Source organism: Streptococcus porci DSM 23759, assembly GCF_000423765.1.
GTDB lineage: Bacteria > Bacillota > Bacilli > Lactobacillales > Streptococcaceae > Streptococcus > Streptococcus porci.
Window position 1 is genome coordinate 1 of record NZ_AUIP01000010.1, and the last position, 104,267, is coordinate 104,267.

General features: G+C 39.5%; 99 protein-coding genes, 3 tRNA genes, 1 rRNA gene and 4 pseudogenes. 46 read left to right on the top strand and 61 right to left on the bottom strand.

Annotation, left to right across the window (positions count from 1 at the left end; genetic code table 11):
• Window positions 1-455 precede the first annotated feature (455 nt).
• The 10 genes from G576_RS0104245 to G576_RS0104290 all read right to left on the bottom strand — a co-directional run bounded on the left by G576_RS0104245 (window position 456) and on the right by G576_RS0104290 (window position 12,468).
• A complete protein-coding gene (locus G576_RS0104245) occupies window positions 456-1,334 on the bottom strand; it encodes a YitT family protein (RefSeq protein WP_027973550.1) in 879 nt (292 codons plus the stop codon).
• Window positions 1,335-1,353: 19 nt separating this feature from the next.
• Complete coding sequence (locus tag G576_RS0104250; RefSeq protein WP_027973551.1) at window positions 1,354-2,232, bottom strand: YitT family protein; 879 nt, start codon at window positions 2,230-2,232, stop codon at window positions 1,354-1,356.
• Window positions 2,233-2,577: 345 nt separating this feature from the next.
• Window positions 2,578-3,516, bottom strand: coding sequence for a YitT family protein (locus G576_RS0104255; protein ID WP_027973552.1), 939 nt, complete (start codon window positions 3,514-3,516; stop codon window positions 2,578-2,580).
• The gene (gene aspS / locus G576_RS0104260; RefSeq protein WP_037618489.1) at window positions 3,512-5,263 is read right to left on the bottom strand and encodes an aspartate--tRNA ligase; all 1,752 of its coding nucleotides are present in this window, start codon (window positions 5,261-5,263) and stop codon (window positions 3,512-3,514) included. The genes G576_RS0104255 and aspS overlap by 5 nt, the downstream gene beginning before the upstream one ends.
• Window positions 5,264-5,472: 209 nt before the next feature.
• Window positions 5,473-7,272 (bottom strand): acyltransferase family protein, encoded by a 1,800-nt coding sequence (locus G576_RS0104265; RefSeq protein ID WP_027973554.1) that lies wholly within the window; start codon window positions 7,270-7,272, stop codon window positions 5,473-5,475.
• Window positions 7,269-7,670 (bottom strand): MORN repeat-containing protein, encoded by a 402-nt coding sequence (locus tag G576_RS0104270; RefSeq protein WP_037618460.1) that lies wholly within the window; start codon window positions 7,668-7,670, stop codon window positions 7,269-7,271. Before G576_RS0104270 ends, G576_RS0104265 begins: the two co-directional genes overlap by 4 nt.
• Before the next feature lie 4 nt (window positions 7,671-7,674).
• Window positions 7,675-8,103 carry a low molecular weight protein-tyrosine-phosphatase gene (locus tag G576_RS0104275; protein ID WP_027973556.1) on the bottom strand — a complete coding sequence of 143 codons (429 nt, stop codon included), beginning with the start codon at window positions 8,101-8,103 and terminating at the stop codon, window positions 7,675-7,677.
• Between the two features lie 182 nt (window positions 8,104-8,285).
• The gene (hisS, locus tag G576_RS0104280) at window positions 8,286-9,560 is read right to left on the bottom strand and encodes a histidine--tRNA ligase (RefSeq protein ID WP_027973557.1); all 1,275 of its coding nucleotides are present in this window, start codon (window positions 9,558-9,560) and stop codon (window positions 8,286-8,288) included.
• A gap of 72 nt (window positions 9,561-9,632) precedes the next feature.
• Window positions 9,633-11,057, bottom strand: a complete 1,425-nt coding sequence (locus G576_RS0104285) for a 6-phospho-beta-glucosidase (RefSeq protein WP_027973558.1) — start codon at window positions 11,055-11,057, stop codon at window positions 9,633-9,635.
• 46 nt (window positions 11,058-11,103) lie between these two features.
• Window positions 11,104-12,468, bottom strand: coding sequence for a PTS transporter subunit EIIC (locus G576_RS0104290; protein ID WP_027973559.1), 1,365 nt, complete (start codon window positions 12,466-12,468; stop codon window positions 11,104-11,106).
• A 182-nt stretch (window positions 12,469-12,650) separates the two neighbouring features.
• Between G576_RS0104290 and G576_RS0104295 the strand changes: the two genes are divergently transcribed.
• Window positions 12,651-13,550, top strand: coding sequence for a MurR/RpiR family transcriptional regulator (locus G576_RS0104295; protein ID WP_027973560.1), 900 nt, complete (start codon window positions 12,651-12,653; stop codon window positions 13,548-13,550).
• A 57-nt stretch (window positions 13,551-13,607) separates the two neighbouring features.
• On the opposite strand, the gene G576_RS0104300 is transcribed toward G576_RS0104295, so the two are convergent.
• From G576_RS0104300 to G576_RS0104310, 3 genes are all read right to left on the bottom strand, one after another.
• On the bottom strand, window positions 13,608-14,723 hold the full coding sequence (locus G576_RS0104300) for a vitamin B12 independent methionine synthase (RefSeq protein WP_027973561.1): 1,116 nt from the start codon (window positions 14,721-14,723) through the stop codon (window positions 13,608-13,610).
• 163 nt (window positions 14,724-14,886) lie between these two features.
• Entirely contained in the window at window positions 14,887-15,654 is a 768-nt protein-coding gene (locus tag G576_RS0104305; RefSeq protein ID WP_027973562.1) for an ABC transporter permease, read from the bottom strand.
• A complete protein-coding gene (locus G576_RS0104310) occupies window positions 15,647-16,288 on the bottom strand; it encodes an ABC transporter ATP-binding protein (protein ID WP_027973563.1) in 642 nt (213 codons plus the stop codon). Before G576_RS0104310 ends, G576_RS0104305 begins: the two co-directional genes overlap by 8 nt.
• Before the next feature lie 193 nt (window positions 16,289-16,481).
• Between G576_RS0104310 and rpmF the strand changes: the two genes are divergently transcribed.
• Window positions 16,482-16,664, top strand: a complete 183-nt coding sequence (rpmF, locus tag G576_RS0104315) for a 50S ribosomal protein L32 (RefSeq protein WP_002952208.1) — start codon at window positions 16,482-16,484, stop codon at window positions 16,662-16,664.
• A gap of 15 nt (window positions 16,665-16,679) precedes the next feature.
• A complete protein-coding gene (rpmG, locus tag G576_RS0104320; protein ID WP_002262412.1) occupies window positions 16,680-16,829 on the top strand; it encodes a 50S ribosomal protein L33 in 150 nt (49 codons plus the stop codon).
• A gap of 40 nt (window positions 16,830-16,869) precedes the next feature.
• On the opposite strand, the gene G576_RS13880 is transcribed toward rpmG, so the two are convergent.
• The gene (locus tag G576_RS13880; protein ID WP_083959940.1) at window positions 16,870-17,094 is read right to left on the bottom strand and encodes a FanG protein; all 225 of its coding nucleotides are present in this window, start codon (window positions 17,092-17,094) and stop codon (window positions 16,870-16,872) included.
• 28 nt (window positions 17,095-17,122) lie between these two features.
• Between G576_RS13880 and G576_RS0104325 the strand changes: the two genes are divergently transcribed.
• The 3 genes and pseudogenes from G576_RS0104325 to G576_RS14090 form a co-directional block, all read left to right on the top strand.
• Entirely contained in the window at window positions 17,123-17,737 is a 615-nt protein-coding gene (locus tag G576_RS0104325; protein ID WP_027973564.1) for a CadD family cadmium resistance transporter, read from the top strand.
• Window positions 17,738-17,748: 11 nt separating this feature from the next.
• Entirely contained in the window at window positions 17,749-18,087 is a 339-nt protein-coding gene (gene cadX, locus G576_RS0104330) for a Cd(II)/Zn(II)-sensing metalloregulatory transcriptional regulator CadX (RefSeq protein WP_000711091.1), read from the top strand.
• Window positions 18,075-18,176, top strand: a pseudogene (locus G576_RS14090) (site-specific integrase); the annotation flags it as partial. The gene cadX and the pseudogene G576_RS14090, both read left to right, overlap by 13 nt.
• A 316-nt stretch (window positions 18,177-18,492) precedes the next feature.
• Here G576_RS14090 and G576_RS0104340 read toward each other — a convergent pair.
• From G576_RS0104340 to G576_RS0104395, 12 genes and pseudogenes are all read right to left on the bottom strand, one after another.
• On the bottom strand, window positions 18,493-19,332 hold the full coding sequence (locus G576_RS0104340) for a metallophosphoesterase (protein ID WP_027973565.1): 840 nt from the start codon (window positions 19,330-19,332) through the stop codon (window positions 18,493-18,495).
• 51 nt (window positions 19,333-19,383) lie between these two features.
• Window positions 19,384-20,277, bottom strand: a complete 894-nt coding sequence (locus G576_RS0104345; RefSeq protein WP_027973566.1) for an aldose 1-epimerase family protein — start codon at window positions 20,275-20,277, stop codon at window positions 19,384-19,386.
• A gap of 64 nt (window positions 20,278-20,341) precedes the next feature.
• The gene (gene lacG / locus G576_RS0104350) at window positions 20,342-21,748 is read right to left on the bottom strand and encodes a 6-phospho-beta-galactosidase (RefSeq protein WP_027973567.1); all 1,407 of its coding nucleotides are present in this window, start codon (window positions 21,746-21,748) and stop codon (window positions 20,342-20,344) included.
• Between the two features lie 234 nt (window positions 21,749-21,982).
• Window positions 21,983-23,662 carry a lactose-specific PTS transporter subunit EIIC gene (locus G576_RS0104355; protein WP_027973568.1) on the bottom strand — a complete coding sequence of 560 codons (1,680 nt, stop codon included), beginning with the start codon at window positions 23,660-23,662 and terminating at the stop codon, window positions 21,983-21,985.
• Window positions 23,662-23,979 carry a PTS lactose/cellobiose transporter subunit IIA gene (locus G576_RS0104360; RefSeq protein WP_003048451.1) on the bottom strand — a complete coding sequence of 106 codons (318 nt, stop codon included), beginning with the start codon at window positions 23,977-23,979 and terminating at the stop codon, window positions 23,662-23,664. The genes G576_RS0104355 and G576_RS0104360 overlap by 1 nt, the downstream gene beginning before the upstream one ends.
• Before the next feature lie 130 nt (window positions 23,980-24,109).
• Complete coding sequence (locus tag G576_RS0104365) at window positions 24,110-24,943, bottom strand: PRD domain-containing protein (RefSeq protein ID WP_027973569.1); 834 nt, start codon at window positions 24,941-24,943, stop codon at window positions 24,110-24,112.
• A 187-nt stretch (window positions 24,944-25,130) separates the two neighbouring features.
• Complete coding sequence (gene lacD / locus G576_RS0104370) at window positions 25,131-26,108, bottom strand: tagatose-bisphosphate aldolase (protein WP_027973570.1); 978 nt, start codon at window positions 26,106-26,108, stop codon at window positions 25,131-25,133.
• 1 nt (window position 26,109) lies between these two features.
• Window positions 26,110-27,042, bottom strand: coding sequence for a tagatose-6-phosphate kinase (locus tag G576_RS0104375; protein WP_027973571.1), 933 nt, complete (start codon window positions 27,040-27,042; stop codon window positions 26,110-26,112).
• 9 nt (window positions 27,043-27,051) lie between these two features.
• Window positions 27,052-27,567: a galactose-6-phosphate isomerase subunit LacB gene (gene lacB, locus G576_RS0104380; protein WP_002941130.1), complete on the bottom strand. Its 516-nt coding sequence runs from the start codon at window positions 27,565-27,567 to the stop codon at window positions 27,052-27,054.
• Window positions 27,568-27,593: 26 nt separating this feature from the next.
• A complete protein-coding gene (lacA, locus tag G576_RS0104385) occupies window positions 27,594-28,016 on the bottom strand; it encodes a galactose-6-phosphate isomerase subunit LacA (protein WP_002941127.1) in 423 nt (140 codons plus the stop codon).
• Window positions 28,017-28,221: 205 nt separating this feature from the next.
• The gene (locus G576_RS0104390) at window positions 28,222-28,989 is read right to left on the bottom strand and encodes a DeoR/GlpR family DNA-binding transcription regulator (protein WP_027973572.1); all 768 of its coding nucleotides are present in this window, start codon (window positions 28,987-28,989) and stop codon (window positions 28,222-28,224) included.
• A 187-nt stretch (window positions 28,990-29,176) separates the two neighbouring features.
• Window positions 29,177-29,500: pseudogene (locus tag G576_RS0104395) on the bottom strand (AAA family ATPase); the annotation flags it as partial.
• On the opposite strand from G576_RS0104395, the gene G576_RS0104400 reads away from it, so the two are divergent.
• The 5 genes from G576_RS0104400 to G576_RS0104430 all read left to right on the top strand — a co-directional run bounded on the left by G576_RS0104400 (window position 29,489) and on the right by G576_RS0104430 (window position 33,324).
• Complete coding sequence (locus G576_RS0104400) at window positions 29,489-29,686, top strand: hypothetical protein (RefSeq protein WP_027973574.1); 198 nt, start codon at window positions 29,489-29,491, stop codon at window positions 29,684-29,686. The pseudogene G576_RS0104395 and the gene G576_RS0104400 overlap by 12 nt on opposite strands.
• A 575-nt stretch (window positions 29,687-30,261) precedes the next feature.
• Window positions 30,262-30,879: a hypothetical protein gene (locus G576_RS12960; protein WP_051177988.1), complete on the top strand. Its 618-nt coding sequence runs from the start codon at window positions 30,262-30,264 to the stop codon at window positions 30,877-30,879.
• 581 nt (window positions 30,880-31,460) lie between these two features.
• Entirely contained in the window at window positions 31,461-31,871 is a 411-nt protein-coding gene (locus tag G576_RS12275; protein WP_027973576.1) for a plasmid recombination protein, read from the top strand.
• Between the two features lie 37 nt (window positions 31,872-31,908).
• A complete protein-coding gene (locus tag G576_RS12965) occupies window positions 31,909-32,382 on the top strand; it encodes a hypothetical protein (RefSeq protein ID WP_027973577.1) in 474 nt (157 codons plus the stop codon).
• Between the two features lie 495 nt (window positions 32,383-32,877).
• A complete protein-coding gene (locus G576_RS0104430; RefSeq protein WP_027973578.1) occupies window positions 32,878-33,324 on the top strand; it encodes a hypothetical protein in 447 nt (148 codons plus the stop codon).
• Between the two features lie 1,099 nt (window positions 33,325-34,423).
• On the opposite strand, the gene G576_RS0104440 is transcribed toward G576_RS0104430, so the two are convergent.
• Together G576_RS0104440 and G576_RS0104445 are read right to left on the bottom strand one after the other, a co-directional pair.
• Window positions 34,424-35,617 carry a LysM peptidoglycan-binding domain-containing protein gene (locus G576_RS0104440; RefSeq protein ID WP_027973579.1) on the bottom strand — a complete coding sequence of 398 codons (1,194 nt, stop codon included), beginning with the start codon at window positions 35,615-35,617 and terminating at the stop codon, window positions 34,424-34,426.
• A 147-nt stretch (window positions 35,618-35,764) separates the two neighbouring features.
• A complete protein-coding gene (locus tag G576_RS0104445) occupies window positions 35,765-36,373 on the bottom strand; it encodes an NUDIX hydrolase (protein ID WP_027973580.1) in 609 nt (202 codons plus the stop codon).
• Between the two features lie 149 nt (window positions 36,374-36,522).
• On the opposite strand from G576_RS0104445, the gene G576_RS0104450 reads away from it, so the two are divergent.
• The 3 genes from G576_RS0104450 to G576_RS0104460 are packed head-to-tail and all read left to right on the top strand — an operon-like array spanning window position 36,523 to window position 38,600.
• The gene (locus tag G576_RS0104450) at window positions 36,523-36,849 is read left to right on the top strand and encodes a PadR family transcriptional regulator (protein ID WP_027973581.1); all 327 of its coding nucleotides are present in this window, start codon (window positions 36,523-36,525) and stop codon (window positions 36,847-36,849) included.
• Window positions 36,836-37,504 carry a DUF1700 domain-containing protein gene (locus tag G576_RS12280; protein ID WP_051177990.1) on the top strand — a complete coding sequence of 223 codons (669 nt, stop codon included), beginning with the start codon at window positions 36,836-36,838 and terminating at the stop codon, window positions 37,502-37,504. Before G576_RS0104450 ends, G576_RS12280 begins: the two co-directional genes overlap by 14 nt.
• The gene (locus tag G576_RS0104460) at window positions 37,494-38,600 is read left to right on the top strand and encodes a DUF4097 family beta strand repeat-containing protein (protein ID WP_027973582.1); all 1,107 of its coding nucleotides are present in this window, start codon (window positions 37,494-37,496) and stop codon (window positions 38,598-38,600) included. Before G576_RS12280 ends, G576_RS0104460 begins: the two co-directional genes overlap by 11 nt.
• Window positions 38,601-38,641: 41 nt before the next feature.
• Here the strand turns inward: G576_RS0104460 and argF are convergent, their stop codons facing one another.
• The 6 genes from argF to G576_RS0104490 all read right to left on the bottom strand — a co-directional run bounded on the left by argF (window position 38,642) and on the right by G576_RS0104490 (window position 47,909).
• A complete protein-coding gene (gene argF / locus G576_RS0104465; protein ID WP_027973583.1) occupies window positions 38,642-39,616 on the bottom strand; it encodes an ornithine carbamoyltransferase in 975 nt (324 codons plus the stop codon).
• 21 nt (window positions 39,617-39,637) lie between these two features.
• Complete coding sequence (locus G576_RS0104470) at window positions 39,638-40,456, bottom strand: transporter substrate-binding domain-containing protein (RefSeq protein WP_037618471.1); 819 nt, start codon at window positions 40,454-40,456, stop codon at window positions 39,638-39,640.
• 127 nt (window positions 40,457-40,583) lie between these two features.
• Window positions 40,584-41,597: a glycosyltransferase family 2 protein gene (locus G576_RS0104475; protein ID WP_027973585.1), complete on the bottom strand. Its 1,014-nt coding sequence runs from the start codon at window positions 41,595-41,597 to the stop codon at window positions 40,584-40,586.
• A 71-nt stretch (window positions 41,598-41,668) separates the two neighbouring features.
• On the bottom strand, window positions 41,669-44,080 hold the full coding sequence (locus G576_RS0104480) for a glycoside hydrolase family 3 C-terminal domain-containing protein (protein ID WP_211218871.1): 2,412 nt from the start codon (window positions 44,078-44,080) through the stop codon (window positions 41,669-41,671).
• Between the two features lie 389 nt (window positions 44,081-44,469).
• A complete protein-coding gene (locus tag G576_RS0104485; RefSeq protein WP_027973587.1) occupies window positions 44,470-44,949 on the bottom strand; it encodes a GtrA family protein in 480 nt (159 codons plus the stop codon).
• Window positions 44,950-44,999: 50 nt separating this feature from the next.
• Window positions 45,000-47,909, bottom strand: a complete 2,910-nt coding sequence (locus tag G576_RS0104490; protein WP_027973588.1) for a glycoside hydrolase family 3 C-terminal domain-containing protein — start codon at window positions 47,907-47,909, stop codon at window positions 45,000-45,002.
• A gap of 199 nt (window positions 47,910-48,108) precedes the next feature.
• Here G576_RS0104490 and G576_RS0104495 point away from each other — a divergent pair, with 199 nt between their 5' ends.
• Both G576_RS0104495 and G576_RS0104500 read left to right on the top strand, forming a co-directional pair.
• Complete coding sequence (locus G576_RS0104495) at window positions 48,109-48,819, top strand: LytR/AlgR family response regulator transcription factor (protein ID WP_037618474.1); 711 nt, start codon at window positions 48,109-48,111, stop codon at window positions 48,817-48,819.
• Window positions 48,816-50,123: a sensor histidine kinase gene (locus G576_RS0104500; protein WP_027973590.1), complete on the top strand. Its 1,308-nt coding sequence runs from the start codon at window positions 48,816-48,818 to the stop codon at window positions 50,121-50,123. Before G576_RS0104495 ends, G576_RS0104500 begins: the two co-directional genes overlap by 4 nt.
• A gap of 135 nt (window positions 50,124-50,258) precedes the next feature.
• Here the strand turns inward: G576_RS0104500 and rpsD are convergent, their stop codons facing one another.
• The 8 genes from rpsD to G576_RS0104545 all read right to left on the bottom strand — a co-directional run bounded on the left by rpsD (window position 50,259) and on the right by G576_RS0104545 (window position 58,546).
• Complete coding sequence (rpsD, locus tag G576_RS0104505; RefSeq protein WP_027973591.1) at window positions 50,259-50,870, bottom strand: 30S ribosomal protein S4; 612 nt, start codon at window positions 50,868-50,870, stop codon at window positions 50,259-50,261.
• 645 nt (window positions 50,871-51,515) lie between these two features.
• Complete coding sequence (locus G576_RS0104515; protein WP_027973593.1) at window positions 51,516-51,788, bottom strand: Veg family protein; 273 nt, start codon at window positions 51,786-51,788, stop codon at window positions 51,516-51,518.
• Between the two features lie 41 nt (window positions 51,789-51,829).
• On the bottom strand, window positions 51,830-53,188 hold the full coding sequence (dnaB, locus tag G576_RS0104520; RefSeq protein WP_027973594.1) for a replicative DNA helicase: 1,359 nt from the start codon (window positions 53,186-53,188) through the stop codon (window positions 51,830-51,832).
• Between the two features lie 38 nt (window positions 53,189-53,226).
• Complete coding sequence (gene rplI / locus G576_RS0104525) at window positions 53,227-53,679, bottom strand: 50S ribosomal protein L9 (RefSeq protein ID WP_027973595.1); 453 nt, start codon at window positions 53,677-53,679, stop codon at window positions 53,227-53,229.
• 1 nt (window position 53,680) lies between these two features.
• Window positions 53,681-55,639 (bottom strand): DHH family phosphoesterase, encoded by a 1,959-nt coding sequence (locus G576_RS0104530; protein ID WP_027973596.1) that lies wholly within the window; start codon window positions 55,637-55,639, stop codon window positions 53,681-53,683.
• 63 nt (window positions 55,640-55,702) lie between these two features.
• Window positions 55,703-57,604 (bottom strand): tRNA uridine-5-carboxymethylaminomethyl(34) synthesis enzyme MnmG, encoded by a 1,902-nt coding sequence (mnmG, locus tag G576_RS0104535; protein ID WP_027973597.1) that lies wholly within the window; start codon window positions 57,602-57,604, stop codon window positions 55,703-55,705.
• Entirely contained in the window at window positions 57,605-58,063 is a 459-nt protein-coding gene (locus tag G576_RS0104540) for an NUDIX hydrolase (protein WP_027973598.1), read from the bottom strand. It abuts the gene before it with no gap.
• A gap of 156 nt (window positions 58,064-58,219) precedes the next feature.
• Window positions 58,220-58,546: a winged helix-turn-helix transcriptional regulator gene (locus G576_RS0104545; RefSeq protein WP_027973599.1), complete on the bottom strand. Its 327-nt coding sequence runs from the start codon at window positions 58,544-58,546 to the stop codon at window positions 58,220-58,222.
• 125 nt (window positions 58,547-58,671) lie between these two features.
• Between G576_RS0104545 and G576_RS0104550 the strand changes: the two genes are divergently transcribed.
• Window positions 58,672-59,061, top strand: coding sequence for a nuclear transport factor 2 family protein (locus tag G576_RS0104550; protein ID WP_002941856.1), 390 nt, complete (start codon window positions 58,672-58,674; stop codon window positions 59,059-59,061).
• A gap of 42 nt (window positions 59,062-59,103) precedes the next feature.
• Here G576_RS0104550 and mnmA read toward each other — a convergent pair whose 3' ends face one another.
• Window positions 59,104-60,225, bottom strand: coding sequence for a tRNA 2-thiouridine(34) synthase MnmA (gene mnmA / locus G576_RS0104555; protein ID WP_027973600.1), 1,122 nt, complete (start codon window positions 60,223-60,225; stop codon window positions 59,104-59,106).
• 222 nt (window positions 60,226-60,447) lie between these two features.
• Here mnmA and sdaAB point away from each other — a divergent pair, with 222 nt between their 5' ends.
• The 4 genes from sdaAB to G576_RS0104575 are packed head-to-tail and all read left to right on the top strand — an operon-like array spanning window position 60,448 to window position 63,211.
• On the top strand, window positions 60,448-61,119 hold the full coding sequence (sdaAB, locus tag G576_RS0104560) for an L-serine ammonia-lyase, iron-sulfur-dependent subunit beta (protein WP_027973601.1): 672 nt from the start codon (window positions 60,448-60,450) through the stop codon (window positions 61,117-61,119).
• A gap of 19 nt (window positions 61,120-61,138) precedes the next feature.
• Window positions 61,139-62,011: an L-serine ammonia-lyase, iron-sulfur-dependent, subunit alpha gene (gene sdaAA / locus G576_RS0104565; protein WP_027973602.1), complete on the top strand. Its 873-nt coding sequence runs from the start codon at window positions 61,139-61,141 to the stop codon at window positions 62,009-62,011.
• A complete protein-coding gene (locus G576_RS0104570; RefSeq protein ID WP_027973603.1) occupies window positions 62,008-62,604 on the top strand; it encodes a histidine phosphatase family protein in 597 nt (198 codons plus the stop codon). Before sdaAA ends, G576_RS0104570 begins: the two co-directional genes overlap by 4 nt.
• On the top strand, window positions 62,585-63,211 hold the full coding sequence (locus tag G576_RS0104575; protein WP_027973604.1) for an HAD-IA family hydrolase: 627 nt from the start codon (window positions 62,585-62,587) through the stop codon (window positions 63,209-63,211). Before G576_RS0104570 ends, G576_RS0104575 begins: the two co-directional genes overlap by 20 nt.
• An 18-nt stretch (window positions 63,212-63,229) precedes the next feature.
• Here G576_RS0104575 and G576_RS13210 read toward each other — a convergent pair whose 3' ends face one another.
• The 8 genes from G576_RS13210 to yfmF form a co-directional block, all read right to left on the bottom strand.
• Window positions 63,230-63,898 (bottom strand): transglycosylase SLT domain-containing protein, encoded by a 669-nt coding sequence (locus G576_RS13210; RefSeq protein WP_037618479.1) that lies wholly within the window; start codon window positions 63,896-63,898, stop codon window positions 63,230-63,232.
• Between the two features lie 263 nt (window positions 63,899-64,161).
• On the bottom strand, window positions 64,162-64,959 hold the full coding sequence (locus G576_RS0104585) for an energy-coupling factor transporter transmembrane component T family protein (RefSeq protein ID WP_027973605.1): 798 nt from the start codon (window positions 64,957-64,959) through the stop codon (window positions 64,162-64,164).
• Window positions 64,952-65,794, bottom strand: a complete 843-nt coding sequence (locus tag G576_RS0104590; RefSeq protein ID WP_027973606.1) for an energy-coupling factor transporter ATPase — start codon at window positions 65,792-65,794, stop codon at window positions 64,952-64,954. The genes G576_RS0104585 and G576_RS0104590 overlap by 8 nt, the downstream gene beginning before the upstream one ends.
• On the bottom strand, window positions 65,770-66,597 hold the full coding sequence (locus G576_RS0104595) for an energy-coupling factor ABC transporter ATP-binding protein (protein WP_027973607.1): 828 nt from the start codon (window positions 66,595-66,597) through the stop codon (window positions 65,770-65,772). Before G576_RS0104595 ends, G576_RS0104590 begins: the two co-directional genes overlap by 25 nt.
• Window positions 66,594-67,142 carry a CDP-diacylglycerol--glycerol-3-phosphate 3-phosphatidyltransferase gene (gene pgsA, locus G576_RS0104600; protein ID WP_037618481.1) on the bottom strand — a complete coding sequence of 183 codons (549 nt, stop codon included), beginning with the start codon at window positions 67,140-67,142 and terminating at the stop codon, window positions 66,594-66,596. The genes G576_RS0104595 and pgsA overlap by 4 nt, the downstream gene beginning before the upstream one ends.
• 8 nt (window positions 67,143-67,150) lie before the next feature.
• A complete protein-coding gene (locus tag G576_RS0104605; RefSeq protein WP_027973609.1) occupies window positions 67,151-68,020 on the bottom strand; it encodes a helix-turn-helix domain-containing protein in 870 nt (289 codons plus the stop codon).
• A 59-nt stretch (window positions 68,021-68,079) separates the two neighbouring features.
• Window positions 68,080-69,357, bottom strand: coding sequence for an EF-P 5-aminopentanol modification-associated protein YfmH (gene yfmH / locus G576_RS0104610; RefSeq protein ID WP_027973610.1), 1,278 nt, complete (start codon window positions 69,355-69,357; stop codon window positions 68,080-68,082).
• Between the two features lies 1 nt (window position 69,358).
• Window positions 69,359-70,606, bottom strand: a complete 1,248-nt coding sequence (yfmF, locus tag G576_RS0104615; protein WP_027973611.1) for an EF-P 5-aminopentanol modification-associated protein YfmF — start codon at window positions 70,604-70,606, stop codon at window positions 69,359-69,361.
• Between the two features lie 80 nt (window positions 70,607-70,686).
• On the opposite strand from yfmF, the gene yaaA reads away from it, so the two are divergent.
• Together yaaA and recF are read left to right on the top strand one after the other, a co-directional pair.
• On the top strand, window positions 70,687-71,088 hold the full coding sequence (yaaA, locus tag G576_RS0104620; protein ID WP_027973612.1) for a S4 domain-containing protein YaaA: 402 nt from the start codon (window positions 70,687-70,689) through the stop codon (window positions 71,086-71,088).
• Between the two features lie 2 nt (window positions 71,089-71,090).
• Window positions 71,091-72,182 carry a DNA replication/repair protein RecF gene (recF, locus tag G576_RS0104625; protein ID WP_027973613.1) on the top strand — a complete coding sequence of 364 codons (1,092 nt, stop codon included), beginning with the start codon at window positions 71,091-71,093 and terminating at the stop codon, window positions 72,180-72,182.
• 58 nt (window positions 72,183-72,240) lie between these two features.
• On the opposite strand, the gene guaB is transcribed toward recF, so the two are convergent.
• The 4 genes from guaB to G576_RS13885 form a co-directional block, all read right to left on the bottom strand.
• Window positions 72,241-73,722, bottom strand: a complete 1,482-nt coding sequence (gene guaB / locus G576_RS0104630; RefSeq protein WP_027973614.1) for an IMP dehydrogenase — start codon at window positions 73,720-73,722, stop codon at window positions 72,241-72,243.
• Between the two features lie 144 nt (window positions 73,723-73,866).
• The gene (locus tag G576_RS0104635; protein ID WP_027973615.1) at window positions 73,867-75,123 is read right to left on the bottom strand and encodes a metallophosphoesterase; all 1,257 of its coding nucleotides are present in this window, start codon (window positions 75,121-75,123) and stop codon (window positions 73,867-73,869) included.
• A 75-nt stretch (window positions 75,124-75,198) separates the two neighbouring features.
• Complete coding sequence (gene trpS / locus G576_RS0104640) at window positions 75,199-76,221, bottom strand: tryptophan--tRNA ligase (RefSeq protein ID WP_027973616.1); 1,023 nt, start codon at window positions 76,219-76,221, stop codon at window positions 75,199-75,201.
• A 386-nt stretch (window positions 76,222-76,607) separates the two neighbouring features.
• Window positions 76,608-76,817, bottom strand: coding sequence for a hypothetical protein (locus G576_RS13885; RefSeq protein ID WP_051177993.1), 210 nt, complete (start codon window positions 76,815-76,817; stop codon window positions 76,608-76,610).
• A gap of 379 nt (window positions 76,818-77,196) precedes the next feature.
• Between G576_RS13885 and G576_RS0104650 the strand changes: the two genes are divergently transcribed.
• The 3 genes and pseudogenes from G576_RS0104650 (at window position 77,197) to G576_RS13220 (ending at window position 80,826) form a co-directional block, all read left to right on the top strand.
• Window positions 77,197-78,069: a YitT family protein gene (locus tag G576_RS0104650; protein WP_027973617.1), complete on the top strand. Its 873-nt coding sequence runs from the start codon at window positions 77,197-77,199 to the stop codon at window positions 78,067-78,069.
• Between the two features lie 70 nt (window positions 78,070-78,139).
• Window positions 78,140-79,759: an ATP-binding cassette domain-containing protein gene (locus G576_RS0104655; protein ID WP_027973618.1), complete on the top strand. Its 1,620-nt coding sequence runs from the start codon at window positions 78,140-78,142 to the stop codon at window positions 79,757-79,759.
• Between the two features lie 185 nt (window positions 79,760-79,944).
• Window positions 79,945-80,826 (top strand): annotated as a pseudogene (locus G576_RS13220) (transposase).
• Between the two features lie 101 nt (window positions 80,827-80,927).
• On the opposite strand, the gene G576_RS0104670 reads toward G576_RS13220, so the two are convergent.
• Together G576_RS0104670 and G576_RS0104675 are read right to left on the bottom strand one after the other, a co-directional pair.
• Window positions 80,928-80,999, bottom strand: a tRNA-Glu gene (locus tag G576_RS0104670).
• Window positions 81,000-81,007: 8 nt separating this feature from the next.
• Window positions 81,008-81,079: transfer RNA gene (locus G576_RS0104675), tRNA-Glu, on the bottom strand.
• 120 nt (window positions 81,080-81,199) lie between these two features.
• On the opposite strand from G576_RS0104675, the gene G576_RS0104680 reads away from it, so the two are divergent.
• Window positions 81,200-81,273, top strand: a tRNA-Arg gene (locus G576_RS0104680).
• A 22-nt stretch (window positions 81,274-81,295) separates the two neighbouring features.
• Here G576_RS0104680 and G576_RS0104685 read toward each other — a convergent pair.
• The gene (locus tag G576_RS0104685; protein WP_027973620.1) at window positions 81,296-81,991 is read right to left on the bottom strand and encodes a YoaK family protein; all 696 of its coding nucleotides are present in this window, start codon (window positions 81,989-81,991) and stop codon (window positions 81,296-81,298) included.
• Between the two features lie 20 nt (window positions 81,992-82,011).
• Window positions 82,012-82,491, bottom strand: a complete 480-nt coding sequence (gene rlmH, locus G576_RS0104690; RefSeq protein ID WP_027973621.1) for a 23S rRNA (pseudouridine(1915)-N(3))-methyltransferase RlmH — start codon at window positions 82,489-82,491, stop codon at window positions 82,012-82,014.
• A gap of 196 nt (window positions 82,492-82,687) precedes the next feature.
• On the opposite strand from rlmH, the gene G576_RS0104695 reads away from it, so the two are divergent.
• The 10 genes from G576_RS0104695 to G576_RS0104740 all read left to right on the top strand — a co-directional run bounded on the left by G576_RS0104695 (window position 82,688) and on the right by G576_RS0104740 (window position 94,592).
• Window positions 82,688-83,887: a S1C family serine protease gene (locus G576_RS0104695; protein WP_027973622.1), complete on the top strand. Its 1,200-nt coding sequence runs from the start codon at window positions 82,688-82,690 to the stop codon at window positions 83,885-83,887.
• 62 nt (window positions 83,888-83,949) lie between these two features.
• Window positions 83,950-84,726: a ParB/RepB/Spo0J family partition protein gene (locus G576_RS0104700; protein WP_027973623.1), complete on the top strand. Its 777-nt coding sequence runs from the start codon at window positions 83,950-83,952 to the stop codon at window positions 84,724-84,726.
• Window positions 84,727-84,927: 201 nt separating this feature from the next.
• The gene (gene dnaA, locus G576_RS0104705) at window positions 84,928-86,283 is read left to right on the top strand and encodes a chromosomal replication initiator protein DnaA (protein ID WP_027973624.1); all 1,356 of its coding nucleotides are present in this window, start codon (window positions 84,928-84,930) and stop codon (window positions 86,281-86,283) included.
• 154 nt (window positions 86,284-86,437) lie between these two features.
• Window positions 86,438-87,574, top strand: a complete 1,137-nt coding sequence (gene dnaN / locus G576_RS0104710) for a DNA polymerase III subunit beta (protein WP_027973625.1) — start codon at window positions 86,438-86,440, stop codon at window positions 87,572-87,574.
• 134 nt (window positions 87,575-87,708) lie between these two features.
• Window positions 87,709-87,906, top strand: a complete 198-nt coding sequence (locus G576_RS0104715) for a DUF951 domain-containing protein (RefSeq protein WP_027973626.1) — start codon at window positions 87,709-87,711, stop codon at window positions 87,904-87,906.
• A 122-nt stretch (window positions 87,907-88,028) separates the two neighbouring features.
• Window positions 88,029-88,427: a helix-turn-helix domain-containing protein gene (locus G576_RS0104720; RefSeq protein WP_027973627.1), complete on the top strand. Its 399-nt coding sequence runs from the start codon at window positions 88,029-88,031 to the stop codon at window positions 88,425-88,427.
• 85 nt (window positions 88,428-88,512) lie between these two features.
• Window positions 88,513-89,628: a redox-regulated ATPase YchF gene (ychF, locus tag G576_RS0104725; RefSeq protein ID WP_027973628.1), complete on the top strand. Its 1,116-nt coding sequence runs from the start codon at window positions 88,513-88,515 to the stop codon at window positions 89,626-89,628.
• Between the two features lie 202 nt (window positions 89,629-89,830).
• Window positions 89,831-90,400, top strand: coding sequence for an aminoacyl-tRNA hydrolase (gene pth, locus G576_RS0104730; RefSeq protein WP_027973629.1), 570 nt, complete (start codon window positions 89,831-89,833; stop codon window positions 90,398-90,400).
• Window positions 90,393-93,896, top strand: coding sequence for a transcription-repair coupling factor (gene mfd, locus G576_RS0104735; RefSeq protein ID WP_027973630.1), 3,504 nt, complete (start codon window positions 90,393-90,395; stop codon window positions 93,894-93,896). Before pth ends, mfd begins: the two co-directional genes overlap by 8 nt.
• Window positions 93,897-94,034: 138 nt before the next feature.
• Window positions 94,035-94,592, top strand: coding sequence for a helix-turn-helix domain-containing protein (locus G576_RS0104740; protein ID WP_027973631.1), 558 nt, complete (start codon window positions 94,035-94,037; stop codon window positions 94,590-94,592).
• Window positions 94,593-94,638: 46 nt separating this feature from the next.
• Here the strand turns inward: G576_RS0104740 and G576_RS0104745 are convergent, their stop codons facing one another.
• Together G576_RS0104745 and G576_RS12300 are read right to left on the bottom strand one after the other, a co-directional pair.
• Complete coding sequence (locus G576_RS0104745) at window positions 94,639-94,977, bottom strand: P-II family nitrogen regulator (RefSeq protein ID WP_027973632.1); 339 nt, start codon at window positions 94,975-94,977, stop codon at window positions 94,639-94,641.
• Between the two features lie 10 nt (window positions 94,978-94,987).
• A pseudogene (locus G576_RS12300) lies at window positions 94,988-96,222 on the bottom strand (ammonium transporter).
• Window positions 96,223-96,459: 237 nt separating this feature from the next.
• Between G576_RS12300 and G576_RS0104755 the strand changes: the two are divergent.
• The 9 genes from G576_RS0104755 to G576_RS0104795 all read left to right on the top strand — a co-directional run.
• Entirely contained in the window at window positions 96,460-96,735 is a 276-nt protein-coding gene (locus tag G576_RS0104755; protein ID WP_027973633.1) for an RNA-binding S4 domain-containing protein, read from the top strand.
• Window positions 96,719-97,093 carry an FtsB family cell division protein gene (locus G576_RS0104760; protein ID WP_027973634.1) on the top strand — a complete coding sequence of 125 codons (375 nt, stop codon included), beginning with the start codon at window positions 96,719-96,721 and terminating at the stop codon, window positions 97,091-97,093. Before G576_RS0104755 ends, G576_RS0104760 begins: the two co-directional genes overlap by 17 nt.
• The gene (locus tag G576_RS13705) at window positions 97,093-97,236 is read left to right on the top strand and encodes an SP_0009 family protein (protein WP_037618487.1); all 144 of its coding nucleotides are present in this window, start codon (window positions 97,093-97,095) and stop codon (window positions 97,234-97,236) included. Before G576_RS0104760 ends, G576_RS13705 begins: the two co-directional genes overlap by 1 nt.
• A gap of 15 nt (window positions 97,237-97,251) precedes the next feature.
• A complete protein-coding gene (locus G576_RS0104770) occupies window positions 97,252-98,535 on the top strand; it encodes a serine hydrolase (RefSeq protein WP_027973635.1) in 1,284 nt (427 codons plus the stop codon).
• Window positions 98,532-99,788, top strand: a complete 1,257-nt coding sequence (gene tilS, locus G576_RS0104775; protein WP_211218872.1) for a tRNA lysidine(34) synthetase TilS — start codon at window positions 98,532-98,534, stop codon at window positions 99,786-99,788. The genes G576_RS0104770 and tilS overlap by 4 nt, the downstream gene beginning before the upstream one ends.
• 10 nt (window positions 99,789-99,798) lie before the next feature.
• Window positions 99,799-100,341, top strand: coding sequence for a hypoxanthine phosphoribosyltransferase (hpt, locus tag G576_RS0104780; RefSeq protein WP_027973637.1), 543 nt, complete (start codon window positions 99,799-99,801; stop codon window positions 100,339-100,341).
• Window positions 100,342-100,351: 10 nt separating this feature from the next.
• Window positions 100,352-102,310: an ATP-dependent zinc metalloprotease FtsH gene (gene ftsH, locus G576_RS0104785; RefSeq protein WP_027973638.1), complete on the top strand. Its 1,959-nt coding sequence runs from the start codon at window positions 100,352-100,354 to the stop codon at window positions 102,308-102,310.
• A 146-nt stretch (window positions 102,311-102,456) separates the two neighbouring features.
• On the top strand, window positions 102,457-103,845 hold the full coding sequence (locus G576_RS0104790) for an APC family permease (protein WP_027973639.1): 1,389 nt from the start codon (window positions 102,457-102,459) through the stop codon (window positions 103,843-103,845).
• 324 nt (window positions 103,846-104,169) lie between these two features.
• Window positions 104,170-104,267, top strand: a 16S ribosomal RNA gene (locus G576_RS0104795); the annotation flags it as partial.

The following is a 104,267-nucleotide window of genomic DNA, read 5'->3' on the forward strand; positions in this document are numbered from 1 at the left end:
CTTCTACGAAGCCACACACGATTGCCTCCATACATCGTCTCATTCGGACAATGTATTACCTCATAACGCATAACAAACTTTACGATTATCGTTCTACCCAAAATCAGTAAGATTGTTTATGCTATATTATTGTAACACCTTATCAAAAAATTTCAACATAAGGTGTTGCTTTTGTATACACTTTTTACACGAAACTTTAGTCCAAAATAAAACAATTTACTTATTTTGACTATTGAACTCAAAATATTTTTCATCAAATACCTTGATAGGCTTGACAAATGGTAGAAAATTGAGTACGCAAAAAGCCATGACAACAACCTCCCCAGAGCACAGTCCAGCCTTGTGTGACCTAAGTCCAAAAAGTCTAGAGCTGACCATGAGTTTAGTTGTTAATCATGACTTTCTCAACCTCGCTAGTCTATTTTCTTTTAAAATAACACTTTTAGAGTAATAAATCAAGCCTTGTCATAATTTTTGCGCCTGATTTTAAAATCTGAACTGACGACTTCATCAACGTTAATGATAGAGACAAAGGCGTCTTTATCAATATCTGCGACGATGCGTTTCACATCCATGACCTCACTAGGATTTAGGACGACGTAGAGGACATTGTGTTGCTGACCTGAATAAGCTCCTTCTCCCTTGAGATAGGTCACCCCTCGATTGATTTCGCTGAGAATGGTTTTTGACACTTGCTCAGAAGCCTTTGTCACAATAATCATGCCACGGACGGTGTAACCACCGTTTTGCACCATAGTTAGAACTTGGCTGTAAACAAAGCTAGCAATCAGGGTATACATCATATGGCGAATATCAATATATGTTAGAGATGCCAGTAAGACAATGGCATCAATAATCAGTAAACTCTGACCTAGTTGACGCCCTGTTTTGACCTCAACGATGCGACCGACAATGTCTGTTCCGCCAGTCGTCGCCCCATAGCGAAAGACCAAGCCTCCGCCTAGTCCCGCAAAAATCCCAGCTAAGAGGGCGGCAATCAGGAAATCACCTCCCAAGTCCAATGTAATTGGGATTCTCATCCAAATTCCAATAAAAACGGACATTAGGACGGTCCCATATATGGTTAAAAGCAGAGCTTTTCTCCCAAAAACCTTAGCACCTAAAATGAACAGAGGGATGTTTAGTAAGAGAGTCGTATAGTCTGGCGTCAACCCCGTCAATGCATTGATAATCAGGGTAATCCCTGCTAAACCGCCTTCTGCCAGATTGTTTGCCATGTTGAAATTGACAAAGCCAAAAGTGTATATAGCAACTCCTAAAGCTATTAAAAATAAGCCTTTAGCTGTAATTTTGATATCGTGATGGTGTGCCATACTTCCTCCACTCTAGTGATTAGCGGCCGCGATTGCGGTACTTGCTCTTGCTGATAACGAACTCTGGACTGACAATTTCATCAACACTGGAAATGGCCACAAAAGCCTGTGGGTCGACCTCTGCCAGATAAGTCTTGAGTTCCCGTGTCTCTGTAGGATTGATGGCCACATAAAGGACTTCCTTATCAGCCTTAGTATAGGCACCACCTGCCTTAAAATAGGTAACCCCTCGTCCTAGTTCCTTCATGATGTAATCTGCAATGGTTTCATGCTTTTCGCTGATAATAAAAAGACCTCGAAGTGCGTATCCTCCATTTTCCACCAACTTAACCACTTGACTGTAGATAAAACTAGCAATCAAGGCATACATCATCTGATTGAGATTGATATAGGTCAGGGAAATGGTCATGACAAAAATGTCAATTCCTAGAAGAACCTGATTGAGGTGAATACCCGTTTTATGTTCAAGGACACGAGCGATGATATCTGAGCCACCAATAGTTCCCCCATTACGAAAGACCAAACCTCCACCCAGTCCTGCTATTATACCGGCAAAGAGAGAGACAACCAATGCGTCTTGCTGAAGATCAACCACCATGGGCAAGCGCTGAAAGAGCCAGACAAACCCATACATGGAAAAAATCCCCCAGAGGGTGTAAAGCATGCTCCTGCGTCCAAAAAGGTAAGCACCAAGAAGGATCAGAGGTAGGTTAATCAGATAACCTGTATAGGTAGGGTCAATGTCAAAGAGAGCATGAAAAACCATGGTCAGCCCTGCCAGACCACCTGCTGCAATCTTATTTGGCAGATTAAAATACACAAAGCCAAAGGCATAGGTAGCTGCTCCAAGCGTGATAAAAAAGATATTTTTTAACTGTAATTGGTGTTGATTTACCATGAAAGGTCCTCATTGTCTGTCTGATTTTATTGGTCAAGTCATCTTGTAAAAGCTCATCCGAAAGAGACAGCTTTCAGACTAAAGACAACATTCCTATCACCCATTCGCTAAGGAGTCTGCTAAATATTACAAACAAAAATTTTACCACAGCGAGCAAAGCGAGTCTTACTGCTACTTTCACTGCGTTAATAATCACATAAATCTGCCCCTATGTGATTCGGAAGTGTTGAGACTTCTAGCCAGGCATTCTATCCAGAAGTCTCTGGCATCCGACAACTCCTGAGACAGTGACAAAAATAGAGTTTGTCTATAACCTCAGCAGACTTTTATGTCATTTTACATCAGTTAATCTAAATCCGCAAAACGTCCGATAATCTGGACATTTTCAGAGATAGAGACGAAAGCCATAGGATCAGTCTTTTGCATGTGGTGTTTAAATTCGTAGAATTCTGCCTGAGTAATCACGGTCAGAAGCACCGCTTTTTTCTCGTGATTATAAGTCCCTTCTGCATCGTTGATGCAGGTCACGCCACGATGCAGTCGCTTATGCACCATGCGAATGACACGATCGGGCTTGCTAGTGATAATCATGGCTTGCATTTTCTTTTGCTTGGTGTAGATTGCGTTGGTGACACGACTGGAGACAAAGATAGTCACCATAGAATAGAGGGCGTACTGCCAACCAAAAAGAAAGCCTGCAAAAACCATTATAATCCCATTGACTACTAGGGAGATATTCCCCACGTCTCGTCCTGTTTTCTTACGAATAGTCAGACTGACAATGTCTGTCCCTCCACTGGAAATCTTGGACCTTAGGCCATAGCCAATCCCAATTCCCATGACTAATCCACCAAAAATGGCATTGATTAAAGGGTCTGGAGTCAAGGTGATTTCTGGTACCAGATGGATAAAGATAGAACTTACAGTAACGGTGATAAAGGTAAAAACTGTGAAGCGGTGTCCGATTTTACGCCAGGCAAGAATGAGCAAGGGTAGGTTTATCGCATAAAAGGCGATGGCAACCGGTATTTTGAATCCAAGGCTACGCAGACTGATTGCTGAGATAACCTGCGCCAGACCAGTTGCTCCACTGGAATAGACATGACCTGGCTGGAAGAACCAGTTGACAGCAATAGCTGATAAGAGTCCATATAGAAGCGAAGCTGAAATTTTTTCATCGTATTTCTCTCTGGAGATACTTCTCAGGGTCTGCCAGATACCTAATTTCATCGCCCAGCGACGGACGAAAAACTTTAATTTTTTCCAAAGGGTCGTTTTCTTAATCATTTTTCTTTACAAGAAGAGCCAGTTCCTCTAGCTGTTTTTCAGCTACAGTACTTGGTGCCTGTGTCATTGGGTCAGTCGCCTTATTGTTTTTAGGGAAAGCAATGACTTCACGAATGTTATCTTTACCAGCTAAAATCATAACAAAGCGATCAAGTCCAATAGCCAATCCACCGTGCGGTGGGAAACCATAGTCCATCGCCTCAAGTAAGAAACCAAATTGCTCCTCAGCTTCCTCAGCTGAGAATCCAAGAGCTTTGAACATGCGCTCCTGCATCTCTTTTTGGTTGATACGGAGACTTCCGCCACCAAGTTCGTAGCCATTGAGAACAATGTCATAGGCCACGGCACGAACGTTTTTCAGCTCACCCTCAAGTTCATGAGCTGACTCTACTGTTGGTAAAGTGAATGGATGATGGGCAGACATGTAACGCCCTTCTTCTTCAGACCATTCAAACATTGGCCAGTCAACCACCCATAGGAAGTTAAACTTGGAGTAATCAATCAAGCCAAGCTCTTTAGCAATACGATTGCGAAGTGCACCAAGAGTATTGTTGGCAACTTCAAGACTATCTGCCACAAAAAGCACCAAGTCATTTTCAGCAAGGTTTAGAGTGCTTGTTAAATCTTCTTCAATATTGGTTAAGAATTTGGCAACGGGACCTGCAAGAGTTCCATCAGCCACCTTAATCCAAGCTAACCCTTTGGCTCCAAACTGCTTCGCAAACTCTGTCAACTTGTCAATGTCTTTGCGTGAATACTTATCTGCATTTCCTTTGACAACGATAGCTTTGACTGCCTCAGCTTCTGAGAAGACTTTAAAGTCAACCCCCTTGACAGTCTCTGTCAAGTCTTGCAAAAGCATGTCAAAACGTGTATCTGGTTTGTCGATACCATAAAGGTTCATGGCATCATCGTAGGACATACGTGGAAATGGCAGAGTTACTTCAATTCCTTTAGTGTCTTTCATGACCCTAGCAATCATGCCTTCAACGATATCTTGAATTTCTTTCTCATCGAGGAATGAGGTTTCCAAGTCAACTTGTGTAAACTCAGGTTGACGGTCTCCACGCAAGTCTTCATCACGGAAACATTTGACGATTTGGTAATAGCGGTCAAACCCAGCGTTCATAAGAAGCTGTTTTGTGATTTGTGGACTCTGTGGCAGGGCGTAAAAGTGCCCTTGATTGACACGAGATGGCACGAGGTAATCACGCGCACCTTCAGGTGTTGATTTAGTCAACATTGGTGTCTCAACATCAATAAATTCAAGACTGTCAAGATAGTTGCGAATAGAATGAGTTACTTTGGCACGTAGTTTAAAGTTTTCAAGCATCTCTGGACGGCGAAGGTCAAGATAACGGTAACGCAGACGGTTGTCATCTGACACCTCTACACCGTCCTTGATTTCAAAAGGAGTCGTCTTCGCTTCGTTGAGAACGGTAAGTGCTTCGACCTTGAGTTCGACAGCACCTGTTGGCAGCTTGTCGTTTACTTGTTCGCGAGCCTCAACAGTACCTGTCACTTCAATCACGTACTCGCTACGTAAACTTTCCGCTGTCGCAAGCACATCTGCGCTAGCTTTGGCAGGATTGATCACCAACTGCATAATCCCCTCACGGTCACGGAGATCAATAAAAATCAAGCCTCCAAGGTCACGGCAACGGGCAACCCAACCCTTTAAAGTGATTTCAGTCCCGATGTGCTCTGCACGAACACGGCCAGCATACATTGAACGTTTTGTCATGATAATAAATACCGAGAGCAAACACCCAGTTCCATCGTCATAAATGGAAACCAATCAAGTGATTTGCCCTTCCTTTCTCTTCCTAAATTGCTATTTATTCATTCCTTTCCATTATAGCAAAAAGCAGGCAAAAACCCCACCCCTAAAGGTAGAGTTTTTATTGGTTTTTGGAAAATGGCGGAGCCTTCTATTTATCAGCTACTGTAACCTCATTTAGTTGATTTTTTAGAGGCTTCTTCAACAGCTTTTTTGATCGTCTGAGCATAGAGTTTAGCACCTTCCAACATGGTTTCTGAGTCTCCTCCAAAGTGAATCTTATCACTTCCTACCCAGATTTGCGGGTTATCAACTGACGTTTGATACCAATCCGCAATGGTGATATAAGAGTACTTTTTAGCTAACTCCAGCTCGTATATCCGATGTTTCTGGGCGATAGGATTATCATAGCCTGATGAGTTCCCGTCAAAAGGCGTCACCAGAATGAGACTATGCCCTTTTGGTAATTGTTTCACCAAGCGGTCAAGTTCTTCTTGATAATTATAGACGATATTAACCCCTGTTGCAACGACCAAATATTTCGGAAGAGACTTGTTTTTAATGTTATTAGCAACAATTTCATTGGCCTGACTCGTATTACGACTTCCAGCAGCATCGACATAGGCTTCTGGTAAGGCCTCTTTGATTGCTTCTGAAGCCCGCAAAGTCACACTATCACCAATAATCATCAAACTACTCATAGCATCCGCATCACCAGCCGCTAAGGTATGGGTCCGGTTTAGATTGCTATTTGCTTGCTCAAGAGCGCTAGCGCGCAATTCAGTTTCAAATTGACCGACTTTTGGAGCAAAGATAGAAATTCCTGTCGCTAAAAGCGCAAGCCCAGCTGCCACTCCTAAGAGATATTTCTGATAAGGTCTCCAGTTCAATCCCAAGCCTAGCAAGCTCGGCTCTTTCCCCAGCAAAATCGGCTCTAAAACGTAGTAAGAAAGACTGGCAAAAATTAGTGACAAAAGCGTGGTGAAGAAAACGGAAAAACCAAGAGGCATAAACTGGTTAAAGATAACCAAGAAAGGCCAGTGGAAAAGGTAAACACCGTAGCTAGTATCCGATAAGAAAGTCAGAATTTTCGGCTCGTTCAGCTTTGGAAGTTTTTCGTGAAGAACGCGAGTGCTGTAAATCATAACCCCACCCAGAAGACTGGCCAGAAGAAAACCAAGCAAGTAGGTAAAAATATGGTTAAAGTCTAGAAAAAGTCCCATCACAACCAAACCTACAAAACCACCTAGAGTTACCAACAAGACAGTCCTTGTTTGCCACTCGGCAACCTGCCTTCGAAATTTTTTGGTCGTATCAGAAATACCCGTCAATGTAGCCAGAAAACTACCTACAAAAAACGGAAAGGCGTGTGCAATGCTTGAAAAATACAGATTTGAAAAATTATCTGTCAAGAAAGCACCAATGAACATGGTCAAAAAACTAATCAAGAAAAAGAGACCTGATGTTAAGAAAAGCAGTCCTCGTAGCTGAGATGCACGGTTGACTCGTTTAGAAAGTAACCAAACCACCAAGCCCCAAATCAGATAGAAGTGTACCTCTATGGCCAAACTCCACGTATGGAGAAAAAGATGGGGAATAAACTGATTTTCATAATTAGCTCCAATAAAAAGCTCATAGAAATTAGTTGTAAAACCAAGCGTGGTCGCAATCTGACGACCAATGTCAGCCACAAAATCCCTCTTCACTAAAAACGTAAAAGGCATTACCACCAAAATCATAAGTACCAGTGGTGGCACAATCCGATAAAAGCGACGACGCAGAAAAGCAACATAGTCAACCTTCTGAGTTCTTGCAAATTCATCCAAGAGCAGAGCTGTAATCAAATAACCAGAAAAGGTGAAAAAGATGTCCACTCCGATAAAACCACCAGGAAATGTCGTCTTAAAATAATGGTAAAGAAGAACTAAGAGTAGCCCTGTTACCCTGACCGCTGAAAACCACTTTATTCTCATTTTTGATAAATCCCCTGTTTAAATGTTCCCTTGTACGTTTTTTTAGCTTTGGTGGTTAAGGTTCCCTTGCCATCAGCCAAACCATTTTTAAAGGCTCCCTCATAAGTCCAACCCTTATTGGAAACAAACTTACCCTGTCCTTCAAAAACACCATTTTTAAAACCACCTTCATAAACGTCGCCATTATCATAGACCAATTTACCCTCACCATTCATGCGGTAATTGACAATCGTCCCTGTGTAAGTGATTTTCCCCTCGTTATAAGTCAAGGTTCCCTTGCTCTTAACGGGTACGGTAAATACCGTCAAACCTAGCAAAACTATCAAAACCAGCGCTAGCTTTTCAATCAAACTGCGACTAATCTTTATCTTTTTCAAACTTTCTATGATTTTTTTCATCTTATCATCCCTTTATTTGGCTTAGCCATTTTTCACAGCCCTCTTTGATCAAGGCATAGGTTTCATCAAAATCTCCCGTGTACCAAGGATCAGGCACCCCACCCTCACAAAAAAGGGCAATCTTGTCATCATACCGACCCGAGGACAAAGCCTTCAAATCCTGGACATTTTGCTGATCCATACCGATAACCAAGTCATAGCGCTCAAAATCTGCTAGTTTAAATGGTTGCGATTTTTTCTTTGGGTCAAAAGGCAGAGCATGCTTTTTAAGCATCTTCTGTGTGCCTGCATGGACAGGATTCCCATGTTCCCAACTGGAAGTGGCTCTGCTTTCAATGACAAAACTTGTCTCTTTTGCCAGATCCTTCATGACAAACTCAGCCATGGGACTGCGGCAGATATTTCCCAAACAGACAAAACAGATTCTTTTCATCTCTTGCTCCTTGATACTACTATTATCATTATAACAGATTTTTCTCCTCTGTGAAGAAAGAGGCTAAGACAAAAGTCCTAGCCCTTTTAACAGGATTGCAGATAGGCGCCTGGATGCAGTGGTGGAAAGACAAAATCGAAATCGAAAAATATCGATTTACAGATTTCTGTCCCACTCTCTTTCTAAATCCTCTCAAAGACACCTGCAAAATCAGTCATCAAGTCATCTATACTTGTAGAGACTTCCTCACGAGTAGAGTTATTTTTCAGAGTCACTTGACCGCTCTCCACTTCACTTTCTCCCAAGGTGATTAGAGTTCTAGCATTGAAAACATCAGCTGATTTAAACTGAGCTTTAATCTTGCGGTTAAGATAATCACGTTCTGCCGAGAATCCTTGTTGGCGGATAGCTTGGACTAATTGCAGAGCTTTGCTATTTGCTCCTTCTCCAAGTACGGCAATATAAACGTCAAGACCAGTCTCAACTGGCAAGGCGATGCCCTGCTTTTCCAAAATCAAAAGAAGACGCTCCAAACCGAGGCCAAAGCCAAAACCTGGTGTCTCTGGGCCATCGAAATACTCAACTAAACCATCATAACGACCGCCAGCACAGATAGTCAGTTCGGACTTATCCACCTTGGTGATAAACTCGAAAATGGTGTGGTTGTAATAGTCCAGACCGCGAACCATGTTTGTGTCGATGAGGTAAGGAATTTCAAGAGCTTCCAACATCTCACGTACCGCGTCAAAGTAGGCTTGACTCTCCTCATCCAGATAATCTAGGATTGATGGGGCATTTTCAACCGCAACTTTATCTTCTTTTTCTTTGGAATCAAGCACGCGCAAAGGGTTTTCATCCAAACGACGCTGACTGTCTTTTGACAGGGTTTCACGCATTGGTGTCAGATAGTCAATCAAGGCCTGACGATAATTTTTACGGCTTTCTGGACTACCTAGTGTATTGAGGTGAAGGGTGACATCCTTGATGCCAAGCTCATTGAAGAGTTGGTAGGCCATAGCAATGGTTTCAACATCAGTAGCTGGATTTTTTGAACCGAAAGCCTCCACTCCGATTTGGTGGAACTCACGCAAACGACCAGCTTGTGGTCGTTCATAGCGGAACATAGAACCGATATAATACATTTTCACTGGCTTTTGCACTTCTGGTGCAAAGAGCTTGTTTTCCACGAAAGAGCGAACAACCGGCGCCGTTCCTTCAGGCCGCAGGGTGATATGGCGATCTCCCTTATCATAGAAATCGTACATTTCCTTAGTTACAATATCAGTCGTGTCTCCTACCGAACGCGAAATAACCTCGTAATGCTCAAACATTGGTGTTCTAATCTCGCCGTAGTTGTATTTTTTAAATGTTTCACGTGCAACGTTCTCCACATACTGCCATCGTGCAGCTTCTTGCGGTAGAATATCCTGAGTACCTTTAGGTTTTTGTAAACGCATTGTCCCATCCCATTTCTTACAGTTTCTCCCTATTTTATCATAAAAGCCCCTAGTTTTCACTAGAGGGTAGACTTATTTTAAATTTTCTCCATTATTAGCGATGACTGCTTTGTACCAATCAAAAGATTTTTTCTTGTAACGCTTGAGACTTCCTTGACCGTCATTATCCTTGTCCACATAGACAAAACCATAGCGTTTTTTCATTTCACCTGTGGAGGCAGATACAAGGTCAATCCATCCCCATGGAGTATAGCCAATCAAATCAACGCCATCAAGTTCAACAGCCTTTATCATTTCTTTGATGTGGGCTTCCAGATATGCGATGCGGTAGTCGTCTTGCACCGTTTCATGTTCTAACATATCATTTGCCCCCAACCCATTTTCTACAATAAAGAGAGGTTTTTGATAGCGATCATAGAGAGCATTCATGGTAATACGTAAACCAACTGGATCAATTTGCCAGCCCCACTCACTAGTTTCAAGATACTTGTTGCGAAGTGTAGCAAAGACATTTCCTTCTGTGCGTTCAGCGTCTTGGTTAAGGGTTCCGGTCATACGTGATGAGTAATAGCTAAAGCCGATAAAATCAACCGTTCCCTCACGTAAGACAGCCTGATCCTCTGAATCTTTTTCCAGTTTAATCCCCTCACGTTCCATAAACTTAAGAGCGTAGGATGGATAGTAACCACGCGCTTGCACATCACCGAAGAAGAAATTTTCTCGATTTTTTTCGTGAGCCGCTAATACATCATTGGGGTGGGAAGTTTCAGCGTAAAACTGGCCAGCAGCTAACATACAGCCTACTTGATTTTCAGGATCAATGCTCTTTGCTAACTTTACAGCTTTAGCTGACGCTACTAGTTCGTTGTGAGCTGCTTGATAAAGCACCTGAGTCTGATTTTCCCCTTCATCAAAAGAAATAGCTGCTCCCATAAACGGTAGGTGCATGAGCATATTGATTTCATTAAACGTCATCCAATAGCGGACCTTTCCCTTGTAACGCGTAAAGAGCGTTTCCGCATACTTAACGTAGAAATCAATCATTTTACGATTCTTCCAAGACCCATATTTGTCAACCAAGTGCAAGGGAACATCGAAGTGGCAAATGGTGATCACCGGTTCAATACCATAAGTCAACAAGTCTTCTATCAAACAATCATAAAAGTCAAGCCCTGCTTGATTAGGCTCTGTTTCCTCCCCTGTTGGGAAGATACGTGACCACGAAACTGAGAAGCGGTAGGCTTTGAAACCCATTTCTGCCATCAAAGCTATATCCTCTTTAACACGACCATAATGATTAATGGCTTCTCGAGAAGGATAATATTGACCTTTTGGCACAGCCTTGTAGGATAATTTCCCCGACATGACTGGAAAACGAAATTCTCCTTGTGGAATGACATCAACAGAACCTAGTCCACGTCCTCCCTTATCAAAACCACCTTCAAGCTGGTTAGCTGCGGTCGCACCACCCCACAAAAAATTCTTTGGTAAACTCATAACAATCCCTTTCCAATAAGCAAGGGCTGATAATCAGCCCTAGTGTTTATGCTTCGTCCTTATACAAAACAAAGGTAACGATAAATGAAATCACAACAGAAAGAACAAGTCCTGCAATCGCTGTGTAGAAGTACTTAAGAGTATCCTCGCCGATGTAAGAAGCGACGGTCAAAAGACCAGGTGAGCCACCCGCAAAGTTACGAGCCCCCATAATACCAAGGAAGAAACCGCCAATACCACCAGCTGTCATGGTTCCGATAAGTGCAGCACGATTTTGAAGGGTCACCCCATAAAGAGCAGGCTCTGTAATCCCAAAGATAGCTGTAATACCTGCTGATGAAGCAAGGGCTTTTTTATCCGTATCTTTTGACTTGATGGCAATCGCTAGCGCTGCACCACCTTGCGCCACGTTAGAAGCAAGCATACCAGGCTGCGCAATCGTATCATAACCAATAGTCATACGGTTGTTGATACCAATAGACACCAATCCGTAGTGCGTCCCTGTCATAACAAGGAAAGGAGAGAAAATACCGACAATCGTTGGCACTACCCAAGGACCAAAGTTTTCAAGCCACTTGAAGAAATTACCAAGCCAGGTCCCCACAATCGAACCCGCAGGACCTAGAATAACAAGAGCTACAACAGCCGTTGTCAATGCCGCAATCAGTGGGACAGAAAAGAACTTAATCGCCTTTGGTGAAATCTTATCCGCAAAGCGTTCTACATAGGACATGAACCAGACAGATAAAATGACTGGGATAACCGTTGAGGAATACGAGGCAAGTGTGATTGGTAAACCAAAAAGGGATAAACTGCCACCTGCTTCTTTAGCCGTGGTTACCATGGTCGAAAAAGTTGGGTGTAACAGAATTGCACCAATTAACATCCCAAGGTAAGGATTTGCCTTAAATTGACGAGCAGCCGTTCCCCCAAGAAAGACTGGAAGGAAATAGAAACCAGCATCACCTATGAAATTCAAAATCTGATAATTGGTATCATCCGCTGACACCACCTTAAAAACAACGAGCAAGGACAGAACCGCCTTAATCATACCAGCAGCCGTGATGACCGGCAAGATTGGCGTGAAAATACCAGAAATAGCCGCTAGGACTTTTTGCCCAATAGATTTATGTTCTTCCGTGTTTGCGGAAGTATGGTCTTTAGGTGTACCAATCAAATCTGCCAAGGGATTGTAGACGCTTTGCACATCACTACCAATAACAATCTGGAATTGACCGCCACTTTTAACAACCGTTACGACACCCTCTGTTGCTTTGAGTTCTTCTTCGTTAGCTTTATTTTCATCTGCTAACACAAAGCGCAAGCGTGTTGCACAGTGCGTCAGACTATTAACATTTTCTTTTCCGCCGACCTTTGACAAAATCTCTGTCGCCAATACTCTATAATCCATATTGTATCCTTTCTCAAACGTTTGATAAACGCCATCTTCTTTTGATATAATTAAGTTTAGCACCTTGATCAAATTGCTGAAAGCCTTTTCAACAATTTATGAACATTGTTTACAAATCTCTAAGATATTAGTGTAAAATCTATGAACAAGGTTTACAAAATGTCTCATAGGAGCCTACTGCCATGCTATTACATGAAAAATTTGAAGTAAATTCCTTTTCTCCCAGCGAACAAGTGGTGATTGACTATCTCTTGAAGGAGGCTGAGGAGATTGAAACAATGACAACTCAGAGTATCGCAAACGCCACCTTTACATCTAAATCTTTGATTGTTAAAATCGCCAAGAAACTGGGATATACTGGCTGGAGTCATCTCAAAGAAGCCTTGATTTTAGAACGTGATTATCTAGCAAAGCACGTTACAGATATTGATGCTAATTACCCCTTCAAGCCAACAGACCACATTGTCACCATCGCCAAAAATATTGCTCAACTCAAGAAATACGCCATTGATGATACACTATCGCTCAATAGCGCTAAATCTCTGAAATTAGCTATTGCCATGATTGATAAAGCCGAGCACTGCCATGTCTTTGCCATCGCCAACAATATCTTACTAGCCAAAGAGTTTGAGTACAATATGCACCGTATCCATAAAGCAACTACTGTTTATGATTATCACGGCGATATTTTCTTTGGCGCAACCCTTGCTTCAGAAAAAGACTGCGCCCTTATCATTAGCTACTCAGGCGAGACTGAGCCTCTCCTTCGTGTTATGGGGCTCCTTCGACGGAATAAGGTTCCTGTTATTCTTATGACTAGCATTGGAGAAAATAGCCTGTCTAAGCAAGCTGATTTAGTCCTACGCCTGTCAACTCGTGAACGCCTTTACTCAAAAATCGCGACTTTCGCTAATGACATGTCCATTACCTATCTATTAGATCTTTTATACTCAGGAATCTTTGCCCAGAATTATCTTGCCAACAGTATGCTGAGGGAAACCGCATCACGCCATGTGGAGATTACCCGCCCATCCGATTCACACATTTTAATGGAGACTAACAATCATAAATCTCCACAATAAGAAAATCAACCCAAATCGTTTACTTTATGAGCTACTTGGGTTGATTTTCATTTTTATTTAAGATTCCCAGACCTTAGTTGTGATTGTTTTGATTAAGCGAAGTTTTTTCCATTCATCTTCTTCGGTCAAGATATTACCTTCCTCAGTCGAAGCAAAACCACATTGAGTTGAGATGCCTAGGTTTTTTAGAGGAACAAGCTGTGCCGCTTCATTGATACGGGCAACAACAGCATCTACATCTTCTAATTGAGGGTCTTTTGAAGTGATAACACCGAGCACCAGTTCAACATTTTCACGACCATTCCAAATATCTGCCAATGGGGCAAAGTCACCTGAACGCTCGTCGTCATATTCTAGGAAGAAGATATCGTAGTTAAGCTGTCCCAAGTACTTAGCGATAGTGTGATATCCCCCCTCAAAAAGATAGGTTGACTTGAAGTTCCCACGGCAAATATGGGTTGCTAGCGTCAAATCTTCTGGCAAGCCTTCTAATACTTTATTGATGACATAAACATCATCCTCTGCTAATTTTTCAAAAATCTGGCGTTTTTCAGGGTTTTCCTTATTGTCCTCTAGCTGCTGAATGAGAAACGCCCAAGTCGTATCATCCAACTGAACATAGCGTGCTCCCAAGTCATAAAAGTGCAAGATGGTATCATGGTATGCCTGAGCCAAGCCGTCCAAAAAGTCTGTCCAGCTGTCATAGTATTCCGCATAGCGATCACTTCGGTGGTCACGATTGATAATCAAAGATGGGCTTGGAATAGTGACCTTTGGCGTTATCCCTTCCGGGGAAATAGATTTGAGGTATTCAAAATCACGATAAAATGGATGATTAGGATTTTCTGCCACCTTACCAGTGAGACGAACGTTTGTCGTCCGAGTCTTAGCACCATGAAACTTATAAGAGTCCTCTTGCAAATAAGCTTCAAAACCTGTCAGTTCCCATATAAAGTCCAAATGCCACCAAGAACGCCCAAACTCCCCATCCGAGATCACTTCTAGACCATTCTCCACCTGATGATCTACCAAGTCTTTAACCAAACGATCTTGAACAGCAAGTAGTTCCTCTTTTGTAAGTTCTCCTTTAGCAAACTGCTCACGCGCTTCTTTTAGTTCTTGAGGACGAAGATAGCTTCCTACGTGGTCAAAATGATGATGTGTTTTTGTCATAATAATGCTCCTTTGATATGATTGGATTTATTGTACACCTAAAGGGTATAAGTGTAAAATATATATTTACTATTGTTTTTTATAGATTAAAACTATACCATCTTCTCTTCAGAAGAAAATGCGGAGCCCCAATAGCTTCCGCATCCAGTATCTTTATATTCCATCAATCTTCTAAGACCAACTGAGCCCTATGATTGAAATAAGTTTTGTAGGCAAAGTAAGAGGCAACCACAGAGGCCAAACTCGTCGCCGAGAGAAGCATAAACATGACCATGATCTGATATTTTATAGCAGATACAGGATCAACACCTGCAAAGATCAATCCTGACATCATGCCAGGTAAACTGACTAAACCAACTGTCTTTGCAGAATCAATCGTTGGCTGAACACCTGTTTTGATAGCTTCTCTAAGAATGGATTGAGCCGCTAATTTAATTGGTGCTCCCAGAGCCAGTTTTTCAAGAATTTGCTGACGTTGGTCTGAAAAAAGACTGTACATGGCGCGATAGGAAAGACCGATAGCAACCATGGAATTACTAGCCAACATCCCTGAAATGGGCACTAGCTGAGAAGGGAGAAATCTAATAGCACCCGATAGCACTAAAATAGTCAGTGTCACCGTGGTTGACGTGAAGATGGCTAGAAAGGAAGACAGGAAACGTCCCTTTTGATGTGGATTTCGCTTGTGCGCCTGACGACTGGCGTTAAAAATGATTAACAGTACCATAGCTAGAGTCAGGAAGCTGTTTGAAACTTGAAAAACATATTTCAAAAGAAAGCCCATGAGTGTCAGTTGAAGAACTGTCCGAATAACTGCCACTAAAATATCTCTTTCAAGCGCCAGCTTTTCCCTATAACTAACCCCGACAGCCAATACAACCAGACTAAAAATCAAAAATAGAGACAGATTAGATACCGCCACACTAGCCATTTGTCAACTCTCCTTTCTCTACTGTCATGAGATGCTTAGCTTTTGCTATTTCTTCTTGGTCGTGAGTCACTTCAATGATGGTGTGTCCTGTTCTATGATAACTCTCAATTAAATCACGAACCAAGGTCTTGGTCGCCTTATCCAATCCAGTTGAAATCTCATCTAAAAGAAGAACGCTAGGCTCAAACAATAAATTTCTAATCAGAGCGATACGTTGCTTCTCACCACCTGATAAATCAGCTACTGCTTGATCCAAAAAATCTTCTGACAAGCCCACTCGGGAGAGCGCAGCGACCACTCTGTGTTTATCAAAAGCCTCTTGACGTATGGTAAAAGGGAAGGACAGATTTTCATAAACCGTCTTGCCAAATAAGACCGGTTGTTGAAAGCAATAAGAAACCTCTCGTCGATAGGTGGGCATGTCCAAATGTTCCAAGTCCCTTCCCTGATAGAGAATCTGACCAGAGCTAACTGATAAAAGACCTGATAAGAGTTTTAAAATACTACTTTTACCGCTCCCTGATGGTCCCACCAAGGTTAGCCAATCCCCTGCTTCAACACTCAAATTGATCTCTTTTAAAATGTTTTTCTGTCCAACACTTAGATTGACATGTTTTAATTCAAATACTTTCATAGGGATATTCTAACATAGATAGTCTAAACAATCTCCTTATTTGTTTAGAATAATTCTAAACAAATCATAAACTATCCCTCCTGTCGAAAAAAGCTAAAAAAACTGTCAAGTAACTTTACTTTACAAAAATCTTTTGCTATACTATTAAAGTTGGCGAAAGCCGAAACATACATTTGAAAGGAAATTTAAGAAAATGGCAGTACCTGCACGTCACACTTCAAAAGCGAAGAAAAACAAACGTCGTACACACTACAAATTGACTGCTCCATCAGTACAATTTGACGAAACTACTGGAGATTACTCACGTTCACACCGCGTATCACTTAAAGGATACTACAAAGGACGTAAAATCGCTAAAGCTGCTTCAGCTGAATAATAGAAGGGAGATACCATGCGCGTAAATATTACACTTGAACACAAAGAATCTGGTGAGCGTTTGTACCTTACTTCAAAAAACAAACGTAACACTCCAGACCGTCTTCAATTGAAAAAATACTCACCAAAATTGCGTAAGCACGTGATTTTCACCGAGGTGAAGTAAGGGGTTCACTACACGTCAATAGACGGTAGAAACCTTGATTTTATGCGATTTTTGAAATATTGAAGTTCATTACATTGCAATATAAATCAATAAGAACTCTACCTTTTACTCTACCTTTTTTAGATAAATATATCATCTGGATATTGAAGTTAAGCCCTGCTATCATTTCGATGGCAGGGCTTTTTAATATTTGGTACACTAACTTCTTATCTATATTTTGGTGGATTTTAAGTTGACATCTACAAAGTTTAATGTTAAAATTCATTCAAAAATATATTTGAATGAGGTGTTTAATGATTCAAAATGTTGTTACTTCAATAATCCTGTATTCTGGGACAGCCGTAGACTTACTTATTATCCTAATGTTATTTTTTGCCAAAAGAAAAAGCAGAAAAGACATCATTAACATCTATTTAGGACAATTTCTAGGCTCTGTTAGTCTAATATCGCTAAGTTTGCTTTTTGCATTTGTCTTAAATTATATTCCTAGTAAAGAGATTTTAGGTTTACTCGGTTTGATTCCAATTTTCCTAGGCCTCAAAGTTTTGCTTTTAGGAGATTCTGATGGAGAAGCTATTGCAAAAGAAGGTTTGAGCAAAGATAATAAAAACCTGATTTTTCTAGTCGCTATGATTACTTTTGCAAGTTGTGGTGCTGACAATATTGGTGTCTTTGTCCCATATTTTACTACCTTAAATTTAGCGAATTTGATAGTGGCTTTACTTACCTTTCTAGTCATGATTTATCTCTTGGTTTTTTCTGCCCAAAAATTGGCACAAGTCCCTTCTGTTGGAGAAACTTTGGAAAAATATAGCAGATGGTTTATTGCCGTTGTTTATTTAGGATTGGGGATATATATCCTGATTGAAAACAACAGTTTTGACATGCTATGGACTGTGTTAGGCTAGGAGAAAATATTTTGAAAAAAGATAGTATCTGCCAAGTGAATGTTATAAATCAACAAAATGTTACAACCGCAACGAACTACCTTGAAAAGGAAAAAGTCCAAAAATCACTTCGCATTTTATCAAAGTTTACCGATAATAAACAGATAAATATCATCTTTTATCTCCTTGCTGTTGAAGAACTCTGTGTCTGCGATATAGCCTGTTTACTAAATCTCAGTATGGCATCTGCCTCCCACCATCTTCGTAAACTAGCCAATCAAAACATCTTGGACACTAGAAGAGAGGGGAAAATTATATATTATTTTATAAAAGATGAGGAAATTAGAGATTTTTTTAATCAACTAGGATAACAATGGATACTTACGCTGAATTAGCACCTCAACGAATGTTAGAAGCTGTGGGTATTTATCTTAATCAGATTGCTGAACTAACGCAATAACTACTCTACCATTCACTCTACCTTTTGCTAAGGAATATTACAAAAACGTTGATATATAAACGTTTCTAACAGCTAAAATAGACAATACTTAATCTTTACTGATGTGAAATAGGGATTCACTACACGTCAATAGACGGTAGAAACCTTGATTTTAAGCGATTTTTGAAAGATGAACTTTCATTACATTGCAGTACAAATCTGTCGAATCACTACCTTTTTCACTACCTTTTTTGAAATAAGATTTTGATTCGGATAAGTAATAAACCCACTGGCTAATTAAGTCAGTGGGTTTTTGAGTGATTAGAAAGAAGTGAAGTTACGGATTAACAAGATCTACAATGATAATTTCTGGGCGATTAAAGAATCTTGGTACTCGTGTAGATTCTTTGGCCAGACCCCTGCTTACAATAAAATACGAATTTTCAACTTCATATAAACCACCTGCATATTTCGGAAGAAAACCTTGATTAGGCGCAAATACACCATTAACCAAATAAGGCACTCTCCATTGTCCTCCATGCGCATGACCAGATAACACTAAATCAAATCCATACTTTTGATAAGTATCAATTAGTTCTGGTCGGTGCGCTAGTAAAACTTGAAAGTCAGTACTTATTTGCTTCCCTTTTATGTCTTCAAGTTGGTCTAGCAAATTCTCACTAGTATCATACTTTTGAAAATATTCAGGATCATCAATGCCTGAAATAGTGATGGACTGCCCCCTTACATCAACTCTACTACTATCTCCAGATAATACGACCACATTCTGTTGGCTCAGATGTTCCAGCATCTGATCATATCGATTACTCCATATTTCATGATTACCTGACACATAGTAAGTATGATTAAATTTACTTAGCCCGCTCAACAATTCTAGAGTTTTTCTGTCAGAAAGTTCATCATCAAAAATATCTCCACCCAATAAAATGATGTCTGGCTTTTCTTTCTCTAATGTTTCCACGATTTGTATCTGATTTTTACCGTAATTTGATGAGTGTAAATCAGTAATTAGAGCGAGTCTGATTGACTGAGATATTTTGGGACTAACAAGCCTGTAATGAGTTACTTGAAGCCGACTATCAAAACCTAAAGCAAGAAAAATTAGGATACAGATAAAAACAAACCATCGTGGCTTAATATTTTTTAGTTTTTTCATTATTCGAACTATTTTACCAAATTTCTGTAACGAACAAACATTTTCAAAAGGTTACTCAATAATAATATCAAAATATTTTGTATCAACCTCTTTTGGAGCAACATAGCTAATACTTCGTTTGGCATTGAAAATATCAGATTCTTCCAGTGATGTAGAGAGTCCGCTCCATGGTTCTAATGCGATAAAGGGACTCTGATTTGTAGTTGACCAAATCACTAAATATGGAAAATCATCAAATGCAATCGAAAGTTTCTTCTGATGATTTTTTGATTTCAAGGTTACCTTTCGTGATGCTAACTGATCCAATGTTATGGCATCATGCTCAAACAGTTGATAGGACAAGTCCAAGGTCTTTTGATTTTCCAAGAATGGCCGGCGATCTCGCAGATCAAGTAAGCCAGTTTCTGGAAAACTTCTAGGTACTGTACAAGATTCTACTTTTTCAAATTCTAAATAATAGTCTTCATAACTCTCACCATCCAACAAGGGACAATTAAAACCTGGGTGACCCCCAATAAAGTAAGGTAGCTTTCTATGTCCCTCAAGGTTTTTCACCCGATATTCAGTTCGAATTGTATTGCCAAGTAGTGAGTAGTTAATGGAAAGTTCAAATTCAAAAGGGTAATTTTTTACGGTTTCTTCGTTTGATGAAATAGAAAATTCTAAAGAGTTTTCAGTACTATTTACATTTTTGAACATCATTTTTCGCACAAGTCCATGCCTCGGAATTGTGCCTGTAAATGTCGGTCTTTCTGCAGGTTCATAGATAGCCCAATCATTTCGTAAACTTCCACAAATCGGAAATAGAACTGGTGCTTGACCGCTCCAATAGGTCGGATCTCCTTGCCAAAGATACTCGATACCATCCTTGTCTTTAATAGAAATAATTTGCCCACCTAATTCAGAAAATTGTACTGTTAAGTTCTCATTTTTTAATTCGAACATAAAAACTACCTCCCTTATATGAAAACAAGGATGCTAACTTGAGCTAGGCATCCTTGTATTAGTTTTATTCAATAACCTGTGTTTCTGCTACTTTTTTATACCAATAAGCGCTTTTCTTTGGATAACGTTCTTGGGTCTCAAAGTCAACATAGAACAAACCATATCGTTTCTCGTATCCATTTGACCAAGAAAATACATCCATCAAGGACCAGATGAAATAACCTTTAACATTGGCACCATCTGAGATAGCATCTGAAATCACTTCTAAATGCTTTTTCACATAATCAATTCGACCATCATCATAGACTGTACCATCTACAAACTCATCTTTATAGCCTAGGCCATTTTCAGTGATGTAGATTTTCTTATAGTTTGGATAGTCATTTTTCACACGCATGATTTGATCATAAAGGCCTTGCGGATAGATAATCCAATCCCAGTCCGTTTTTGGAATATCAACTGGAGACTCTCTACGACCGACTCCTTTGATTTGATACTTAGAACTTCCCTTTTCACCTTTACCATTATGGATAATTTCAGTCTCACCGTCATGAGCCCTCATCCAATCACTCATATAGTAATTGATGCCCAAGAAGTCGTTCAAATCTTTTGCGGCATCTAAGGCAGCGAAGTCTTCGTCACGAAGGTCTAATTCCCCACCATTTACTTTCAGAATATGTCGAACGCCTTCAAGCGTTTTTTCAGAATAGTAACCCAAGTATGTAGCATCGAGGATAAATTTATTATGAATAATATCTTCTAGTTCCGCTGCACGTACATCGTCAGGGTTGCTTGGATCATAAGGATATTTCGTTGGCAATGCGTGTACAACACCAATTTCTCCGCTATATCCAGCATCCTTGTAAAGTTTAACAGCCTTGGCATGTGAAACCATCATATTGTGGTGAGATTGGAATACCTTAGCTAAGTCATACTGAATCCCTGGTGGGAACTTCCCAACTAGATATTGTCCATCACCAATTGGACCGATTTCATTAAAGGTTGTCCAGTAATTAACTTCAGGGAATTCTTTGAAGCAAAACGCTGCATAATTGACGAAGTGTTCAATATTTTCTCGATTCAGAAAGTCACCATTAGAATGTAGCGTTTCTGGTGTATCAAAATGGTGAAGCGTTACAAATGGTTCTACATGACGTTTATGGCATTCCGCAAATAATTTATGGTAATACTCTACTCCCTTTGGATTCACTTCTCCAAAGCCTGTTGGGAAGATACGAGACCACGCAATTGAAATCCGAATGCCATTCACACCAAACTGTTCACTTAGTTCTAAATCAACTGGATAACGATTATAAAAATCAGAAGCTGGTTCCGCAGTGTACCAGTAATTATCTTCTAGATACTTGTCCCACGCAACACGACCTTTTCCATCCGTCTGTGTAGCACCCTCTGCTTGATATGCAGCAGTTGCTCCACCAAATATAAAATCTTTCGGTAATGTTTTAACCATATGCCTACCTTCTTCTATCAAAAATAAATAAAGGGGTAGGAGTTGGAGATGATAACTCCCTCCCCTTTTGATTAAGAACCTGTATTCACAAGTGAAGTGCTTGTATATAAGAGATAGTTTTTCGCTAATCAAGGCGGGGTTTTGAGGGAATACTGACTGTATTTTGAAAAAAACTAACGATGAGTAGCTGAAAAACTAGCCTTAGATGGAAGTGCTGAACTGTGAATATAGGTTCTAAAACTGTTGTTTGACAAAGTCAAGAGCACCTTGACCATCACGTGTGAGTTTAATGTATTGAGCCCCTTCAGTTTTGGCAAGTTTAATACCCAATGCATCGGTTTCTTGTTTAATGTCATCGTAGTTTGATGCCACTTGAGGTGCAAGGATGACTAATTGATACTCTGGCAAAATCTCACGGTGCGCCCCATAGCTTCCTGCTGTAGCTGTAACTGGAACACCATATTCTTTTGCAGCTTTAGTTAGAGCATTGGCAAGCAATCCGCTTGTACCACCCCCTGCACAAAGTACCAGAACGTTGGTTTGTTCAGAAATTTCGGTATCGATCGCAGCCTTTTCAAGAATAGCATCCGCTTTGGCAGTATTGAAGTTAGCCGCCACTTTCTCTTTCAAGCTATTTTCAACTTTCCCTGATTGTTCTTCAGCGAGAATCTGCTCATCGTAAACTTTCAAGAATGGATAATAGATAAGTACATCGACAAATACCAACAAGATAGCTAGAGCAAAGGCAAGTGGAGCAAAGTTTGTTCCCATTACAATCCCCAATGGTCCTGGAGTTGTCCATGGCAAGTTAACGCTGAAACTGTTCATTTTTAGCGTATCAACAAAGAATTTGAAAATCCATACGTTAGCAATTGGAGCTAAAATGAATGGAACAAAGAATACTGGGTTGAGTACAAGTGGTGCACCGAACAAGATTGGTTCGTTTACACCAAAGAAAGTTGGAACAACTGAAGCACGTCCAATTGCTTTATTTCGTTTAGACTTAGTCAACCACATAAACATGAATGGCACAACCAAGGTAGCACCTGTACCACCCATTGTCACGATAAACATTTGAGTACCTGAAGTCAGGATTTTATCCGCATGTTGACCTGCCTGTAGAAGCTGGAAGTTGGTTTCAATGTTGGCATAAGTAATGGCTGCAATTGCTGGTTCAACAATAGATGGACCATGAATCCCTACAAACCAGAACAAAGCATAGGCACCAAAGATAATTGTAATACCAACATAACCATCTGCGGCTGTAAACAGAGGCTCAAATAATTTCAGAATCGCCTCAGCAACGTTTGTTCCAAGGAATTGACGTGTCACAAGATCAATTCCATACAAGACAAAGATAGACAATGCATATGGAATCACATCTTTAAATGCCTGGGATACGTTCGGTGGAACTTCGTCTGGCATACGAATGGTGACATTGTTTTTCACACAGACCTTATAGATATTAACCGTAATGAAGGCTGCCAGAAAGGCTGTCAAAAGTCCCTTAGTTCCCATATAACCATTTGCAAACCCACCTTCAATACCATCAGAGGCTAGTAATAAGAAACCTGAAATTGAGGCAATCATGGTTGAAATGAAATTAATCTGATTGGTTTTTGGCAATTGACGGTTAAACGCATCCGTCAAAGATTTTGCGGTCGTTCCTGCAACTAAGACAGCTACAATACCCATTGTATAACCGTAAGGTTTCATGATAGCCGCAACTGCTTCATCAGACCAAATAAATCCAAAGATATTAGGCACGAAAGCCACCAATAGGAAGATACTTGAGAACAAGATAACCGGCATGGCAGCGATAAAACCATCACGGATAGCCCTTAAATAAGGGTTTCTCGAAATCTTTTCAAAGAAAGGCTTCCCTTTCTCAATGAATTCAATCAATTTATTCATTACTTATCACCTCGTTTGTACAGTTCAATCATATGACTCATCATATCTTTCAATAATAATGTCGTCATGAGATGGTCTTGACCATGCATGAGCGTCACACTAAAGGCTAAATCCTCACCAGCCGCTTCTTTCTGCAACAAACTTGTCTGAGCATGGTGGGCTTCAACAATACAAGCATTGGCAGCTTCAACTAATTCTTCTGCTTTTGCATAATCACCTTTTTGAGCAGCAGCCAGTGCCTCCATCAAACGAGAACGAGCATCACCAGCGAACGCAACAATCTCAAAACCTAATAAAGTAATTTCTTCTCTGTTCATAATATGAACCTCCTATTTTTTATGTACTCAATGGAAATACCATTCAGACTAGGCGACGAAAACGTAGATAGAACTAAAGTTCATCAAGTTGAGGCAACAACGTCTGAATTGGATTTACGAAGAGTATGATTTACAATAATCGTTGAATATGTAGTACAATATAGAACCTTTCACTATCATTTACTGGCTCATCAACCAATGATGTAATCATCTCAAAAATCTGACTCCCAACCTGATGGGCTCTTGGATTCTGGAGCTTGATGTACTGTTCCAAACTAGCAATCGATTCATTTGACTGATGGGATCTATCTAAGTAATTCAGAAAATAGGACAAATGAATCATAAAGCGATCATAAAAATTGCTATTTTCTTTTGAGCGTCTAATCCCATTATCTATCAAAATTTGTTCAACCTCAGCAATAATTTTCTTACTGATGTCATGTTCTTCACTTGTGGGATGAATTGTTTCACCTTTTGCATTGATTAAGTGAAGTGCAATCCTACCAATCTCATCATTTGGAAAATCATTTAGCAACTTTTCACGAAACATTGCTAAGGCTTCACGCGCCATTTTATATTCCAATGGATATTCGGCTGAAATATTGGGTAGCCTACTTTCTTGATAACTATTCTTTAAAACCGCCTGATATGCACAATAGATATGATCTGTCAGTGTCACATATAGATATTCTTGTACAGGGTAATGATAAATTTCTACCAGATGATTGATAACCGTGTAGGTTGCCGAAATAAAATCTAGTGGAATATCTTTTAATAAGGTTAGAAAATTTTCTTTGGCTTCATCATTTTTTAGCGAAAAGATATTTTCTATCTTGTCCTTAACAATCAAATCTCCCTTTTTCTTTTGAAAGGTTATACCTAATCCCATCACGACTGCCTGTTCCCCATGTTCATTTTTCACCAGGGCAGCGTTATTATTTAGTGACTGTATAATCCTAAACATGTATCCCTCCTATATTTTTAAGCAAAAAAAGACTACAAACAAACCGAGAATATCCTACTCTCAAATCCATTTGTAGTCTTGCCTAATCGAATTAGTTACAATCCACTCTATTCTTGCTGATGAGATTATTATAGCATATTCTCAGAAAATGTAAACCCTTTCTTTTAAGAAAATGGTTATTTTTCAATTATTTTTCTAGCCAAGAAGTTGCTGTTTGAGACAAGACTGCATCAAGTCCCTCAATATTTTCACGACCAACAGTACGTAACCATTCACGCGCAGCTTCTTCACCCTGTTCAATATAGACTGGCACAACACCCGCCCACGTCGCACGACCACAGAGAACACCGTTAAATTTAGCACCTGCTTCATGTGCAAACACTAGTGTATCTTGGAATAGCTTAGCAGAAACACCTGCACTTAGATAAATGTAGGGTAAGTTAGTTGATGCTTCTTGTTGACGGAAATATTCAGCTGCTTCTTCTTTTGTATAGACGACTTCCCCTGTTCCAAAGCCTTCTACAAAATTCATGTTCACAGGTACTTCTACCTTGAGAACATCTACTCCAAAACGTTCATCCGAAAAGACTTTCATGGCTTCATTTACTTTTCGAGGTTTGACTTTTGCAAATTCCACACTGGCATTGTCTTCAATCGTTTCATCATAGCTCAAAATTTCCAAGAAGAATGGTAAACCTTCAGCCTGACATTCTGAACCCAATCGTTCAATATAGGCATGTTTTTGAAGGTTGACATATTGGTCTCCATCAACATCATAATAGAGTAAGAACTTGATAGCATCTGCCCCTTCTTCTTTTAGTCGTTTTACAGACCACTCTACTAGGCAATCTGGTAAGCGACTAGTAGAGCTGGTATCATAGCCAGTTTTTTCATAAGCTAAAAGTAGACCACATTGTTCATCACGGGCGCGTGATGCTGGCAAACCAAATTCAGGATCTAACAGAATTGAGGAAGAAAACTGTGTTAATTCTTCTGAAACTAGTTTCTTTAGTTCTTCCATCTGCTCCACAGTAGGTTCTTCTACCTGATGTTTTGCCATCATTTTTTTCAGGGCTCCACGTTGGTCGAAAGCTAAAGCTGAAATAATACCTGCTTCATTGCTTACTTTTTCCATGTATTTTCTTTTGTCTGCTGTTACTACCATATTATACCTCTTCGACTTCGATTTGAGAATACAACGATTCTGCATTTTCTAAATTGACGTAACCCGTCTGTTCTTCCTGGGCATTTAACATGCCTAAAACATTAGCATTTTTTAATAATTCTGCATCAGGTAAGGCATGTACCAAACCTGCTGCAATACCTGCAACAGTTGAATCTCCTGATCCTACTGGATTGACGACTTTGATTTTTGGAATTCTGACACGATAGAACTTGTCATTGTGCTTGGCAAAAGCCCCCTGCGCCCCTAATGAGACGACTATCCAATCAATTCCTTGGAAAAGTTGACCAGACAAAACTGATTTCAACTCTTGAATATCATCAGTAACTTCTTTACCAATCAGTTGTGATAACTCTTCTGTATTCGGTTTAATCACAGTCGGTTTCTGCTGACTTTCTAAAACGTTTTTCAGCGCCTCACCAGAACAATCCAAAACAACAGCTACACCGAATTTTTTACAAAGTTCTACAATTTCAACATAATAATTGCTAGCAAGTCCCTTAGGCAAACTTCCTGAAATGACAACTACATCTACATTGTTCAGAATAATTTCAAGATGTTCAATAAAATTCAAGGCTTCATGTTCTTGAATAGTTGGTCCTTGTTCTAAAATCTCCGTCTGTTTGCCATCATGAAGAACTGCAATACAGTTACGTGTTTCGCTCCCAATTTCCACAAAGGAATTTTTAATATCATTTCGAGTGAGTTGTTTCTTTACATAACTTCCAATCTCACCGCCAATAAAGCCTGTTGCTACAACATCTTCACCAATTTGTTTCAAAACTCGTGTGACATTGAGCCCCTTACCGCCAGCTGTTTTTTGAACTTTTTCTACTCGATTGACCGTATCCAAATGAAAGGTATCCAATTGATAGGCAATATCAACCGACGGATTTAAAGTGATTGTCAAAATCATGTGAGCCTCCTAGTCGTGGTATTCTCCACGATCCCACTTTTCAAGAAATTCAGTAAAGAACTCTGGATTAGCTTGCTCTTGATTGAGCGTTTCAACTGCAGCAATCTTTTCGATTAAACGTTTGTTTGCTTCAGTTGGTTTGTATTCTGCTTTAATGAAGGCTTCAATGATGTCGCACATGAGCAACTCACCTGTAATCTTTCCTCCAAAACCAATGACGTTGGCATTTAACTCTTCTTTTGCATAGAGTGCAGAGGTCATATCACGAACCAGGGCTGATCGAACGCCAGGTACCTTGTTTACAGCATTGTTGATTCCAACACCTGTTCCACAAATACAAATTCCCAAATCTGCTTGTCCGCTTGCAACAGCTTCACCAACTTTTTTACCAAAGATTGGGTAATGAGTACGAACATTGTCATAAGTCCCAAAGTCCAACACTTCATATCCTTGATTTTTCAAATAATCTACCACAGCGATTTTTTCATAGGTTACAATGTGGTCACAACCGATTGCAATTTTCATCTCTTATTCTCCTTTGTTTACAACAATTAGCACATTTTATTTAGCATATCGACACGAATTTGGTGACGGCCGCCATCATACTCACCTTCAACAAATCCTTTAACGATATTTTTAGCAATTCCTTCTCCTACAATCTCACTACCGATTGTAATAATACGCGAATTGTTATGTCCTCTTGTCATATAGGCAGAACGTTCGTCTGAAACTTCTGCAGCGATCATGCCTTTGACTTTAGTTGCGGTCATAAATGGACCAACACCATAAGCATCAATCACAATGCCAAGATTTCCTTCCTCTTGATTAACTTCTGCAACTACTGCCAAAGTTGTATCAACAAAATCACTTCCATCACTGACATCTTTAAAGTCATATGATTTTTCTAGCAAATAATCTTTAATAACGTCTTTTAGTTTTGAGCCTGCTGGATCAGCACCGATAATGATTGTCATAACCTATCTCCTAACAAAAATAGAAAGTTGTAGCCATATTTGGCAGAAAATCCTTGTTTTGCAAAACTTAGAAAAAGCGTTTTCGCTTTTTATGTTTAAATTATACAACCAAACAAACACAAAGTCAACATATTTTGTTTTATTTTTGTTTATTTTTTCCGTATACAAACAAAAAGCCAACATTTCACTGTTGGTTGTGATAACTTTATGATTTTGTAGAAATAATTTCGATGTGCTTACTTAATAATTGGTAATTTTCATCCTTTTCATTCATATCTGTCACTAGAGCAGTTACATCATTCAAATCACAAAAGGAAGTAAAATCATCTTTTCCAATTTTCGAGGCATCTAGCAGTAGATATTTTTCTAAAGAATGTTTAATGGCAATATTTTGCGTATAGGCTTCCGCTAGGGTGGAGGTCATGACATCAGTTCCCTTAAGTCCGTTACCTGAAAAGAAAATTTTGCTGAATCGCATTTTTTCTAAACTTGTATTGGTAATTTCTCCTACAAAAGATTCTGTCACTTGGCGATATTCTCCCCCCAGAAGAAAGACTTGAAACTCCTCGGTCTTCTTTTGAGATAGGATGGTAAAAACAGGCATACAGTTTGTGATGACTGTTAGGCGAGGATTTTTAATGGCCTCAGCCAGAAAGGCCACTGTTGTTCCTGGGCCTAAGAACACCGTGTCTCCATCTTCTATCAGTTGTGCAGCCCTTTCCGCTATCTCTTGCTTGGCTTCCTTGTTCTGAATGTGTTTCTCAGAATGGGAATATTCCCGATATTGGAAAGCCTTATTACTTCTAGCACCGCCGTGAATTTTTGTTAAGACACCTTGCTCTTCCAATTCTATGAAATCACGTCGAACAGTCATATCAGTAACATTTAGCAATTCAACAATCTCAGAAATTCGAATTGTGCCTTTTTTGTTTACCAATCGTGTAATTTCTTCTAGTCGTTCTCGTTTATTCATGTTTAATCCTTTGTTGTTTTTTTACATTATATCAAAAATAAACAAGAATATGTTGGATTTTTGAACATTTGTTCGAAATTGATTGGAGGTTATTTTCTAGCATCGTTTGTTTAGAAGATATCACATTAGTGAAAAAAGGGAAGAAAAAGAGTCTTATTCTTCATTAATAATCGCTATCTATCAACTGCTAACCTTCATCATCCAATAATAAGATATTTTTTATATTTTTTAGTCCTACATTTGAAATTTCAGAATCTGAAAATAGTTCAAATTTATATTTAATAAACATAGCACTACCATCATTATGTGTGGACATAATAATTTGATAGTCTGATAATGAATGTCTTATTAAATCAATTAAAGCATATACATTCATAGAATCCATATCTTGAATCGGATCATCAATTGATAAAAATTTGAACTCTTTTGAAATCTTAAATGTTGTATTTAGTGCCAAAGTGAAAGCAAACGAAATAACAGCTATTTGTCCAGAACTCAATTGATACATCACAAGTATTCCCTGAAAGCTATTCATGAGACGGTGGAAGCTAACCAGGTTGAGGCTGACAGGGTTGCACGTGAACAACGTGAGCAGGAAGAACAGGCTGAACGGTTGAGGGTTGCCCAGGAGGCTCTCAGAGCCTCTCAGACGGTGTTAGACGTTGAGGAGGAGCAAAAGCCTGTGGAAAGTACCTGAACCCCCTAAAACGCCTCAGAAGCCCTCTCCGAGCGTTTCAGACGATGACCTGCTTTCAAGGTTTAGGAACTGGCAGATAGAGCATGGAGGAAGTGGGGGGCATGACCACGGCCGTGATTTTGGTTTATAGTCTTCTGCTCCTGCACGAGCTTGCCCAAGAGCAACCTTGTTGCGAAGTGGGTCGAAGTGGCAGGAGTTGAAGCTAGTAAAAAAAGAGGGTAGCCGTTAGGCTACCCCTTTTTTATGCAGGCTGTGGATCAAGCCGTCTGCTTATGAAGCGTTACTTTTGTTTGTAGGTTCATTTTTGATTTTTTATTAACTTTAGGTTGGTTATGATTATATTCAATAATGACAGAAGGAAGAATATCACTACTATTCCTTTATTTTGGGGGATTGTATTTTTATATATAAAAATATAAATCATGATTTGAAAAGCAAGTGTAAAAATAAGTGATTCTATTAGTTTTTTTCTCATTTTCGCTCCTCCTTATTTTTTGAGTATAAATATTTGTGTAACGCTTACATAAATGGTATAATTTTCTTGTAAAAAAATCAAATCTTAGGAGGAACGCTTTATGAGAAAATTTAAAGCATCTGCTGTTTTGTTGTTATCTTCTTTGCTGTTGCCACAGATTGTTGCACCGGCAAGTGCTTATGCGTTGTCTAATGATATTTCAAATAAGATTGAAATTGTAGCCTCTTATGATTCTGAAATTCCAGATGTAAAGGTTGAAGCTGTTAATGATACAACTGTGCAAATTACTAACGAAGATGGCACAGTTGACGTCATGGAAAGAAGAAGTGATGGGGTTTACCTTAATGGTTCATTCTATATGCCTTTGATGGATACTCCGACTTCTAATGGAGTTTCATTCCGTTCTGCGCATACTTTGAATAGATGGTATTATGTCGGAACTTCTCAAGGGACGGCAGAGGGTGCTGCCAATGCTAATGGTTTAGCTCACTCTGTAATTGGTTTGCTTTTGGGGCTTGGCTGGAACCCTGTTGGTATTGCTTATACTATAGGGGCTATCTTGGTGTCTATGATTGCTCCAAGTGCTCCTGGAGCATACTACAAAACAACTTTGTATGTACATCCTCAAAACAGACAATTCAAGACTGTGACAAGTTACTATAAAAATGCCAATTACACAGGTTACGTGACAACTGTTACACGGTATTCTAATTTCTAATATGAACGACCTGCGGAGCAGGCTTGAACATTGACATAAAGCTGATGTTGTGGGATAATCATGAGTGAAAGAATTGGTTGCACGGCAACACCAAAGCCCCAAGGGATGGCAGTCCCAAGGGGCTTTTTTTACGTTCTCAGTTGAGATTAAACGGGTGAGGCAGTCTGTCGAGCGTTACTCTCTATCCAGCCATTTGCTGATACCAAGCAGCAGCAAGCCGCTGATGACGTCAGCCACGATAGAGAGCAAGAGCTCTTGAAGAATTGGTTGCATTAGGCTACACCTCCTTTCACGAACCTAGCGGAACGCAATCGGTTTGCCGACAGCCTAACTATTTTACCACAATTTGAACCAGTTGAACTAAACTATTTGCGTCTAAGGGGGAGGGGGCTTGCCCCCACACCTTTGGGGGGTGGTCGAAGACCGCCCACATAGAACGAGCGGAGCGAGTTCTATCTTATCTTGATTTCGTGGCTAACTATACTAGTCCAGGTTACTTAATTTCGTGGCTAACTATACTGACCCATGTTAACCGATTTCCTGGATAAATATATTGATTCACTCTTGAGAATTCTAAACAATTGATTGTCTATAACGCTGTAGTGCATCTTGATGAAGCTGGTGCACCACATCTGCACTTTAATATCGTTCCAGTGGCTACAGGGTATAAAAATGGATTGAATAAACAGCCAAGTTTTTCTAAAGCTCTCCTGCAGGAAGGCTATACAGAGCATGGCCGTGGACAGTTCATTCAATTTCGCGAGCAAGAAATTAAAAAACTTGAACAACTCATGAAACAATTGAATATTCAACGAAAAATTGTCGGTACAAATAAAATCGAGGATATGCGTGAGTACAAACAATTGATTCAGCAAGTTGAAAAAGAACGTGCGAAGTTAAACAGAGAAATTATTGCCAAGAAAGAACATTCAAACCACTTGGAAAATTTCATTGAAGATATGGAACAAAAAGCAGAATATTTAACACAATAAAAATCTAGAAGAACGAAATGAGTTAATTAAACATGAAATGGATAAGCTTAATCTAAAGGATCAGCTGAAAAAACAATTTGTGGAAAATACTGTCGATAAAGCTCTTGATTTAGCACAAGAGCTGACTGAAAAGCGAACAAAGTCATTAAAAGACAGAGTCGATACTGCAGAAAGTCGCAGGCTTGAAACTGAAAACAAATACCGCGAGGTACTTGCTATAAACAAGAAGTGGGCAAGTAAATATCAGATATTAGAAAACGAAAATAAATCTCTCAAATATGAAAATAAGTTTCTACGCAGAGTACTTGATAAACTTCAGAGAGCATTTGATAAAGCTGAAGAATTTCTCAAAAGCATCGGTTTCTGGAAAACTTTTAAAAATATTTTTCGACAAAAAGATTCTGAAGAATACAATTTATTCCAAGACATTCGACATGATCCAAATCTAGAGGGACAATCTAGTCGAATAAACCGTATAGATAAGCATTCCGATAACGATTTGTGGCGCTAATACTATTTCTACTTTTTCAAAAATCATCTGTTTTTAATCCGAATTCTGGCATACTGAAATTAAGTAGAACATGCAGATAATAAAAGTAAGACAGGAGTTTTACGTCTCAACGCCAATCCGTGGCGCTACCTAAACAAGATGTCTTACATTGATAGAATTAAAATCGAAGAAATGGTGGCAATTTTGGAAATAGAAAAATATATTATCTAAAAACAAGAATTTTTATTTTATAAGCATAATGTTCTAAAAAATTGTAAAACCCCTAGAAATCAGCAATTTTCTAGGGGTTTATAATCTACTTTTTAAAGCGTTAATATAATAATTATAACATATATTTTGTAGAAGAAAAAGACTTGTTTTCATGCCTTATTTATGATACATTTGTTTTAACAATAAGTTAATATATACATTTGTTTAGCTTGTTAGAAAGGAGGAGTTCATAATCAAGCTAATCAAACGGTTTACTGATATTTTAGAACAAGGAGGACTATTGTAATGAATATAAAAAAACATTTATCTAAAGTATTATTGGTTACAGCTCTTAGTGGTTCGTGTATTCCGTTAATTAATGCAAATACTGTTTATGCATATGAAAACAATGTTGTCGATGTATCATTGATTGAGAAAGACATTTCAAGTGGTTATCTAACTGGTTATTTAGATGAAAATAATGAAGTTCAATTATATACTCATGAAGGTCAAGAGAGAGGAATATTTACAACGACAGCAGTATTTATTGGAGGTACTCTTGTTGGATATTTAGCTGCTTCTATTGTAGATGGAATTGTGATTGCTGCCACTGGAAAAAGTGGTGGTGAATGGGTAGCAGTAGCGATTAAAAGTGTAGTTGGAAAACGATATACAGGAAGTGTATATTTGCCTGCTAGTGGTCCGTATACTTGTCCGGGGATAGTTATTGACCATTCTGGTATGTGTCCGTGAAGAAAAAAATGTCATTACTCATAGCGATTATTCTAACTGTTATTCTTTTAAAAATAATTTTCCCGGAGTTGAGTTATTGGTTTGCTGAAATATTTAAAAAGTATTTTTAAATATTTCAAAGATGAACAGCTAAAATTGTTTTAGGAATAAATAGTTCAATGCTATAAAAATTAATTAGAGTATACCAAAGCTTTTAGGGATTTATTTTTGAAAGCTTTGGTATATTATTTTTTCTTCGTATATGATTGTACTGGATTATTTAATCTCATTGAAGCTAAGCAAAACATTTAACGTAGAAGGAGAAGAGCTTGAATATTCTCTTTCGGGAAACACATTAACCGTAAGTGGAGATGGCTTCGGAACTGTAAAATTGAATAAAGAATAGTACAGAACACATACAAAATTAGCACTTCCGTTTTGAACGGAGGTGCTTTTAACTATCTTCTTTTCTTGAAAAAGTCTTCAGTCGGAATGTAGTCTGGTTGATTTTTTGACGATTTTTGTACCAGAAATTGAAGATTATTTTCTATGGATACCTATGCAGAAATCGCTCCAAAACGAAAATTTGAAGCAGTTAATATTTATCTTGATAAAGTTGCTAAATTAACAGCTTAAGTTATTTCTACATTTTTCTCTACACTTTTGAAGACAATTCATAAAAGTCTTGCTATATCAAGGCTTTCAATAGCTGAAATAAACATTATTAGACCCTTACTGAGGTAAAATAAGACAACATACAGAAAGCCCTTGAAATCAACGTTTCAAAGGCTTGTTTCTTTTGATTTTAGCAAAATAACTGAATTTTAACTGATTATATCACTCTAGGAGCGCAATAGATATAATGGTAGCAATGATTTACAATCTTCTGAGCTTGAAGCTGAACCTCTTCAAATATCCTCCCTCATTCTTACCCTTATTTTGAAATTTGAAGATGGGATTAGATCGTCGCATAAATTAGCTTTTAGACAAGAAACTGAGATGCAGTCAATACTAGATTACAGCAAGCCGAAAGTGACAATCTATCAAAGCTAATTTAAATGACTATATTCCCCTTTATAAAAGAAACAACCTAGAGATTTTCTCTAGGTCATTCCTTTTCTTAATTGTTAAACGAGATATGAACGTGATCGTAATGGTTTTGTGTGATGCTACCACGATCTGGCATCGGGTTCCATGTATAGGCTGGGCCGTAGATACTATTCCATGGTGAATAGAATTTTTGCTCCCAAATAATGTAAGAAATGTTGCGCGATCCCATCGTATCAATAGCATACTGAGCAACAGCATCTCCCAAGTCTGACCCGACTGGTACCATAACATCAATGGCATTTCCTGAACCGTGGTCTCCCGAATCCCCAGGTCGATAGCCACCGATATTAGAGATACCAAAGACACTTGCGATTTCTTTTTTAAACGAGGCTGCGCTAGCTTGTAACCCCGTCGTATCCACAGCAACGTTACTTGGAGTTGCTGCAACCGTTGCAGTTGTGGTCTCAGAAGTCTGAGTTGTCGCCTCAGTAACCGGCGTTGGAACCTCAGTAACAACTGTGTAAACCTCGGTTGTAGTCTCAACTACTGGTGCTTCAGTAATTTCTTCTGTCGTTTCTGCTGCCGTTGTTGGAGCTTCCGTTTCTGGGGCTACTGCTTCACTTGTGGTTTCGCTGACAGGGGCTACTTGACTTGTCTCAACTACTGAGGCTTCAGTAGTCTCTTCTGTCGTTTCCGCTACCGTTGTTGGAGTTTCTGTTTCTGGGACTTCTGCTTCACTTGTGGTTTCGTTGACAGGGGCTGCTTGACTTGTCTCAACGGCTGAGGCTTCAGTAGTCTCTTCTGTCGTTTCCGCTACCGTTGTTGGGACTTCTGTTTCTGGGGCTACTGCTTCACTTGTGGTTTCGCTGACAGGAGCTACTTGACTTGTCTCAACTACTGAGGCGTCCGTGGTGGCTTCAACTGGTGCAGTTACTTCAACCGCTGTCACTTGGTTATTGGCATCATAGGTCAATTTCAAGACAGTGTCTGGGAAAATCAAATCCAGATTTGAAATCTGATTGATTTGCGCTAATACATACATATCAACACCAGTAGCAGCCGCAATCGTGCTCAGAGTATCACCAGATTGGATGGTATAAGTCTTGCTGCTGCTTGTTTTTGCAGCATCAGCTTTAATTTCAGCAACCGTACGAGGCGTCCAATCAAGCGGAGCGGCTTCTTGAGCGCTAACAGTCATTCCTGTAACACTAAAAAAGGTAACAGCTGTACTTGAGGCAAGTAAGGTTTTTTTAGTTAATTTCATAGATTATTTCCTCTTGTTTTATTTTTATGCTAACTCTTATACTATCATAAAGCTATACGGAAAGCCTTAAGAAAAGCAACCATTTTCAACATTTAACCTCGCTGTTGTCAAACTGTAATACTTTGTCTTTTTTTGTAAAACTCTTCCTTATTCTTTCCCTTGTAGGATTTCTACGAAGCGGTGGGTAAATTGTGCTGTCATTCCCCAGATGTTCTCTTCTAGGTTTTCATAAAAGGGTATCTTGCGATTTTGATGCCCAAAGCGATAGCCCCTGCCCTGGTTGATTCGCTCAAAAGGAAAATCCGAGTCCTCTCGCAAATCAGCTATCAATTTGTAGTAAGTCGGTTTAATTTCTAAAAGCTGACGCAACGAATAAGTAAAGAGTCTCTCGACCTCCTCGTTAGGTACAATCTCACGCCAATCTATCACCTGCAACTGACCGACGAAGCAATGAACCTCCTTATCCTGATACACAAAATAATCAATCTCACCAAGTAGCTTAATCGTATCTGGTGACACATTGAGTTCCTCAACCGTTTCACGAACCGCCGCTTGAGAAAAACTCTCCCCTTCCTCCACGCGACCGCCCGGAAAAGCAACCTCGCCTGGCTGTGAAATCTGAGCACTTCTCACCTGAAAAAGTACTTGCCAGTCATCACCTTCCCAAATTAAAGGAAGGAGCACTGCATATTGTTTCTTAACACCAAGAGGCTTAGCTTGGTAATTTTCGAGCCTATCTTTAATTCTATCTGTCATGTTTTATATTATAGAAATTTTACAGTTAAATGTCCGAGAAAGAGGCTTGAAAAAATTATATAAAAATTTTACACATAACAGTTGACTTTTTTCTCATATAGGTATATATTTTATATATAAAGAAATCATATATGAGAAGGAGGTGCCTTATGTATTTTCCAACATCAGCTATTCTGATTGAGTTTCTCATTTTGGCCATCGTTGAAAAGGAAGATTCCTACGGCTACGAGATTAGCCAGACTGTCAAGCTCATCGCAAATATCAAAGAATCCACGCTCTATCCTATCCTGAAAAAGCTAGAAAGTGCACACTTTGTCACGACCTATACGCAGGAACATCAAGGGCGCAGACGCAAATACTACGCTATCACAGACCTAGGGCGAGCTCAGGTAGCCTTTCTTAAGGAAGAATGGCAGAGCTACACCACCGCTGTCGAGGAGATTATCGAAGGGAGATTAAGACATGACAAGGACTGACTATCTGGCGGAGCTGGAAAAAGAACTACGCCAGCTTCCTAAAAAAGACTTTCAAGAAGCCATGGACTACTTCACCGAGTACTTCGATGAAGCAGGTCCAGAAAACGAAGCTGACCTCATGGCCGAACTCGGCACACCTCAAGAGGCAGCAGCAGACATCATTACCAATGTTCTCGAAAAGCAAGGGGAACCTACCACTCTTCTCAAACGCCCACGTAGCACAAAGGAAATTGTCATCTGGGTACTCCTTATCTTGATGGCATCACCGATTTTATTCCTTATTGCCTTTGCTATCTTAGCCGTTGCCCTAGCCCTACTTGCCGCCATCATAGGACTGCTGGGCCTTATTATCGGTATAATCATTGCTCTAGCTTGTTTCCTTGCTACAGGTTACTTCTTCGCAGCCACAGCAATCATTATCGGTTTTGTCACTCTGGGTGAGAGTCTAACTCTCTTTACCAGCTCTTGGTCTGCCATGACTATGGGATTTGGAGGCTTCTTCGCAGCCATCGGCGTTGGTGTCCTCATTTTCCTTTTGACCCTCTACCTGACCAAACTCTACGGTCGAGGCCTAGTGGCTTTTGAAAAATGGCTGAGCAGCTCACTTAGAAACCTCTGGAGCAAGCGGAAATGGAGGAAATCTCATGAAAACTAATCACTCTACCAAGTGGAAATACCTACTTTTATTTGGACTAGGAAGTCTTGTTGTCGGTCTGTCTCTCCTAGCCTTTGGTGCAGCCGCAGGAGGAATAGAAGGCATCAAAAACAATACCGAAGCCACCAAGACTGTTAGAACCTTTGACGGCATCAAAAAGCTCCAAGTAAATAGCACCTACAACGTCACCATAACATCTGGTGATGTTGATAAGGTCACTGTAACTTACTACACCCACAAAAAATTCAGACCAAAAACCAACTTCAAACAATCTGGCGACGTCCTAACTATCGACCAAACCGAAGGAAGCTCCTTTGTCACTGGATTTATGGAAACAGGAGGCTACATCCTCAATGAACATGAAGGCAAAGGTAGCTATAGCGAAACCCTTATCACTGTGCCCAAGGATATCGTGCTCGATGATTTAAGCGCCCAGTTAAATTTCCATTCTTCAAGCCTGATTAACCTCAAGGTTAAAACTATCAACTTAAGTGGTGCTACCTATATCGAAAACCTGACTGCTGAAAAAGGATCCATAAGTTCTTACTCCACTACCATTATCTCCAGTCATCTGAAAAATATATCCTTTGATTACGGAGCTGATCACTTTGATTTTAGAGACTCTACCCTTGAAGACAGCACCTTCAACAATTTCCAAAGTGACCTTTCTGCCGATAATTCTCATTTCAAGAACATCAGTTTTAAAACTTCAGATATTGACTTAAGTCAAGTCGATGATTACGCAGAAGATTACTACGGCAATGAGATTGGTCATCTCACCTTGACCAATAGTACCCTTGAAAACTTCAGTTACAATGGCGCCGGAGAAATAAACGGACGTGACCTGACTCTCAAAGGCAAAATTGATTTGTCGGGCTCCCTCTTATCTGCCGACTTGCACTTAACAGAAGCTAGCCGAAAAACAACTTCTCTAGAACTAGATACCAGACATGGCATCATTGAACTTGATCAAAAATCACCAGAAACAACAGGTGTAACCATCAACGGCGATGCTAACACCTATAAGCAAATCCTTAATAAGGCACAAGCAGAGCTTCTCATCAAAAGCCAAAGTGGTTATATCGCTATCGATTAAGACACGAAGAACCCCATTTTCAAAATGAAAATGGGGTTCTTTTATGACTTGTCCATCAAGCTCCAATGTAGAATAGCCTTTATCGAATGCATCCTGTTCTCTGCTTCCTGAAAAATAATGGCGCTCTGCTCTTGAAAGACCTCGTCTGTGATTTCTAAGGATTCGTAGCCATACTTGTCAAAAATCTCCCTACCAATGCCTGTCTTAGTATTATGAAAGGCCGGCAAGCAATGAAGGACGACCACATCTGGATTTTCAGTCATGGCAAGCAATTCCTTATTGATTTGATAAGCCCAAAGCAGGTCTATTCTTTCTTTAAAGTCAACTTCTTCTCCCATGGACAACCACACATCAGTATAAAGGGCATGGGAGCCTTTAACAGCTGTGATGTCAGATGTGATTGTAATCTGACCACCCGTTTGGTGCTGCTTTGCCATTTCCACAACAGCCGGATTCGGCTGAAGACTTTCTGGTGCAACGATGGAGATGTTGACACCCAACATGGCTGCCGTCACTAGGAGAGAATTAGCAACGTTGTTGCGCCCATCGCCGATATAGGTCAGATTAAGCCCTTCAAGGTAGCCAAAATGTTCTTTCAGGGTCATGAAGTCTGCAATCATCTGTGTCGGATGCCAGTCGTCTGTCAAACCATTCCAAACAGGAACACCAGCGTGTGCAGCTAGTTCTTCCACTATATCTTGAGAAAAGCCTCGATATTCGATACCATCAAACATGCTGCCCAAAACCTTAGCCGTGTCAGCCACCGACTCTTTTTGGCCCATCTGGATTTCATTTGACCCCAGGTAAGTGACCTGCATGCCCAAATCCTGAGCAGCAACGGTAAAAGCCGCTCGAGTTCTTGTCGATGCTTTTTCAAATAGCAGAGCGATATTCAGACCTGATAGATCAGCATGTGCCTGCTTTGCTTTCTTTAAAGCCTTAAAGCGGATGCTCTCATCAATCAGAAAAAGCAAGTCTTCTTTGGTAAAATCTACCTCTTTCAGAAAATGTTTCATGTCAAAATACCATTCCTTTCATCACTCTTGCACCGAGAGATTATAATTATCTTGAATCATCTGATCAATCTCACCAGATGCAATCATCGGTTCTAGCTGCTCATTGATGGCCTCTGCCAAATCCTTGTTCCCTTTAGGTAGAATAATCCCATAGGTATCCGCATCTACTGGAGCTAATTCAATATCAGCAATCGTTAAGTCTGGATTTTTTTCAACATAGGCTTTAGCTATAGGTTCTTCAAGCATGACCGCCTTCACCTTCCCCTGCTTCAGCTCGATGACCATCTCACCAGTCTCTGGCAGAGAAACCAAGTGCGCTTCAGGAATTTGATCGGTCACAATCATTTCTTGGATACTACCTTTCTGCGCTGCTACACTTTCATCAATCAAGTGAGTCAAACTTGTCACCTTATCTTTATCCGATTTTTGGATAATTATCTTAGTTTTAGCCGTATAATATCCTTTAGAAAATTCAAAGTTTTTTTGTCTCTCCTTTGTGATTGAAATTCCTGAAATCCCGATATCTGCCTTTCCTGACTGTACAGCAACCAAGACATTATCAAAACTCATTTCCTTGAGTTCAACTTCCACACCCAGTCCCTCAGCAATCTTTTTGACCATGTCCACATCAGAGCCAACGATGGTATTCTTGCCGTCAACCAATGTCTTAAAAGCAAACGGAGCAAAGCCCGTTTCTGTTGCCACGACGAGCTTTCCGCTCTTTTGAACGGTTATCAAGCTATTGTCTTTAGTTGATTCGCTCTGCGATTGACAAGCAGCCAGAAACAGACTGAATAGGAAAACCAGTAAAATGTGAATTGATTTTTGACACTTCTTCATAGGGATACCTCTTTTGGAATTTTTATACATTTTATAGCATTTTTATCCCATTGTCAAGTATAAATATAAAAATAAAAAAAGCCACATACTCCAAGGCAGGGCTCTTATGAATCTCTTTATGTCAATCTTAGTTGAAGCCATAAATCCGCCTTACCACGCGGTAAACTCCATTTGCCACCTTACGGCTAGGGTAAACTGAAGGCTTCACCAGCTGCCCCAAAAGACCGGTACGGATTTCGCGATAAAGTTTTGGCTTGCTTTCCTTGATGTAGGCCCAAAGTTCTTGCTTTTTGGACAAATGCTCTGCCGTTCCTGCTCGATTGAGGAGGGCAGAAGAAATGGCAGTGGTGATTTCCACATGATTGAGAAGATAGGTGCGGAGCTTCTGATTATCGATGTTATCCTCATCAAATTGATTCACCAGAAGTTTATTAACCTTGAGTTGCTGATCAATGCGCTGAATCATAACCGCTTCATTGACAGATTGGTCTTCACGACCGATAAAGTAACGGTAAAAGTCTACTGGTAGGTAGTACATGCTCTTAACAGCCTGAAGTGGCGTAAAGACGAAAAGATTGTCCACATAGAAGGTGTGTTCTGGCAGGACAAAATCAACCTTACGCAAAAGCTCCGTGCGGTAGATGAGCGAGTGCATCATCATGTACTGGCCACGGCCAAAATCCCCAATCTCATCCCAACCAAAGACACGCCCTTCTGGTAAAATACCATCGTAGCGCATGCTTTTTTTACGAGAAAGCCCCTCTTTTTCATAGACAAAATTTGAGATAAAGGCATCAACAGGTGTTCCCTCCTCATTGAGGCGAGTCAAGGTCTCCAAAATTTTAAGGTAGGCACGGCTATCAACCCAGTCATCACTGTCAACAACCTTGAAGTACTGACCTTTTGCCTCACGGATACCAGTATTAACCGCTCCGCCATGTCCCTTATTTTCCTGATTAATCAAACGAACATTAGCAAATTGTGCTTCAAGCTGAGCGCCAATCTCTGCGGTGTTGTCGCTTGACCCATCATTAATAATCAAAATTTCAACCTGATCGCCCCCGATAACCAAGGAATTGACACAATAATGTAAGTACTCACTTGCATTGTAGGACGGAATGGCAATAGTTAATAACGTCATACTAAACTCCTTTGTAACCTTCTCACGCAAGAAGAAAGAAGGCGAAACATACGCCTCCTATATTATCACATTTAGACTTTTTTCGCCACTAGCGCCCTGTCAGCCTTACGTTTTTGACGAAAGGCTTTGAAGGTTTGGGACAATCCACGCCAAAAATGTCCGTTTACGATGGTCAAGATTCCCTCAACCATAGCCATATCGATGTTTCCACCCGTCATCTTGGCAAGGGCACGAAAAGGCATATTGTAAAGAAAGAGCAGGTTTAAGTCTGGTTTGCCGTTTTTCTCGGCTCTGGCTAAAAGCCTGCGCAGGATTCGAGCAACCAATCGAGCCAAACCGCTCTTGGCAAAAGCCATTTGAGATAACGCATCATTTATGCGGAGCTTTTGTCCCTTTATCCAGTTTTCTTTTGGTACCGAGCGACCTAGCAATCGGGCAAACTCTTCGTCGGGCACATTGAGGACAGAGGCTGTGTAATAGCTTGGCAAGTCAAGTTCTGGAATATTCTCTGTCGTTCCCTCTTGAGCCATTTGACCAGTTAGTCGGATATCAGACACGCTTGAACCAAGCATAATATCATAAACTCCTGCTTCAACCTCAAAACGTCTTGTCAAGGTATTGTAGTATCGAAAAGTCTTATCGTCAAAGCCAATAAAGACTTGCTGACTCTCGCCTGCCTCCAGATACACTTTGGCAAAGCCTTTGAGTTCTTTTCTAGCTCGGTAAAGGTTACTTGCGCCAGCACCGATATAGAGCTGAGCAACTTCTGATCCTGCACAATTTCCTGTATTTGTCAGGGTGAAGCGGACGCCATTTTCCAAAATGACCAAGTCGCTATAAGCGAAGTTCGTGTAGCTGAGCCCGTAGCCATAAGGGTACTTGACCGGTGTCTGAGCAGTTTCAAAATAACGGTAGCCAACATAAAGCCCTTCGCGGTAAAGTGAATAATCCCCTTGTGCTGGGTAATCAAGTGACGATGGTACATCTGAGATAGCTAGTGGGTAGGTCTCACTCAGCTTACCGCTAGGATTATAGAGACCTGTCAACACATCAAGCATCGCTCCTGCACCAGCTTGACCTGATAAGTATCCGTGAACCAAACCTTTGACCTTGACATCCCAGTTAAGGTCAACGACAGAACCAGCCGACAGAACAACAATAATTTTGTCGGTCACTTTTGATAATTCGTCTAAAAGTGTCAGCTGATTGGTAGGTAGGGAAATGTGGTGGCGATCAAGCCCCTCACTCTCGCTGATTTCATCTAGACCGAGATAGAGAAGCGTCACATCAGCTTTTTTTGACAGTTCCACTGCTTCTGAGACCAAAACTTGATTTGCCATATCGGTACGCTCATAGCCCTTGGCGACTCCAAGGACATCCAAATCATAGTCTTTGATGATATCAATCGTTTTATCTAGCTTACTTGGATTGATAAGAGAAGAACCAGCCCCTTGATAGCGCGGTTCTGAGGCAAATTCCCCAACCAAGGCCACCTTAGTTTTAGGAGAAAGAGGAAGGATATTGTCCTCATTTTTCAAAAGCACAATGCTTTCACGCGCGGCTTTTTGAGCCAAGCGGTGCTGGGCTTCCATATCAACAGTCACCTTGTCAGCTTCAGCAAGCTCAAGAATGACATCTAAAAATTCATCCACGCGCTCGTTTAGCTCCGCCTCATTGAGACGTCCAGAAGCCACCGCATCAATCAGCTCTCTCTGTCCAACTGTTCCCGTGCTTGGCATTTCCAAGTGACTACCATTTTCAACGCCTAAAACATGATTATTTGAACCGCCCCAATCTGAAACGACAAAACCATCAAACCCCCACTCATCACGTAGAATGTCGCGCAAGAGATGACGGTCTTCATTAGCATAGATGCCGTTGATTTTGTTATAAGCTGTCATGATAGACTTAGCTTGTCCTTCCTTGACCGCAATTTCAAAGCCGGTCGTATAAATTTCGCGGAAGGTACGCTCATCCACAACAGAATCTGACGACATCCGTTTAAGTTCTTGGCTGTTGGCTGCAAAGTGTTTTGGACAAGCAGCTACGCCTTGTGATTGAATGCCTCGGATCATTGCGGCAGCCATTTTACCAGCCTGATAAGGGTCTTCGCTGTAATATTCAAAGTTACGACCACACATAGGGTTGCGCTTAATATTAAGTCCAGGACCTAGAACAACATTAACACCCAATTTATTAGCCTCAGCTCCAAGTGCAGAGCCAACCTCCTCGAGCAAATCCTGGTCCCAACTATTGGCAAGGGTCGCAGCTGTCGGAAAACAAGTCGCTGGCACAGAAGCATTGAGGCCCAAATGGTCACCCGCCCCCTCCTGCTTACGAATGCCATGAGGCCCGTCTGATAGGAAGATACTAGGCACACCCTCCTCTTCAAAATCTACCGTTTCCCAAGTCGTCCGACCTGACATAAGCGCAGCCTTTTGCGCCAACGTTAATCGGTCAATAATCTCTTGATGTTTCAACATATACACACCTCGATTTTTTTCTTAACTTTATGATAGCAAAGAGGCTCAGAAAATAAAACGCTTTCTTCATAGGTTGACTGATTTTGAGCACAGATTGCAAAGCAAGATAAAGAGACTTAGACTAAAGATAAATCACCTGTCTCTCACATCACTCTGCTAGATAATATAAGCCCAAGGAGGCTCACCATGACGAGCCAAACGAGGCTTTGTGCCACTTCCACTGCGTTTAAAACTGCTCAGACCAGCCTTTATGCAATCCGAAACATTTGAAACTTCAACTCAAAACTTAGCCCTAGTATTCCACCAAGAGGTTTCTGGCATCTGACAATCTTACGGAAGTGGCAAAAAGATACTGTCTCTACAGCTTCGAGGCTCTAAGCTCCTTTTCATCATTTCATAATCACAAATTTCATCATCGGGTAGTTGATGACGACCTGAACGATAATATTAACCCAGTTAGCTAAGGTCTGCGCCCAACCAAGACCCATTCCCCAACTTTGGAAAAGTGCAGTAGTGTAAGGGGGTAAGACAATTGATAAAATTCCCGCCACCACAACGGTCAAAATGTACCAATGTAAGGTCTTTGAAATGTCATTTTCAGCCCCAAAAACCAATTTACGTTGTACGATATAGTTCACCACCTGCGCTGCCACATAGGCCAACAAGAAGGACAAAAATCCATTTAAACCACCGTTCTTAACTGGATATTGAAAAATAAACCAATTAAAGCTCTGCTTTGAAAAAGATGTAAAAAGAAAATGACTTCCTAACCAGAGCATACAAAAATTCGTAATCGTTGCCACATTTGATAACACATTAAACTTAATAAACTCCCACAAATCTGGGTGTTTGTCAATCCATTCTTTCATCTCTTTCTCCTTAAAATGAGAAAGCGTGATTTCTCACGCCTTCAAAACTTTTAAGCTACTTCGTCTTCAGCTTTTTTGCCAGTTACCTTGATAAGTCCAAGACCTGTCAAGCCAATAAGAGCAACATTTCCAGCTACAAGAGCAACAATCCACCATTTTGTTTTTGGTTTATAGATGTCAAAGGCTGCAGAATGAGCAACTGTGTAGAGGATATTTTTAGAAGCACGACGAAGAGCTGTCACACCTTCTTCTGTACCTGTTGAAACTGCTGTTGGCATATCTCCAAGGGTTGACAACATGAGGTCACCTCCGTTGCGAATGGCTTGGTCTGGACTCATGTACTCTTGACCGTCATAGTCTGTGATGACCATACCATGGAAGCCCCATTCTTTACGAAGCACTGTGTCAAGAAGGTCTTTATTACCACCAGCCCAAAGAGTTCCGATACGGTTAAATGATGACATGATAGCTGTCGCGCCACCTTCTTTGACGGGAATCTCAAAGGCTTTCAGGTAAATTTCACGTATAGCTTGCTCGTTAGACCAAGTGGCAACACCTTCACGGTTATCTTCTTGGTCATTAAGGGCAAAGTGTTTGGTAAAGGTATAAACCCCATTTTCCAAGGCTTTAGCTACAAGAGCGCTAGCCATTTTACCAGAAATAAGAGGGTCTTCTGAGTAATACTCAAAGTTACGTCCTGAGAATGGTGAACGGTGAATGTTTACAGCTGGTGCATACAGACCAACGATACCGTGTGCCAAAGCTTCTTTAGCAAAGGCATCTCCCATTTTTTCAGCAAGATCGGTGTTCCAAGTAGAAGCAACCACAACTTCTGAGTTATATTGAATACCTTTAATACCTTGGAAGATACCGTTGATACCAGCAGGTCCATCAAGATCAACCACTGCAGGTTTATCAATTGACTTAACAGCACCAGTCGCATAGCCACCAAATCCAATCAATTTGGTCATCTCATCAACAGACATTTGAGCAACCAATTTGTCCCAACGTTCGTCATCGTAGTCAGCACCGACAAGGTCAACCAAACGAAGGTTATTGTCTTTCGTCGCTACGTTATTAACTGGAGTTTCTGAGTTTTCGTCAATACGGAAGTTTTTATTATCGATTTCTTCAGCGACTTGTGCGCTTGCTTCTTGGTCTTTGGTACGTTCAGTTTGTTCAGTACCTGCCCAGTCGTTACGGCTGAGGTATTTAATCTCACCAATAGCATATTCAAAAGCATTAGTTACTTCAGCTTTATCAGAGCTACGTTGTTTACGGACTTCTTTTGAAGCAACTGTGTAAGTTTCTGAATCAATCACGTCGTGGGCATTGTTCATGAGTTTGATTTCATATTTTCCTGCATCAAGCACATAAGCTTTTTCAGTTTTGTAATCGTATGAAGCCAAATCATCACGGTCAAAGGCAATGGTCAGGTTGTCGCTTTGACCTGGTTCTAGGGTTTTAGTTTTGTCAAAACCAGCTAAAACAACATGAGATTTTTCAATTCCACCAGCTGTATATGGTGCTGTGTAGTAGATTTGAGCAACATCCTTACCAGCGACATCACCGGTATTGGTTACTTTAACAGTAACTTCAATCTTATCGCCAGCCTCTTTCATGCTAGTGATTTCTTTATCGAAGTTTGTATAGCTAAGTCCATATCCAAATGGGTATTGGACAGCCTTGTCGTAAGCAGCTTCGTCCATTTTGCCAGTAGCATTATCTACAAAGCGGGTTTCGTAGTAACGGTATCCAAGGTAAATACCTTCTTGGTAATTAACAAATTTGTAGTTAAATGTTTGTGGTTCTTTAGCACCCCAAGGCGTTTTTTCATAGCTAATATTAGTATAGGAGAAGTCACCGGTATTCCAATAGGTTGGATTTGAGGTCATGTCGTAAGCGTAAGTATCCACCAAACGACCTGATGGGTTAACTTCACCAGAAAGGATTTTCGCTACTCCATTAAGACCTGTTGATCCTGGTCCACCAATCCAAAGAGCTGCATCTACACCTGCATCTTCTAGGAAGCCTAACTCCATGGCATTTGACGAGTTAACTAAGACAACAACCTTGTCGAAGTTTTCAGTCACAGTCTTCAACATGTCTTTTTCAACATCCTGAAGCTCAAGATAGTGCTTATCTTTATCACCTTGTTGGTATTCCGCCATGTTTTGTGGAAGGTCTGCACCCTCACCACCATTACGAGAAATAACAACCACTGCGGTATCTGAGAACGCTTTGGCATTTTTCAGCAAATCTTCTGAATACTTATCCTTAGCTGGCTCGTAAATATTATAGTCACCACCATTGAGCGAGAAGATATTTCCTCCTTCTTTTTTAGGAAGATTTTCTTTATAAAAATCTGTCAATTCTGAATTGACTTCAAAACCAACACTTTCAAGACCTTGTTGCAAGTTTACATTTTTTGATTCATCTGCCGCACCTGAACCAGAGCCACCGTAAGTCACAGCCACTGATGAAATACCAAAGATATTGACTTTTGATGATTTTTTAAGTGGTAAGGTTTGGTCTTTATTTTCAAGCAGAACTGTTCCTTCTTCTTGGATCTCAGTTACCAAGTCTTTTGACACTTTTTCTGCGTCAGCAATTTTTCCATCGTCTGCATAAGATGGCGCAAAGTAAGTATCAACAACATTGACAAACATATTAAGGGCGTAGTTAGCTCCAATGACCACAAGCCCAAGAAGAGATAATAGGGTAAAACCAATTTTTTTCTTCTTACCTTTGAGTGATTTGTTTTTGATGATGCGGTAAACAGCAAAAGCTAGAAGCGCAACGATGGCTACAATAGCGCAAATCATTGTCGTCTTAACAATGCTTGCCGCATCCCAAGATTGGTATGAATCAGCATAATCAGATGCTGAAACTGGTGTGAAAACCGAACCTGCTGCCACAACTGCTGTAAGAGCTGTTTTAGCGTGTTTTCTTGTTCTCATGTGTGTTCCTCCTAAAATTTTCTTTTTTGAGAAGCGCTTACACAGACAATTTACCACCTCAACAAAAAAATGAAAACCCTTACTTCACATTCTGTCTTTTTCACTTCATAACCTGTCAATTCCTTTTAAATTTTGCTATACTAGACAGGCAAACCATCCCTTTATTCTTATCCACTTGCTAGAAAGGAAGTCCTATCAGATGCTGAAAATTGCCATTGTTGAAGATCAAAAAAACGAGCAGGAGCGCCTTGCTTCCTATCTTAACACATCTTGTACATCACGAAACATTCCTCTCAAAATCGACTTTTTCAATGACGGCATCCACATCACCAGTGACTACCAACCTAAATATGATGTCATTTATCTTGATGTGGAAATGGCAGTGCTAGATGGCATGTCTGCTGCTAAAAAGATACGTGAGCTAGACAAAGATGTCTTGATTGTCTTTGTGACCAATCATTCTGGTGTCGCTATCCAAGGCTATTCTGTCGAAGCTATTGACTTCCTCCTCAAGCCACTAACACAATTCATTTTTGAAGAACATTTCAAAAAAATCTTGAGAAAACTCCCTAGCCACGAAGAAAAAGTTATCTTTATCAAAAGCAAGGGGCAAACCATCAAAGTCAAGCAGGATGACATCCTCTACGTTGAAAATCAAGGTCACCACGTCTATATTCACACTAAGAAAAAGACCATCTCTACCCTTAACTCCATGAAAAATATGGAGCAACTTCTAGATCAGAAGTCATTCTTTCGTTCAAACAACCACTACATCGTCAACTTGGCCCACATCGAGAAAGTTGACGGTAGCCTAGCCTATATCAGTGGTGAAAAGCTTCAAATCAGTCGCCCCAGAAAAAAAGCCTTCATGGAGGCTCTAACCAACTACATTGGAGATGAGATTCTATGATTTTCCCAGACATTCCAAGACTCTACACAGCCCTTGCCGAAGCTGGTGCTGTCCTTATCATCAGCCTCCCTCACCTAAAAAAAGAAAGTTTCTCTCTCCAAATTGCTTTAAAAGCCCTCCTCGTTCTTCTCGGACAAGCCGGGTTGCAGCTATTAGCGGGAAAACTACCACTTTACCTCTGGCTTCCAGGCATGTTCGTCAACATTACTTGGATGTATTTCAGTTTTCACCTACTTGGCACCAGTTTTAAGCTCAGCTTCTACCTTACCGCCAAAGCTTTTGTTGCTGCAGAACTGGTGGCCGCCTTCAGTTGGCATCTCTACTGCCTTCTAGCTCTTGGAGTGGGAAAAGCGGTGCTAGGAGCTGAAATCATTTTTATGAGTTTGGCCTACCTGATAAGCTTTACAAGTCTGGCAATCCTTGAAAAAAATGCTGACAGCACCGATACGGAGCGTATGATTGGCAGAAAAGAAATTCTCATCGCTAGCTTTACAGCCCTGTCAATCTTTCTCTTCAGTAATATCGGATTTCTTTTATCTGACACACCCCTTGGATTTAAGGATTCTAGCAATGTTTTCATTCTCAGAAGCATGATGAATTTGTCTGGTCTCTTGATTTTATTGACTCAGGAATCCTACAGGCGAGACGAGTACCTCCGACAAGAACTCCTTGCCATGCAAAATGCCTTTCAACTTCAGTACAATCAGTACCGTGCCTATCGTGAAAATAGTGATATTATCAGTCGTAAAGTCCATGACCTAAAGCACCAGATTCAAATCATCAAAGGCGAAGAAAATCATGAAAAACGTGCCGGCTACCTCCGCGATATGGAAATTAGCATCAGAGAATTTGAATCAAAGGTTGACACTGGAAACCCCGTACTTGACACCATTATTTCTCAAAAGAGTCGCTACTGTTTACAGCATGACATCACCTTCACCTGTTTAGTTCAAGGGCAAATCCTCAATCACATGGATGCAATGGACCTCTCCTCTCTCTTTGGAAATGCCCTTGACAATGCCATCGAAGCTGTCGAGAAGATTAACAATCCAGAGCAACGCCTTATTTCCCTAAAAGTAAGTAATCGTGGACAGTTTGCCATTATCAAACTCGACAATTACGACTTATCCGAACTAACCATCCATGAAAACAATCTCCCTCAAACATCAAAGAAAGATAAAACAAACCACGGCATAGGCCTCAAGAGTATTCAATACATCTGCCAAAAATACCATGGGCACATGACTTTCACCAAAGAAGATAACTGGGTCAAACTCAAAATCATCCTACCCATCATGATCTAAAAACCAGCCCCAAAAGCTGGTTTTCCTATACTTAAATGGTATAACAGCAAAAAGGGGAGCAAACCCAGAAATCAACATTTTAAGACAAAGCAAAAAGCCCACGGTTGTAGGCTTTCTGTAAGATAAATCTTAAAATTAAAGCATTTTGTTGTAGAACTCAACAACAAGGGCTTCGTTGATTTCTGGGTTGATTTCGTCGCGTTCTGGAAGACGAGTAAGTGCTCCTTCAAGTTTTTCAGCATCAAACGATACGAATGCTGGACGACCAACGATAGCTTCAACAGCTTCAAGGATTGCTGGAACTTTAGCTGATTTTTCGCGAACTGAGATCACTTGACCAACTTCAACGCGGTATGAAGGGATATCAACGCGTTTGCCGTCAACAAGAATGTGACCGTGGTTTACAAATTGACGCGCTTGACGACGAGTCGTTGCCAAACCAAGACGGTAAACTATGTTATCCAAACGACGCTCAAGAAGTACCATAAAGTTGAAACCGACTGTACCAGATTTGATTTTAGTAGCTTGTACGAACAAGTTACGGAATTGTTTTTCACCCAAACCGTATGAAAAACGCAATTTTTGTTTCTCAGCCAATTGCAAACCGTACTCAGAAAGTTTTGAACGGTTGTTTGGGCCGTGTTGACCTGGTACGTAGTTACGACGTGCCAATTCTTTACCTGTGCCTGTCAATGACAAACCAAGGCGACGAGCTTGTTTCCATGATGGACCTGTATAACGTGACATTTATAATGTCCTCCTCTAAATATTTTCTCAGAAATAGCAGAGCTATCTCTCAATTTTGAGGAAATAATCTTTTAAGCAAACCTGATTCGTGCAGGAGATCTTCATCGAAACAGCAACGATTACTCTTCTTGCTGACCTTCTGTTGACGAGCTTCATTTTGCTTTGCTATTATTTCACACAAACTTTAATATATCACACACAACAAAAAATGTAAAGCCTTTTTACTGCTAATTTTCAGTTATCAGACCAAACTAACACTTATTTCCTGCTAGAACCTTAAATTAAATGAAAATGGCACACGTATAGGAAGTCAAAACTATTTTTCACTTTTCCCTCCAGAAGCTTTAACTTTTTGAAGACTTTCTTCCAGCTTATCAGCATAAGGACCGAGTAATAGAACTTACGCCCAAATGTCTTTCCAATATCGCTAGTCAAACCGCTGGAACTATCACTATAACCATCTCCCCATTCCCATAGATCCAACCAAAAACATCCTTATAAAATTTCCAACTTGCTTCTAGCTAGTAACTGAAAAGTCTTAAGTAGATAATCTGATGTGGTAGTTTTCTCATGTTAAAGGCCTCACTTTTAGAATGTTACATCACACCGAGACTATAAAAAGGACTTATAAAGCCCCTCCATCAATTAATCTAAATAACGAATTAAAGTCTTCTCTGTCAAAATATCGGAGTACGTATAAGATTCAACAGTGGTGTTATTGATAGCTCCAGGAATATCAGTATTATCAGTAAATTCCACAATAAAAAGCGATTGATAAACTTCCGTCAAACGCCCAATACGGTTACGTTCACGTTTACGCCCGTTTTCAAGAGTCAACTCAACCAACTGACCCTCGTGATTTTTAATCTCTTCTTTGATTTTTTTCATTTTTGCTACATCAGCAAATGCGTCACTCATAGTTTCTCTCTTTCTTTCATTAAAAGCTTATACAGCTTCTGTTATTGTTCATTAAAATGTGCGATGGTAGAAAATTTATTATACTCTTTTTGGAAAAGAAGTTTAACCGTACCACGCGCACCGGCACGGTTTTTCTCAAGGATAACCTCGATGGTATTATCCTCAATAGCATCTTCTTGATCGTCACCCTCACGACGATAGTAATCATCTCGGTACAAGAAAGCAACAATATCCGCATCTTGCTCGATAGAGCCTGACTCACGAATATCGGACAATACCGGCCGCTTATCCTGACGTTGCTCAACACCACGAGACAGCTGACTAAGAGCTATTACAGGTACGCGCAGCTCTTTTGCCAAAATTTTCAGCTGACGAGAAATGTCAGATACCTCTTGTTGTCGGTTTTCTGGACGAGTTCCCGTAATCAGTTGCAAATAATCAATGACAATAAGACCTAATCCACCTGTCTCCTGAGCCAATTTACGTGAGCGAGCACGAATTTCAGTAATTTTAATCCCAGGAGTGTCATCAATATAGATTGGTGCTTCAGCTAAGACGCCTTGAGCCATGGTGACATTCTGCCAATCTTGATCAGTCAATTGCCCTGTCCTAAGCGAATGAGAGTCAACCATACCTTCTGCCGCTAACATACGATCAACTAGACTCTCAGCTCCCATCTCGAGAGAGAAAACTGCCACAGGTTTTTGTTGCTTAGTCCCAACATTTTGAGCAATATTAAGCACAAAGGCAGTCTTTCCGACTGCAGGACGAGCGGCTAAAATAACCAGCTGATCAGGGTGTAAACCTGTTGTCAACTTATCTAAGTCGCGAAAACCAGTTGGTAAACCAGTGACATCTGATGTTTGATGAGAACGCGCCTCCAAATTTTCATAGTTGACTTTTAGGACATCAGAAATCTTTCGGAAACCAGTGCTGTTATTACGCTCATTGATGTCAACTAAAGCCCGCTCAGCACTGGCAATAATATCCTCAGAAGGATTGCTACCATCATAAGCCTGATTGACAGTCTCTGTCAAGCGACTGATAATATGACGTAGCATGGACTTTTCAGCCACAATCTGAGCGTAGTATTCTGCATTGGCAGATGTTGGAACACTATTAACTAGCTCCACCAAATAAGAAATCCCACCAATATTTTGCAAATCCCCCTGGCTATCCAGCATAGCTCGCACAGTGGTTGCATCAATAGCATCATTGCGATCATTCAAGGCAATCATGGCCTTAAAAATGACCTTGTGCGCATACTTATAAAAGTCTTCAGGTTCAATGTATTCACGCACCGAAATCAATTTATCAGGCGTAATGAAAATGGAACCTAAAACCGACTGCTCAGCCAGCAAATCTTGTGGCTGAACTCGCAATTCTTGGACTTCTGACAAAATCTGCCTCCTTTACATAGTGTCACCTTCTTGTCAATCTAAACTTCCTTGACCTGTAATTTGATTTGTCCCTGAACTTCTTTATGGAGTTTAACAGGAACTTCAATCAAACCGATGGCACGGATTGGATGATCTAACTCAATATGACGTTTATCAACTTTTAGCCCAAATTGTTTTTGCAACTCTTCTGCAATTTTTTTAGCGGTTATGGAGCCAAAGGTACGACCATCTGGACCTACTTTTTCAGTGAAGATTACACGACGATCCTCTTTTTCCAATTCAGCTTTCAAAGTCTTAGCCTCAGCCAAAATCTCTGCTGCATGCTTAGCCTCTGACTTCTGCTTACCTGTCAACTCTCCTATAGCCTGACTTGTCGCTTCTTTGGCAAGATTTTTCTTGATTAAAAAATTCTGTGCGTATCCAGTAGGAACTTCTTTAATCTCGCCCTTTTTCCCTTTACCTTTAACATCCTGTAAAAAAATGACCTTCATACTAATCCCCCTCTAATTCTTCTTGTATTTTTTCTTTAAGCAATAGCAGAGCTTCTGATACCGTTTGATTTTCGAGCTGACAAGCAGCTAGATTAAAGTGACCGCCTCCACCCAACTCTTCCATCACGCGTTGCACGTTGATTTTACTGCGACTACGAGCAGAGATTGAAACATTCCCTTGACTGTTTCTTGTGACAACAAAAGCTGCTTCAATTCCTGCCATATCAAGCAAAGTATCGGCCGCCTTACTAGAAATAACATTACTATAAGTTCTATCTTCAGATCCACTAGCAATAATAATGCCTTCCCAAAGTTTCTCTCCGCGTAAAATCAATTCATTGATAATACGATATTCATCAAAATCTATGGCAGAGATATTATGAATTTCCACACTATCACTACCCAAAGTTCTTAAATAAGATCCAACATCAAAGGTTCTGCTAGTCACCCGAGTTGAAAAATTCTTGGTATCAAGCATGATACCTGCCATAAGCACACTGGCCTGAAGTTTACTCAACTTAACAGAAGCATTCTGAAATTGTATCAACTCTGTCACCAACTCACTGGCAGAGCTGGCACCACTCTCAACAAATGACAATACTGCATTTTTTGGGAAGTCCTCATCTCGACGATGGTGATCAACAACGACAACTTCTGTAAACCTATTGTAAACTTCCCTTGACAAGCTCAAAGCCGTCTTAGAGTGGTCAACCATAATCAATAAGGACTGATCGGTAATTTGGGCTAAAGCTTCATTGACAGTGATTAAATGAGTATTTCCATCAGCTTTAAGGCGCTCAACTGCACGGGCAATATCTGGTGACATCTGCTGATCATCATAGATAGCATAAGTATTCGAGATGATATTTGAAGCAAAAAACTCCATACCAACTGCTGCTCCCAGAGCATCCATGTCAAGATTACGGTGCCCCATGACAAATACCTGATCTACCATTTTTATCCTATCAGAAATAGCTGTCATCATAGCTCTCGTACGGGTTCGGGAACGTTTCACAGTTGAAATAGTGCCACCACCGAAGTAAATAAAGTCTTTATGCTCATCATTTTCTTTAACGACAACCTGATCGCCACCACGTACCAGAGCCATATTGAGATTTTTCTGAGCAATTGACCCAATTTCATCATGCTTGCCATCACCATAGGAAACCCCCATGCTCATTGTCAGAGGCAAATTGAGCTCTCTAGCTTCTTGCCTAAATTCTTCCAAAATGGCAAATTTTGAATCCATAAGTTGATTGAGCACTGCATAATCCGTGAAGAAATAAAAACGATCCATGTCAACACGGCGATAAAAAATGTTATAGCGCTGTGTAAATTCCGCTACAAATTTGACAATCAGACTATTCAGGCGAGAAACCTCAGCATCTGCTAAATTTTCTGTAGCATCATCGTAGTTGTCAATAGAGATAATCCCAATAACAGGACTAGTGTCTGATACTGCTTCACCGATACGACTTTCAGACAGATTATCATAAAAATAGAGCATGCCCATTGTAAAATCGACCGTCAGGCTATACTTTTTACCATTTATCTCACGAATCGTTATTGGACTCTCTTTGTGTTCGGTCAGGATTTCAATCACTAACGGCACATTGAAATCTCCTTCCTGATCTGCAAAAATCAACTCCGCATAAGGATTGAACCACTCGACTGACCACAGGTTCGGAGAGAACTTAATAACCCCCACAGGCATGGTATCCAAAAGCTGTTTGAGACTCTGTTCAGTCTCCTCATTGAGGCGCTCAATTCTTTCTAAATCAGACTCCTCATATGCTTTTTTCTGATAAAATAGCAGAGCAGATACGATGACAGAAACAGCGAAAAAGACAAGAATTCTCCCCGTATCATCAACAGCCAGACGAAGACTAGCCGCCAAAATTCCAAAGAGAATCAATCCAACCAAAATCAAATGAATAGCAGCCAAACGAAATTTTTTCATCTTAAACCTCTTAATGCCCCATTATAACACAAACCAGCCCTAAAATAAAGGCTGGTATCTGTCCTATTCCGTTTTTCTACGTGCCTTATTATTTCCCTCAAGATAAACCATTAAAATTGATATATCTGCTGGATTGACACCAGAAATACGACTAGCTTGCCCAATGGTTTCAGGATTGATTTTCTTGAACTTCTGACGAGCTTCTGTAGCAATAGAGTCAATGGCATCCCAGTCAATATTAGCTGGAATACGCTTTTCCTCCATGCGCTTCATCTTGTCAACCTGGTCAAGCGCTTTGTTGATGTAACCTTCATACTTGATTTCAGTTTCCAAAAGTTCAATGATTTTGCTATCTAAAACTTCCGCTGCTGGTCCTACAAATTCTACTGCTGTTGCATAGTCAATCTCTGGACGACGCATGAATTCTTTTACAGTAACAGCATCTGTCAAGGCTTTAAATCCCATTGCTTCAATTTTTTCATTAGTTTCCCTGACAGGTTTTAATTTTTTAGTTGACAATCTTGTCAACTCATTGTCAAATTGATTTTTCTTGATTTCGAAAACTTGCCAGCGTTCTTCATCAACCAAGCCCACTTGACGACCGATTGGTGTCAAGCGCATATCTGCATTATCATGACGCAAAATCAATCGATATTCTGCACGTGATGTCAAAAGGCGGTAGGGTTCTAGTGTACCCTTGGTTACCAAATCATCAATCATAACACCGATATAGGCATCACTACGCTTCAAAATTAACTCAGGTTTACCTTGAACTTTCAGCGCAGCATTTATCCCAGCAACAAGACCTTGACCAGCAGCCTCCTCATAGCCAGACGTCCCATTGGTCTGACCAGCAGTGAAAAGCCCTGAGATGATCTTGGTTTCGAGGGTTGCACGAAGTTGGTGAGGCAGGACAATATCGTACTCTATTGCATATCCTGTGCGCATCATCTCAGCATTTTCCAGACCTTTGATAGAATGAACCAGCTCACGCTGAACATCTTCAGGAAGACTAGTTGATAGTCCTTGGATGTAAACTTCCTCTGTATCTCGACCTTCAGGTTCCAAAAAGAGTTGATGGCGATCCTTATCCGCAAAACGGACAATTTTATCCTCAATGGATGGACAGTAGCGAGGACCTACCCCTTTAACGATACCAGAAAACATTGGAGCACGGTGAAGATTCTTATTGATAATATAATGACTGAACTGATTAGTATAGGTCAACCAGCAAGGAATTTGGTCTTGAAGGTAATCTTCATCTTTTGACATAAACGAAAAATGATTGGGTTTCTCATCTCCAGGTTGGATTTCTGTAACAGAATAATCAATTGACGACGCCTTGACACGAGGTGGTGTCCCTGTTTTGAAGCGTCCAATTTCAAGACCTAATTTTTTAAGATTGTCTGCCAGAGTAATTGATGCCAAGCTATTATTAGGGCCTGATGAATATTTGAGTTCTCCCAAGATAATCTCGCCACGTAGGGCTGTTCCTGTTGTGACAACAACAGCCTTAGCACCGTATTTTTGACCTGTAGCTGTCAAGACACCGACAACCTTGCCATTCTCGACCAACACATCATCAATCATAGATTGACGCAGGGTCAAATTTTCTTGTCGCTCAACTGTATGCTTCATCTCACGCGCATACAGTACTTTATCTGCTTGCGCACGCAAAGCCCGAACTGCAGGACCTTTACCTGTATTCAGCATTTTCATCTGGATATAGGTCTTATCAATATTTTTACCCATTTCGCCCCCAAGAGCATCGATTTCGCGCACAACAATTCCTTTAGCAGAACCGCCAATAGAAGGGTTACACGGCATAAACGCTAGCATATCTAGGTTAATGGTTGCAAGCAAAGTCTTACAACCCATACGAGCTGCCGCAAGGCTAGCCTCAACACCAGCATGCCCAGCACCGACTACAATGACGTCAAAATATTCAACAAATTCGTGTGTCATTTATTCTTCTCCATATCTATTTACAAAATGTTTAATCTGTCCATCCCAGTTTTTCAAAGCTGTTTTGAGAAAAGCAGGATTGAGGTCAATATCTGAAAGCCTATCCAGCGAAACCCATTCACATTTTCTAGTCTGCCCACTCTCTACAGTCTCTGTCTTAGGCTCAGATAAAGGGTTAGCTAGATAATGAAATTCAATTTGGTGATAATTGGTACCTTCCAAAGCAAACTGATTTTCAACGATAAAAGCTAATTTCCCAACCTCAATATCAAGATTAACTTCTTCTCGAATTTCACGTTTTAGGGCATCTTCTGTCAATTCATTAACTAAAATCGCTCCACCTAGTAGATAATAACCATCGTAGGGAGATTTTGCAAGATAAATCTTGTCATCTTTCAAGATAAGAGCTGATACCCTAACACCAAAACTATGAGCATCAATTCGAGTTCTAAAATCCATGTCAGCACCTCTTGAATCCTTCCTCTTTTACAGAAAAATAGCCAAAACTCTCGAAAATTGCAGGACAAAAAAGCCTACAATTCCCATGAGCTTTGACCATCATGATAATTGTTACTCTTATTCTATCAAAAGATTTGTAGAATTTCAAATCTGGTGTTACGTTAACGTTTCAATATATTCTAAGCCCCAAGCCTCAACAGCATCCAGCACCGAACGAAATTTTTCACCCATTTCAGTCAAGCTGTACTCTACACGAGGGGGGACTTCTGCATAGACCGTGCGACTAATAATGCGATCCTCCTCCAATTGTCTAAGGTGCCTTGTTAACATGGTTTGAGTGATACCTGGAATCAGTCGCTGTAATTCATTGAAGCGTTTCGTTCCTGTACTGAGTTGGTAGATAATCACCAATCCCCACTTACCACTCAAGACTTTTTGTGTTGTTGCAAAAGGACAAATACCATATTCACTAACTTTTTTCAAAAAACTTCTCCTTTATTTATCACAATAGTATTACTTTTGATACCAACAAATGCAAAAGTACCTACTTGCATAATTGACTACTTCCACTATAATTGTACTATATCAAAAAAATTGGAGGACATCAAATGTCAACAAACTTGGAAATTTTTAATGCCTATAACAATGCTCTCATCGCTGGTGATTTTGCAGCTCTTTTTGAAACTATGGCTGACGACATTATCTGGCATCAACCCGGAAATCATTCAACATCTGGTGCTAAAATTGGTAAGGAAGTACTCGGAGCACATCTAGCAACTTTCGCCGAAAAAACAAATGGAACTTTCAAAGTAGTGACAAACTGGGTGTCAGATAATGATACTCTTGTTGCCGCTAACGTAACATTCCTCGGTACTCGAACAGATGGTGAAGAACTAAACATGAATGGTATCGATCTTTTCCGTATGGAAGATGGTAAAATCAAGGAAGTTTGGCTCTTCTCAGCCGACCAAAAAGCTGAAGATGCTTTCTGGGGATAAGATAAATAGCTTAGCACGAGGGTGCTAAGCTTTTATTTTTGATTAAATATACTGACAAGCCTCTCCATCTTTATAGGCCATGTCGATCATGCCACCACCCAAGCATTCTTGTCCGTCATAGAAAACAACGGCTTGTCCTGGTGTGATTGCTCGTTGTGGCTCTGCAAAGATCACTTCTGCCTTATCACCTTTCACCTTGACAGTCACTTGACTATCTGGTTGACGGTAGCGGAACTTAGCTGTGCATTCCAAGGTGAATTCCTCAGGCATATCACGTGTAAAGTGTACTTGACTAGCCTGTAAAGAAGTTGACATAAGAGATTCATGGTAGAAGCCTTGTCCGACATAGAGGATGTTTTTAGACAGGTCTTTTCCGACAACAAACCAAGGCTCATTGTCCCCACCGATTTGTCCTCCGATACCAAGCCCGCCCCGCTGGCCGATCGTATAGTACATAAGGCCGGTATGCTCTCCCATATCACGACCGTCAACCGTCAGCATCCGACCAGGCTGGGCTGGCAAATACTGCCCTAGAAATTCTTTGAAGTTCTTCTCACCGATAAAGCAGATGCCTGTCGAGTCTTTCTTTTTAGCGGTCGCCAAGCCTGCTCGCTCTGCTATTTCCCTCACCTGAGGCTTTTGTAAATGGCCGAGCGGAAACATGGTTTTCTGCAACTGTTCCTGTGAGAGTTGGCTGAGGAAGTAGGTCTGGTCCTTGCCATTATCTGCCCCGCGCAGCATATGAACAGTGCCATCTTCATCGCGTGACACTTGTGCATAGTGCCCAGTCGCCACATAATCCGCTCCCAGAGTCATGGCGTAATCCAAGAAGGCCTTGAATTTGATTTCCTTATTACACATGACATCAGGATTAGGCGTGCGACCTGCCCGATACTCTGCTAGGAAATACTCAAATACCCGATCCCAATACTCTTTTTCGAAGTTGACAGAGTAGTAAGGAATACCAATTTGATCAGCAACGGCTGCAACGTCCTTATAATCCTCTGTAGCCGTACAAAAACCATTTTCATCAGTGTCATCCCAGTTTTTCATAAAAACACCAATGACATCGTAGCCCTGCTCTTTTAACAACAAGGCTGTAACAGAGGAGTCAACTCCTCCACTCATGCCGACAACAACACGTGTCTTTGAATTATCAGTCATAGATAATCCTCCCATCAAATAATTTAGTAAACATAGACTTGAAGGGTCTAGTTAATCAAAAATCGATTTGAAGGTCGATTTTGACATGCCTTTGACAAATTAGGCACGCTCTATTATAGCAGTATTTAATCTTGTTTCCAACTATAGGCTTTAAAAAATACTCAGACATCTCTCCTTAATTCTGCTATAATGACAATAACGATTATATTCTTGGAGAAATACATGAAAAATCTAAAATTTCAGTCCGTTTTTGACATTATCGGACCTGTGATGATTGGCCCATCATCTAGCCACACAGCAGGAGCTGTCCGTATCGGAAAAGTTGTTCATTCAATTTTTGGAGAAATTCCTGACAGCGTTACTTTCGCTCTTTTTAATTCCTTTGCCAAAACCTACCAAGGACATGGCACTGATAAGGCATTGGTTGCTGGAATTATGGGAATGGATACTGACGATCCTAATATTAAAAACTCACTAGAAATTGCCCATCAGCGTGGCATTAAAATCTACTGGGAAATTTTAAAAGATAGTAATGCTCCCCATCCCAATACTGCCAAAATTACTGTCAAAAAAGGAAACAGAAGCATGAGTATTACCGGCATCTCGATTGGAGGTGGCAACATCCAAGTGACTGAACTCAATGGTTTCTCTGTCTCCTTATCTATGAATACACCAACTCTCATTGTCGTTCATCAAGATGTACCTGGAATGATTGCTAAAGTAACCGATAGCCTCTCAAAACATGGTATCAACATCGCTCAAATGACTGTTACAAGAGAAAGCCAGGGGCAGAAAGCCATTATGATCATTGAGGTGGATTCTAGAGATTGTCAAAAATGTGTTCAAGAAATTGAAGATATCCCAAACCTTTACAATGTAAACTTTTTCGATTAGATTGACAGGAGATTGACACGTGTTTTACACCATAAAAGAACTAGTTGAACAAGCTGACGCTTATCATAATGGCTCAGTTGCAGAACTCATGATTGCTACAGAAATTGAGATGACTGGTCGAAGCCGTGATGAAATTACCTATATTATGTCACGAAATCTTGAAGTCATGAAATCCTCTGTCTCAGAAGGATTAACACCTACAAAATCAATTTCAGGATTGACCGGTGGTGATGCTGTCAAGATGGACAACTACATCTCCAAAGGAAAATCCCTTTCCGATACAACCATTTTAACAGCTGTACGTAATGCTATGGCAGTCAACGAACTTAATGCTAAGATGGGATTAGTTTGTGCAACCCCTACTGCTGGTTCTGCAGGTTGCTTGCCAGCAGTTCTGTCAGTTGCCATTGACAAACTAAATTTAAATGACAAGGGACAACTAAACTTTCTTTTCACAGCTGGGGCCTTTGGGTTAGTAATTGGAAACAATGCCTCTATTTCTGGAGCTGAAGGGGGTTGTCAAGCTGAAGTCGGCTCTGCTTCTGCCATGGCTGCAGCTGCTCTTGTTATGGCAGCTGGTGGTAGTGCTTTTCAAGCTAGCCAGGCTGTTGCCTTTGTCATTAAAAATATGTTAGGACTCATTTGTGACCCTGTTGCTGGATTAGTGGAGGTTCCTTGCGTCAAACGTAATGCTTTGGGATCCAGTTTCGCTCTTATCGCTGCGGATATGGCGCTCGCTGGTATTCGGTCCCAAATTCCAGTTGATGAAGTCATTGATGCCATGTATCAAGTCGGCTCTGCTTTACCAACTGCTTTTCGAGAAACTGCTGAGGGGGGACTTGCAGCCACACCGACAGGTCGACATTATGCAGAGGAGATTTTCGAAAAATGACAACCACACTTTACTTCATACGCCACTGTCAGCCCAACTATGATAACCATGATGATTTTAATCGAGAACTTTCCGAAAAAGGTTTACAAGATCGTCAATTTTTGCTTGACTTCTTCGTAAACAAGAAGGTCGACATGATTTTCTCAAGCCCTTACAAGAGAGCTTATGATACTGTAAAGCCCCTTGCAAAAAAGCTAGCACTAGATATTCATACGATTTCTGATTTTAGAGAGCGAAAAATTGATAATGTTTGGATTGAAAACTTTACAGAATTTACAAAGAAACAGTGGGCGGATTTCTCTTATAAATTATCAGATGGCGAATCCTTAAGAGAAGTTCAGGATAGAAACATCCGTGCTTTGAGAAATCTTTTAGTAGAACAAGTAGATCATTCCATTCTCATCGGATCTCATGGCACTGCTATTTCAACAATCATCAAATACTTTGATGATAGCTTTGATTACGATGCATTTGACAAAATTAAATCGCTCATGCCCTTCATTTTAGAAATGACTTTTGAACACCTAACTTGTCAATCTATTAGCCTTCACAATATCTTTACAGGAGACTGTCATGAAATCTATCCTCTTTGATCTGGATGGCACTCTAGCTGATTCTAGCCTTGGCATTAAAAAATCTTTTGCCTACACTTTCAAAAAATTAGCTCTGCCTTTTCCAGAAGAAAAAACTCTTAGAACCCTTATCGGACCACCACTAGAAGATTCCTTTCGTCACTATGTCAATGATGTTGACACAGCTGTAACGATTTATCGGGAATATTACAAGAAACTTGGTGTATTTGAAGCTGAACTTTATCCAAAAATTCAAGAGCTTTTAGAGCAATTAGTTGTTAATGGAGTCAATCTATATGTTACCAGTAGTAAGAATGAACCTATGATTTATGTTATGCTAAAGCATTTAAAGATTGACAAGTACTTTACAGGTATTTATGGACATACGCCAGAACGTCCCAACAAGACTGAAGTTATCAAAACTTGTCTCTCATCTGAGCAAATAAATCATCAAGAGGCTGCTATTGTTGGTGATACAAAGTTTGATATATTTGGTGGTAAAAACACTGGTATAAAAACAATTGGAGTTACCTGGGGTTTTGGATTAGAAAGCGAACTCCTATTAGCAGGTGCCGATTACATTTGTCACTCTCCTTTAGACATTTTAAAAGTCATTGAAGATTTTTAACTTCAATGACTTTTTTGATTATTGTACTCCCCAGGCAGAGAGGCCTTGTGATTTATAAGCCTTAATTGCAGTATTAACTTGATCCTGAACAGTAGCTGTGGAACCCCATCCTGGCATTGTTTGGAAAAGTCCAGATGCTCCAGAAGGGTTTGAAGCATTCGGATTACCATTAGATTCGCGAGCAATGATATACTCCCAAGTAGATTGCGGAACTCCTGTCGCCTCTGCCATTTGCGCGGCTGCCTCTGTTCCTATAGCACCAGCTGTATTTCCATTTGACAAAACACCTGAGTAACTTGCAGGAGCTGAAACGTTTTGAACAGTATATGTTACAGGAGTTGTATAGCTTGTTTGCCCAACTGTTGCATTATCAACTACTTCACTGTAAGTCGGACTTTCTTGCTGATAATTAACAGACTTTATGAGATTAGTTGCCGCAAAAGCAACCACATGTGCATCCGTTGAAACAGCTTTTGTTGCCTCAATTGTCATTGGGACACTGGTTTCCAAGGTTGTAATCTCTAAAGCCTCAGATGTTTTTTCTTCACCAGAAACTTTTACAAAAGACTCTGTATTTACAAATTGTCCTGTCAATCCAACTGTCAATCCTGTAAACAATAGCCCAAAGGCAACTTGTTTGTGCTTTTGTTTTTTTAGTGCACGTCGTTTGACTCTGCTATATGACATAAATTCATTTCCTTTTTTAATCTTAGACCTACTTAGTTTAGCATACATATATTACAGTCACTTTACATCTATGTGTAAAATAAAGTAAATAAACACAATATCTTGTAATAATAAACACTAAATAATGTGTTGTAGTCCCAATACTAGATGTTTGTACTCCATCTATTTAAACAAATCCAAAACTTAGTTGTAAATAACTCTCCAATGGTCTTGTATTTCATGAAGATTGTTATTACATGTAAAAAACACCTGATTTAGGTGTCTTAGGGATTTTTGAAGAAAAATAGCAGAGCTGATACCAGTAAAATGGCAATAATAGCAAGAGTATCTGGAAATTTCCATTCTAAAAAGCGATATTTGGTACGCCCCTCGCCACCTTGATAACCTCGAGATTCCATAGCAATAGCAAGTGCGTCAGCTCTTTTAAAACTGGAAGCAAATAATGGAATCAAAATAGGTATGATAGACTTGACCTTTTGAATCAAATTTCCTTCCCCAAAATCAACACCACGCGCCTTCTGAGCATTCATGATTCGCATAGTATCATCCATAAGCGTCGGTACGAAGCGTAAACTTAATGACAACATGAGACCAATTTCATGAGCCGGAACTTTCAAAACTTTTAACGGATTGAGTAGCGACTCCACAGCATCCGCAAGACTTAAAGGGGTGGTTGTTAAGGTTAAAAGTGTCGAGAAAAAGATAATCAACACAAAACGCATGAAAATAATCCCTGCCTGTGCCAAGCCGAAGGTGGTTACTCTCAAAAAAGCAAAACTAAATAGCGTTTCACCTCCTCCAGTAAAGAGAAGCTGAAAGAGGGTAGTAAATAAAATAATACCAATCATGGGTCTGACACCACGTAAAAAGAAACTCAGCTTGATGCCAGAAAGCCAGATAGCGAAAAGTGAAAATACCAGCAGTATCAAATTGGTAAGCACATTATTGGCCCAGAAGATGACTCCAATATAGATTAGCATAGCCAGCAGTTTACTCCGCGGATCTAAGCGATGAATGATGGAATTTCCTGGAACGTAGCGGCCTAAAATGAGTTTATCCACGAGCAATTACCTCCTTAAACTCTGCTACGGTAATTGGTAGAGTTTCCATCATATAGCCTCTTTTTTGGAGGTTTTGAGCCAATTTTGTAATTTTTGGAACCCCTAATTGCTTTTCTTCCAGCAGATTAACTTGCTGGAAAACATCTTTAGGACGTCCCGAAAGAATAAGTCTACCCTTTTCCAAAACATGGACAAAGTCTGCATAGTCGGCCACGTCATCCATAAGATGGGTTACTAGAATAATGGTCAGCCCAGATTGATGGAGCCCTTTGAACAAGGTCATTAATTCCTTACGCCCCTTTGGATCTAAGCCTGCCGTTGGTTCATCTAGGACGAGAACTTCTGGTTCCATAGCTAAAATCCCTGCAATGGCGACACGACGCATTTGCCCACCAGACAATTCAAAGGGATTTTTTTCAAACAGTTCTTCAGAAATCCCAACCATAGCTAACTTTTCACGGGCTGTCTGCTCTGCTTTTTCTTGAGAAATGCCAAAGTTTTGTGGCCCAAAAGCTACGTCTTTAAGCACAGTTTCCTCAAAAAGTTGACTCTCAGGAAATTGAAAGACTAGACCTACCTTTTGACGGAGTTGTTTGATGTCCTTAGGTTTAGAATTTGCTGTAATTTCCCTATCTTCAACTGTAACACTTCCAGCTGTTGGGAGGTTAAGACCATTCAAAAGTTGCATAATGGTAGATTTACCAGAACCCGTGTGCCCAATGAAAGCAGTATAACTTTCCTTCTTAATCGAAAGAGTCACGTCAAAAAGGGCACGCCCTTCAAAGGGCGTTCCCGCTTGATAGGTGTAGCTCACATTTTTGAGAGTAATCCCCATAGTTCCTCTTCCAATTCCTTTTCTGTTAAATATGTTGTGCTAAATGGTAGAATTCCCGACAATTCTTTGATAACATCAGCTGTAAAGGGTGTGTCAAGTCCTAGGTCAATCAGTTGTTCTCCTCGTGCAAAAAGCTGGCGCGGCGTTGAATAGGACTCTACCTGACCGTCCTGCATGACCATAACACGATCACTAAGAGCAACCTCATCTAAATCATGAGTGATAGAAATGACGGTCATTTCATACTCTTGACGAACCTTTTGCATCAGATTAATCAATTCCAAGCGGCCTTCAGGATCCAGCATACTCGTAGCCTCATCAAGGATTAGAATCTCTGGCCTCATAGCAAGTGCTCCAGCAATGGCAACACGTTGTTTTTGACCACCCGATAATCGAGCAGGTTCCTTGGTTTTAAAATCAGTCATACCAACCAACTCTAAAGCATCCTGAACACGAACGACCATCTCTTCATAAGGGATTCCTTTATTTTCAAGTGCAAAGGCAACATCATCCTCAACCGTTGCACCGACAAATTGATTATCAGGATTTTGAAAAACCATTCCAATTTTATGACGAATATCCCAAATGTTTTTTTCTGTCAGTTGCTCATCATCAATCCATATTTCACCAGATTCGGCCTCCAACAGACCATCAATCAAGCGAACTGTTGTTGATTTTCCAGAACCATTGTGACCAACAATAGATAACCACTCGCCACGTTTCACGTGAAACGACACTTTGTTAAGCGTCGGCTTTTCTTGGTCCTCTTCATAACGAAAAGTGACATTTTTTAGCTCAATCATTTACTAAAAGTATCCTTAAATAAAAAACTGGCTCCCTTAAAATAATCATAACCTGAATATATGGTAAAGAAGAGAGAGATGTAAAGCATGATATTTCCAATAAGAGATAAATGGCAGAGCAGTAAAATCACGGCTAGCATCTGAGTTGCAGTCTTGATTTTTCCTGGCATTGCAGCTGCCAGAACTTCACCCCCCGTCTCAACAAGAAGAAGGCGAAGACCTGTTACCGCAAGCTCACGACAAATAATAATAGCAGAAACCCAAGCCGGCGCTAAATCTAAACCAACCAACATAATAAAAGCTGACATAACTAACATCTTATCAGCAAGCGGATCCGCAAATTTACCAAAATTAGTGACCACATGCCATTTACGAGCCAGATAACCATCCAAATAATCAGTAAAGCTAGCCACAGCAAAAACAAGAGCTGCAAAAATGTGCCAGATTAGATGATTTGGAATTGAGGCTAATATTAAAAATATTGGAATCAAGATAATACGACCAACTGTTAATAAATTGGGAATATTCTCCTTTTTCTTAAACATAATTTTTCCTATTCTACTGTCAATGTAAAGGTGGCTGGACTATAGTTGACAAGGTTCGTCAAGTCAACTTCTTGTCCATCCAGGGTTACTGTCACTGATTGTGGTAAACCAATTGTAACCAAAGATGAGCTTCCTTTGTTTACAGATACTGTAAACTTAGTTTGCTCTCCTGTCAAGATTGTTCCTTGTTCCCCATTTGTGCCATCACTAAGACCAACCCAACTCTCGCCCTCTTTTAGGGTAAAAATAAGATCAACACTTTCTTTGTTTGTTTGAACAGTTGCGAGTGAGCTTCCGTCCTCTTGAACTGTCATTTTAAGATTTGAGACTGCTTCCGTCACAGTTGTTGTCTCAGTAGTCGTTGTCGCTTCTGTTGTCGATGAAGTAGTTTCTTTGCTTGTTTCTTGAGCAGTGTTGATAAATGGCCACTGTTTAAAAATAAAATACCCAACTACTACAAGGATAGCCAAGCTAAATAAACTTAGTAGAATTGCTGGCAACTTTGACTTTTTCTGAGTCACCTCACGATGGCTACGACGACGACGGCGATTTGCCATGCGTTCCATTGGTACAGACTCTTCGCTGACCTCCGTTTTATGAGATATCGTTTCTTTTGATGAAAAATGTGGCAACGTGTCCTGAAAAGAAACTTGTTTTAGATACTGACTGTAAATTTCATCAGCATCTAAACCAATCATCTCAGCATAGCTTCTCAAATAAGATTCAACCTGATCTGATGGCACCAAGGAAAATTGATCCAGTTCCAAGGCTAAAAGAAGTTGAACCTCGATACCTGTCCCTTTTTCAATATCCGTGAGTTGCAACTGTTTGCCTAAGCGAGCCTCACGTAAAATATCTCCAATCATTTTACCATTCATAATCTGAACTTCCCTTCTATAAGTGTTTCTATTATAACAAAAATTGTCGTATTTTCATGCTATTTTGGAAAAACGATAAATTCTGTTCGATCTGCCTTTTCAAAAAAATGTTCTCCAATAGCAAGAACTGCCTCTAAGTTTAGCTTTTTTAATAAATCTGGAAAATCAAAATAGCTATAGTTATCATCCTGATATTGCAGAAATTGATGACCTAAATCCTCAATATTATCCAAGCTTCTTATAAACTCGCCATATATTTCATTTTTGACTATGCTTAAATGATTGTGATTTAGGTCCTTATTTTTTCTAACATTTGTCAAATTTTTACGTAGCTGATTTGCCATAGCAATTGGTTGTTCCGTATCAAGCATCAAAATGACAAAGTTAAAGCGATCTGAAATCTCAATTTCAATATCGAAAGAATCATCAATTTTCCCTTTATCATACCAATCCTGATAACGTTGAGAGGTCCAGCCAAATAGCATCGCAAGAAAAAGACGAAGCGCCAGCTTTTGTTCCACCAAAGACAAACCTTCAATCATCTGCCCTCTAAATCCGAGAGCTAACTTCGAAACTGCTACATCCATCTGAATAGAGGATTTAACTATTGGCTTAAACCGTTCGATAGCCGACCGTTCAATTTTAGGTAAAGTCTTACGTCGCCTTGTTTCTCTTTTACGGACTATTCTGTCAACCAACTTAACATCAAAATTTCCAACTAAAACTAAACTTTTAAAATCTGGGCGATAAAATGTTTCAAAGTTTTCTTGTAAATCAGAGATACTCAGTTCTCTAATAGATTCCTTAGTACCAGCTACATCTATAGCTAAAGCGGTATTAGGATAGAGGTTTGCTAAAGCTCCACTATAAAGTCTAAAATCAGAATCATCTTGGTACATGGAAATTTCTTGCTCAATGATTCCCCTCTCTTTGTCAATGCTTTTTTGACTAACGTGTAAAGAACTTGTAAACTCTAGCAACATATCCAGAGAATCCTCAAAAGATTCTACTGTAGAGAAGAAATAGGAAGTTTTATCAAATGTAGTATATGCGTTACTTTCTGAACCTTTCAGAGTAAATTCATTTCCCACATCTTGCCCTTCCGAACCTTCAAATAATTGATGCTCTAAGAAATGTGCAATTCCTGCTGGAAACTCCCTTTCTACCCCATCTATTGTAAACTTTTTGTCAATTGAGCCAAAATCTACTGTCAATATAGCAGACTGTTCCTGAAAATCTTTTTTAGGAAGGTAGTAAACTTTCATACCGTTGTTCATGTGACGGTAATAAATTTCTTGATTTAAAAATGGGTAGTCAATTTTTTCTAGACGACTCATCTTATTCTCCCTCCAAAAAATAAACAGCTTGCAATTTCATCATGCCAACAGCTGTAACAATATCATGCTTGGTGATTTTATCAATCTTGTCAATAAAGGTTGACAGGCTGACGCTTTCTTCACCAAATAAGAGATTACTATATGTTTGCTCAATTAGTGACTTTGGATTATCCATGGACATTTTAGCATTGCTGATAATCATTTTTTTTGTTTGCTTGACAAGTTGACTTGAAAAGCGACCCATTTTTAACTCATTGATTTGCTGATTGATAACTTTAAAGGTTTTCGCTCTGCTATTTTTTTCAATACCAGCATAGATTTTCAAAAATCCTGAAAAAGCTTCATAGCGACTACCAACAGTATAGGCTAAACTTTCTTTTTCTCGGACAACTGTAAATAGTTTAGAATGAGAAAAACCACCAAGCATTCCTTCTGCAACTAACATAGCATAGTAAGCAGATTGACCATAATAAATAGGTATGTGATATCCCAGTTGTAGGATGGATTGACTGGTTTCTTTAGTGATAACCTCTTCCTTGACAACATTTGAAAATTCTTGTCTGTAAATTTTTTGTAAAGATATCAGTCTATCAGCCAATGGGAATTGGGCCAAATATCGAGCTGCCTGATAGTCATCAAAATTTCCTAAAAGGAAAATATCAATTTTATCTTCTTTAAGCATCTTTTGGAATTCTTGATAGGCTGTAAAGGCATTTTCCTTCTCAATCAGTTCTCTTGTTCCATACTTTGATATTTGTAACGCTCTACCTTGATAGTAAAGTTTCTGTAAACCTAAGCTGCTATTATAAAATTGATCTTGCTCATCAGCCTCCATATATCGAATCAAATTTGCTTTTTCAATATCGAAGGTCTTAGTCTGATATTTTTCCAGAAAAATTAAAGGACGAAAGAGAATTTCTCCAAGAATTAGCAAGACTTGCCCCAACAGATCTTCCTGTCCCAAAACATATCGATTGCTTACAAATGAAATGTCAATATCAACAATATGAATATGACCTCTAGTAGTAACATTCGTTGACAGACTTGCTCCGTAGAGATTAGCTAGATGTTCCCGAAGTGCCTTACTATTGGGAAAAGCTTGACTAGCCGTTGCTAACATCTGTGCAACAAGCGCTCTGCGTGCAATAGATTTTTCTTGACGTTGCCCCGAGAAGCGAAAAGTGAGATGATTGGTCTTAAATTGCTGACTTTTAATAAAATGTAAATCTACACCCTCTGCTAATTTCATGCTACTCCTTATTCTAAATTTAATCTCATCTATTATAACATTTTATGCTATAATTATCTTTACAGAAAGTTGAGGATTTTATGGAATATACGCTATTTGATGAATTTATTACCTTGCAAGCCCTATTAAAAGAATTGGGACTCATACAGAGTGGTGGAGCTATCAAGGGATTTTTGATAGAAAATCTTGTCCTTTTTAATGGCGAAAAAGAAGAACGCCGAGGAAAAAAAATTCGTATCGGGGATGTCATAGAACTTCCCAAACAAAATCTTATAATTACATTGAGGGAAGCCAGTCATAAAGAACGTCTAGCTCACGCAGAGGAAGTAGCTGAAAAAGCCCGAGTAACCGCCTTGGTCAAAAAACTTAATAAAGATAGTAAAAGGCAACAAGCAACTTCTAGACCCCTTCAAAAATCACAAAAACAAAGCAAAAACAAAATGAGCACAGACCACCGTCCTGTTCGTTTTCCGGGAACATAATCATGTGGATTGAGAGTATCTCACTGACAAACTACCGAAACTATAAATCACTGAATGCTGAATTTTCTCCAAGTCTTAATGTTTTTATTGGAGAAAATGCCCAAGGAAAAACAAATTTTCTAGAAGCTATTTACTTTCTTTCTTTGACGAGGAGTCACCGTACAAGAACTGATAAAGAATTAATCTATTTTGAAGAAAATGATGCGAAGTTGACAGGAGTTGTCAATCGTGTAAATGGTAAAAACTCACTTGACATCACCTTGACAAATCAGGGACGAACCACAAAAGTTAATCATCTAAAGCAAGCTAGATTATCTGATTACATTGGAACAATGACAGTTATCCTCTTTGCACCTGAAGATTTACAGCTAGTTAAAGGTGCTCCTGCTTTAAGGCGTAAATTCATTGATATTGATTTGGGACAAATTAAGCCTCTCTATCTCTCTGATCTTTCTAGCTACAATCACATTCTAAAACAGCGAAATTCCTATCTAAAAGCAAGTCAGCAAATTGATGAAACATTTCTTGATATCCTTGATGAACAACTGGTTCAATATGGAAGTCGAGTTATGCAACACCGTTTTGAATTTATCAATAACCTAGAAAAAGAGGCCAGCAAACATCATTTTAGTATTTCAAATCAACTTGAGACCCTCCGCCTTAACTATTTATCCTCTGTCAGATTTACCAATAAGATTGACATATCTGTAAACTTTTTAGAGCAATTAAAAAAATCTCGCTCTCGCGATCTCTTCAAAAAAAATACAGGAGTAGGACCTCACCGAGATGATTTAGAATTTTTCATCAATGATATCAATGCCAGCTTTGGTAGTCAAGGTCAACAAAGAAGTCTTATTTTATCTCTAAAATTGGCTGAAATTGCCTTGTTTAAAAATGTTACAGGTGATAATCCTATCCTTTTGCTTGACGATGTTATGAGTGAACTTGACAATAACCGTCAATCTATGTTGTTGCATAATATTATTGCTGAAAATGTACAATGCTTTATCACGACTACTAGTCTTGGCCATTTACAAGAACTTCCAGAAGATTTAAAAATCTTTCATATTCAAAACGGTCAAGTTTCTGAATAATTTTTGTCAATTTATATTTACAAAAAAGACCATTACCTTTACAGCAATGGTCTTTCTTTTACTTCAGTGAATAGTTTGGTGCTTCATTTGTAATTTGAACATCATGGGGATGACTTTCAACTAAGCCTGCACCTGACATTTCGATAAATTGTGCTTTATCATGCAATTCTTGAATATTTGCAGCACCAACATATCCCATACCTGAACGAATCCCACCAATCATTTGGAATACAATATCAGAAACAGCACCTTTACAAGCTACACGTCCTTCAATTCCTTCTGGAACAAGCTTATTAGCTTCATTAACAGAGCCTTGGAAGTATCGATCGCTTGATCCTTTCTTCATAGCTGCGATAGAACCCATACCACGATAGGTTTTAAATTTTCGTCCTTGGAAAATTTCCGTTTCTCCCGGAGCTTCATCTGTACCAGCAAACATTGAACCAAGCATAACTGCATTTCCACCAGCAGCAAGAGCTTTAACAATATCACCTGAATACTTAATGCCACCATCAGCAATGATTGTCTTACCATACTCACGAGCAACCGCAGCAGCATCATAGATAGCAGTCACTTGAGGAACACCAACACCAGCTACAACACGTGTTGTACAGATAGAGCCTGGACCAATACCAACTTTAACAACATCTACACCTGCATCGTAAAGAGCACGAGCTCCTTCAGCCGTTGCAATATTTCCAGCAATCAAAGTACGATTTGGGAAATGAGCACGAATTTCTGCGATTTTGCGAAGAACACCAGCTGAATGTCCGTGTGCTGTATCAATGACAATAGCATCCGCACCTGCTTCAAAGAGGGCTTCTGCACGTTCAAAGGTATCTGATGTTACACCTACAGCACCGGCAACCAAGAGGCGACCAAACTCATCCTTAGCGGCATTCGGGAACTCAATGACCTTCTCAATGTCTTTAATAGTGATAAGACCGGATAAACGACCGTTTTCATCAACTAAAGGTAGTTTTTCAATGCGATGTTCGTGAAGAATAGCTTCCGCAGTTTCCAAATCTGTCCCAACTGGAGCAGTAATCAACTTTTCAGAAGTCATATGCTCTGAAATTTTGCTTTCATAATCAGAAATAAAGCGCATGTCACGGTTAGTGATGATTCCGATTAGCTTACGGTTTTCAAGAGTTTCTACAATAGGAACACCTGAGATACGGTAAGTGGCCATAAGATTTTCAGCTTCTTGAACCTTGTTTTCTGGTGTCAAGAAGAAAGGATCGATGATAACACCGTTTTCAGAGCGTTTAACCTTACGGACTTCCTCTGCTTGGTCTTTAATTGACATGTTTTTATGAATAACACCAAGACCGCCAGCACGGGCAATGGCAATAGCCATTTTGCTATCAGTCACAGTATCCATAGCAGCAGTAACAATCGGAATATTTAGTGTCAAATTGTCAGCCAGCTTTGTTTGCATGCTAACATCGTTAGGTAAAACATGACTTTCCGCTGGAATGAGTAGTACATCATCAAAGGTGAACCCTTTTTTCAAAAATTTTGTGTCCCAATTTGACATTTTTCTGCCTCTTTTCTTTCTATTTTTATGTCCACAGACTTTTTATTTTTTCTATCATATCATTATAAAATCATTTGTCAATTATTCGGAATAACTTTTTTCTTGTCTATAAATTTTTTATTAAAACTTAACGATAATCAGATTTTAATCAGTTATTGATAAGGATAGGTGATGATTATCCCTACCAATCTCTAATAAAATAGTCTCCAAATAGGAAGAAGTGAACCCTCCATAATAATCCTGTAAAAGCCTAATCCCCTTTTCATGGGCAGTTGTATCAACTGAATTACCTGAAAAGTAATCAGCATTTATTTGAGCCAAGGTATCCATAGAAAGCTCCCTATCTTCTTCGCTCATCTCTTTATTTGGGAGGTAATCAGAAAATTTTCGCTTTGCAAGATCAACCATAAAGTCTCTTGACAAGTTTGTAAAGTTTAGTAAATTATAATCTATCAACTGCTCTGCTTTTGCCCATGCAGAAATATCCAGTTTTTTTGACTGATAATCTAATTTTTCTCCATCAAAAGCTATCAGACCATACTGATGAGGAGATACTGCTAAAGAGGAGGTAACAATTTCTGTAAAATCTTGGGATAAAATGTGCTGAATGTGGATATGCCCACTGAAATTTATGATAACATCATATTTTTGATATAATTTTTGAAGTTGACTGAAGTTGTCAATTAAAAATCCCTCAGTAAAATTTTTGTTGTGAACCATCACATTTTGATGAGTAATTGATAGTACCTTTATATCTTTAGATTTTGCCTCCTCTAACATCTGTGTCACCCAATTTAAGCTGTCAGCAGATAAATAGTTATCACCATTGCTGTTCGTGTCCAAAAACAAGAGCCATAAGTCTTTTCTAGCCTGATAAATATATGACAGGCTCTTGTCATCCCTATGTAAAGATTGTTGTAAACCATATTCTTGATAAATGTTAGCAAACTCATTTTTAGTTACACTATCAACCAGTACATAACTATCACCTTTAAACTGAGCTGCACTTGAGCGATTAATGTCATGGTTTCCTGTCGTAACTAAGACCTGAATTCCCTTTTTTCTTAATTTTCTCAGCTTTTTTTCTAAAGCAATGTGACTTTCTTTCTCACCATTAAAAGTAAGATCTCCACTTAAGATTAAGATTTCTGGCTGAATATCTAACATTTTATCAATAAAGGCATCTGTGATTTCTTCTATGTAGACCATGTTCTTTCCATCTGCATTCTCAATCATATCTGTAAAGAATTTGCCATTATCTGTCAACTTTTGTGACAAGTAGTGTAAATCTGTTGCAACGACCATTGTTATCGGTTCTTGTCTAGTCTCTAAATCTTGTTTTTCTATTTTTGCACCAATTTGGATTAAAAGATAAGTCATAACTAGACCTGCTAAAGCCACTAATATTATCTTTCTGAACTTCATTTTACTAAAAAAGATAAGGTTTCTTCATGGAAACCTTATTCATATCCTTTTCTAAAAATAATTGATTCCCATTGCAGACTTAACTTCAGATAGAGTTTGTCCTGCAACTTGACGAGCAGCTTGACTGCCTTTTTCTAGCATTCGGAAAACTTCACCCATATCTTTAGCATATTCCAAACGGCGTTCACGAATTGGAGCTAATTCACGTTCAAGAATTTCCAAAAGATAACGTTTGGTCTTAACATCTCCAAGTCCACCACGTTGATAGTGTTCCTTCATCTCGGCAATGGTATTGGCATCCTCATCACGACCAAATACATCAAGGTAGGTGAAAACCATATTACCCTCTATCTGACCTGGATCTTCAACACGGATGTGTTTTGGATCTGTATACATACTCATGACACGTTTTTTGACCATATCCATATCGTCAGACAGATAGATACCATTACCTAAGGATTTTGACATTTTAGCATTGCCATCAATACCTGGCAAGCGGCCAGCTGTCTCATTTTCAGGATAAAGGCCCTCTGGCTCAACCAGGACATCTGTTTTATAGGTATGGTTGAAGCTACGAACAATCTCACGTGTCTGCTCAATCATGGGCTTTTGGTCATTTCCAACAGGAACTAAATTAGCTTTAAAGGCTGTAATATCAGCAGCTTGAGAAACTGGGTAAACCAAAAAACCAGATGGAATGGACTCCCCAAAACCTTTCTGAGCAATTTCAGTTTTAACTGTCGGATTACGCTCAAGACGAGCAACAGAAACAAGGTTGAGATAATACATCGTCAATTCAGCTAATTCTGGAATCTGACTTTGAATGAAAATGGTTGATTTACTTGGATCAAGTCCTACTGAGAGATAATCAAGGGCCACATTGCCAATGGATTCCTTGATAATTTCAGATTCTTTAGCATGATCAGTGAGAGCTTGCTGGTCAGCTAGGAAGATAAACATTTGGTACTTATCTTCGTTTTGTAGAAGAACACGATTTCGGAGACTTCCAATATAATGTCCTAGATGAAGTTTTCCTGTTGGACGGTCACCCGTCAAAATAATTTGTTTTGACATGCTTTACTCCTTATTTACGGTTTTGTCAATATTATTTACTATATGTTTACACTAAAATAGTCCTCTTTGGTTAAATGATAGTGACACATAATCACTACCCTATTAGGTTTTTTCTCACCAATCTTTACTTGAGATTCTTCATGGCTGAATATCATACCTGATTTTTGCATCATTCATCTTGAAGCCGGGGTGTTCTTATCATGTCTATCAACTAGACAATTCATTTCTAACTCCTTAAAGAACAGTTTTACAATGCTTAGGTATATTCAGTCATCCTTGATTCAAAAATTTTTTATTAAGAGTGTAACCAAACCCTACACACCCAATTTTCTCTGCTAGGTGGCACATGTCAAGGGCTCCAACAAATTGTTCGCTATCTTTGATTTCTATACTCCAGCGCCCCAAAGGATTATAGAAGATATGACATTCCTTGTCTTATCTAAGGACTTATTGGCTATAAAAGTCCAGCGAACATTTTCTTGGCCAGAAGCATAGAAAAATGTCTCTCCTGCATCATTCCGAGTTACTGGACCTAGTAGGAGTCTATCATTCCCTATGACATGATGTTTATTTAACTTTTGATAGATATTTTCCATTAAAAACTCCTTTTTAAGAAAAATAAAACTCACGTAGGAAATCTACGTGAGGGCATAGTCAAATAGACACACGGTACCACCTCAGTTGACAGGTTGTTTACAATATATTTACAAAACTGTCATCTTTATTAGTAGGGTAAGGACTACCAGTCCTGAAACTTATGCATTGGTTTCACGTGAAACATCAGCCCATTTTATCTCGTCCATTACTAACTTGCAGCACTCCGTCAGCTCTCTTTAAATGGTGGTGAGATTACTCTTTCTGAATGCTTTTATTTTACGAATTTTATTGATTTTTGTCAAGTTAGTATCTTGTCAATCCAATCCTTTTAGGCGATAATAGAGAGGCTGATTTTTACAATATACTGAAGGGATTCTCATGAAAAAACGTTTAATAGATTTTTGTCTGGTAACGCTGGGCTCTTTTATTGCTGCAACTGGTTTTAATACTATGTTCCTCTCAAATAAGATTGCTTCTGGTGGTATGGTAGGGTTATCTGTTAGCTTCCAAGAACTTTTTAACTGGAATCCATCTACCTTTCTTTTGGTAACTAACGTTCCACTGTTAGCACTCTGCTTACTATTTCTAGGAAAGGAGACTTTTATCAAAACCTTTTATGGTTCTTGGATTTATCCCATTGCCATCAATAGAACTGCTGGTTTGCCTACACTAACCCATAATCCTCTTTTAGCTGCCATCTTTGGTGGAGTTATTGTTGGGATTGGTCTGGGTGTGGTCTTTTGGGGAAATTCTTCAACTGGTGGGACTGGAATTCCTACGCAAATTCTAAATAAATACACTCCGCTTTCTCTAGCAACTTCCTTAACCTTGGTGGATGGTTTTAGTGTTGCAATGGGATTTATTGCCTTTGATACTGACACAGTGATGTATTCTATCATTGCCCTAGGGGTTATTTCTTATGTAGTTGGGGTTATGGAGCATGGCTTTAGTTCATCCAAAAATATTATGATTATTTCGGAAAATAGCGGAGCCATTCGCCAATATATCACTGAAAAGGCTAATCGAGGGGTAACCCAAATCCCAGTTTTAGGTGGCTTAAAATCTGACCAGAAAACGCTGCTCATGACTACCATAAGCAGCTACGAACTCCCTAAAATGCAGGAAGCTATTTTAAACATTGACGAGACAGCCTTTGTTGTCATCATGCCTGCCAGCCAAGTCATGGGACGTGGTTTTAGCTTAACTAAAAAATATATATCTGAAAATGAGGATATTTTACTCCCAAACTAGCCTTATTATTGAAAAAAAGCCCTTTTTTAGCTAAAATAGAGAGAATAGAATAAAATACGAGGTAACAATTGTGTTAACAGTTTCAGACGTTTCGCTACGGTTCAGCGACCGTAAACTTTTTGATGAGGTCAATATCAAATTTACAGCAGGAAATACCTATGGACTTATTGGTGCCAATGGTGCAGGCAAATCAACCTTTCTCAAAATCTTGGCAGGTGACATTGAGCCTTCCACAGGTCATGTCTCACTTGGTCCAGATGAACGCTTGTCTGTTCTTCGCCAGAACCATTTTGATTATGAAGATGAACGCGTCATTGATGTGGTCATCATGGGCAACGAAAAACTCTATGGCATCATGAAAGAAAAAGATGCTATCTACATGAAAGAAGACTTTTCTGATGAGGACGGTGTTCGTGCAGCAGAACTTGAAGGTGAGTTTGCTGAGCTCGGTGGTTGGGAAGCTGAATCAGAAGCTTCACAACTCCTTCAAAACTTGAATATTGCTGAAGAACTCCACTACCAAAATATGAGTGAACTGGCTAACGGTGACAAGGTGAAGGTCCTCCTTGCTAAAGCTCTCTTTGGTAAACCAGATGTTCTTCTCCTTGACGAGCCTACCAACGGTCTTGATATTCAGTCAATTGCTTGGTTAGAAGATTTCCTGATTGACTTTGAAAATACCGTTATTGTCGTCTCCCATGACCGTCACTTCTTGAACAAAGTATGTACCCACATGGCCGACCTTGACTTTGGTAAAATCAAACTCTTTGTCGGAAACTATGATTTCTGGAAGCAGTCTTCAGAATTGGCAGCACGCTTGCAAGCTGACCGTAACGCCAAGGCAGAAGAAAAAATCAAAGAACTCCAAGACTTTATCGCTCGTTTCTCCGCCAATGCCTCAAAATCTAAACAAGCGACATCTCGTAAGAAAATGCTTGATAAGATTGAATTGGAAGAAATCGTACCCTCAAGCCGTAAATACCCATTTATCAATTTCAAGGCAGAGCGTGAAATTGGTAATGACCTTTTAACTGTTGAAAATCTCTCTGTTACTGTTGATGGTGAAAAAATCATCGACAATATCAGCTTTATTCTCCGTCCAGGTGATAAGACTGCTATTATTGGTGAAAACGATATTCAAACAACAGCTCTCATGCGTGCCCTTGCTGGTGACATTGACTATGAAGGTACCATAAAATGGGGCGTGACAACATCGCAATCTTATCTTCCAAAAGACAACACTAAAGACTTTGCAACTGGTGAATCAATTCTTGAATGGCTTCGCCAATTTGCTGCAAAAGGTGAAGATGACGATACCTTCTTGCGTGGCTTTTTGGGACGCATGCTCTTCTCAGGTGACGAAGTGAAAAAATCAGTCAACGTTCTGTCAGGAGGAGAAAAAGTTCGCGTTATGTTATCTAAGCTCATGCTCCTTAAATCAAACGTACTTATCCTTGATGACCCAACCAACCACTTAGACTTGGAGTCAATCTCTAGCTTGAATGATGGCGTCCGTGATTTCAAAGAATCTGTTATCTTTGCTAGTCACGACCACGAATTTATTCAAACTATCGCCAACCACATTGTTGTTATTTCTAAGAATGGTGTCATCGACCGCATTGATGAAACTTATGATGAATTCCTTGAAAATGAAGAAGTACAAGCAAAAGTAAAGGCCTTATGGGCTTAAAAGATAAAGAGGCTGGGCAAAAACTAAAACTTTAGCCTTTCGGTTAAAATTTGAGCAATCAAAAATAGCTTAGAATCAACGTTTTTGATGACGAAATTCTAAGCTATTTTCTATTTTTAGGACTTTTTATACTTAACCAAATTCAAAATCTGATATATAATAGAAACATGGAATTTACTAACGAAATGATTAAAGAGCTTAAGACAGCTCTAAAAGATAAAACCTTATCAGCTTACCACAAACGTATTCAAGTAGTATATCTCAGGTCTATTCATACTCCCTACAAATCCATTATGGAGATGCTTGATGTCTCACATGATACCGTTTGGCGATTGACTAAGAAATATCAAGAACATGGTTTAACAGGTCTTACCTCAGATGCTAGAGGAGGCCGTCGCCACTCTTATATGACAGTCGAAGAAGAACAAGCTTTTTTGAGTGAGCAGTTAGCTTCTGGTGTAGACGGAGAGTTTTTAACTGTTGAATCCCTCTATAGAGCTTATCAAGATAAACTTGGTCGTACGACGACTAAAGATGGTTTTTACCAACTATTGAAACGTCATGGATGGGTCAAAGAATCAAGAGATTCTTTGAGGTGGGAGATAGAGCTTACGCAGTAAGCAACAAAAGTAACTCCCCGTCCAGAACATCCAAAGAAAGCAGACGCCGAAACGATTTTAGCGTCTAAAAATAAAATCTTTGTACAAGAAAAAATCAAGTAAGCAATTTCTTGAGCAAAATTCCTATAAGCAAACCCGTCTTATTGGATGAATGAATTTTTACGACAATTATAAGCAGCTTATCTCCATGACTACATCATATTAGTCATGGACAATGCCATTTGGCATAAATCTCAGGCACTTGAAATACCTGATAATATTGAATTTACATTCATACCACCATATACCCCAGAGATGAATCCAATTGAACAAGTTTGGGCAGAGATTCGCAAACGAGGCTTTAAGAATAGAGCCTTTCAAACATTGGAGTCAGTCATTGATAAGCTCCAAGAAATCATTCAAGGATTAGATAATGATACTTTAAAAAGTATTGTCCATAAACAATAGATGTGTTCAGATTTTGACTTTAGGTGAGTATTAGATGAGTATTACCCATCCTCTTTATTATTGTTGTTTATAAAAAAAAACTGCCTTAGCAGTTTTAAAAATACTCCGTACGGGATTCGAACCCGTGTTACCGCCGTGAAAAGGCGGTGTCTTAACCCCTTGACCAACGGAGCAAGTTTTATAGTCCGTACGGGATTCGAACCCGTGTTACCGCCGTGAAAAGGCGGTGTCTTAACCCCTTGACCAACGGACCATGGTGTTTACTTAACACTCATACTATTATATCAGATAACTGAAATTTGTCTAGCCCTTTGTTTCATTTTATTTTAAATATTGCAGTTTTTTTCAATTTTTGGTAAACTAATAAAGTTGAGGTCTCATAGCTCAGCTGGATAGAGCATTCGCCTTCTAAGCGAACGGTCGCAGGTTCGAATCCTGCTGGGATCACTAAAAAACCTAAGGACTTTCCTTAGGCTTTTTTCTTCTCTCTTTCTTCCCAATTTTTCTCACGCCAGAGACTGATATTGATATAAATAAGTGGAAAAATAATAAAACCTAACCCATATTCGCCCAAACGACTAGAAATAAGGGTAGATAAGGAGACTCCTAGAGCAAAGCTAGCGATAATCAAAAAGATATTTTGCCCTTCTTTTTTCAACTCAGTATTTTTTTCAACCAATCCTTTAAATGACAAAAAAGCGGCGTTTTTGACATTTCCAGTCATCATGACATTAGCGTAGGGAGCTCCTCGAAGTTTACGAAAGGATTCTATCTGGATAGAGGCTACTAGCGCTAAATTTGCTATAGTGAAGAAGGAGGGAAGAATAGGAGTCATTAGAGTTGTAATAGAGATAAGCAGCAACATGATAAGGCTAGCACCAAAATGCCAAAAAATATTATGTTTTATAAACCAGCGACGAACAAGATATGTAACACACTGTCCAATCATGAAAAAGACGATAGGGATGGTAAAATTAAGGACCTTTTGCCAGTTACCTTGAGCAGCATGATAGGCCCACATGATGACATTACCAGATTGAACTCCAGCAAATATCCCATCTTGGGTGACAAAAGTAAAGGCATTAATATAACCACTGATAAAAGTTAAACAGGCTGCCACACGTAAACCTTCAAAAACACGATAATCTTTTATTTTATGCTTCATTTTTCCTCAACTTTTAAGATTCACTTATGATAAGGGCTTCCTTGCCGAATCATAAAAGCCCTATAAATTTGTTCAATCAAAACCAGTTTCATCAGTTGATGAGGTAATGTTAACTTTCCAAAACTCATCAATAGGTTAGCTCGTTTTTTGACTTCAAGAGATAAACCGAGACTGCCACCAATGATGAAAGTAATATCTGAATAGCCTTTGACAGTTGTTTCCTCTAAAATCTGACTAAATTTTTCTGATGGAAATTGCTGACCTTCAATAGCTAGAGCAATAACAAACTCTCGTTCTGCAATTTTCCCTAAAATACGGCTTGCCTCCTTGTCCATAATGACTTGATTTTCAGCTTCACTAGCTTTATCTGGCGTTTTTTCATCTGGAAGTTCAATCATTTCTAGCTTACAAAATCGTCCGAGGCGTTTCTGGTACTCAGCAACACCATCTTTCAAGTATTTTTCTTTTAATTTTCCAACGGTTATCATTTTGATTTTCATAAGGGCATTATACCATAAAAACTCTCTTTTGTGCGAGGTTATCCACAGGAATATACCTGATTATTACCGTTATATTTGCAAATTTCATTTCTTTTCCACAAAGTTTTCCACAAGCTGTGGAAACTTTCTTTTTTTTTAATTTTAAGGTATAATTAAGCCACTTTTCTTAAACTGATGGAAATTGGAGGTCTTCATCATGAAAAAAATACATTCTTCTATCTTAAAATTGTTCCTAATCCTATCTGCTGGTTTTGCTGGGGGATTTGTGGCCACTTTTTTGGTCTTACAAACTGGTCTTTTTAATTCAAAAGCAGCTACAACAAATTCCTCAACGACAAGTGTCAGTAAGGTTGCTTACAAAAATTCGAACGACACAACCACTGCAGTAGCTACTGTCCAAGACGCTGTCGTCTCTGTTATTAACTATCAAAGCACGCAAAAAAATTCTTTCCAAAACGTTTTTGGAAACTCTTCGACCAATGAACTAGCAGTTGCTAGTGAGGGGTCAGGGGTTATTTACAAAAAAGATGATAAATATGCCTATCTTGTCACCAATAACCACGTTATTGAAGGTGCCGAACAAATTGAAATTCTTTTAGCTGATGGCACTAAGGTTGTTGGTGAGCTGGTTGGTAGTGATACTTATTCTGACCTTGCGGTTGTGAAAATCTCATCTGAAAATGTTAAAACAGTTGCTCAGTTTGCGGACTCTGATACATTGACTGTAGGAGAGACAGCGATTGCTATTGGTAGCCCACTGGGTGCTGAATACGCCAATTCAGTTACAGAAGGTATCGTTTCAAGCCTTAGCCGTACAGTGACGACTCAAAATGACCAAGGTGAAGTGATTTCAACTAATGCTATCCAAACTGATGCTGCAATTAATCCTGGTAACTCAGGCGGAGCTCTCATTAATATTCAAGGTCAGGTCATTGGTATCAACTCAAGTAAAATTTCATCAACCTCTACCTCAATGACAAACACCTCCTCTGTTGAAGGTATGGGATTCGCTATCCCATCAAATGATGTTGTCAAGATTATCAAACAACTAGAAGAAAATGGTAAAGTTAATCGTCCTGCTCTTGGAATCAGAATGGCTAATCTCAGTGAGCTGTCAACTAACTTTATCTTCCAATTAAAATTACCAGATGAAGTGACTGCCGGTATCGTGGTTGCATATGTTCAAGACAATATGCCTGCTTCTGGTAAGCTTGAAAAATATGATGTTATCACTGAAATTGATGGTGAAGAAGTCACTTCTTCAAGCGATTTACAGAGCATCCTTTATGGTCACAACATTGGAGATTCTATCAAAGTTTCCTTCTACCGTGATGGTAAAAAACAAACTGTTCCAATCAAGCTTGATAAGACGACACAGGAGTTGACTACAAATTAAGTTGACAGACTTTATCACTACCTTTACAATAGTGTAAAGGTAGTTTTTTATTAGGAGAGACAATGACAGAAGGTTTACAGATTTTAAAGATTGATCAAATTCAGCGTAATCCTTATCAGCCTAGGTTGACTTTTAATCAAGAAGAATTGAATGATTTGGCAAATTCTATTGCTGAAAATGGGCTCATTCAGCCTATTATTGTCCGAAAGTCTGCTGTATTTGGTTATGAATTGATAGCAGGTGAGCGCAGACTTAGAGCTTCAAAAATAGCTGGATTAACAGAGATTCCAGCTATTGTTAAGGAGATTTCTGATGATGATAGCATGAAGCAGGCTATTATTGAAAACCTTCAACGTTCCAATCTTAATCCTATTGAAGAAGCTAAGGCCTACCAACAGATGATTGATAAAAATCAGATTACTCACGAAGATTTAGCTCGCTATATGGGGAAGTCTCGCCCTTATATCAGTAATCTGCTCCGCTTGTTAAATTTGCCAGAAGCACTCCAAGAAGCTGTTGAATCTGGCCATATTTCACAAGGGCATGCACGGGTGCTACTTAGTCTCAATGATCCAGAAAAGCAAGATTTTTGGAGAAAGGAAATCATTGATAAGCAACTTAGCGTTAGACAGCTAGAGGCAATTATTTTAGGTAATAATAAAAAGAAAAAAGTTAAACAGCCAGAGAAAAATCCCTTTATTACTGACTATGAAAAAGATTTGAGTCAGCGATTTGGCCTACCTGTTAAAATCTACTCTAACAAAGCACACAGAGGCAAGTTGACAATTCATTTTTCCAACCAAGACGATTTCCACAGAATTATCAACAGCCTAAAATAGGCTGTTGACTTTTTTTCTTTTTTAAACAGGATTTTCAACAGGAAAGCCCCCTTAAAAAGTTGAGTAAACCAAGATTGTGAGGGTTTTACACATCCTGTGGAAAACTTTTGTGGACAATGTGGATTAGTTTTAAAATACTTGTGGAAAACTTTTTTAAAATATGTTAGAATAGAACAACTAACGAACAGACGAGGAAACGAGATGACCGAAAATGAACGCCTTTTTTGGAATAGGGTCTTAGAATTAGCGAGAGACAAGTTTTCGCAGGCCGTTTTTGATTTCTTTATTGCCGATGCTAGGCTTATAAGCGTTTCAAATCAAGTGGCTACTATCTTCCTAGAAGAAAAAAAAGAGCTTTATTGGAAAAGTAACCTGACTGATATTGTTTTAACTGCTGGCTTTGAAATCTTTAATCAGGAGATTTTGATTGATTATACCTTTGAAGAAAATTCTGTTACTGATAGTTATGAAGAATTTCAATCACCTATGCAGTCTTTGATTCCAAATAGTGCTCTGAGTGGGCCTGTTATTGAGACAGACCTCAATCCAAAATATCGCTTTGATAATTTTATCTCTGGTAAGGGGAGTCAGTGGGCATTAGCTGCGGCACTAGCTGTTGCTGGAAGTCCAGGAACCGTTTATAACCCCCTTTTTATCTGGGGGGGACCAGGACTTGGTAAAACTCACTTACTTAATGCTATTGGTAACAATGTCCTTGAAGACAATCCACGCGCCCGTGTCAAATATATTACTACTGAAAATTTCATTAATGAATTTGTCACACACATCAGACTTGGAACGACAGATGAACTGAAAGAAAAGTTTCGTCATTTGGATGTCCTTTTGATTGATGATATTCAGTTTTTAGCTAAAAAACAGGGGACACAAGAAGAATTTTTCAATACCTTTACAGCTCTCCATGATAACAATAAGCAGATTGTACTGACCAGTGACCGTGCGCCTGAGCAACTAAATGACTTGGAGGAGCGCCTTGTCTCGCGCTTTAGTTGGGGCTTAACCCAGGACATTACGCCACCTGATTATGAAACGAGAATTGCAATCTTGCAAGATAAAATTCAAGACTATCCTTATCACTTTCTCCCAGCTACTATTGAATACTTGGCAGGGCAATTTGATTCTAACGTACGTGAGCTTGAAGGTGCCCTTAAAAACATCAGTCTGGTAGCCAGTGTCAAAAAGGTTGATACCATCACCGTTGATATCGCTGCGGAAGCCATTCGTGCAAAAAAACAAGAACCTCTGACCATATCCGTCATCCCAATAGATACCATTCAGGCAGAAGTTGGAAAGTTTTATGGAGTTTCAGTGAAGGAAATCAAGTCAACAAAGAGAAATCAGAATATTGTCTTAGCGCGTCAAGTTGCTATCTTTCTTTCCCGTGAGATGACTGACAATAGTCTGCCAAAGATTGGTAAGGAATTCGGAGGCAGAGACCATTCAACTATTCTTCATGCTTATAATAAAATAAAAAACATGTTAAAAACAGATGATAGTCTTCGCATCGAAATTGAAACTCTCAAGCAAAAGGTCCGATAAACTTGTGGAAAACCTGAGATTTATTGAAGACTTTTCCACAAGTTATACACAATTTAAAAGACTACTAGTTATCTAAGATAAGATGACTTTTCCACCTTATCCACAGGACCTACTACTACTACTAACTTAATACTTATAAAGTAAAGGAGAATCCATGATTCATTTTTCAATCAATAAAACTTATTTCCTACAAGCCTTAAATGCTACCAAACGAGCTATTTCATCTAAAAATGCTATTCCGATTTTATCTAGCTTGAAATTAGAAATTTCAAGTTCAACTATTACTTTAACAGGTTCAAATGGACAAATTTCTATTGAAAATACAATTTCTAGTCAAGATGACAATGCAGGACTTCTGATTACACAGCCTGGAGGGATATTACTGGAGGCTAATTTCTTTATTAATATTGTGTCTAGTTTACCAGATGTAACACTTGATTTTGAAGAAATTGAGCATCATCAAGTAGTTCTGAGAAGTGGTAAGTCTGAAATTACTCTCAAAGGAAAAGATGTGGATCAATACCCTCGTTTACAAGAAGTGACAACGACAAATCCCCTTTTATTTGAGACTAAAATTCTTAAGAATATCATTGCTCAAACTGCTTTTGCAGCAAGTACTCAAGAATCTCGTCCTATTTTGACTGGAGTGCACATGAATTTGAAAGATCATAAATTTTTCAAAGCTGTTGCAACCGATTCCCACCGTATGAGTCAACGTCAGATTGAGCTTGAAAAAGCTACTGATGATTTTGATGTGGTCATTCCAAGTCGTTCATTACGTGAATTTTCAGCAGTTTTTGGAGATAATGTGGAACAGGTAGAAGTTTTCCTATCTCCGAGTCAAGTTCTTTTTAGAAGTGAGCATACCTCTTTCTACACCCGCCTGTTGGAGGGAAATTATCCAGATACAGATCGTCTTTTGACAAATACTTTTGAAACAGAAGTGACCTTCAACACTGTTACGCTTCGTCAATCAATGGAACGTGCTCAGCTGATTTCTAATGCTAGTCAAAGCGGTACTGTCAAACTAGAAATTGAAGATGGAAAAGTTTCTGCTCACGTCAACTCACCTGAGGTCGGTAAAGTAAACGAAGAAATTGATGTGGTTAGCTTGTCTGGAAGTGATTTGACGATTAGCTTTAACCCGACTTATCTGATTGATGCGCTTAAGGTCTTGAAAAGTGAAACTGTTGTTATTCGCTTTATTTCGCCAGTGAGACCATTCACTTTGACGCCAGGTGATGAGGGTGAAGATTTCGTTCAGTTAATTACGCCAGTTCGTACAAATTAAGTTTAAGATTAGTTTAAGGAAAGTCCTTTATACTACACTCATCCTAAAACTTTTTCATATCTCCTAAAACATCCAGTCTTCTTTGCTGGGTGTTTTTTTGATATAATGGCAGAAACAAAAAGAAGGATTAGAATATGTACCAATTAGGATCTTTTGTCGAAATGAAAAAGCCTCATGCTTGTACCATTAAATCAACTGGTAAAAAAGCCAACGAATGGAAAATTGTCCGTATGGGGGCAGATATAAAAATCCAATGCACCAACTGTGAACATATTGTCATGATGAGTCGTCATGATTTTGAACGGAAGATAAAAAAAGTTCTGCAACCGTAGAAACCTTATTCTATTAAGCTTTTCTAGAAGTTGCGCAACGTTTGGTTGCCATAAAAAGTGCTAGAAACGCTCTCGTACACTCTGTTATAATGAGGCTATAAAAAAGAAAGGTGGATACAGTAATGACTATATTTGCTGAACAATTAAAAAAATTTCGCCAAGAGAAAAATATCTCACAAGAAGAGTTGGCCAAACAGTTATTTATTTCACGTCAGGCTATCTCGAAATGGGAAAATGGTGATGCAACACCTGATTTGGGAAATTTGGTCAAACTATCAGAGATTTTTAAGATTAGCCTAGATGAACTGGTCAAGGGGGAGCAATTTGTTATTGTGGAAGAAGATGATGACAATTTACATCTTCTAAAAGGACGTGAATATGTGATGAATCCTGAAACTGGAAAGTATGAGAAGAGAGATGGATTAGCCATTTTTATCGATCTTATTTCAGAATACTGGTGGCTCATCTTTTTTGTGCCGCTCTTTGTGATGTGGATAAAAATATTAATCGATTTATTTTAGTGGCTCTTGCTATTCAGCAAGCCTTTTTCTCATTTTTTTGGTATAATACTCATGATTGAATTGAGAATGGAGAAACAAAAAAAACATGGCTTTAACAGCAGGAATCGTAGGTTTACCTAACGTAGGTAAATCAACCTTATTTAATGCAATTACAAAGGCAGGAGCGGAAGCAGCAAACTACCCTTTTGCGACCATTGATCCAAACGTCGGCATGGTAGAAGTGCCTGATGAGCGTTTGCAGAAGTTGACAGAACTCATCACCCCTAAAAAGACAGTCCCAACGACTTTTGAATTTACCGATATTGCCGGTATCGTAAAAGGTGCTTCTAAAGGTGAAGGACTTGGAAATAAATTCTTGGCCAACATCCGCGAGGTTGATGCCATTGTCCACGTTGTGCGTGCTTTTGACGATGAAAATGTCATGCGTGAACAAGGCCGTGAAGATGCCTTTGTTGATCCTATCGCAGATATTGATACTATTAACCTGGAATTGATTTTGGCGGACCTGGAGAGCATTAACAAACGCTATGCGCGTGTAGAAAAAATGGCCCGTACGCAAAAAGACAAGGATTCTGTGGCAGAATTTGCAGTCCTTGAAAAAATCAAACCTGTCTTGGAAGATGGAAAATCTGCTCGTACTGTTGACTTCACGCCGGAAGAAGAAAAAATCGTCAAACAATTCTTCCTCTTGACCACCAAACCAGTCCTCTATGTTGCCAATGTCGATGAAGACAAGGTAGCAAATCCTGAGTCTATCAGCTATGTTCAGCAAATCCGTGACTTTGCAGCAACAGAAAATGCAGAAGTGGTGGTGATTTCTGCGCGTGCTGAAGAAGAAATTTCAGAACTCGACGATGAAGATAAAGGTGAGTTTTTGGAAGCTCTTGGATTAACAGAATCTGGTGTGGACAAATTAACACGTGCAGCCTACCACTTGCTTGGACTGGGCACCTACTTTACCGCAGGAGAAAAGGAAGTTCGTGCTTGGACATTCAAACGTGGCATGAAAGCACCACAGTGTGCTGGCATTATCCACTCAGACTTTGAAAAAGGCTTTATTCGTGCAGTAACCATGTCCTACGATGATTTAATCAAGTACGGTAGTGAGAAGGCTGTAAAGGAAGCAGGACGCCTTCGTGAAGAAGGAAAAGAATACGTTGTTCAAGATGGGGATATCATGGAATTCCGCTTTAACGTTTAATGAACAAAATAAAAATATAAAAAATACCTAGGTTGGAAAGTTTTTCCAACCCTTTTGCTGTTTTATAAAAATGAGAAAGGAATTGAACAAGGAGCTAGTTCCTAAGAAAAAAGATACAGTTATCTAGACTTCAATGTCTTTGTTGACTGTCCTACTTTTCTATGGAAGATTCGCAAGCGAAAGGCTCCTTTGTATCTTAATTATGGTAAAACTTATTGTTGGTTTGGGAAACCCAGGTTCAAAATATCATGAAACCAAACACAATGTTGGTTTTATGGCTCTAGATTTGCTGGCCAAGGAGTTGGGCGTCAGCTTTTCTGAAAATAAAACCTTCAAAGCAGAGGTAACTTCTAGCTTTATCGATGGTGAAAAGGTTTATCTTGTTAAACCGACTACTTTTATGAACCTGTCAGGCTTTGCGGTCCGTGCCCTCTTGGCTTATTATAATATCCCTATTGAGGATTTTATCGTCATATACGATGATCTTGATATGGAAGTGGGTAAGATTCGTTTTCGTCAAAAAGGCTCCGCTGGTGGGCATAATGGGATTAAGTCAATTATTGCTGAGATTGGTACTCAGGAATTTGACCGCATCAAGATTGGTATCGGTCGTCCCAGGGCTGGTATGACTGTGGTTAACCATGTTCTTGGTAAATTTGAAACTGATGATTACATCACTATCCAAAATACCCTAGATAAAGTTGTGGAGTCGCTCCGCTATTATCTAAAAACGGACGACTTTGAGGGAACCATGAGGCGCTACAATGGCTAATCTTTTAGAACTTTTTGGACAACATAAAAACTTACGTGAATGGCAGGATAAGGGAAATTTGCTAGGGCGTCAGTTGGTTATGGGCTTTTCTGGTGCTACGAAGACTTTAGCAATCGCCTCTTATTTCAATCAAAATGGGGGTAAGCTAGTCATCGTTACCTCAACGCAAAATGAGGCAGAAAGTCTAGCTAGTGACCTTTCTAGTCTGGTGGGAGAGGACAAGATTTTTCACTTTTTTGCAGATGACATGGCAGCGGCAGAATTTATCGTAGCCTCTAAGGATAAGGCTATTGCTCGTGTTGAAGCCTTAAACTTTTTACTTGATGAGTTTGCTGAGGGTGTCCTTTTGGTTAGTCTGGTTGGTACTCGTATCCTTTTGCCAAATCCTATGGACTATAGAGCTCAGCTTTTTACCTTGGAAATTGGAGAAGACTATGATTTGGATAGTCTTTGCCACCAGCTGGTTAATATGGGTTACAGCAAGGTTAGTCAGGTTATGAGCCCTGGTGAGTTCAGTCGCCGTGGAGATATTCTAGATATCTACGATAGTAGAAGTGACCAGTCCTTCCGTTTGGAATTCTTCGGTGATGAGATAGATGGTATTCGAATTTTTGATACTGAAAGCCAAAAGTCTCTGGAGACTTTAGAGAGTGTGCATCTAAGCCCTGCAGATGATATTATTTTGACGCGGGATGACTTTGAAAGGGGAATTTTTCGTTTGGAAAAAGCCCTGCAGAAAGCTGATAATGATAGTCGACTTCATGCCTATTTGTCGGAAATTTTATCCGTTACTGAGGATGGACATAAACATAAGGATTTACGGAAATTTTTATCTTATTTCTATGAAAAAGACTATAGTCTTCTAGATTATATACCAAAAGGCACACCTATTTTCTTTGATGATTTTCAGAAGTTGGTGGATAAAAATGCTCGTTTTGATTTGGAAGTTGCCACCTATTTAACTGATCATTTGCAACAAGAAAAAGCCGTTTCTGACCTTAGCTACTTTTCTAACAGCTACCAAGCCTTACGTGCTTATCAGCCAGCCACTTTCTTCTCAAATTTTCACAAGGGTTTGGGAAATATCAAGTTTAATCTGATTCACAATTTTACCCAGTACCCCATGCAGGAATTTTTCAATCAATTTCCTATGTTGGTGGATGAGGTGAACCGCTATCAGAAAAATCAAGCAACGGTTTTAATCCAAGTAGATTCCTATGCTGGTCTTGAAAAATTGCAGGAAACCCTGCGTGAATATGATTTAGATCTTCCGATAGTAGCTGAAAATGATATTCAAGTCGGTCAAGTTCAGTTGGTTCAGGGGCACTTGTCTAATGGTTTTTATTTTGCAGATCAAAAGCTGGTTCTGATTACGGAAAAAGAAATTTTCCATAAGAAAGTGAAGCGACGTATTCGTCGTCAACATGTCAATAATGCCGAGCGCTTGAAGGATTATAGCGAACTGGAAAAAGGTGACTACGTGGTTCACCAGGTACACGGTATCGGGAAATTTTTAGGCATTGAAACCATTGAAATTTCAGGTGTTCATCGTGATTATCTGACGATTCAGTATCAGGATGCTTCTAGCATTTCCCTGCCAGTTGAGCAGATTGAGAGCTTGTCTAAGTATGTATCAGCTGATGGGAAAGAGCCAAAAATTAACAAACTCAACGACGGTCGTTTCCAAAAGACCAAATCTAAGGTGACCAAGCAGGTTGAGGATATTGCGGATGATTTGCTCAAGCTTTATGCTGAGCGTAGCCAGCTCAAGGGCTTTGCCTTTTCACCAGATGATGACAGTCAGAGAGATTTTGACGATGATTTTCCTTATGCTGAAACTGAGGATCAGCTACGTTCAGTTGCTGAAATCAAAAAGGATATGGAATCTGATAGTCCTATGGATCGTCTCTTGGTTGGTGATGTGGGATTTGGTAAGACAGAAGTAGCTATGCGGGCAGCCTTCAAGGCTGTTAATGATAATAAGCAAGTAGCTGTGCTGGTACCGACCACTGTCCTTGCTCAGCAGCACTACAATAATTTCAAGGAACGATTTGATAACTACGCAGTCAATGTAGGCGTACTCAGCCGTTTTCAGAGCAAAAAGGAGCAGACCGAAACTCTGGAAAAATTGTCCAAGGGGCAAATTGACATTATTATCGGAACTCATCGGCTTTTGTCGAAGGACGTCACATTTTCAGATTTAGGTCTGATTGTTATTGATGAGGAGCAACGCTTTGGAGTCAAGCACAAAGAGACTCTCAAGGAACTCAAAACAAAGGTTGATGTTTTGACCTTGACAGCAACTCCAATCCCACGTACTCTTCACATGTCCATGCTTGGTATTCGTGATTTATCAGTCATAGAGACACCTCCAACTAATCGCTATCCGGTCCAGACCTATGTTATGGAGACTAATCCTGGTTTGATTCGTGAAGCTATTCTGCGAGAAATGGATCGTGGGGGACAGATTTTCTACGTCTACAACAAGGTCGAGACTATTGAGCAAAAAGTTTCTGAACTTCAAGAACTTGTACCAGAAGCCTCTATTGGTTTTGTTCATGGTCAGATGAATGAAGTCCTTTTAGAAAATACCTTGCTGGATTTCATTGATGGTGTTTATGATGTCTTGGTTGCAACCACAATCATTGAGACTGGCGTTGATATTTCAAATGTCAACACACTTTTTATCGAAAATGCTGACCACATGGGGCTTTCCACACTCTATCAACTTCGAGGGCGCGTGGGGCGGAGCAATCGTATCGCCTATGCCTATCTCATGTACCGACCTGATAAGATTTTGTCGGAGGTTTCGGAAAAAAGGCTGGACGCGATTAAGGGATTTACAGAGCTGGGATCTGGCTTCAAGATAGCTATGCGAGATTTATCAATCCGCGGAGCTGGCAATATCTTAGGGGCTTCACAGAGTGGCTTTATTGATTCAGTTGGATTTGAGATGTACTCCCAGCTTCTAGAGGAAGCGATTGCTAAAAAGCAGGGTAAATCACAAGCTCGTCGTAAGGGCAATGCTGAAATTAACCTACAAATTGATGCTTATTTACCTAGCGACTACATCACAGACGAGCGTCAAAAAATTGAGATTTACAAACGAATTCGTGAAATTGAAACGCAAGAAGATTACCAAAATCTTCAAGATGATATCATGGATCGCTTTGGTGAGTACCCAGATCAGGTGGCTTATCTGCTTGAAATCGGTTTAATTAAGGCCTACATGGCTGCCGTTTTTGCCGAGTTTGTTGAGAAAAAAGGTCACAACTTAACTGTTCGTTTTGAAAAAGCTGCACAGGCTATGTTCTTAACTCAGGATTTCTTTGAGGCCTTGTCTAAGACAAATCTTAAAGCTCGCATCAGTGAACACAAAGGAAAAATCGAGGTGATTTTTGATATCAAAAATAAAAAAGATTATGAAATCTTAGAAGAACTGATGACTTTCGGCTCTGCCTTTGTCCAAATCAAAGAGAGAAAAAGGAAAGATTGACAAGACTGTAAACCTCTTTAAACATAGCGTTATATCAAGTTGTCAAAGCCTTTTGTCATAGAAAAAGTTGGTCTGACAAAACCTTTGTATGGTAAACTTGAGAAAAATGATTAGACTGAAATTATCAAGGAGATCGAAATGGAGTTACACAATCGTTTAGTAGATTTACGAAAAAGTCAAAACCTTTCACAGGAGGAGTTAGCGGAGAAACTTTACGTTTCACGTCAAACAATCTCTAACTGGGAACGTGGTAAAACTTATCCAGACATCAACTCACTTTTGTTAATAGCAACATTTTTCGACGTTTCCTTGGATAATCTAATCAAAGGAGATGTGGATATTATGAAACATCAAGTTGACCAATCGCAGTTGAAGAAATGGATCATTATCGGAGGTCTTTCATTCTTTATTTTTTCGATAGCTGTACCGACTCGTTATTTATTTCCTGCTGGAGTAGTGATTCCTATTTTATGGATATTGGCTCTACCAATGATTTATTCAGCTTTTCAGGCGTTCTACATCCTGAAAAATCGAGAGTTGAAAACTTATGCTGATATTCTCAATTTTTTAAATCCGGCGAAAAAAGTAAAAACAAGTTTTTTAAGTGAATTTTGGTTTACTGTTAGTCTGATAATGGCTATTTTCATCATTTTCTTTGCTGGGACGGTGGTTTCAGCACTCATATTCTGGCATTAATGACTCACTAAAAAACTTCCAAGACATTTCTTGGAAGTTTTTTCACTTATATAGCATCGCTGCCCCGTTCACCTGTGCGGATGCGAACAACATCTTCTATTGGTAAAATAAAAATTTTACCATCGTCCACATCACCTGTCCGTACAGCATGAGTAATGGCTTCAAGTACTGTTTCTAACTGACTATCGGTTACCACTAATTCAATTTTAACTTTAGCTAAAAGGGTCGGAATAATACGTTGACCACGAACAATTTCTTCAAACCCACGTTGATTACCAAAACCTAGCACCTGACTAACAGTCATGCCTTTGATACCAATCATCACCAAACTGTCCTTTACGTCTTCCAATTTATCCGAACGGATAATAGCTTCTATTTTTTTTATGTCAATCCTCCTATGAATCTAATCCCATAAAGGTTGGATAGGCAGTTTCATTATGCTCACTATCATCCATACCGATTGCTTCTTCTCGGTCACTAACCCGTAGTGGCATAAAGATGGCAATAGTTTTAATAATGACAAAACTAACCAAGGCAGACCAAATGATAGTAAAAATAATAGCTGCGATTGTTACAAGAAAAAGTTTTCCATTTCCATATATAAATCCAATATAGTCAGGATTGAGAGCTAGTTGAGGTGTCGTAAAAACTCCTGTAACTAGACCACCGAAAATTCCTCCAACCCCATGACAACCAAAAGCATCTAGAGCATCATCCCAACCTAATTTGGATTTAACAAGCCAAATAGCGGCATAGCAGACAGGGCTGACGGCAAGACCAATGATCAACGAAGCCCAAATGGGAACGAATCCAGCTACTGGTGTAATAGCAATCAACCCAGCTACTAATCCTGTTGATCCACCAACTAGACTAGGCTTTCCTGTAATTATGATTTCAATAGTCAACCAAGAAAACATAGCTGCGGCAGCAGAAATATGTGTTGTCATGAGAGCATGTGCAACAAGTCCATTAGCTGCTAAAGCAGAGCCAGCATTGAATCCAAACCATCCAAACCAAAGCAACCCAGCTCCAAAAAGAACAAAAGGAACGTTGTGAGGGCGGTGTTCTAAACTGTGAAAGTCACGGCGTTTACCAACTACAAGTGCCAGAACCAACCCAGAAACTCCAGAAGTGATGTGAACAACATTACCACCAGCAAAATCAATAGTCCCCATTGAGCTAGTAATTCGTCATCCCAAACCATATGAGCAAAAGGATAATAAACCATCAACAACCATGCTGTAATAAAAATGATTAGTGGTTTGAATCGCATACGACCCACTGCAGACCCCGTCAAAATCCCAACAGCAATAATAGAAAACATCATTTGAAAGGCTGAAAATAGTAAATCCGGAATTATTAAATGTCGACTAGAAGTCAGACTGGAGACATTTTGCAAGAAAACATGTGAAAAGTTTCTAAATAAATTCCCGTTTCCTCCAAATGAAAGAGAATATCCTATAACAATCCATAAGAGAGAAGCAATTGCCATAGGAATGATGGACATCATCATGGTATTAATGACATTTTTTCTTCGACCCAACCCTCCATAAAAGAAAGCTAGTGCTGGAGTCATGAGACAAACCATAGCAGTACAAATGACTATAAATGCAATAGAACCTGTATCCATAAAATAACCCCTTAAAATATATTACATAACATAACACAAAAAAAGAAAATAAAGCAATATTTTAAATAAAAAATGTTATAAAATATAACACAAAATAAATAATTCAGATTAATGTGTTATTTTATATAACATACGAATCCACGTACACATATTACAATCTTCTAACAAAAATATTTTTTCCTGATATTTTGAAAAAAAGTGATAAAATAAAAACGATAGACTAAAAAGAGGTCACATATGAGATTAGATAAATATTTAAAAGTATCACGCATTATCAAACGCCGAACAGTTGCCAAGGAAGTGGCTGATAAGGGGCGCATCAAAGTTAATGGTATTTTAGCGAAATCCTCCACCAATCTTAAATCAGGGGACGAAGTTGAAGTACGCTTTGGGAATAAGCTCTTGACTGTGCGCGTGTTGGAAATGAAAGACTCCACCAAAAAAGAAGATGCAGATAAAATGTATGAAATCATCAGCGAGACAAGGATAGCAAATCATGAGCAAGAAGCCTAGTGTTGTTCAATTGAATAACGACTTTATTCAGAATGAAAATCAGCGTCGTCGCTATGAGGAAGAAGAACTCAGTAAACGTCATCGTTTTATTGGTATTATCATGGTAATCATCGTCCTTCTTTTTGTCTTACCTACTTACAATTTGATTTCCAGTTATGTAGATTTGCAAGAAAAAAAGGCTACCATTGTTCAGCTTAAGGATGATGTTGAAGATTTAACAAAGCAGATGAATGAAAAACAAGATTTGGCTAAGCAGTTGAAAAACGAAGATTTCATTCTCAAATACGCGCGAGCTAAATACTATTACATAAGGGATGGAGAAGTAGTTTATTCCACACCAGACCTACTACCAAAATAATGGATAACTTAATTAAAACAGTAGAAATTTTTCTAGCTCATTCAGAAGAAAAGCTGGAAGAACTAGCAGAAAAAAATCAAGCTTTAAAAACAGAACGTAATCAGACTGAAATCGTTACTAAAGTCAGACACAATAAAAAATAATAAGGAGGGGAGAAAATGAAGAAACTATTTGCTCTATTTTTAGTGCCAGTTTTTTTTGCTCCCCTAAAAATCGTTAGTACCGAGAAAAACGTCGAAGAGGCTCCTAATCAGGTTCAGTATCTTGTGACTCAGACGGTTACTAATCAGTTACTGGACTACACCAGTATTCCAGAGCACCCGAAAACTTTGACAGAAGTAGCAGTTTATTCAGACCCAGAGTTAAGTGATTTTTCAGATTTACTTCCTCCTGAGACGCCTCTTGAGATTACTGGTCTAATCTTAAACCAGCAGACGCTACCAGTTTTTGAATTATCAGATGGGACTTACCTACCAGCAAGTCAGCAATTTGTCATTGATGATACGGTTTTAGCGGAAGTCTCTTTTGAAGATGATTTTTGGTTAGAAAAAGGCTTCGCTGTCTATCAAGAACCTTATTATATGGGAGCTCAGTCTTTGCCCACAAAACTTAAAACTTACACTAAGGTACATGTGACTAAGCAGGCACAGACCCTTGATGGAATTTATTACTACATCGACCAGCAGGGCTGGATTTCAGAAAACTTTTTATCAGCTACCGATAACCGTATAGAAAAAGTTCAAGAGCTGTTATCTAGTAAATACAATAAAGCAAAACTTTCTGTTTATGTGGAGCAACTAACAACTGGTGCATCTGCTGGAATCAATCAAGACAAGGTCATGTATTCTGCTAGCATCAGCAAATTACCTCTGCTTTACTATGTTCAAGAGCAGTTAAATCAAGGAAAGATATCTCTAAGCGACAAGGTAAAGTATGTGGCTAAAGTTCATGATTTCAAGGGAGCCTTTGATCCAACTGGAAGCGGGTCTATCAGCAAAATAGCTGATAATAAGGACTACATTATTGAAGAATTAATGAAAAAAGTTGCTCAAGAATCAGACAACGTGGCTACCAATATTTTAGCTTATTATGTAGCAGACCAATACGGAGCTGATTATCAAAATGTTATAGCAAACCTTGCGGACTGGAATATGGAAAAACGTGAAGTTTCATCTCAGACAGCAGCCAAGGTTATGTCAGCTATTTATAAACAAAATGGACAGATTGTTGATTATTTAACCCATACCCGATTTGATGATCAACGCATCTCCAAATTTATTGACGCACCAGTCGCTCATAAAATTGGTGATGCCTATGATTTTCGTCACGATGTTGCTATAGTTTACACAGATGAACCCTTCATTTTGTCTATATTTACAGAAAATACTAGCTACGATGATATTTCTGCCATCGCCAAGGATATTTACACCATTTTGAAATAATGTATCAGAAACTTTTACAAGAGGTCACCAAAAACCATCTTTTTGACCGCCATCAGAAGGTCCTAATAGCTCTCTCGGGTGGAGTAGATTCTATGAATCTGTTGCACTTTTTGTCTTTAAATCAAGAAAGCCTTGGTATCAGTTTAGGCATCGCCCACATCAACTATAAACAGCGTCCTGAGTCTGACAGTGAGGAGGACTACCTGCGTCAATTAGCAGAGACTTCAGGATTTCCTTTTTACTATTCACATTTCTCAGGGGCTTTTTCGGAAAAAGCTGCGCGTGATTTTCGCTATGCCTTTTTTAAAAAAATTATGATAGAAGAAGGTTATACCGCTTTGGTTACTGCTCATCACGCAGATGATCAGGCTGAAACCATGCTTTTAAAACTTCTTCGCGGAAGCAGGCTTCGTCATTTGACAGGAATCAAGGCTGTTCAAGAGTTTGGTCCAGGTCAACTCATTCGACCTTTTTTGACAGTTAAAAAATCCCAACTTCCAAATGTTTTTCATTTTGAAGATAGTTCAAATAAAAGTTTGAATTACCTAAGGAACCGCATCAGGCATGACTACCTACCAAATCTTGAAAAAGAAAATCCAAAGTTTTCTACTTACTTGACGGAATTGGCTAGAGAAAATCAAATATTCCAATCAGCCTTGTCTGAATTAACCAGAAATATGGACGTGACAGACCTAACTTTTTTTCAATCACAAAGTCCAGCTCTAAAAGAGGTATTACTAGGAGAATATCTAGAACATTTTCCAGACTTACAAGTCTCTAAGGCGCAATTTTTAGACCTGTTAGCCCATTTAGAAAACAAAAAGTCTTATCAGATTCCCCTCAAAAAGGATTATGAGCTAGTGAAAAACTCTCAACGGTTCACTATTCAAAAAATCAGCCCTAGGACCGATAGCACTCTAACTTCTAAAGTGCTAAAATTTCAAGAAACCTTAGTTTTTCAGGGGTTTCAATTTTCATTTCATGAAAAAGGAGATGGAATAGCTCTTTTTAGTCGAGCACCCTTGACTCTAAGAGGTCGACAAATGCATGATAAAATTGATTTTGGGACTTTTTCAAAAAAACTGCGCAGGCTTTTTATTGATGAAAAGATTCCTCAAAACGAACGAAATCAAGCCATCGTCGGCGAGCAAGAAGGTCAGATTATATTTGTGCAAACAGCTAATAATCTTTATTTGAGAAAATTTGCTGAAAGTGATACAATGAAAGCTACGTTATATATTCAAAAACTATAAAAGGTGAGGCATGTTAGAGCAAGATATTAAGAAAGTTCTCTTCTCAGAAGAAGATATTACAACAAAGTGTAAAGAGCTTGGCGCTCAACTAACAAAGGATTATGCTGGGAAAAACCCTCTTTTAGTTGGTGTTTTGAAAGGTGCTGTGCCTTTCATGGCTGAGCTAGTTAAACATATTGATACTCAGGTTGAGATGGACTTCATGGTTGTTTCAAGCTACCATGGTGGTACAAGTTCAAGTGGTGAAGTTAAGATTTTAAAAGACGTTGATACGAACGTTGAAGGTCGCGATGTCATCTTTATTGAAGATATTATTGATACAGGTCGCACTCTTCTTTATCTGCGTGATATGTTCAAATACCGCAAAGCAAAATCAGTCAAGATCGCTACCCTTTTTGATAAACCAGAAGGCCGTGTTGTTGAAATTGATGCTGACTATGTTTGCTACAATGTTCCAAATGAATTTATCGTCGGTTTTGGACTTGATTACGCTGAAAATTACCGTAATCTACCGTACGTAGGTGTCCTAAAAGAGGAAATTTACAACAAATAAGAGAGAATAGATGAATAATAAAAAACCAAATGGGCTCATGCGCAATTCCTTTGTAACTATTTTGTTGCTAGTGACAGCTATTTTTAGCTTTCAGTTCTTATTTAGCGACTTGAGTGCAGCGAGCCAAAAAATTAACTACTCAACTCTGGTCAAACAGCTAGAGTCAGGAAAAATTAAAACCATTACCTACCAACCAGATGGAGCGATTGTTACTGTTTCAGGAACTTATACAAAAGCTCAAGAAGTTGAAACAGACAACTCATTCCCTTTCCTTGGTAACCGTACAACAAAAGTAACAAATTTCACCAGCACACTACTTGCAAGCAATGTTTCGCTTGAAAAATTGGAAACTGCTGCTGATAAAGCTGGTACAGAAATCACTGTTAAACAAGAAAGTTCAGTCGGCTCTTGGATTAGTACCCTATCCCTGTGGATTCCCATGGGAATTCTCATCTTCTTCATGTTTAATATGATGGGAGCAGGGCAGGGCCGTGGTGGTAATAATCCAATGAGCTTTGGTCGTAGTCGAGCGAGAACATCTAACAAGGATTCAATTAAGATTCGTTTTACAGACGTTGCAGGTGCTGAGGAGGAAAAACAAGAACTTGTTGAAGTGGTTGATTTCCTCAAAAATCCTAAAAAATATAAGGCGCTTGGAGCCCGTATTCCTAAAGGTGTTCTTCTTGAGGGACCTCCAGGAACGGGTAAAACTCTCCTCGCCAAGGCTGTTGCCGGTGAAGCTGGAGTACCCTTCTTCTCTATTTCAGGATCTGATTTTGTAGAAATGTTTGTCGGTGTTGGTGCAAGCCGTGTCCGTTCTCTTTTTGAAGATGCTAAGAAGGCAGAGCGTGCTATCATTTTCATTGATGAGATTGATGCTGTCGGTCGTCGTCGCGGTGCTGGTATGGGCGGAGGCAATGACGAACGTGAACAAACCCTCAACCAGCTCTTAATCGAAATGGATGGCTTTGAAGGCAATGAAAATATTATTGTTATTGCTGCAACCAATCGTTCAGATGTTCTGGATCCAGCGCTTCTTCGTCCAGGTCGCTTTGACCGTAAAATTTTGGTTGGTCAACCTGATGTCAAAGGACGTGAAGCTATCTTGCGGGTTCACGCTAAGAATAAACCACTTGCTGACGACGTTGACCTTAAGGTTGTTGCCCAGCAAACTCCAGGATTCGTTGGTGCTGACCTTGAAAATGTCTTGAATGAGGCGGCACTTGTTGCAGCCCGTCGTGATAAGAAGAAAATTGATGCCTCTGACATTGATGAGGCAGAAGATCGTGTTATTGCAGGACCTGCTAAGAAAGACCGTCAGGTTTCCCAACGTGACCGTGAAATTGTGGCTTACCATGAGGCTGGTCACACCATCGTTGGACTTGTCTTATCAAATGCTCGTGATGTTCATAAGGTAACGATTGTTCCACGCGGTCGCGCTGGTGGCTATATGATTTCCCTTCCAAAAGAAGACCAAATGCTTCTTTCTAAGGAAAACATGCAGGAGCAATTAGCAGGGCTCATGGGTGGTCGTGTAGCTGAAGAAATTATCTTCAATGTTCAAACAACAGGTGCTTCAAATGACTTTGAACAAGCTAGCGCTATGGCGCGTGCCATGGTTACTGAATATGGCATGAGTGAAAAACTTGGTCCAGTTCAGTATGCAGGTAGCCACGCTATGATGGCAGGACAATTATCACCAGAAAAAACTTACTCTGAAGAGACTGCACGCATGATAGATGATGAAGTTCGTGACCTTCTCAATGCTGCTCGTGATAAAGCAGCAGATATCATCAATCAAAACCGTGAGACTCACGCTTTGATTGCGCAAGCTTTATTGAAACATGAAACACTTGATGCCGCACAAATCAAATCTCTTTACGAAACAGGAAAAATGCCTGAAGATGTTGAAGAACAAGAAGTACGTGCCTTATCATACGATGAAATCAAAGAAAAAATGTCTGAATAATAATAAATGAGTCTGTTTTACAGGCTCATTTTACTTGTCACAACTGCTTTAACTATGGTACACTAAATAGGTTGCTATATTTTAGTCCTACAATTATCGTCTTTGGCGATATAAACATAATAAAAAAAGAGTTATAAAGGTATTTTATGCAATTATTTAGAAAAAAAGTTAGCCAGAACATCAAAAGTCCGCTGAAACGCCATCTAGGTGTTACAGATTTAATTTTTCTTGGCTTGGGTTCTATGGTAGGGACTGGTATCTTCACCATTACTGGTAAAGGTGCAGCTATCTACGCTGGTCCTGCTCTAGTCATCTCAATTATTATTTCTGCTATCGCAGTTGGCATTATCGCCCTTTTTTACGCTGAGTTTGCCTCACGGGTTCCTGGAAATGGAGGAGCTTATAACTACGTTTATGAAACGCTGGGAGAATTTCCAGCCTGGCTAGTTGGCTGGTACATTATCATGGAGTTCATGACAGCTGTTTCGAGTGTTGCCGTAGGTTGGGCAGGTTACTTCAAAGGTGTTTTAGCTCATCAAGGAATCACATTACCAGCAGCTATCAATGGGACCTTTGATCCAGCAAAAGGTCAGTATCTTGATTTATTACCAATTTTAGTTGTTCTCGCTGTTACAGGTTTAGTTTTAATGAATTCAAAATCAGCTTTGCGATTTAATAGTGCCCTCGTGGTTCTAAAATTCTCAGCTCTAGCAATTTTTATCGGAGTAGGTGTTTTTTTCATTAACACAGGTAACTGGTCTGATTTTGCTCCGTACGGATTTGGGCAAATTTATGGCGGAAAAACAGGTATTATAGCCGGTGCATCACTTATGTTCTATGCCTTTTTGGGATTTGAGTCAATTTCAATGGCAGTTGACGAGGTTAAAGAGCCACAAAAAAATATTCCGAAAGGGATTATCCTCTCTCTCAGTATTGTAACAATCCTCTATATTATTGTCACACTGATTTTGACAGGTATGCTACCTTACACAGAACTAGGTGTTGATGATGCTGTTGCCTTCGCCTTGCGTCAGATTGGTTTAGATTGGGCAGGAAATTACGTTTCAGTAGTTGCCATCCTCACACTGATTACAGTATGTATTTCAATGACCTATGCCCTTGCTCGTACAGTTTATAGTATTAGCCGTGACGGTCTTTTACCAAAATCGCTGAGCAAGGTAACTGAAAAACACAAAGTTCCTAAAAACGCTACTATCGCAGTTGGTATCTTATCCATGGTTTGTGCGGGTGTATTTCCGCTGACAACAATCGCAGAGTTCCTTAGTATCTGTACCCTAGCTTATTTAATTATCATGGCTATCGCCTTAATTAAATTACGTAAAGACAAGGGGTTGCCAAGTCAGTCAGAATTCAAAACACCGCTAGTACCATTTTTACCAATTTTATCTATTATCATCTGCTTGTCACTGATGAGTCAGTACCAAACTATTACTTGGTATGCCTTTGGGATCTCCACAATTATCGGAATTGCTATTTATTTTATTTACGGCTACAAAAATTCCAATGAAGCATAAAAAGAAAAACTTTCAGAGAAATCAGGTAAGATTCCGGAATTTTTCTGAAAGTTTTTTTGCAATTTTCAAAAAACCTCTTGACAGATGAAAAGAAATTCGGTAAGATATATGAGTTGTCTTTTGAGAGGTAAAGCTCATGGGGTAATAAAAAAAATTAACAAAAGAGTTGACAAGTTTCAAGTTATTTGTTAGAATATAGGAGTTGTCTCTTAGGAGAGGGCCATTGAAAACTGAACAAGACGAACCAAGTGCGGGTTACGCAAAGTAACCTGTCAAGAAACAATAAACGGATAAGCCAGAGTGTTTAGCCGGACAAACGATTAATTTAATGAGAGTTTGATCCTGGCTCAGGACGAACGCTGGCGGCGTGCCTAATACATGCAAGTAGAACGCTGAAGGAGGTAGCTTGCTACTTCTGGATG

What these genes read in the sequence shown, in the direction of transcription:
- G576_RS0104245 (WP_027973550.1), bottom strand. Translation starts at nt 1,334, where the DNA reads ATGGCACACCATCACGATATCAAAATTACAGCTAAAGGCTTATTTTTA.
- G576_RS0104250 (WP_027973551.1), bottom strand. Translation starts at nt 2,232, where the DNA reads ATGGTAAATCAACACCAATTACAGTTAAAAAATATCTTTTTTATCACG.
- aspS (WP_037618489.1), bottom strand. Translation starts at nt 5,263, where the DNA reads ATGACAAAACGTTCAATGTATGCTGGCCGTGTTCGTGCAGAGCACATC.
- G576_RS0104265 (WP_027973554.1), bottom strand. Translation starts at nt 7,272, where the DNA reads ATGAGAATAAAGTGGTTTTCAGCGGTCAGGGTAACAGGGCTACTCTTA.
- G576_RS0104270 (WP_037618460.1), bottom strand. Translation starts at nt 7,670, where the DNA reads ATGAAAAAAATCATAGAAAGTTTGAAAAAGATAAAGATTAGTCGCAGT.
- G576_RS0104275 (WP_027973556.1), bottom strand. Translation starts at nt 8,103, where the DNA reads ATGAAAAGAATCTGTTTTGTCTGTTTGGGAAATATCTGCCGCAGTCCC.
- hisS (WP_027973557.1), bottom strand. Translation starts at nt 9,560, where the DNA reads ATGCGTTTACAAAAACCTAAAGGTACTCAGGATATTCTACCGCAAGAA.
- G576_RS0104285 (WP_027973558.1), bottom strand. Translation starts at nt 11,057, where the DNA reads ATGAGTTTACCAAAGAATTTTTTGTGGGGTGGTGCGACCGCAGCTAAC.
- G576_RS0104290 (WP_027973559.1), bottom strand. Translation starts at nt 12,468, where the DNA reads ATGGATTATAGAGTATTGGCGACAGAGATTTTGTCAAAGGTCGGCGGA.
- G576_RS0104295 (WP_027973560.1), top strand. Translation starts at nt 12,651, where the DNA reads ATGCTATTACATGAAAAATTTGAAGTAAATTCCTTTTCTCCCAGCGAA.
- G576_RS0104300 (WP_027973561.1), bottom strand. Translation starts at nt 14,723, where the DNA reads ATGACAAAAACACATCATCATTTTGACCACGTAGGAAGCTATCTTCGT.
- G576_RS0104305 (WP_027973562.1), bottom strand. Translation starts at nt 15,654, where the DNA reads ATGGCTAGTGTGGCGGTATCTAATCTGTCTCTATTTTTGATTTTTAGT.
- G576_RS0104310 (WP_027973563.1), bottom strand. Translation starts at nt 16,288, where the DNA reads ATGAAAGTATTTGAATTAAAACATGTCAATCTAAGTGTTGGACAGAAA.
- rpmF (WP_002952208.1), top strand. Translation starts at nt 16,482, where the DNA reads ATGGCAGTACCTGCACGTCACACTTCAAAAGCGAAGAAAAACAAACGT.
- rpmG (WP_002262412.1), top strand. Translation starts at nt 16,680, where the DNA reads ATGCGCGTAAATATTACACTTGAACACAAAGAATCTGGTGAGCGTTTG.
- G576_RS13880 (WP_083959940.1), bottom strand. Translation starts at nt 17,094, where the DNA reads ATGAATTTTAACATTAAACTTTGTAGATGTCAACTTAAAATCCACCAA.
- G576_RS0104325 (WP_027973564.1), top strand. Translation starts at nt 17,123, where the DNA reads ATGATTCAAAATGTTGTTACTTCAATAATCCTGTATTCTGGGACAGCC.
- G576_RS0104340 (WP_027973565.1), bottom strand. Translation starts at nt 19,332, where the DNA reads ATGAAAAAACTAAAAAATATTAAGCCACGATGGTTTGTTTTTATCTGT.
- G576_RS0104345 (WP_027973566.1), bottom strand. Translation starts at nt 20,277, where the DNA reads ATGTTCGAATTAAAAAATGAGAACTTAACAGTACAATTTTCTGAATTA.
- lacG (WP_027973567.1), bottom strand. Translation starts at nt 21,748, where the DNA reads ATGGTTAAAACATTACCGAAAGATTTTATATTTGGTGGAGCAACTGCT.
- G576_RS0104355 (WP_027973568.1), bottom strand. Translation starts at nt 23,662, where the DNA reads ATGAATAAATTGATTGAATTCATTGAGAAAGGGAAGCCTTTCTTTGAA.
- G576_RS0104360 (WP_003048451.1), bottom strand. Translation starts at nt 23,979, where the DNA reads ATGAACAGAGAAGAAATTACTTTATTAGGTTTTGAGATTGTTGCGTTC.
- G576_RS0104365 (WP_027973569.1), bottom strand. Translation starts at nt 24,943, where the DNA reads ATGTTTAGGATTATACAGTCACTAAATAATAACGCTGCCCTGGTGAAA.
- lacD (WP_027973570.1), bottom strand. Translation starts at nt 26,108, where the DNA reads ATGGTAGTAACAGCAGACAAAAGAAAATACATGGAAAAAGTAAGCAAT.
- G576_RS0104375 (WP_027973571.1), bottom strand. Translation starts at nt 27,042, where the DNA reads ATGATTTTGACAATCACTTTAAATCCGTCGGTTGATATTGCCTATCAA.
- lacB (WP_002941130.1), bottom strand. Translation starts at nt 27,567, where the DNA reads ATGAAAATTGCAATCGGTTGTGACCACATTGTAACCTATGAAAAAATC.
- lacA (WP_002941127.1), bottom strand. Translation starts at nt 28,016, where the DNA reads ATGACAATCATTATCGGTGCTGATCCAGCAGGCTCAAAACTAAAAGAC.
- G576_RS0104390 (WP_027973572.1), bottom strand. Translation starts at nt 28,989, where the DNA reads ATGAATAAACGAGAACGACTAGAAGAAATTACACGATTGGTAAACAAA.
- G576_RS12960 (WP_051177988.1), top strand. Translation starts at nt 30,262, where the DNA reads ATGAGAAAATTTAAAGCATCTGCTGTTTTGTTGTTATCTTCTTTGCTG.
- G576_RS12965 (WP_027973577.1), top strand. Translation starts at nt 31,909, where the DNA reads ATGGATAAGCTTAATCTAAAGGATCAGCTGAAAAAACAATTTGTGGAA.
- G576_RS0104430 (WP_027973578.1), top strand. Translation starts at nt 32,878, where the DNA reads ATGAATATAAAAAAACATTTATCTAAAGTATTATTGGTTACAGCTCTT.
- G576_RS0104440 (WP_027973579.1), bottom strand. Translation starts at nt 35,617, where the DNA reads ATGAAATTAACTAAAAAAACCTTACTTGCCTCAAGTACAGCTGTTACC.
- G576_RS0104445 (WP_027973580.1), bottom strand. Translation starts at nt 36,373, where the DNA reads ATGACAGATAGAATTAAAGATAGGCTCGAAAATTACCAAGCTAAGCCT.
- G576_RS0104450 (WP_027973581.1), top strand. Translation starts at nt 36,523, where the DNA reads ATGTATTTTCCAACATCAGCTATTCTGATTGAGTTTCTCATTTTGGCC.
- G576_RS12280 (WP_051177990.1), top strand. Translation starts at nt 36,836, where the DNA reads ATGACAAGGACTGACTATCTGGCGGAGCTGGAAAAAGAACTACGCCAG.
- G576_RS0104460 (WP_027973582.1), top strand. Translation starts at nt 37,494, where the DNA reads ATGAAAACTAATCACTCTACCAAGTGGAAATACCTACTTTTATTTGGA.
- argF (WP_027973583.1), bottom strand. Translation starts at nt 39,616, where the DNA reads ATGAAACATTTTCTGAAAGAGGTAGATTTTACCAAAGAAGACTTGCTT.
- G576_RS0104470 (WP_037618471.1), bottom strand. Translation starts at nt 40,456, where the DNA reads ATGAAGAAGTGTCAAAAATCAATTCACATTTTACTGGTTTTCCTATTC.
- G576_RS0104475 (WP_027973585.1), bottom strand. Translation starts at nt 41,597, where the DNA reads ATGACGTTATTAACTATTGCCATTCCGTCCTACAATGCAAGTGAGTAC.
- G576_RS0104480 (WP_211218871.1), bottom strand. Translation starts at nt 44,080, where the DNA reads ATGTTGAAACATCAAGAGATTATTGACCGATTAACGTTGGCGCAAAAG.
- G576_RS0104485 (WP_027973587.1), bottom strand. Translation starts at nt 44,949, where the DNA reads ATGAAAGAATGGATTGACAAACACCCAGATTTGTGGGAGTTTATTAAG.
- G576_RS0104490 (WP_027973588.1), bottom strand. Translation starts at nt 47,909, where the DNA reads ATGAGAACAAGAAAACACGCTAAAACAGCTCTTACAGCAGTTGTGGCA.
- G576_RS0104495 (WP_037618474.1), top strand. Translation starts at nt 48,109, where the DNA reads ATGCTGAAAATTGCCATTGTTGAAGATCAAAAAAACGAGCAGGAGCGC.
- G576_RS0104500 (WP_027973590.1), top strand. Translation starts at nt 48,816, where the DNA reads ATGATTTTCCCAGACATTCCAAGACTCTACACAGCCCTTGCCGAAGCT.
- rpsD (WP_027973591.1), bottom strand. Translation starts at nt 50,870, where the DNA reads ATGTCACGTTATACAGGTCCATCATGGAAACAAGCTCGTCGCCTTGGT.
- G576_RS0104515 (WP_027973593.1), bottom strand. Translation starts at nt 51,788, where the DNA reads ATGAGTGACGCATTTGCTGATGTAGCAAAAATGAAAAAAATCAAAGAA.
- rplI (WP_027973595.1), bottom strand. Translation starts at nt 53,679, where the DNA reads ATGAAGGTCATTTTTTTACAGGATGTTAAAGGTAAAGGGAAAAAGGGC.
- G576_RS0104530 (WP_027973596.1), bottom strand. Translation starts at nt 55,639, where the DNA reads ATGAAAAAATTTCGTTTGGCTGCTATTCATTTGATTTTGGTTGGATTG.
- mnmG (WP_027973597.1), bottom strand. Translation starts at nt 57,604, where the DNA reads ATGACACACGAATTTGTTGAATATTTTGACGTCATTGTAGTCGGTGCT.
- G576_RS0104540 (WP_027973598.1), bottom strand. Translation starts at nt 58,063, where the DNA reads ATGGATTTTAGAACTCGAATTGATGCTCATAGTTTTGGTGTTAGGGTA.
- G576_RS0104550 (WP_002941856.1), top strand. Translation starts at nt 58,672, where the DNA reads ATGTCAACAAACTTGGAAATTTTTAATGCCTATAACAATGCTCTCATC.
- mnmA (WP_027973600.1), bottom strand. Translation starts at nt 60,225, where the DNA reads ATGACTGATAATTCAAAGACACGTGTTGTTGTCGGCATGAGTGGAGGA.
- sdaAB (WP_027973601.1), top strand. Translation starts at nt 60,448, where the DNA reads ATGAAAAATCTAAAATTTCAGTCCGTTTTTGACATTATCGGACCTGTG.
- G576_RS0104570 (WP_027973603.1), top strand. Translation starts at nt 62,008, where the DNA reads ATGACAACCACACTTTACTTCATACGCCACTGTCAGCCCAACTATGAT.
- G576_RS0104575 (WP_027973604.1), top strand. Translation starts at nt 62,585, where the DNA reads ATGAAATCTATCCTCTTTGATCTGGATGGCACTCTAGCTGATTCTAGC.
- G576_RS13210 (WP_037618479.1), bottom strand. Translation starts at nt 63,898, where the DNA reads ATGTCATATAGCAGAGTCAAACGACGTGCACTAAAAAAACAAAAGCAC.
- G576_RS0104590 (WP_027973606.1), bottom strand. Translation starts at nt 65,794, where the DNA reads ATGGGGATTACTCTCAAAAATGTGAGCTACACCTATCAAGCGGGAACG.
- G576_RS0104595 (WP_027973607.1), bottom strand. Translation starts at nt 66,597, where the DNA reads ATGATTGAGCTAAAAAATGTCACTTTTCGTTATGAAGAGGACCAAGAA.
- pgsA (WP_037618481.1), bottom strand. Translation starts at nt 67,142, where the DNA reads ATGTTTAAGAAAAAGGAGAATATTCCCAATTTATTAACAGTTGGTCGT.
- G576_RS0104605 (WP_027973609.1), bottom strand. Translation starts at nt 68,020, where the DNA reads ATGAATGGTAAAATGATTGGAGATATTTTACGTGAGGCTCGCTTAGGC.
- yfmH (WP_027973610.1), bottom strand. Translation starts at nt 69,357, where the DNA reads ATGAGTCGTCTAGAAAAAATTGACTACCCATTTTTAAATCAAGAAATT.
- yfmF (WP_027973611.1), bottom strand. Translation starts at nt 70,606, where the DNA reads ATGAAATTAGCAGAGGGTGTAGATTTACATTTTATTAAAAGTCAGCAA.
- yaaA (WP_027973612.1), top strand. Translation starts at nt 70,687, where the DNA reads ATGGAATATACGCTATTTGATGAATTTATTACCTTGCAAGCCCTATTA.
- recF (WP_027973613.1), top strand. Translation starts at nt 71,091, where the DNA reads ATGTGGATTGAGAGTATCTCACTGACAAACTACCGAAACTATAAATCA.
- guaB (WP_027973614.1), bottom strand. Translation starts at nt 73,722, where the DNA reads ATGTCAAATTGGGACACAAAATTTTTGAAAAAAGGGTTCACCTTTGAT.
- trpS (WP_027973616.1), bottom strand. Translation starts at nt 76,221, where the DNA reads ATGTCAAAACAAATTATTTTGACGGGTGACCGTCCAACAGGAAAACTT.
- G576_RS13885 (WP_051177993.1), bottom strand. Translation starts at nt 76,817, where the DNA reads ATGGAAAATATCTATCAAAAGTTAAATAAACATCATGTCATAGGGAAT.
- G576_RS0104650 (WP_027973617.1), top strand. Translation starts at nt 77,197, where the DNA reads ATGAAAAAACGTTTAATAGATTTTTGTCTGGTAACGCTGGGCTCTTTT.
- G576_RS0104685 (WP_027973620.1), bottom strand. Translation starts at nt 81,991, where the DNA reads ATGAAGCATAAAATAAAAGATTATCGTGTTTTTGAAGGTTTACGTGTG.
- rlmH (WP_027973621.1), bottom strand. Translation starts at nt 82,491, where the DNA reads ATGAAAATCAAAATGATAACCGTTGGAAAATTAAAAGAAAAATACTTG.
- G576_RS0104695 (WP_027973622.1), top strand. Translation starts at nt 82,688, where the DNA reads ATGAAAAAAATACATTCTTCTATCTTAAAATTGTTCCTAATCCTATCT.
- G576_RS0104700 (WP_027973623.1), top strand. Translation starts at nt 83,950, where the DNA reads ATGACAGAAGGTTTACAGATTTTAAAGATTGATCAAATTCAGCGTAAT.
- dnaA (WP_027973624.1), top strand. Translation starts at nt 84,928, where the DNA reads ATGACCGAAAATGAACGCCTTTTTTGGAATAGGGTCTTAGAATTAGCG.
- dnaN (WP_027973625.1), top strand. Translation starts at nt 86,438, where the DNA reads ATGATTCATTTTTCAATCAATAAAACTTATTTCCTACAAGCCTTAAAT.
- G576_RS0104715 (WP_027973626.1), top strand. Translation starts at nt 87,709, where the DNA reads ATGTACCAATTAGGATCTTTTGTCGAAATGAAAAAGCCTCATGCTTGT.
- G576_RS0104720 (WP_027973627.1), top strand. Translation starts at nt 88,029, where the DNA reads ATGACTATATTTGCTGAACAATTAAAAAAATTTCGCCAAGAGAAAAAT.
- ychF (WP_027973628.1), top strand. Translation starts at nt 88,513, where the DNA reads ATGGCTTTAACAGCAGGAATCGTAGGTTTACCTAACGTAGGTAAATCA.
- pth (WP_027973629.1), top strand. Translation starts at nt 89,831, where the DNA reads ATGGTAAAACTTATTGTTGGTTTGGGAAACCCAGGTTCAAAATATCAT.
- mfd (WP_027973630.1), top strand. Translation starts at nt 90,393, where the DNA reads ATGGCTAATCTTTTAGAACTTTTTGGACAACATAAAAACTTACGTGAA.
- G576_RS0104740 (WP_027973631.1), top strand. Translation starts at nt 94,035, where the DNA reads ATGGAGTTACACAATCGTTTAGTAGATTTACGAAAAAGTCAAAACCTT.
- G576_RS0104755 (WP_027973633.1), top strand. Translation starts at nt 96,460, where the DNA reads ATGAGATTAGATAAATATTTAAAAGTATCACGCATTATCAAACGCCGA.
- G576_RS0104760 (WP_027973634.1), top strand. Translation starts at nt 96,719, where the DNA reads ATGAGCAAGAAGCCTAGTGTTGTTCAATTGAATAACGACTTTATTCAG.
- G576_RS13705 (WP_037618487.1), top strand. Translation starts at nt 97,093, where the DNA reads ATGGATAACTTAATTAAAACAGTAGAAATTTTTCTAGCTCATTCAGAA.
- G576_RS0104770 (WP_027973635.1), top strand. Translation starts at nt 97,252, where the DNA reads ATGAAGAAACTATTTGCTCTATTTTTAGTGCCAGTTTTTTTTGCTCCC.
- hpt (WP_027973637.1), top strand. Translation starts at nt 99,799, where the DNA reads ATGTTAGAGCAAGATATTAAGAAAGTTCTCTTCTCAGAAGAAGATATT.
- ftsH (WP_027973638.1), top strand. Translation starts at nt 100,352, where the DNA reads ATGAATAATAAAAAACCAAATGGGCTCATGCGCAATTCCTTTGTAACT.
- G576_RS0104790 (WP_027973639.1), top strand. Translation starts at nt 102,457, where the DNA reads ATGCAATTATTTAGAAAAAAAGTTAGCCAGAACATCAAAAGTCCGCTG.